The sequence below is a fragment of the Pyrococcus horikoshii OT3 genome, from assembly GCF_000011105.1.
GTDB lineage: Archaea > Methanobacteriota_B > Thermococci > Thermococcales > Thermococcaceae > Pyrococcus > Pyrococcus horikoshii.
In genome coordinates this window covers 797462-912804 of the sequence record NC_000961.1, presented here as the reverse complement: position 1 = coordinate 912804, position 115343 = coordinate 797462, and the positions used below count along the sequence as shown (strand labels likewise).

At 42.1% G+C, this 115343-nt stretch carries 103 protein-coding genes, 3 tRNA genes, 1 other RNA gene and 1 pseudogene (2 of these 108 running past the window's edge); 67 read left to right on the top strand and 41 right to left on the bottom strand.

The window, feature by feature from the left end:
* From PH_RS04730 to PH_RS04720, 3 genes are all read right to left on the bottom strand, one after another.
* A protein-coding gene (locus tag PH_RS04730; protein ID WP_010885090.1) for a DEAD/DEAH box helicase crosses the window boundary here: on the bottom strand, positions 1-2076 show its 5' portion. The gene continues 546 nt to the left of window position 1, outside the view; 2076 of the gene's 2622 nt are visible here — the first part of the coding sequence; the start codon lies at positions 2074-2076; its stop codon lies beyond the left edge, outside the window.
* On the bottom strand, positions 2073-2996 hold the full coding sequence (locus PH_RS04725; RefSeq protein ID WP_048053275.1) for an MBL fold metallo-hydrolase: 924 nt from the start codon (positions 2994-2996) through the stop codon (positions 2073-2075). Before PH_RS04725 ends, PH_RS04730 begins: the two co-directional genes overlap by 4 nt.
* Before the next feature lie 32 nt (positions 2997-3028).
* Positions 3029-3106, bottom strand: a tRNA-Tyr gene (locus PH_RS04720).
* Positions 3107-3197: 91 nt separating this feature from the next.
* On the opposite strand from PH_RS04720, the gene PH_RS04715 reads away from it, so the two are divergent.
* Both PH_RS04715 and PH_RS04710 read left to right on the top strand, forming a co-directional pair.
* Positions 3198-3650: an HIT family protein gene (locus PH_RS04715; RefSeq protein ID WP_010885088.1), complete on the top strand. Its 453-nt coding sequence runs from the start codon at positions 3198-3200 to the stop codon at positions 3648-3650.
* Positions 3559-4626: an AI-2E family transporter gene (locus PH_RS04710; RefSeq protein ID WP_010885087.1), complete on the top strand. Its 1068-nt coding sequence runs from the start codon at positions 3559-3561 to the stop codon at positions 4624-4626. The genes PH_RS04715 and PH_RS04710 overlap by 92 nt, the downstream gene beginning before the upstream one ends.
* Here PH_RS04710 and PH_RS04705 read toward each other — a convergent pair.
* Both PH_RS04705 and PH_RS04700 read right to left on the bottom strand, forming a co-directional pair.
* Positions 4607-5149, bottom strand: a complete 543-nt coding sequence (locus tag PH_RS04705; RefSeq protein WP_010885086.1) for a nicotinamidase — start codon at positions 5147-5149, stop codon at positions 4607-4609. The genes PH_RS04710 and PH_RS04705 overlap by 20 nt on opposite strands.
* A gap of 41 nt (positions 5150-5190) precedes the next feature.
* Positions 5191-6315: a TRM11 family SAM-dependent methyltransferase gene (locus PH_RS04700; protein WP_010885085.1), complete on the bottom strand. Its 1125-nt coding sequence runs from the start codon at positions 6313-6315 to the stop codon at positions 5191-5193.
* An 84-nt stretch (positions 6316-6399) separates the two neighbouring features.
* Between PH_RS04700 and PH_RS04695 the strand changes: the two genes are divergently transcribed.
* The 3 genes from PH_RS04695 (at position 6400) to metG (ending at position 10486) form a co-directional block, all read left to right on the top strand.
* The gene (locus PH_RS04695) at positions 6400-7389 is read left to right on the top strand and encodes a hypothetical protein (protein WP_010885084.1); all 990 of its coding nucleotides are present in this window, start codon (positions 6400-6402) and stop codon (positions 7387-7389) included.
* Complete coding sequence (locus tag PH_RS04690; RefSeq protein WP_052265091.1) at positions 7389-8240, top strand: helix-turn-helix transcriptional regulator; 852 nt, start codon at positions 7389-7391, stop codon at positions 8238-8240. The genes PH_RS04695 and PH_RS04690 overlap by 1 nt, the downstream gene beginning before the upstream one ends.
* Positions 8241-8314: 74 nt before the next feature.
* The gene (gene metG / locus PH_RS04685) at positions 8315-10486 is read left to right on the top strand and encodes a methionine--tRNA ligase (RefSeq protein ID WP_010885082.1); all 2172 of its coding nucleotides are present in this window, start codon (positions 8315-8317) and stop codon (positions 10484-10486) included.
* Between the two features lie 47 nt (positions 10487-10533).
* On the opposite strand, the gene cutA is transcribed toward metG, so the two are convergent.
* Genes cutA through PH_RS04650 form a run of 7 tightly spaced genes read right to left on the bottom strand, consistent with a single transcriptional unit; the run spans position 10534 to position 15507 of the window.
* Complete coding sequence (gene cutA / locus PH_RS04680) at positions 10534-10842, bottom strand: divalent-cation tolerance protein CutA (protein WP_010885081.1); 309 nt, start codon at positions 10840-10842, stop codon at positions 10534-10536.
* Entirely contained in the window at positions 10839-11996 is a 1158-nt protein-coding gene (locus PH_RS04675; protein ID WP_048053273.1) for a 60S ribosomal export protein NMD3, read from the bottom strand. Before PH_RS04675 ends, cutA begins: the two co-directional genes overlap by 4 nt.
* Before the next feature lie 5 nt (positions 11997-12001).
* Positions 12002-12310, bottom strand: a complete 309-nt coding sequence (locus PH_RS04670; protein ID WP_010885079.1) for a DUF424 domain-containing protein — start codon at positions 12308-12310, stop codon at positions 12002-12004.
* Between the two features lie 31 nt (positions 12311-12341).
* Positions 12342-13331 (bottom strand): 5-oxoprolinase/urea amidolyase family protein, encoded by a 990-nt coding sequence (locus PH_RS04665; RefSeq protein WP_048053272.1) that lies wholly within the window; start codon positions 13329-13331, stop codon positions 12342-12344.
* Positions 13328-14005, bottom strand: coding sequence for a 5-oxoprolinase subunit PxpB (gene pxpB / locus PH_RS04660; protein ID WP_010885077.1), 678 nt, complete (start codon positions 14003-14005; stop codon positions 13328-13330). The genes PH_RS04665 and pxpB overlap by 4 nt, the downstream gene beginning before the upstream one ends.
* 6 nt (positions 14006-14011) lie before the next feature.
* Positions 14012-14779 carry a LamB/YcsF family protein gene (locus PH_RS04655; protein WP_010885076.1) on the bottom strand — a complete coding sequence of 256 codons (768 nt, stop codon included), beginning with the start codon at positions 14777-14779 and terminating at the stop codon, positions 14012-14014.
* 11 nt (positions 14780-14790) lie between these two features.
* Positions 14791-15507, bottom strand: a complete 717-nt coding sequence (locus PH_RS04650) for a maleate cis-trans isomerase family protein (protein ID WP_010885075.1) — start codon at positions 15505-15507, stop codon at positions 14791-14793.
* Positions 15508-15713: 206 nt separating this feature from the next.
* Here PH_RS04650 and PH_RS04645 point away from each other — a divergent pair, with 206 nt between their 5' ends.
* Positions 15714-16220: a DUF2250 domain-containing protein gene (locus PH_RS04645; protein WP_010885074.1), complete on the top strand. Its 507-nt coding sequence runs from the start codon at positions 15714-15716 to the stop codon at positions 16218-16220.
* Positions 16221-16628: 408 nt separating this feature from the next.
* On the opposite strand, the gene PH_RS04640 is transcribed toward PH_RS04645, so the two are convergent.
* The 4 genes from PH_RS04640 to PH_RS04625 form a co-directional block, all read right to left on the bottom strand.
* Positions 16629-16716 (bottom strand) — tRNA-Leu (locus PH_RS04640).
* Between the two features lie 43 nt (positions 16717-16759).
* Entirely contained in the window at positions 16760-17653 is an 894-nt protein-coding gene (locus PH_RS04635) for a P-loop NTPase (protein WP_048053271.1), read from the bottom strand.
* Positions 17654-17658: 5 nt separating this feature from the next.
* Positions 17659-18519: a P-loop NTPase gene (locus tag PH_RS04630; protein ID WP_010885072.1), complete on the bottom strand. Its 861-nt coding sequence runs from the start codon at positions 18517-18519 to the stop codon at positions 17659-17661.
* A 61-nt stretch (positions 18520-18580) separates the two neighbouring features.
* Positions 18581-19510: a radical SAM protein gene (locus PH_RS04625; protein ID WP_010885071.1), complete on the bottom strand. Its 930-nt coding sequence runs from the start codon at positions 19508-19510 to the stop codon at positions 18581-18583.
* 62 nt (positions 19511-19572) lie between these two features.
* Here PH_RS04625 and mobA point away from each other — a divergent pair, with 62 nt between their 5' ends.
* The gene (gene mobA, locus PH_RS04620) at positions 19573-20151 is read left to right on the top strand and encodes a molybdenum cofactor guanylyltransferase MobA (protein ID WP_010885070.1); all 579 of its coding nucleotides are present in this window, start codon (positions 19573-19575) and stop codon (positions 20149-20151) included.
* Here the strand turns inward: mobA and hycI are convergent.
* Positions 20134-20577 (bottom strand): hydrogenase maturation peptidase HycI, encoded by a 444-nt coding sequence (gene hycI, locus PH_RS04615; RefSeq protein WP_010885069.1) that lies wholly within the window; start codon positions 20575-20577, stop codon positions 20134-20136. The genes mobA and hycI overlap by 18 nt on opposite strands.
* 30 nt (positions 20578-20607) lie before the next feature.
* Positions 20608-21192 carry a 50S ribosomal protein L15e gene (locus PH_RS04610; protein ID WP_010885068.1) on the bottom strand — a complete coding sequence of 195 codons (585 nt, stop codon included), beginning with the start codon at positions 21190-21192 and terminating at the stop codon, positions 20608-20610.
* 182 nt (positions 21193-21374) lie between these two features.
* Here PH_RS04610 and PH_RS04605 point away from each other — a divergent pair, with 182 nt between their 5' ends.
* The 10 genes from PH_RS04605 (at position 21375) to PH_RS04570 (ending at position 29002) form a co-directional block, all read left to right on the top strand.
* Positions 21375-22754, top strand: coding sequence for an ATP-binding protein (locus tag PH_RS04605; RefSeq protein WP_048053270.1), 1380 nt, complete (start codon positions 21375-21377; stop codon positions 22752-22754).
* A 77-nt stretch (positions 22755-22831) separates the two neighbouring features.
* The gene (locus PH_RS04600) at positions 22832-24232 is read left to right on the top strand and encodes an ATP-binding protein (RefSeq protein WP_048053269.1); all 1401 of its coding nucleotides are present in this window, start codon (positions 22832-22834) and stop codon (positions 24230-24232) included.
* Between the two features lie 3 nt (positions 24233-24235).
* On the top strand, positions 24236-24505 hold the full coding sequence (locus PH_RS04595) for a hypothetical protein (RefSeq protein ID WP_010885065.1): 270 nt from the start codon (positions 24236-24238) through the stop codon (positions 24503-24505).
* 317 nt (positions 24506-24822) lie between these two features.
* Positions 24823-24966: a hypothetical protein gene (locus PH_RS09815; RefSeq protein WP_158298160.1), complete on the top strand. Its 144-nt coding sequence runs from the start codon at positions 24823-24825 to the stop codon at positions 24964-24966.
* Positions 24967-24991: 25 nt separating this feature from the next.
* A complete protein-coding gene (locus PH_RS09475) occupies positions 24992-25324 on the top strand; it encodes a dipeptidase (RefSeq protein WP_010885064.1) in 333 nt (110 codons plus the stop codon).
* Between the two features lie 61 nt (positions 25325-25385).
* Positions 25386-25535, top strand: a complete 150-nt coding sequence (locus PH_RS09705; RefSeq protein ID WP_231833691.1) for a hypothetical protein — start codon at positions 25386-25388, stop codon at positions 25533-25535.
* 26 nt (positions 25536-25561) lie between these two features.
* Positions 25562-25768 carry a hypothetical protein gene (locus PH_RS04585; RefSeq protein ID WP_048053268.1) on the top strand — a complete coding sequence of 69 codons (207 nt, stop codon included), beginning with the start codon at positions 25562-25564 and terminating at the stop codon, positions 25766-25768.
* Between the two features lie 39 nt (positions 25769-25807).
* Entirely contained in the window at positions 25808-26878 is a 1071-nt protein-coding gene (locus PH_RS04580; protein WP_010885062.1) for a M24 family metallopeptidase, read from the top strand.
* A 155-nt stretch (positions 26879-27033) separates the two neighbouring features.
* Positions 27034-28110: a DUF4855 domain-containing protein gene (locus tag PH_RS04575; protein ID WP_231833690.1), complete on the top strand. Its 1077-nt coding sequence runs from the start codon at positions 27034-27036 to the stop codon at positions 28108-28110.
* Positions 28111-28279: 169 nt separating this feature from the next.
* Entirely contained in the window at positions 28280-29002 is a 723-nt protein-coding gene (locus PH_RS04570) for a hypothetical protein (RefSeq protein WP_231833689.1), read from the top strand.
* Between the two features lie 13 nt (positions 29003-29015).
* Here the strand turns inward: PH_RS04570 and PH_RS10000 are convergent, their stop codons facing one another.
* From PH_RS10000 to PH_RS04555, 4 genes are all read right to left on the bottom strand, one after another.
* Positions 29016-29336, bottom strand: a complete 321-nt coding sequence (locus PH_RS10000; protein WP_231833688.1) for a hypothetical protein — start codon at positions 29334-29336, stop codon at positions 29016-29018.
* Positions 29337-29436: 100 nt separating this feature from the next.
* Positions 29437-29874 carry a hypothetical protein gene (locus tag PH_RS09995; protein WP_010885058.1) on the bottom strand — a complete coding sequence of 146 codons (438 nt, stop codon included), beginning with the start codon at positions 29872-29874 and terminating at the stop codon, positions 29437-29439.
* Positions 29875-30034: 160 nt separating this feature from the next.
* Positions 30035-30328, bottom strand: coding sequence for a hypothetical protein (locus PH_RS04560; protein ID WP_143522653.1), 294 nt, complete (start codon positions 30326-30328; stop codon positions 30035-30037).
* A 40-nt stretch (positions 30329-30368) separates the two neighbouring features.
* The gene (locus PH_RS04555) at positions 30369-31016 is read right to left on the bottom strand and encodes a hypothetical protein (protein ID WP_143522652.1); all 648 of its coding nucleotides are present in this window, start codon (positions 31014-31016) and stop codon (positions 30369-30371) included.
* Positions 31017-31296: 280 nt separating this feature from the next.
* Between PH_RS04555 and leuS the strand changes: the two genes are divergently transcribed.
* Positions 31297-34200: a leucine--tRNA ligase gene (gene leuS, locus PH_RS04550; RefSeq protein WP_010885055.1), complete on the top strand. Its 2904-nt coding sequence runs from the start codon at positions 31297-31299 to the stop codon at positions 34198-34200.
* A gap of 40 nt (positions 34201-34240) precedes the next feature.
* Here leuS and PH_RS04545 read toward each other — a convergent pair whose 3' ends face one another.
* Together PH_RS04545 and PH_RS04540 are read right to left on the bottom strand one after the other, a co-directional pair.
* Positions 34241-35503, bottom strand: coding sequence for a UbiD family decarboxylase (locus PH_RS04545; RefSeq protein ID WP_048053267.1), 1263 nt, complete (start codon positions 35501-35503; stop codon positions 34241-34243).
* Positions 35484-36659 (bottom strand): tRNA pseudouridine(54/55) synthase Pus10, encoded by a 1176-nt coding sequence (locus PH_RS04540; protein ID WP_048053573.1) that lies wholly within the window; start codon positions 36657-36659, stop codon positions 35484-35486. The genes PH_RS04545 and PH_RS04540 overlap by 20 nt, the downstream gene beginning before the upstream one ends.
* A 65-nt stretch (positions 36660-36724) precedes the next feature.
* Between PH_RS04540 and PH_RS04535 the strand changes: the two genes are divergently transcribed.
* The 7 genes from PH_RS04535 (at position 36725) to panB (ending at position 55275) form a co-directional block, all read left to right on the top strand.
* A complete protein-coding gene (locus PH_RS04535) occupies positions 36725-37552 on the top strand; it encodes a translation initiation factor IF-2 subunit alpha (RefSeq protein WP_010885052.1) in 828 nt (275 codons plus the stop codon).
* A gap of 6 nt (positions 37553-37558) precedes the next feature.
* Positions 37559-37741: an RNA-protein complex protein Nop10 gene (locus PH_RS04530; RefSeq protein WP_010885051.1), complete on the top strand. Its 183-nt coding sequence runs from the start codon at positions 37559-37561 to the stop codon at positions 37739-37741.
* Positions 37738-38541, top strand: coding sequence for a proteasome assembly chaperone family protein (locus PH_RS04525; protein WP_010885050.1), 804 nt, complete (start codon positions 37738-37740; stop codon positions 38539-38541). Before PH_RS04530 ends, PH_RS04525 begins: the two co-directional genes overlap by 4 nt.
* Positions 38542-38616: 75 nt before the next feature.
* Positions 38617-38772 (top strand): hypothetical protein, encoded by a 156-nt coding sequence (locus PH_RS09885; protein ID WP_173026578.1) that lies wholly within the window; start codon positions 38617-38619, stop codon positions 38770-38772.
* On the top strand, positions 38759-52069 hold the full coding sequence (locus tag PH_RS04520) for a CARDB domain-containing protein (protein ID WP_010885047.1): 13311 nt from the start codon (positions 38759-38761) through the stop codon (positions 52067-52069). The genes PH_RS09885 and PH_RS04520 overlap by 14 nt, the downstream gene beginning before the upstream one ends.
* Positions 52070-52137: 68 nt before the next feature.
* Positions 52138-54393 (top strand): NB-ARC domain-containing protein, encoded by a 2256-nt coding sequence (locus PH_RS04515; RefSeq protein WP_048053266.1) that lies wholly within the window; start codon positions 52138-52140, stop codon positions 54391-54393.
* Between the two features lie 30 nt (positions 54394-54423).
* The gene (gene panB, locus PH_RS04510) at positions 54424-55275 is read left to right on the top strand and encodes a 3-methyl-2-oxobutanoate hydroxymethyltransferase (RefSeq protein ID WP_010885044.1); all 852 of its coding nucleotides are present in this window, start codon (positions 54424-54426) and stop codon (positions 55273-55275) included.
* Here the strand turns inward: panB and PH_RS04505 are convergent.
* The 3 genes from PH_RS04505 to PH_RS04495 all read right to left on the bottom strand — a co-directional run bounded on the left by PH_RS04505 (position 55265) and on the right by PH_RS04495 (position 57549).
* Positions 55265-56068, bottom strand: coding sequence for a DMT family transporter (locus PH_RS04505; protein WP_048053265.1), 804 nt, complete (start codon positions 56066-56068; stop codon positions 55265-55267). The two genes, panB and PH_RS04505, sit on opposite strands and share 11 nt — an antisense overlap.
* Positions 56052-56939 (bottom strand): Mrp/NBP35 family ATP-binding protein, encoded by an 888-nt coding sequence (locus PH_RS04500; protein ID WP_010885042.1) that lies wholly within the window; start codon positions 56937-56939, stop codon positions 56052-56054. Before PH_RS04500 ends, PH_RS04505 begins: the two co-directional genes overlap by 17 nt.
* Positions 56940-57021: 82 nt before the next feature.
* Positions 57022-57549, bottom strand: coding sequence for an ASCH domain-containing protein (locus PH_RS04495; protein WP_010885041.1), 528 nt, complete (start codon positions 57547-57549; stop codon positions 57022-57024).
* A gap of 77 nt (positions 57550-57626) precedes the next feature.
* Here PH_RS04495 and cobB point away from each other — a divergent pair, with 77 nt between their 5' ends.
* From cobB to PH_RS04455, 8 genes are read left to right on the top strand one after another with little or no spacing between them, the layout of a single operon-like run.
* A complete protein-coding gene (cobB, locus tag PH_RS04490) occupies positions 57627-58376 on the top strand; it encodes an NAD-dependent protein deacetylase (RefSeq protein WP_010885040.1) in 750 nt (249 codons plus the stop codon).
* On the top strand, positions 58376-58981 hold the full coding sequence (locus PH_RS04485; RefSeq protein ID WP_010885039.1) for a monovalent cation/H+ antiporter subunit E: 606 nt from the start codon (positions 58376-58378) through the stop codon (positions 58979-58981). The genes cobB and PH_RS04485 overlap by 1 nt, the downstream gene beginning before the upstream one ends.
* Positions 58957-59226: a monovalent cation/H+ antiporter complex subunit F gene (locus PH_RS04480; protein ID WP_010885038.1), complete on the top strand. Its 270-nt coding sequence runs from the start codon at positions 58957-58959 to the stop codon at positions 59224-59226. Before PH_RS04485 ends, PH_RS04480 begins: the two co-directional genes overlap by 25 nt.
* Positions 59219-59530, top strand: coding sequence for a monovalent cation/H(+) antiporter subunit G (gene mnhG / locus PH_RS04475; RefSeq protein WP_010885036.1), 312 nt, complete (start codon positions 59219-59221; stop codon positions 59528-59530). Before PH_RS04480 ends, mnhG begins: the two co-directional genes overlap by 8 nt.
* Complete coding sequence (locus PH_RS04470) at positions 59511-59999, top strand: hydrogenase subunit MbhD domain-containing protein (RefSeq protein WP_010885035.1); 489 nt, start codon at positions 59511-59513, stop codon at positions 59997-59999. Before mnhG ends, PH_RS04470 begins: the two co-directional genes overlap by 20 nt.
* Positions 59965-60348, top strand: coding sequence for a Na(+)/H(+) antiporter subunit B (locus tag PH_RS04465; protein WP_010885034.1), 384 nt, complete (start codon positions 59965-59967; stop codon positions 60346-60348). The genes PH_RS04470 and PH_RS04465 overlap by 35 nt, the downstream gene beginning before the upstream one ends.
* Positions 60349-60350: 2 nt before the next feature.
* Positions 60351-60629, top strand: a complete 279-nt coding sequence (locus PH_RS04460; protein WP_010885033.1) for a cation:proton antiporter subunit C — start codon at positions 60351-60353, stop codon at positions 60627-60629.
* Complete coding sequence (locus tag PH_RS04455; protein WP_010885032.1) at positions 60626-62071, top strand: monovalent cation/H+ antiporter subunit D family protein; 1446 nt, start codon at positions 60626-60628, stop codon at positions 62069-62071. Before PH_RS04460 ends, PH_RS04455 begins: the two co-directional genes overlap by 4 nt.
* On the opposite strand, the gene PH_RS04450 is transcribed toward PH_RS04455, so the two are convergent.
* From PH_RS04450 to PH_RS04420, 7 genes and pseudogenes are all read right to left on the bottom strand, one after another.
* Positions 62068-62268 carry a PCNA-inhibitor gene (locus PH_RS04450; RefSeq protein WP_010885031.1) on the bottom strand — a complete coding sequence of 67 codons (201 nt, stop codon included), beginning with the start codon at positions 62266-62268 and terminating at the stop codon, positions 62068-62070. The two genes, PH_RS04455 and PH_RS04450, sit on opposite strands and share 4 nt — an antisense overlap.
* Before the next feature lie 22 nt (positions 62269-62290).
* Positions 62291-63079, bottom strand: a complete 789-nt coding sequence (locus PH_RS04445) for a hypothetical protein (protein ID WP_048053264.1) — start codon at positions 63077-63079, stop codon at positions 62291-62293.
* A 10-nt stretch (positions 63080-63089) separates the two neighbouring features.
* A pseudogene (rbcL, locus tag PH_RS04440) lies at positions 63090-64353 on the bottom strand (type III ribulose-bisphosphate carboxylase).
* A gap of 42 nt (positions 64354-64395) precedes the next feature.
* Positions 64396-65223: a radical SAM protein gene (locus PH_RS04435; protein WP_083755787.1), complete on the bottom strand. Its 828-nt coding sequence runs from the start codon at positions 65221-65223 to the stop codon at positions 64396-64398.
* Positions 65220-66371, bottom strand: a complete 1152-nt coding sequence (gene mfnA, locus PH_RS04430) for a tyrosine decarboxylase MfnA (protein WP_010885027.1) — start codon at positions 66369-66371, stop codon at positions 65220-65222. Before mfnA ends, PH_RS04435 begins: the two co-directional genes overlap by 4 nt.
* Entirely contained in the window at positions 66371-66979 is a 609-nt protein-coding gene (locus tag PH_RS04425; protein WP_010885026.1) for a diacylglycerol/polyprenol kinase family protein, read from the bottom strand. Before PH_RS04425 ends, mfnA begins: the two co-directional genes overlap by 1 nt.
* A complete protein-coding gene (locus tag PH_RS04420; protein WP_048053262.1) occupies positions 66963-67649 on the bottom strand; it encodes an HAD family hydrolase in 687 nt (228 codons plus the stop codon). The genes PH_RS04425 and PH_RS04420 overlap by 17 nt, the downstream gene beginning before the upstream one ends.
* 52 nt (positions 67650-67701) lie before the next feature.
* Between PH_RS04420 and PH_RS04415 the strand changes: the two genes are divergently transcribed.
* The 7 genes from PH_RS04415 (at position 67702) to PH_RS04385 (ending at position 76181) form a co-directional block, all read left to right on the top strand.
* Positions 67702-67953, top strand: coding sequence for a TIGR00304 family membrane protein (locus PH_RS04415; RefSeq protein ID WP_010885024.1), 252 nt, complete (start codon positions 67702-67704; stop codon positions 67951-67953).
* Between the two features lies 1 nt (position 67954).
* A complete protein-coding gene (locus tag PH_RS04410; RefSeq protein ID WP_010885023.1) occupies positions 67955-69127 on the top strand; it encodes a cation:proton antiporter in 1173 nt (390 codons plus the stop codon).
* A 20-nt stretch (positions 69128-69147) separates the two neighbouring features.
* Positions 69148-70815 (top strand): DNA double-strand break repair helicase HerA, encoded by a 1668-nt coding sequence (gene herA, locus PH_RS04405; protein ID WP_010885022.1) that lies wholly within the window; start codon positions 69148-69150, stop codon positions 70813-70815.
* Between the two features lie 12 nt (positions 70816-70827).
* Entirely contained in the window at positions 70828-72069 is a 1242-nt protein-coding gene (gene mre11, locus PH_RS04400) for a DNA double-strand break repair protein Mre11 (protein WP_010885021.1), read from the top strand.
* Between the two features lie 2 nt (positions 72070-72071).
* Entirely contained in the window at positions 72072-74711 is a 2640-nt protein-coding gene (gene rad50, locus PH_RS04395; protein ID WP_010885020.1) for a DNA double-strand break repair ATPase Rad50, read from the top strand.
* Complete coding sequence (nurA, locus tag PH_RS04390) at positions 74708-76060, top strand: DNA double-strand break repair nuclease NurA (RefSeq protein ID WP_010885019.1); 1353 nt, start codon at positions 74708-74710, stop codon at positions 76058-76060. Before rad50 ends, nurA begins: the two co-directional genes overlap by 4 nt.
* Before the next feature lie 43 nt (positions 76061-76103).
* Positions 76104-76181: transfer RNA gene (locus PH_RS04385), tRNA-Gly, on the top strand.
* On the opposite strand, the gene PH_RS09765 is transcribed toward PH_RS04385, so the two are convergent.
* Entirely contained in the window at positions 76182-76385 is a 204-nt protein-coding gene (locus PH_RS09765) for a hypothetical protein (protein ID WP_010885018.1), read from the bottom strand.
* Between the two features lie 114 nt (positions 76386-76499).
* On the opposite strand from PH_RS09765, the gene mpgS reads away from it, so the two are divergent.
* From mpgS to PH_RS04305, 16 genes are all read left to right on the top strand, one after another.
* Positions 76500-77684 carry a mannosyl-3-phosphoglycerate synthase gene (mpgS, locus tag PH_RS04380; RefSeq protein WP_010885017.1) on the top strand — a complete coding sequence of 395 codons (1185 nt, stop codon included), beginning with the start codon at positions 76500-76502 and terminating at the stop codon, positions 77682-77684.
* Positions 77681-78412 carry a mannosyl-3-phosphoglycerate phosphatase gene (gene mpgP, locus PH_RS04375; RefSeq protein WP_010885016.1) on the top strand — a complete coding sequence of 244 codons (732 nt, stop codon included), beginning with the start codon at positions 77681-77683 and terminating at the stop codon, positions 78410-78412. Before mpgS ends, mpgP begins: the two co-directional genes overlap by 4 nt.
* Positions 78409-79803 (top strand): mannose-1-phosphate guanylyltransferase/mannose-6-phosphate isomerase, encoded by a 1395-nt coding sequence (locus PH_RS04370; protein WP_010885015.1) that lies wholly within the window; start codon positions 78409-78411, stop codon positions 79801-79803. Before mpgP ends, PH_RS04370 begins: the two co-directional genes overlap by 4 nt.
* Before the next feature lie 4 nt (positions 79804-79807).
* A complete protein-coding gene (gene glmM, locus PH_RS04365) occupies positions 79808-81175 on the top strand; it encodes a phosphoglucosamine mutase (protein WP_010885014.1) in 1368 nt (455 codons plus the stop codon).
* Positions 81176-81451: 276 nt separating this feature from the next.
* The gene (locus PH_RS04360; RefSeq protein WP_010885013.1) at positions 81452-82759 is read left to right on the top strand and encodes an ATP-binding protein; all 1308 of its coding nucleotides are present in this window, start codon (positions 81452-81454) and stop codon (positions 82757-82759) included.
* 359 nt (positions 82760-83118) lie between these two features.
* A complete protein-coding gene (gene csa5 / locus PH_RS04355; protein WP_048053572.1) occupies positions 83119-83442 on the top strand; it encodes a type I-A CRISPR-associated protein Csa5 in 324 nt (107 codons plus the stop codon).
* On the top strand, positions 83442-84389 hold the full coding sequence (gene cas7a, locus PH_RS04350; protein ID WP_048053571.1) for a type I-A CRISPR-associated protein Cas7/Csa2: 948 nt from the start codon (positions 83442-83444) through the stop codon (positions 84387-84389). Before csa5 ends, cas7a begins: the two co-directional genes overlap by 1 nt.
* An 11-nt stretch (positions 84390-84400) precedes the next feature.
* Positions 84401-85138 carry a type I-A CRISPR-associated protein Cas5a gene (gene cas5a, locus PH_RS04345; protein ID WP_010885010.1) on the top strand — a complete coding sequence of 246 codons (738 nt, stop codon included), beginning with the start codon at positions 84401-84403 and terminating at the stop codon, positions 85136-85138.
* The gene (cas8a2, locus tag PH_RS04340) at positions 85128-86327 is read left to right on the top strand and encodes a type I-A CRISPR-associated protein Cas8a2/Csx9 (RefSeq protein WP_048053260.1); all 1200 of its coding nucleotides are present in this window, start codon (positions 85128-85130) and stop codon (positions 86325-86327) included. Before cas5a ends, cas8a2 begins: the two co-directional genes overlap by 11 nt.
* Positions 86324-87877: a CRISPR-associated helicase Cas3' gene (cas3, locus tag PH_RS04335; RefSeq protein WP_048053259.1), complete on the top strand. Its 1554-nt coding sequence runs from the start codon at positions 86324-86326 to the stop codon at positions 87875-87877. The genes cas8a2 and cas3 overlap by 4 nt, the downstream gene beginning before the upstream one ends.
* A 41-nt stretch (positions 87878-87918) precedes the next feature.
* Positions 87919-88536, top strand: a complete 618-nt coding sequence (locus PH_RS04330; RefSeq protein WP_231833726.1) for a CRISPR-associated endonuclease Cas3'' — start codon at positions 87919-87921, stop codon at positions 88534-88536.
* Positions 88508-89191 carry a CRISPR-associated CARF protein Csa3 gene (csa3, locus tag PH_RS04325; RefSeq protein WP_048053258.1) on the top strand — a complete coding sequence of 228 codons (684 nt, stop codon included), beginning with the start codon at positions 88508-88510 and terminating at the stop codon, positions 89189-89191. The genes PH_RS04330 and csa3 overlap by 29 nt, the downstream gene beginning before the upstream one ends.
* 91 nt (positions 89192-89282) lie before the next feature.
* Positions 89283-89735 (top strand): PadR family transcriptional regulator, encoded by a 453-nt coding sequence (locus PH_RS04320; RefSeq protein WP_048053257.1) that lies wholly within the window; start codon positions 89283-89285, stop codon positions 89733-89735.
* A 1-nt stretch (position 89736) separates the two neighbouring features.
* Complete coding sequence (locus PH_RS04315) at positions 89737-90702, top strand: ATP-binding cassette domain-containing protein (protein WP_048053256.1); 966 nt, start codon at positions 89737-89739, stop codon at positions 90700-90702.
* Positions 90699-91463, top strand: coding sequence for an ABC transporter permease (locus PH_RS04310; protein ID WP_048053255.1), 765 nt, complete (start codon positions 90699-90701; stop codon positions 91461-91463). The genes PH_RS04315 and PH_RS04310 overlap by 4 nt, the downstream gene beginning before the upstream one ends.
* Positions 91460-91876, top strand: a complete 417-nt coding sequence (locus PH_RS04305; RefSeq protein WP_010885002.1) for a PIN domain-containing protein — start codon at positions 91460-91462, stop codon at positions 91874-91876. The genes PH_RS04310 and PH_RS04305 overlap by 4 nt, the downstream gene beginning before the upstream one ends.
* Positions 91877-92499: 623 nt before the next feature.
* Here PH_RS04305 and PH_RS04295 read toward each other — a convergent pair.
* Together PH_RS04295 and PH_RS04290 are read right to left on the bottom strand one after the other, a co-directional pair.
* On the bottom strand, positions 92500-92724 hold the full coding sequence (locus PH_RS04295; RefSeq protein ID WP_010884999.1) for an AbrB/MazE/SpoVT family DNA-binding domain-containing protein: 225 nt from the start codon (positions 92722-92724) through the stop codon (positions 92500-92502).
* Positions 92725-92731: 7 nt separating this feature from the next.
* The gene (locus PH_RS04290; protein WP_010884998.1) at positions 92732-94702 is read right to left on the bottom strand and encodes an IGHMBP2 family helicase; all 1971 of its coding nucleotides are present in this window, start codon (positions 94700-94702) and stop codon (positions 92732-92734) included.
* A 155-nt stretch (positions 94703-94857) separates the two neighbouring features.
* Between PH_RS04290 and PH_RS04285 the strand changes: the two genes are divergently transcribed.
* Positions 94858-95970: a hypothetical protein gene (locus PH_RS04285; RefSeq protein ID WP_010884997.1), complete on the top strand. Its 1113-nt coding sequence runs from the start codon at positions 94858-94860 to the stop codon at positions 95968-95970.
* On the opposite strand, the gene PH_RS04280 is transcribed toward PH_RS04285, so the two are convergent.
* Positions 95951-96376 (bottom strand): DUF365 domain-containing protein, encoded by a 426-nt coding sequence (locus PH_RS04280; RefSeq protein ID WP_048053254.1) that lies wholly within the window; start codon positions 96374-96376, stop codon positions 95951-95953. The two genes, PH_RS04285 and PH_RS04280, sit on opposite strands and share 20 nt — an antisense overlap.
* A gap of 59 nt (positions 96377-96435) precedes the next feature.
* Between PH_RS04280 and PH_RS04275 the strand changes: the two genes are divergently transcribed.
* The 5 genes from PH_RS04275 to PH_RS09580 all read left to right on the top strand — a co-directional run bounded on the left by PH_RS04275 (position 96436) and on the right by PH_RS09580 (position 106045).
* Positions 96436-99426, top strand: a complete 2991-nt coding sequence (locus PH_RS04275; RefSeq protein WP_010884995.1) for a DUF1156 domain-containing protein — start codon at positions 96436-96438, stop codon at positions 99424-99426.
* Positions 99423-102740 carry an ATP-binding protein gene (locus PH_RS04270; RefSeq protein WP_010884994.1) on the top strand — a complete coding sequence of 1106 codons (3318 nt, stop codon included), beginning with the start codon at positions 99423-99425 and terminating at the stop codon, positions 102738-102740. The genes PH_RS04275 and PH_RS04270 overlap by 4 nt, the downstream gene beginning before the upstream one ends.
* Entirely contained in the window at positions 102740-103168 is a 429-nt protein-coding gene (locus PH_RS04265; RefSeq protein WP_010884993.1) for a hypothetical protein, read from the top strand. Before PH_RS04270 ends, PH_RS04265 begins: the two co-directional genes overlap by 1 nt.
* Complete coding sequence (locus PH_RS04260; protein WP_048053253.1) at positions 103165-105987, top strand: DEAD/DEAH box helicase; 2823 nt, start codon at positions 103165-103167, stop codon at positions 105985-105987. The genes PH_RS04265 and PH_RS04260 overlap by 4 nt, the downstream gene beginning before the upstream one ends.
* An RNA gene (locus PH_RS09580) (C/D box small nucleolar RNA) lies at positions 105988-106045 on the top strand.
* A 20-nt stretch (positions 106046-106065) separates the two neighbouring features.
* Here PH_RS09580 and PH_RS04255 read toward each other — a convergent pair.
* Positions 106066-107511 carry a hypothetical protein gene (locus PH_RS04255; RefSeq protein WP_010884991.1) on the bottom strand — a complete coding sequence of 482 codons (1446 nt, stop codon included), beginning with the start codon at positions 107509-107511 and terminating at the stop codon, positions 106066-106068.
* A 102-nt stretch (positions 107512-107613) separates the two neighbouring features.
* Between PH_RS04255 and PH_RS04245 the strand changes: the two genes are divergently transcribed.
* Complete coding sequence (locus tag PH_RS04245) at positions 107614-108516, top strand: hypothetical protein (protein WP_010884990.1); 903 nt, start codon at positions 107614-107616, stop codon at positions 108514-108516.
* Between the two features lie 65 nt (positions 108517-108581).
* Here PH_RS04245 and hypF read toward each other — a convergent pair whose 3' ends face one another.
* Both hypF and PH_RS04235 read right to left on the bottom strand, forming a co-directional pair.
* Positions 108582-110903 carry a carbamoyltransferase HypF gene (gene hypF / locus PH_RS04240; RefSeq protein ID WP_010884989.1) on the bottom strand — a complete coding sequence of 774 codons (2322 nt, stop codon included), beginning with the start codon at positions 110901-110903 and terminating at the stop codon, positions 108582-108584.
* 91 nt (positions 110904-110994) lie between these two features.
* Complete coding sequence (locus tag PH_RS04235) at positions 110995-111852, bottom strand: cation diffusion facilitator family transporter (protein ID WP_048053568.1); 858 nt, start codon at positions 111850-111852, stop codon at positions 110995-110997.
* Positions 111853-111989: 137 nt separating this feature from the next.
* Here PH_RS04235 and PH_RS04230 point away from each other — a divergent pair, with 137 nt between their 5' ends.
* The 4 genes from PH_RS04230 to PH_RS04215 form a co-directional block, all read left to right on the top strand.
* The gene (locus PH_RS04230) at positions 111990-112262 is read left to right on the top strand and encodes a hypothetical protein (protein WP_010884987.1); all 273 of its coding nucleotides are present in this window, start codon (positions 111990-111992) and stop codon (positions 112260-112262) included.
* Positions 112259-113404, top strand: a complete 1146-nt coding sequence (locus PH_RS04225; RefSeq protein ID WP_010884986.1) for an MFS transporter — start codon at positions 112259-112261, stop codon at positions 113402-113404. Before PH_RS04230 ends, PH_RS04225 begins: the two co-directional genes overlap by 4 nt.
* Positions 113405-113477: 73 nt before the next feature.
* Positions 113478-113942: a 4Fe-4S dicluster domain-containing protein gene (locus PH_RS04220; RefSeq protein ID WP_197524202.1), complete on the top strand. Its 465-nt coding sequence runs from the start codon at positions 113478-113480 to the stop codon at positions 113940-113942.
* A protein-coding gene (locus PH_RS04215; protein WP_231833724.1) for an aldehyde ferredoxin oxidoreductase family protein crosses the window boundary here: on the top strand, positions 113926-115343 show its 5' portion. The gene runs 406 nt beyond the window's last position; 1418 of the gene's 1824 nt are visible here — the first part of the coding sequence; its start codon is at positions 113926-113928; its stop codon lies off the right edge, out of view. Before PH_RS04220 ends, PH_RS04215 begins: the two co-directional genes overlap by 17 nt.

Genomic DNA, 115343 nt, shown 5'->3' with positions numbered 1-115343 from the left:
GTACCTAAACTCTTCAGCTGGAACATCCTCTATCTCCTTTGGGAATATCAGCCAAATTCCTTCGGTTTCAAACTCCCTAACGTAGGGGTCATAAAAAGACACCCTCGCAAACTTCCACCAGTCCTCAAACATCGTTACTGCAACCTCAACCTCACCCCTAAGGATACCCTCATCTTTAAGTTTCTCCAACCTATCGACGTGCTTTTCAACGTCTTTACCTTTCACGGCGTATCCATTGTATTCCTGTTTAACCCTTATTCTCCCGAAATAAACTTTAACTGGGCCAATATTCTTTCCCTCGTAAGTGTTTAAGATCTCAACGCTCTCAACTTTACTAACGTTTGTTTCCAAGTCTTCGTTCATGGGAATCTCCCTAGCAAAAACGAAGTTAAACTTTTCAACCTTTAACCTATCTACGGCCATGTAAAGCCTTCCCCTGGAGGGGTACACCATCCCTGGGAGAAGACTCCTGTGAAACTCAACCTCATCTACTTCCTCTATGATCAACCCTCTCGCTTTGAGGTAGTTTATAAACCTTAAAAGTTCGATTCCCCTCTTCCTTCTAAGCGTTCTCCTTATCCATCCTTCATCGATTACTAGGAAAAAGCTTTCATCACTCGCCGTTCTTATTGAGGAATACACCGCGGGTTTTCTAACCCTAACCTCAAATTTACCGGTTATTGGGTTTTTGTATTCGTCAACGATCCCTTCATGCTTTAAATCTTCCAGAACCTTTACCCAATACTCAGGTATTTCATCCTTCCCCACTACACCCAATTCAGACAAAAGGTAGTGAAGATGCTTCTTTGCTATCTTCTCATTACCCAAGTTTACGGGTATTTTATCGACGAGACCCTTCTCTATTCCTTCAACCAACTCATCAAAGTGCTCCTTATAGTAGTAGTCAAGCCCATTTTTGCGAAGTATTATCCCATTTATTGCAACCCTATTGGGATCCCTTCCAGCTCTCCCAAATCTCTGAATTAGGGAAAATAAGCCATCCGATGGGATTCCATAATTTATTACTGCATCCAAATCTCCCACGTCTATACCGAGTTCCAGGGCGTTGGTAGCTAAGAGAACCTTAAGGTTTCCCTCCCTAAAATCTCTCTCTATTTTCCACCTTTCGAGTTTTGTTAATGTCCCCTTATAAGTCGTTATTTTATCAAAGAATTCAGAGAAAAGGAACATCCTCATTATCCTCTCGGTTCCCTTTCTAGAGTCAAAGAAAACGAGAGTCTTAACGTTGTTTCTAATTAACTTATCGATTACTTGCTTTATCAGTTGCTCCCCGCTAAACCTCTTTGGCTCGAACATTATTATATATCTCCTGGGGCTTGGATTTCCAGCTTCGGTAACTTCCTCAAACTCAAAACCAAAAAAGCTCTCAGCAAACTCTTTTGGATTTCTTAAAGTAGCTGAGAGGGCTAAAATTAGAGGACTAGAATTAAGCCTTCTAAGTCTAAAGAAGACCCTCCTAAAAACATACGCAACGTTACTCCCAAAGACCCCCCTATAGGTGTGGAGCTCATCTACAACTAGTAGCTTCAGGTTCTTTAGCAACCACTTGTACTCGAGCCACCTGGGAAGTATCGTATGGTGCAGCATATCTGGAGTTGTAAATATAACATTCGGCTTATTTCTGACAATCTTTTTCCTCTCACTCCAATCCACATCCCCAGTTAATATGGATGCCTTAACCTTCATCCCAGTTATCTCAGCGAAGACCTTGTTTTCATTATCAAACTTCTCCATTTGATTGTTTATTAAAGCCCTGGTGGGGTAAACTAAGAGAAAAGTAGAGCTAGGATTTTCGAGGAAACTATCAAAGATGAAGAGCCTAAATATCTCACTCTTTCCACTTGCGGTTGGAGTTGAAACAACAACATTCTTACCAGAATACAGAAGGTTAAGGGCCTTTACTTGATGAGAATATAACCTAAAACCTAACCTTTTGACGAGCTCATTAACTTCGCGATTCTTAAATTTGAAGTCTCCATACTTCCCAGATCTTGGTGGAATTTCATCAGCATTGACTATTTCGGTTTCAAGCCCTTTAAATAGTTCCTCTATCATTTCAAGCCCTTTAAGAATTTTTTAATTCCACCAGGAACCTCCACTTCCTCCCCCTTCTCAAGCTTATGAAGTTCCCTTCTGTAGGCCTCTAAAGGCGCACTTTCCTTTCCAAGAAACTCGGCGAAAGTTAAAGGCCTCTCATCTAGCTCGCTAAAGAACCTCTCATATCCCTTGTCCCTAATTATGTGATGGTCTAGAACTATCTTTGCATTCGTCTCGGATATTATCCTATTTATATTCTTCATCCCAATTTCCTTGACGTTTCCAACCCTATGGGCTAGATAAGTAGGAGGTCCGCCTGCGATCAAGATATCGGGGTTCTTCTCTATTATCCACTCCACGGCCTTGTCATTTATCAGCTGAGTGTCACTGGCATGGAGAACACTTTTCTTCCCATCATCAACGAGAACCATAAGAACGTAGCCAAGCTTGGATCCTTCCCTTCCATGAGGAACTGGAGGGGAAAACTCGATTGTAAAGCTTCCAAAGTCAAAGCTTTGAGAATCGGCAAACTTTATATCCTTAGCGATCTCTTTGGCATTCTTAAGAAACTCGTGAGCTCTCTTTTTCTGACTGTTGTTTATATTTTCAGTAGGATGCTTTATTAGTAGGAGTTTGCCAGCGTATATCTCCCTGGCTTTCTCAACGGAAGAGCTTTCATATATCCCCTCAAAGAAGGGGGTATGATGGTCATAGTGGTAGTGGGATATAGTAACTATTTGGGCCTTTTTAGCGTATTCCTGAATCTTTTCCCTTGCCAGGGAGAGGGCTTTCATTTCAGCTTGTGCTGGGGGGAGTGCATACCTTTTCGGGCCCAAGGCTACGCCTGGATCTATTAGTATTCCAACTTTTCCAATCTTCAAGAAGAGGGCCAAGCTTCTTACTCCAAGGCTTTCGGATGCCAATGGAATTACCTTCATATTAATCGCCTTAAAAGTTGTGAGAATTCTGGTGGTCCCGCGGCCCGGATTTGAACCGGGGACCTGCGGATCTACAGTCCGCCGCCACTCCCAGGCTAGGCTACCGCGGGACCCTACAGGTAATCCCAAAATCATCTCACTAAATGTGGGTTTATAAAGTTTTCGCGAGGAGTTTTAAACAAGGATAGCGAAATTTGCTTTATGAAATGTCCATTCTGCAACCCAATTAAGGAGAATATCCTATATGAGGATGACACAATAAGGATACTACTAGATAACTATCCGGCCAATCCTGGCCACCTGCTCATTGTCCCAAGAAGGCATGTCACAAAACTTGAAGAGCTCTCCGAGGGAGAAAAAGCAAGCTTATTAAGGGGAATTGAAATTGCAATTGAGGCACTAAAGAAAACGTTGAACCCTGATGGTTTCAACGTTGGGATTAATATAGGAAAAGCCGCAGGTCAAACCGTGGAGCATTTACACATTCACGTCATTCCGAGGTTTAATAATGATTGTAAATATCCTAAGGGAGGTATAAGGAAAGCGGTTCTAGATGTAAAGGATGAGAACTTGGAAGATGAGGAAAGATGGACAAAGAATAGACTACCTAGGGAGAAAGTGGAGGAACTTAGGAGGGCCCTTCATGGAGGTTAGCAGGGTAGTCACATGGATCATTATAATAACATTAGTCGCGCTGGCCATAAAGACTATATTACCCTTCTTCTCTCCATTATTCTTTGCATTCATAACTGCATATGCTCTCTATCCTCTCCATATTAAGCTTAAAGAGAGGATAGGATCTAAAAATTCCGCGATCCTCTTAACGCTGTTCTTATTGCTAGGTGCTTTAATGATCCTCCTGATCCTCGTGTACACCTTAACCCCGGTTATTGGTCAGGCCTACGATTACCTAACGAACCTGGAGAAGATTAAGATTAATATTCCCCTAGTCCCTAAGTCTGTGATATCATCCCTTGAGGGGGTTATAGATGAGTTCATTGAGAGGGGAAAGGGATATTTGGTTTCGCTTACATTTTCAGTCCCAAAGTATCTACTTCAGGTTATAGTCTATCTAACCTTCGTTTACTTCTTCCTGGTCAAGGAAAAGGAAGCTAGAGAATTAATAACCTTTGAGGATGAGAAGTTAATTAGAATAATAGAAAGAGGGAATTTAACCCTTCAGGCCCTTATAAGGGTATGGTTGCTCCTAAACATTGTGAAGGGTATTTTAATGACCCTCGGATTCTTAATTTTTAAGGTATCTAACCTACCCACAGCAATTTTAGCGGGTTTATTAACAGTTTTATTCTCTTTCATTCCACTCTTCGAGGGTTGGATGATATGGCTAGCTGGAGCGTTCTATCTAGTTAAGCAGGGGCACATAATAGCGGGAATAGGGCTAGCAGTTTATGGATTCACCCTTGTTTCTCCCCTCCCTGACTTTACGATAAGACCAAAGCTAGTTGCAAGAGAGGCAGAGTTCAACGATGTGCTTGTACTAATTGGAATGATAGGGGGAACGTGGGGATTGGGATTAAAGGGATTGATAATCGGGCCCATAGTACTGAATGTGGCAATAGAAATGTTAAGGGAATGGAAAAACGTTCAGGCTAAAACTGAACGATCTTAATCCCTCTAGATTTCATCTCCTCAAGGGCTCTCTCCTCGTCTTCAGGTTTGATTCCCTTTACTGCATCCCTTAAGAGGTAGACTTCAAACCCATGCTTAAGAGCGTCTAAGGCCGTTGCCCTGACGCAGTACTCCGTAGCAACACCACAGATATAAACTCTCTTAACTCCATTCCCTCTTAGAATTTTCGCAAGATCTGTACCTTCAAAGCCAGAATATGCTTCTTTATCTGGCTCTGTAGCTTTCGAAATGATCACGGCATCTTCCGGTAAATCTACCACGAACTCTGCACCAGGAGTGTTTTGAACGCAATGCCTGGGCCAGGGGCCTCCCCTCTCCCTAAAGCTTATGTGATTTTCAGGATGCCAATCCCTTGTGGCCACTATTAAAGCTCCCTTTTCCTTAAACTTCCTTATGTACTCGTTAACCTTTGGAATTATCTTATCTCCCTCAGGAACCGGAAGAGCTCCTCCAGGCATGAAATCTCTCTGCATATCAACAACTATTAAGGCTTCTTCAGGCATAGAGATCCCCAGGATAACTAGAGCTTCTCGAATTTTTAGCTTTATCGAATGAACTTAATAACGTGGATATCCCTCACTATCCTATGCTCCTCTTCTCCCTCGCTCACCCTGTAAAGAACCTTAAATCCAAGCTCCTCCAGCCACGGCCTATTCCTTCTATATACTTCTCCATTGGATAAGCTAAAAGCTGGGAACACGAAAACGATAATTGAACCCCTCTTAAGTACATCGGCAAAGCTTTCGAACGCTTGATAATATAACCTGTCTAACCCCTTAGCAATTTTAATGGCTTCACCTCTACTCGGCTTATACTTGAGAGGTTTTCCCATGTAAGGTTCCGTTATTATTGCATCAAACCTTGTCCTAGGAAAACATTTTCTTAGCCTTCTAACGTCGCAAACCTTAAGTACTGGATACTTCCTAATCCTAAACTCTTTCCTCAACCAATCTATGTTCTTCTTGGCATCCCTCACCCTACCCTCTTCTATATCAGTTCCATACGCATTCAATCCTTGAAGCGTAAGTTCCATAACTATCGTTCCCGTCCCGCAAAAAGGATCTAGAACGTTTCCCCTTCTAATCTCGGAGAGGTTTACCATAACCCTAGCGAGCCTGGGAGGAATTGAAATGGTAGGCCTTACGACCGGCCTCTCTACATCCAACTTTTTAAGCTCAAACGGATCGGTAACCCTAACCGTCTCACCAACTAGGACTTTATCGTCCACGAAGAGAAGAACTACATCCTTAACTTTTGGGAACCCCTTTAGAATTAGCTCACTTGGCATTGCATACGTATTGGCCGGCTTAAAGAATTTTGCAGAGTCCTTCTCCTTAAATACTTCCTTTATCATGGAGCCAAATCTTCTCCATTCCTTCCAATCAACTCTCCTTCCATATACGCTAACCGTAAATAGTTTCGAGTACTCAAGATCCCGAATACTATCAACCCCTTCCCCTATAAGTCTTACAAGTTTCAACGATCCTCCAATCCATCTGAAGTATTTTTCAATGTCTTCTTTTGCCTGTATAATAGCAAAGCTTTTATTCGATCCATAAATTCGCTCCTCTAAAATTCTAACCCCAAGCCTAAACCTTCTAGAAAAGGCTTTAAGCTCAACTAAACTCAGCTCTGGGTTTTTACCCAGGATAACTGCATATTTTTCCATGGAAGGTAGTGTCGATCTTTGGTTTAAAAAAGTTCTCAAGAATCAAAATATTTAAAGAGGTTCTTTCAAAGCTTAGAAATTGACATGAAAACTCCAATAAAAAAGGTAATCCTGGCTATAATACTCACTATTGCTATCCTAACTCCAACGCTTGCAAACTCCCACATCTATGATGTTAATGGGTTAGTTAAGATTCTTGAAAATTCAATAGAGATATGCAAAATCCTGGGATATGATGATGTTGCTAACCATCTCGAAGAGGAGAGCTCGAGAGTTGGAGAACTTTTATCGAGTGATAACATTGAAAAAGCATTTTCGTTAACATTTTCCTCTTCCAGAGAAGTCACCAACCTTGTAGAAAAGGAAAGAGTTGAACTACCCCCGGAGTTTGAGGTTAGGGGAGAGTTAGACAGGCTCGAATTTTACGTTTCAATTTTAAACGAAACTGGGCAAGATGTGGATCCCATAATTAAGGAAATAGATGAAGCTAGAAGTAGCCTCAAGAAGGGAGATTTGGACAAGGCAAGAAAACATATAAAGAATGGAGAAAAAAAGCTGAACTTATACATTCCAGAAAGATCATTTCAGGGCGAGCCCACAACTCTATTTAACTTACTCTTAAGGAAGTACAACGCAACGATAAAGTATGCCATTCAAGTTGGAGTAGCCTTGAATGAGAGTGAATATGCCAAGTTAGAAGAAAAAATCGAAAAAATTAAGGAAATAATGAAAAATGCAGAAAACTTAGCCGAGGAGAATAGAGATATAGAAGCTTTAGTTCTCCTCCAAGAAAACTTGGATACCCTTACATATTTGCAGGAGGAGCTCAATCATTACCATAGAGAGATCATCGAAAGGCTCTTCAGGGAGAATAGTAGATTGCTAATACTTAAATTAGAGATCGTAGCAAAGCAATATAAAGGGGGAAAGTTAAGAGAATTAGTTGACGTTGCTTCTTTTGATCTTGACCTCGCCAAGGAAGATCTAAGGCTTAACAGAACGGAAATTGCTTATCTTAGGGTGTTAAGGGCCAGCAAGATACTTGATTATGTAGCCAGGGAGGAGGGTAGGTGATGAATTTTATCAAGAAAGTGGGAGTGTCAATAATGTTCCTCACACTTTTCCTCAGCTTCACATCTGCTTATATCGTTGAGAACATGACAATTTTCGTTTGGAGAGATGGCTCGATAACCGTTAAAGAAGTGATATATCCGGAGGATTATGAAGTATTTATCAAGGTCCCTACCCTGGGAAAAGCTGAGGATATCTTAGTTATCTCTGACAACAGAACCCTGTTAGAATATGAATCCGATGGAAGCTTTGTAAAGATTGAGACACTTGATGTCAGGAGGGTAACGGTAATATACACGGTTAAGAACTACGTTAAAAGAGAGGGGGCCCTTTGGACTTTAAAATTTAACGTTACCCAAGCCCCAGTTAAAGTGATCCTTCCCCTAGAAGCAAGCGTGATCTCCATCTCGGATCTTCCAATAGCGTACTCAAATGATACCATTGTAATGGGGCCCGGGAACGTAACCATTTGCTACACCTTCAAATCCCTCCTCCCCAAAAAGGCCGGCATCTCTCACAGGGCTATAGCTGGAGCGATAATCCTCGTTGCTATTACTGCTGGCATTTTAGCATTAAAGGGAAGTAAAAGAGAGGAAAGGAAGTATTCAGAGGATAAGCTTAGAAAACTTGCTAAAGAGTACAATTTAAACGACGATGAGCTCAATGCTATAATATATTTAATAGAAAAAGGTGGAAAGTGCAGACAGGCAGAATTAAGGAAAGCCCTTAACCTTCCAAAGACTACAGTGTGGAGGATGATAAGGAGGCTTGAGCAGATGGGCCTCGTGAAACTGTATAAAGTCGGAAGGGAAAACTGGGTTGAGCTAGCAATTGATATGCAGAGATATGCATAATAGGAAAATGTTATAATAACTATCCGTAATGTTTAAAATTAGCGCTAACGTTGAAGAGTTGAGGGGGTGATAAAATGGTCAGATATATGGTCACCTCCGCATTACCCTATGCTAATGGACCGATTCATGCAGGCCACCTAGCAGGAGCATACCTTCCAGCGGATATCTTCGTTAGATACCTAAGGCTTAAAGGGGAGGATGTAGTTTTCATCTGCGGCACCGACGAACATGGAACACCCATATCATTTAGGGCCCTTAAAGAGGGGAGGAGCCCCAGGGAGATAGTTGATGAATTTCATGAGCACATAAAGATAACGTTTCAAAGGGCTAAGATAAGCTTTGATTTCTTTGGTAGAACGGAATTACCAATTCATTATAAGCTAAGCCAACAGTTTTTCCTGAAAGCTTACGAGAATGGTCACTTAGTAAAGAAGGTTACCAAGCAGGCCTATTGTGAGCATGATAAGATGTTCCTACCCGATAGATTCGTTATAGGGACATGCCCATTCTGTGGGGCCGAGAACCAGAGAGGAGATCAATGTGAAGTCTGTGGAAGACCTCTAACACCTGAGATACTTATAAATCCAAGGTGTGCCCTCTGCGGGAGGCCGATCTCATTCAGAGAATCGGCCCATTATTATATAAAAATGCAGGATTTCGCGGAGAAATTGAAAAGATGGATAGAGAATCAGCCCTGGAAGCCTAACGTAAAGAATATGGTTTTGAAGTGGATAGAGGAAGGGTTGGAAGAGAGGGCTATAACTAGAGACCTAAACTGGGGGATACCAGTACCTCTTGATGAAGAGGATATGAAGAATAAAGTTCTCTACGTGTGGTTTGAGGCTCCAATAGGATACATCTCAATAACCATGGAATACTTCAAGAGACTTGGAAAGCCAAATGAGTGGAAGAAATACTGGCTAAACATAGATAGTGAAACGAGAGTCATACATTTCATAGGAAAGGATAACATACCGTTCCATGCGATATTCTGGCCTGCCTTTCTCATGGCCTATGGAAAGTACAAGGATGAGGAAGTAGAGGCCGAGTGGAATCTACCGTATGATATTCCAGCTAATGAGTACCTAACCTTGGAAGGAAAGAAGTTCTCTACAAGCAGGAACTGGGCGATCTGGGTTCATGAGTTCCTTGATGTCTTCCCAGCGGATTATCTAAGATACTATTTGACAACCATAATGCCAGAAACTAGAGATTCAGACTTTAGCTTTGCCGAATTCAAGACTAGGATAAACGAGGAGCTCGTCAATAACTTAGGAAACTTCGTGCACAGGGCGATGACCTTTGTGAACAGGTACTTTGATGGGATAGTCCCAGAGAGGGGAGAACTCGATGAGCTAGATAGACAAGCCCTCGAAGAAATAGAAAAGGCATTTGAGGAAGTTGGAGAACTTATAATGAACTACCGGTTCAAAGACGCTCTTAAAAGGGTTATGGAGCTCGCATCATTCGGTAATAAGTACTTCGACCATAAACAACCCTGGAAGACTGCTAAAGAAGATAGGGCAAGGACGGGGACCACCGTTAACATATCACTCCAGATAGTTAAGGCCCTTGGGATACTACTCGAACCCTTCCTCCCGGATGCAAGCGAAAAGATATGGCATCTTCTCAACCTGGACGAAGTCAAGAAGTGGAAGTTCAAAGAGCTTCCAGCGGGCCATAGAGTGAGAAAAGCAGAGATACTCTTCAAGAAGGTTACAGATGAACAAATAATATACTTCATATTAAATTACATGGGGAGGAATAACCCAGAAGGAGCTAAAATGTTGCTTGAGAAGTATTACAAGAGGGAAGATGTGATTAAGGTTGCCAAAGAAAAGTTTGGAGAAGAGTCCAAAATCATCCTTAAGAGAATTTATAAGGATATTAAACTTGAAGAAGGGAAGGAGGAGAAGGAGATGGAGTACGTTAAGTTTGAGGACTTTGCAAAGCTCGACCTTAGGGTAGGGAAGATAATCGAGGTAAAGGATCATCCAAATGCAGACAAGCTATATATAGTTAAAGTTGACCTGGGGAAAGAAGTTAGAACTTTAGTGGCCGGGCTTAAGAAGTATTACAAGCCAGAAGAATTGCTCAACAAGTACGTCATTATTGTTGCAAACTTAGAGCCTAAAAAGCTTAGAGGGGTTGAAAGCCAGGGAATGCTCCTGGCCGCTGACGATGGCGAGAACGTTGCTTTACTGATGCCCGACAAAGAGGTTAAGTTGGGAGCAAAGGTTAGGTAATCAGACTTGGGAGAAACCTCATCACCGCTCAGGTGGCCCCGTACTCATCATTTTTTCGTCTCTTCAATTAACCATTTGAGGTAATCCTCGTTAACATCATCAACGTCAATCCTGATTATGGCCGGAACATCGTAAGGATGAAGCTCCTTTATCCTTTCCTTAAGTTCTTCCCACAGATCTTCCCTAGTTTTAAGGATAGCTCCAACTTCTTTATCTTCCTCGATCTTACCTTCCCACCAGTAAAAGGCCCTGTGCTCCCTTAAATTTGCGCATGCAATCAACCTCTCTTTTAAAAGAGTTTTCACAACTTTCTCAGCACTCTCCCAGTCCGGAAAAGTCGTGTAAACTATTATCATTCCTTCACCTCCTCCTTCACGTACATCCTCCCTTTAACTCTAACTACCGTATACACCTCACCTTCCTTAAGTTCATCTGTAGGCTTCTTAACCTCAAAAGTTTCGTAAGTTTCCATATCCATAAACTGAACTTCAGAGGGAGTTTTACTGACCAGCATAGCTTTCTTCTCTTCATAGTTCGCCAAATCCACCCTCTCCCTCTTTATAGTCTTCCAGTCGTAGTGCTCACTCTTCCAAGTTTCAAGGTTCTTTAATCTCATCCCTTTTCCATTAACCTCTTCAACCTCGTAAACCCTTCCATACCTATCCTCCACGACGTCACCTTTCCTGAACTTTGGTAACCTAACCGTCACGCTAGTCCTGTAAACTTCCCTGCTTGTCTGTCTATCCATTCCAACCAGCTCATAGGCTTCACTTATCGTTCCACCGTATTTTTCCCTTATCGCATTTGCTAGCTTCCTAGCAGCACTCGTAGATCCCATGTAGAAGTCTATCCCTTCTTCCTTCTCTATAGTATCCTGGATGAAGCCCATCCTATCCCTCTTCATGATCTCATCTACCTTCTCCTGAACAAGTTTAGTTATTTCCTCTCTTTCCTCCTTCGTGAACTCCCTACCCTCAACCCTAACCTGGAGAATAGCCTCGTAATAACCTGCTAAGAACTTTTGGCATCTTGGACAGACTGTCTGCCTGACATATACTGTAACAGTAGTCCTCTCATCGTGAGGTTCCACCTGAAGCTCATGTATTCTAGCCTTGGATCTAACCTCATAGATGACTATAGCTGGGAAGTACTCTATGTGATAATCGACCACCCTATAGGCTACGAAGGCTTTCCCCACTGGTATCTCCGATATCTCATCAAGCTCTTCCCAGTTAACAACTTCAAAGTCCTTAACCTTTAAGTTATCCTCCAAGGCCTCTAAGAGGGCATTCTCCGCAACTTCAAATATTAAAGCTTCAAGCTCATAATTCTTAGGATCTACCCAGACCCCCCTCTTCTTATAGCTTCCACAGTTTTGACAGAGCTCTGTATTTATCTCAGAGGGAAGCAAGAGGACAGGATTCTCCTTCCTAAAGCAGACTTGACAGAGCCCATTTATTAATGGACCTCCCTCTTCCTCGCTTATCCCGCACCTATAGCAGAACCTCATATCCCTCACCACATCATCTTCGCCATTTGAGCATGGGGCACACCCTGAATTCTTAAAACCCTACCCTCATCTATGTAGCCCAGCTCAATGGCCTTCTTTATAACCCTCTCACCAGTTAAATTTGCTATCGTTGCTTCCTCAAGAAATTTCCCTAGGGATTCAACATCAACTAATTCACCCTTGTAAAACCTTTCCTTGACTTCTAATTTAAGCTCTCCTTCTCGAAAGGTTTTACCCAGCAACTCCTCATCGCAAGCTGCCAACAGCACTTCTCCCTGGACTCTATAGATTTTAACATATATCTTCCCACTCATCTCGACTTTGCTTAGTCTTATCCCTTTTAAGTTATTCGTCGGTGTATGCAAAAATCAATCCTTCAAAATCCTTGATCTTGATCCTGAACAGGTTACCTTCGGCAGTTAAGGCCTTTCTTAGAGCTTTCATAGTTCTTTCCCTAGCCTTTAAAAGCTCCTGAGCTTCTTTCACGCTAATTTCCCTAAACTTCACTTTCTCCCCAGGCCTCTTCTGAGCGATCGCTGGGAGATCAACCTTGGAGACCACAGCTATCTTAGCGTAACCCCCGGTGGTTTGAGCATCCGCGAGCATCACAATAGGTTTCCCATTAGCTGGAACTTGAATCGAGCCCAAGGGGATTGCTTCGGTTATTATATCAGCACCCTTATCGGAATGCTCTATCCTGGGACCATCCAAACGATAACCCATCCTGTCGGATTCTTTCGTTACAACGTACTCGGATATTAAGAAAGTCTCGATACCATTCCTAGTGAAGTTCTCAAGGTTCGGGCCAAGAATTACCCTTATCTCTTTTCCATACTTTGGAATGAACTCTTCAGGTAAGGATTTCCCAACCTTTTCCGTTAAGATTGCGTAACCTAGCTTAAGCTTATCTCCTGGCTTTAAAGGTTTCCCAAAATTAGCCCTTAAATAAGTTGAGCAACTTCCAAGTATCCTATCACACTCTATTCCACCGGCAAAGGCTATGTACCCATACATACCTGATTTCAGCATTCCAACCCTTAAGATGTCTCCCCTTTTAGCCCAATAGCTTCTCCAAGGCTCTATTTTGACATCGTTAAGGTAAACGTCTACATCCCCAGCTACCGCGAATACTGCTGAAGAATTAAACCTTATCGTAGGCCCCACTAACGTGAACTCAAGCAGTGGAGAATCATCAGGATTACCAACGAGATAATTTGCAAGCCTTGCAGAGACTTCATCCATGACCCCAGACTTAGGAACACCGTACTTTAGATACCCCCTCCTCCCTAGATCCTGAATTAAAAGGGGAGAAGGAGCTGATATTATTTCTATCATTCCCATTCCCTCCCATATATTTCCCAGAACTCCTTTTCATCTATTGGAACGAACTTCACATAGTCCCCAGGAAGAACTATGCTCGGGGGAACTTTCCCTGGGTTAAAGGTTCTCAAAGGAATCCTTCCGATTATCCTCCATCCTCCTGGGCTCTCTATTGCATACCATCCGGTCTGCTTTCCAGCTATTCCAACGCTTCCTGCTGGAACCTTCAAGCGGGGCTTCTCAAGCCTTGGCGTTGCTATCCTCTCATCCATACCCCCAAGATAAGCAAAGCCAGGAAGGAAACCCAGGAAGTAGACCCTGTAAAGTGGTTTTGAGTGGATCTCAATTACATCATCAACGCTCAACCCGTTATATTGAGCTACGAACTCTATATCTGGGCCGAACTCACCGCCATATGCAACTGGAATCTCAATGGTCTTTCCCTTTATCCTCTCAACTTCTCGAGCTGATATCCTCTTTAAGTATGATTCAACCTCTTCGTAGCTAGCTTTTAATGGATCATAAATCACGAGGAGGGAGGAGTACGCTGGAACTAATTCAACTAGCCATTCTGGTGACTCTTTTTCTATAGCTTTTGCGAGAGAGTGAACCCTATCGTTTATCTCTTCGCTTATTTCATCTCCAAAAGAAATTAAAAAGGCAGAGTCTCCGGCCGGCTTTATTATCATTGGACTTCACCTAATGAATTCCTTCATCGGAACTATCTTAACTCCCTCCTCTTCCAGAACTTTCCTTATGTAGGATGTTATCTCTACAGCTTTTGGATTGTCCCCGTGAACGCATATCGTGTCAACCTTAAGATCCACCCACTCTCCATTTATCGCTCTAATTCCCCCATCTTTAACCATTGAAATTACCCTTTCAGCTATCTCTTCCTTATCCTCTATAACGGCCCCTGGTCTTCCCCTGGGAACTAGGGTACCGTCTGGATTGTAGGCCCTATCAGCGAACACTTCGTGGGCTACCTTAAGCCCCATCTCCTCAGCAATATCTGCTACTCTAGAATTAGAGAGCGTTACGAGGATTAGATCCTTATCAAAATCGAGTATTCCCTCTATAACAGCTCTAGCTAAGTCTTCCTCCTTGACCATGGCATTATATAGTGCCCCATGGGGCTTGACGTGTTGCAACTCGAGCCCCTCAGCTTTGGCAAATGCATACAATGCACCGACTTGATAAAGGATGTAGTTCCTAGCTTCTTCCGGGGTCAGCTTCATATACCTCCTCCCGAAGCCCATTAAGTCGGGATATCCTGGGTGTGCTCCAACTTGAACATCATTCTCCTTGGCTAGTCTAACTGTTTTCCTCATAACTAGGGGATCCCCAGCATGCCAACCACAAGCCACGTTCGCCGAGGTGATGTACTTCATTACTTCTTCATCTAAACCAAGCTTGTACCTTCCAAAACTTTCACCGAGGTCTGAATTCAGATCAACCCTCATACTTATCCCCCTTACAGTTTCTCTTTTAAGAGCGTTCCATACATATCATACTTCTCCTTAACTTTCATAGTTTTAAGTGCGTACCACATGGTAGCTTGATTGCTCGTAACCACGGGTACTCCAAGCTCAACTTCAAGCTTGTCTATAATTTCAATTGTTCTAAAGTTCGTGCAACTAATAAACAATCCATCTGCTTCGGGAGTGTAAACCTCCAAAGCTAACTTATAAGCAACCCATGGTTCTTGTCTTCCTATCTCAGTATTCTTGACTATTCCTAACCCCTTAATCCTTAGCACCTCAATTCCATTTGCTTCGAGGAATTCTTTCTCCCTTTCATTCACGGAATCTATGTATGGAGTCGCTACAACAACCTTTTGGATATCCAAGGTATTTAGGGCATTTAAAACAGCGGTGGAAGTCGTTATCGTTTTAATTCCTGAAGCCTCTTCAAGGTTCTTTGCTATCTCCTTGTCATACCCCTTCCCCTTAATTAGACTCCCCGACGTGCAACCGTAGACTATTACATCAACCTCAGCATCCGCAAGCTCAAGTGCTGCATCCTTGGCGTGTCTCTCCATCTCAAGTAGACTTTCCTCGGTAACCTCCCTCAGCCTCATTCTTGCGGTGTGTATTGACACTCCCTCAGGGGCCATCTTCCAAAATTCAGGCTCCATTGTTGTATTAGAGGATGGGACTATCAATCCTATCCTTCTCCTCCACCCGTACACTTTTCATCCCTCACATAAGTCCTAGAGCCTTTAATATTAGTCTTATTCTTAGTATGGTTGCCGCAATGACAGCAATTTCACCAAGAACGTTGCCAACAATAATGTGAAATAGAAAAACTCGAACATAGATGATTCTGAGATTTCCACTGTTACCTACCAACGTTTATAAGAAAGGAAAGTAGAGAATTTGAAGATGAGGGGAAAATATGGGAAGAGAGCATTATCAAAAACTTAAACTTCTTCCAATTCACCTTTATATCTTAGTTCATCTAAAGAAAGCTAGTGTGGACTATGCCAAGATGATGGCAAGGATGAGTAAACTACCTCTTCCCCTCATTGAGGATGCTATAAAGGATCTCATTGAAATTGGATTAATAGAGCGAGATTCAGGGAGCACAATAAAGAGGAGTAGAGCGAAGTTTAAGAAAGCTTTTGAAGTACACAAGCATCACACTTACTATCGCCTCTCGCGAGAGGGCGAGTTGTTCGTTAGGAAAATCAATGAGGAGTGGCTGGGAGAATATTTTAATAGGTTGATCCCCAATGGATGGGAAGTAATAAGGATTCTTAAAAGAGTAAAATCATTCAGCGAACTACCAGAGAAATTTAAGAGTGATGAGGTTAAGGATGAGCTAGTCCTTTATCACCTGATAACTCCAAACAGCAAAGTAACTAAATTTTTCAGGCTCCTTTGCGAATTCTTAGGAATTTAGACTTCCCGACGAATATGTCCCCATTCTTTAACAGGCTATTACTCAAATCCATAGCAAAGGATAATAAGCTAGCGCATAAGCACGCCTCCAGGAGGGCCTTCCATATATCCATCCCGGCCTCTGCCATGGTGGCAGATAGCTAAATAGCCCTCTACCTGGCCATGAACCCTAGGGAGCAAACCTTCAGCCCCTACCAAACCATCTTCTTCCTCTTCCCCATCCCCTTGGCATGAACGTCACTATTTGTGCATATGCACAAAAATCTTATAAATTTATTAAGCAGTTTTGGGTAATTTAGATGTTAGATGGGGGTTTAGTTAAGATATACAAGGTCTTCACTTTTACAATGCATATAAGGATCAAAAACAGGACTTCATAACAAAGAGAGTTGGTATAAGAAAATTTAAGTGGTGCGGGGGCGGGGATTTGAACCCCGGAACCCCTACGGGACGGGACCCTGAATCCCGCGCCTTTGACCAGGCTCGGCAACCCCCGCTCAAGACGATTTACAAATAAAGGAATTTATAAAAGTTTCGAGGTCAACCTTTGAGTATCTCCTCTTTTATTCTCTCAGCTATCCCTCTAATTGCTTCCGAAGCCTTTGAGTCGGGAAATGCCTCTACGAATGGCTTAAGCATAGACATGCTCCTGGGAATGGATGAGTCATATGGAACCTCACCCAGTATCGGAATCCCCTCGCTCTCGGCCCATTCCCTTAGCTTAGTGAATCCCGGATTTATGTCGGCTTTGTTTATTATTAAGTAAGCAGGTTCCCTAAAGTGTTGGACAACCTTGTAAACTCTCTGAACGTCGCTTAGGGAAGCTGGAGTTGGCTCAGCTATGAGTATTGCAACATCCGCACCCCCAACGCTCGCTATGACCTGACACCCTATTCCTGCTGCTGAATCAACGATCATATGCTCTAACCCCTCTTCCTTCATGATTTTACTGGCCCATTCCTTCTCCTCAGTGACGAGCTTTCCACTCTCAGGCTTTCCAACGTCAAGCTGAGCGGAGATTATTGGAAAGCCATACTTTGTTGTAGCTTTCCTTATTATTCCAGAGCGAACTTCCTCAAGAGTTATCGTCCCAGGAACTGGACAGACCAGCCCACAAACGTTGCATCCTTCACAGGTGAGCTCATTAACAACGTAGTTTCCTTCCTCATCAACGTATATGCATTCGTAGGGGCACCTCATTTGGCAAAGGCCACACCTTATACAACTCTCTGGGTTTATCCTAGCTATTTTAGCTCCAATATGTTCTCTCTCAATTTCCCATTCGGTTACTCCAAGTAGGAGACCTAGATTTGGAGCTTCGGCATCTGCATCTACAGCTATTAACTTGTACTCATCCTTCAACAGATACAGAAGGGAAGCCGTTATTGAACTCTTCCCAACGCCTCCTTTACCGCTCGCTATAACCACTTGCATTTTCATCACCTCAGGAATTCATAAACCTTCTCAGCGATCTCCCTAAATATTCCGGCCTCTGGGTAATCAGTAGTTACTATCGGCTTTCCAGCCACGTAAGTTTTCACTATGTTTTCGCTGTAAGGAATTTCCGCTATAACCTCAGCATTGTACTTCTTCGCTCTCCTATAAACTTCTTTTACATCCCCCAAGTCTGACCTGTTTATCACAATCCAAGTTTCTATCCTCATAAGCTCTCCAAGCTTAAGGATTAGCTCAGTGTCATGAATTCCCAGGGGAGTCGGTTCGGTAACAGCTATCAAAAGTTGAGAACCTTCAATGGCCTTCGAAACGGTATTTCCGGTACCAGCAGCAGTATCAACAATTAGGAGATCCCACTTAAGTTCCTTAGCCCTCCTCTTCGCGGCCACTACTAGGGGCATTGATCTTTCCTCTCCCTCTCTTAATTTTCCCGTGACGAGAGTAAAGCCATATGGAGTCAAGGTTTCATAAGTGTGTCCTATTAACCTGGAACCTTCCTCGATAGCTCCTGGAACCGGGCATACTATCTCACAGGCCCTGCAACCTGAACATAACGTGGGCATTAAGAACGGAGTTCCATCTCTAAGGGTGACTATCGCGTGCTCCTCACAAGCTTCAGCACACTTCCTGCACTTTATGCACTTGGAATAGTTAAACTTTGGCATGAACTGATGAACCTCCCTCTCGTTCTGAAGCTCAACTCCCAAGAGTAAGTGATCGTTTGGTGCTTCAACATCGAGATCGGCTAGTACAAGCTTGAACTTCTTTGCAAGCTCAACGGCAAGGTTTATTGCAACTGTAGATTTTCCCGTCCCTCCTTTTCCGCCGCTCACCGCTATCTGCATCCCTTCACCTCCTAGAATTAGGTTAGCCTAACGTTTTTAAACGTTGTGCATATGCACAATATCATCTGCTCCCAAGTTTCCTCATATAGAACTTCTTTCCGTTGTATTCGAGCTCTATCAGCTTTCCCTCTTTGATCATCTTCTCAACAACATCCCAGGATGCACCAGCTTTTCTAAGCAACTCCCTCACGGCTTCCTCCCGCATAGGATGAACCGCAGTTATGCTTAGCAAATCCTCCTCAACGTTCCCCGTGAATGCGAAGGCGTTTCCTTCATAACCTATGAGGTACTCAACCCTCTCTTCTCCCAGGGCCTCAGAGAAGAGTTGGTAAGCTTTATTTATAATAACTTCACTAGCAGGCTTCACCCAGCTTTCAGCTGGAGGCCTCGTCGGTATCGCTATGTAGGCTTTATCGGGCTTTAACTCCTTGAGAAAAGTTGCAATTTTCTCCAATTCTTCTCCATAATCTATATTTATGAGCATCGTCTCGGTAATTATCGTCCCCTTGAACTCTTTCCTGAAATCCAGCATTCCCTCAAGGATTTTCTCGAGGCTTAGGCTCTTGTGAGGCCTGTTTACCTTCCTCCAGATATCATCGCTTACAGCGTCAAGTTTAAGGGAGACAAGATCGAAGTTCATCAAATCCTCCCTAACATCTTCCCTCCATATCAAGGAGGAATTTGTTAGAATTGCTAGTTTAATGCCAAAATCCCTTAGCATTTCAGCTTCTTTACCTAGGTTAATGTCAAGAGTGGGTTCCCCATCTGGAACGAAGGTTATGTAATCTATTCTTTCACCGCTTTTCACTTTAGCAGAAACATCGTTGTATATCCTCTCAGGTTCGTAGAACTTCCTTCTTTCAACTTCCATCTTCAAGGTTTTACCTATCTGGCAGTAGACACAGGCGTAAGAACATATCTTTGCCGGAATGTTGTTAACCCCTAAGCTCCTCCCCAACCTCCTTGAAGGCACGGGACCGAAAGCTAACATATAATCACCACGATTAGGTAAGCCTAAATAAATTTAAAGCTTGACCAAACCAAAACAGAAATATGAAACTCATAGCAGCGGTGCTTGCTGGGGGTAAAAGTAGAAGGTTCGGAGAAGATAAGCTTCTATTTGAGATTAATGGGAAGCCCCTCATCCTTCACACCATTGACAGACTTGAGAAATGCAATTTAATTAAGAGGGTCGTCATAGTAGCATCCTCACATAACGAGAAAGTTATGAGAGAGTTCGGGTATGAGGTTATAGTAGATGAGCTTGAGATAGGACCTATCTCCGGTTTGTACTCTGCACTATCCCTGGGGGAAGTCCTTGTCGTCGGTGGGGATATGCCATCCTTAATTCCAGAATTCATTGATTATATAATTAAAGAATTCAATAATTCAAGGAAAATTGCATGCGTGCCAAGATGGAGCAATGGGTACCTAGAACCACTACATGCAGCGTACTCCAGGGAGTTCAGGGAAATTCTGGGAGAGAGAATAAGAAAGGGGAAGTACAAGCTTGGAGATGCTATAAGGGAGATACCTAACGTTTGCTACATTAGCATTGAGAAACTGCCCGTGGAGTGGAGGGAGAGCTTCTTCAATGTTAACAGGAAAGAGGATCTACACATAATTACCTAATAATCTAACTATGTAATTAGTTGCCCTCTCAGCAGCAGCCTTTACCTCTTCACTAACCACTCCAAGGAACTCAACATTCCTGGGCTGGCAACCTAGAAGTAAAACCTTGGCCCTAGTATTCTCCCTTATGAATTTAGTTAGAACCTTTAGGGGTAAGCTATGAGTAGAGAAAGCTTCTCCCAAGGTCTCCTCTGGATCGACGATTACTAGCTCACCTGGCTTTCCTCCGAAGTGAACCGCATCAACAAGTATAACCAAATCGGGATCTGCATCAATTATTTTTCCAATGTAATTTTCAGGAACGTTACCGCAGTTTATGAGGAGAGCTTCATCCCTAATTTTACCCTTAAGCATTTCATATACAAGAATTCCAAAAGCGTCATCACCTTTGAGTTCATTTCCAATACAGCAGATTACGACCTTCATCGCCCATAAGAGATAGATAAGGGAGAAAAATCACTTACCTTTACCCTCATTAGCCCTAATGCTTGGCCTAATTTTCTCAGCTCCCTTACCCTTGTTCCTAAGTCCCCTACCCTTCTTTCCAGCGGAGGTAAGACCTCTAAACACCCTACCCTTGTGGTGCTTAAGGGCGATCCAGGCGATCTTAGGATCTGACTTAATAACTGGGTGGTGAGGATCGACCATTATTACCTCAAACCACTTGTACATTCCATCTTCTCCAACCCAATAGCTGTTGAGAACCTCAAGGTTTGGGAACTTTCTTGCAGCTTTTTCCTCTGCAATCCATTGTAACGACTTCTTTGGTGAGTACTTAACCTGACCCATCTTACTTGGCTTCCTTCCACCCTTCCACCTGGGCCTCTTTCTACCTCCTCTCCTAACCCTAACCCTTACGATGATGTAACCTTGCTTTGCTTGGTATCCCAAAGCCCTAGCCCTGTCAAGCCTGGTTGGCCTTTCTATCCTAACTACAGAGGGTTCCCTTCTCCACTTTATCATCCTTTGCTTTAAAAGTTGACCGACGTAACTCTTCTTGGGACTCTTCCAAGCTTCCCTAATATACTTATACATTCCCATTGCTCTCCCTCCCTGGTTTGTGGTTCCCCCATCCGGGGACATCCCGCGGGTTGACCCCGCCAAGTCGAAGGATGTTGGAAGGTGAGTTTTTAAGCGTTGCGGAGTTAAAAGACTTAACCTTAAGTCTCGCATCGAAATTCTTAAATAATTTACTCGCAAGTAAATTACTGGTGAGTAAACAATTGTTCATAGACAGAAAAAAAGAACTTGGTCTTCTTGAGGAGAGGCTGAAGAGTGGAAAAGCCCAGTTCATTGTGATCTATGGTAGGAGAAGAGTGGGAAAAACTGCTCTTATACTTGAGTTCTTAAGGAGGCATGGAGGCCTTTATCTGCTTGCGAGGGAGACAAGCGAAATAGAGAACCTTGAGCGCTTCTCCCTTCGCCTTGCAGAATACTTTAATGATTCATTCCTCAAAAAGAATCCACTGAGAAGTTTGGATGCGTTCTTTGAATACCTCTCGACTAAAGCTGAAAAGCCTTTCATCATAGCTATAGACGAGTTTCCCTATCTAGTGAAGGGAAACAAGGCCCTACCCTCAATTCTCCAGGAGTACTGGGAGATGAAGCTCTCAAAGAAAAAAATATTCCTCATAGTCTCTGGCTCAAGTGTATCAATGACGGAGAGACTCTTAGGTTATAAAAGTCCGCTCTACGGTAGGAGGACAGCTCAGCTCAAGCTTAAACCCCTTGATTTCTTCAACGCACGTGAATTTCTTCCAAAATATTCGCTTGAAGATTTTGTAAGGGTTTATGGGATTTTAGGAGGCACGCCGGCATACCTTCTTGAGTTCAGCGATGAAAAGAGTCTCGAGGAGAACCTTAAGAGTTACTTCCGAGTTGACTCCTTACTCTATGGCGATGCACTCTTTATCCTTCGGGAGGAGCTTGATGAACCCAGGAATTACTTCGCCATAATGGAAGCGATAGCCAGGGGTAATACCACTCTGGGCGAGATAGTGAACGAGACCGGCCTTGAGAGGGCCACCGTTGGGAAGTACCTTAGCGTACTCATAGATCTCGACCTCGTTAGGAGAGAAGTGCCGATAACTGCAAGTAGGAAGAGCAGAAAGGGAAGATACTATATAGCGGATAACTACTTTGCCTTCTGGTTCCGCTACGTTTACCCAAATGCCGACCTGATCGAAAGCGGAAACGGAGAGCTTCTAGTTGATACTGTAATGGATGACATAGACCATTACACTGGAGAAGTCTTTGAAGGTGTGGCTAAAGAATTCCTTTTGAGGTTGAACAAGAGTGAAAGGCTTCCATTTAGGTTCAGTAGGGTTGGGAGGTGGTGGTATAAGAACGAGGAGATTGATTTGGTGGCTTTGAATGAGCGCGAGAAGAAAGTCCTCTTTATAGAGGTGAAGTGGAAGGATTTGAGCAAGAGGGAAGCAAGAGGAATTTTGAAGGACTTGAAGAGAAAGGCTAAACTCGTTGGGTTGGATGAGTGGGGAAAGCATTATGGGCTTGTAGCTAAAAGCGTCAGAGGAAAAGATGAGATTAAAGAAGAAGGATGGCTCGCTTGGGATCTAGAAGACATCCATAGGATGGCCTTCTAAGGAATAAGTGAAGTGTTTTTATCCCACCAGCACAATAACCGGAATTCTTAAATAGTTGAAGCATGAGTATTATACTCATGAGTATACAAAAGTTCGTGGACAGGGAGAGGGAGCTGGCCTTCCTTGAGGAAAGATACGCCTCAGGAAACGCAGAACTCCTGATAATTTATGGACGAAGGAGAATAGGGAAAACAGAGCTTCTCCTGCACTTTGCTAGGAATAAAGAGCATGTTTATTTTCTGGCAAGCGAGAAGCCCTACCGGGACAACCTTCGCGAGCTTCAGAGAATGATGGGAGACTTTCTTGGAGATAGACTGTTTTCGAGGGTAGAGTTCAGCGATATAGATGAGCTCCTCATCGAGTTTTCGAAGAGAGTTCAGGGAAGGAGAGTAGTTCTCATTATTGACGAGTTTCCCTATCTAATCGAGCATTATAAGCCTGTATTGTCTCTTATCCAGAGGGCATGGGATATGGAGCTCTCGAAGAGCGATCTAATGCTGATCCTCTGCGGATCGAGCGTCTCCTCTATGGAAACCGAAGTTCTCGGCTACAAAAGCCCACTCTATGGAAGGAGGACTGGCCAGTGGAAGGTTGGTGAGCTTCCCTTCTGGAGCTTAAGGGAGTTCTTCCCAAGCTATTCTACCGAGGAGCTTGTGAAAGTTTACGGTGTCCTCGGGGGGATTCCTGCATATCTTCTCCAATTTAATCCAGAGAAGAACTTCGACGAGAACGTTGTGGAGAAGGTTCTCTCGAAGGGGGCTTTCCTCTATGAGGAGGCCGAGATACTCCTGAAGGAAGAGATGCGAGAACCGGCGAACTATTTCATAATACTCCAGGCAATTGCAAGCGGAAGGAGCAGGTTTGGTGAGATAGTGAACGCCACGGGCCTTGATAAGAGTCTCGTGTCTAAGTACCTTAACGTCCTTGAAAAACTTGGAATGGTAGAGAGGGAGGTACCGGTTACGGCCTCAAGGAAGGAAGCCTTAAAGCGGGGCAGGTACTCGATAACGGATAACTATCTAGCCTTCTGGTTCCGCTACGTTCTCCCGAACAAGAGCTATCTTGAGGCCGGACTGGGCAAAGAGATCTGGGAGCGCTCCAAGGAGGATTTCAAGGAATACATGGGAGGAGTCTTTGAACGCCTCTTGAGAAAACCCGAGGTCTTCACAAAGCTGACTGACTTTAGGTTCAGTAGGGTTGGGAGGTGGTGGTATAAGAACGAGGAGATTGATTTGGTGGCTTTGAATGAGCGCGAGAAGAAAGTCCTCTTTATAGAGGTGAAGTGGAAGGATTTGAGCAAGAGGGAAGCAAGAGGAATTTTGAAGGACTTAGAACGGAAAGCCAAGCTTGTCGAACTAGACAATTGGGAAAAATATTACGGATTAGTAACTAAAAGCCTCGAGGGAAAAGAGAAGCTTAGAGAAGAGAGTTACCTCGTATGGGACTTGAAAGATTTCGAGGATCCTAAGAGGTCTTGAGAATTGGCCGATATTTCAAAGGCTAAGGGATCCTCTAGAGATATAATTACCGAATTCAGGAAAGGGATTGATTTTTCGATTAAGGTCATTGAGAGAAAGCTAAACGAGTTTAGCGGAGAAGTTATGATCGTTAGATCTCCGGAGAGCTTCAAGAGTTATAATTACATTGAGAGAACTGAGAGAAAAATGAACAAATTAGAAGAAGGGGGAGAGTGTATAGAGAATTACAAAAACATGTTAAACTCAGAAATTATCCCCGTTCACAATGTGTAATTTTTAAGTGATAGATCATCAAATCTTCTCACAAAAAACTGCTAGATATATATTTTATATATATTTTGTAAATATGATGCTATTTTCGCAAAAAATAGCAAGAAATTTGGCGATATATGTCATATTATTAAAAGTTTTCAGAGAAAATTTATATCTAATGGAGGCCAAAAATAACATAAATCGCCGAAGGTGAAGCATATGGAGATTCATGAAGAAGCCTTCGTTTTTGATGCGCATTCTGATATACTCTACAACGTCTTCAGGGATCATAGGGCCGGGGAAGGAAAAACGTAATAGCAGAGGACTTTCTCCCAGGGATGAAAAAGGGAGGGATAAATGGAAGAGTTCTAGCTATATATCTAGACACGAGCTCCCTTCCGGAGATGGCCCTAAGGCATGCGCTAGATTACATAGCTTATTTGTACGAAGAACTCGAAACAACTCCAGAAATAACCCTTTGAAGGAAAAATAGCATTTATCCTTGGAATGGAGGGAGCGGAACCGCTAGGAAATGATATAGAGATGCTAAGGATATTCTACAAGCTTGGACTTAGAGTTTTAACTTTTACCCACAGCAGGAGAAACTACGTAGGTGATGGAGCATTTTTAAAGCCCCAAAAGTCTGGAACTCCTGGAGGACTAACTCCATTCGGTGTTGAGGTTGTTGAGCAGGCCGAAAAGCTTGGAATAATAATAGACGTTTCCCACCTAAACGATCCCGGATTCTGGGATGTTATTGAGTTCTCAAAAGGCCCAATAATAGCCCCCCACTCCAACTGTAGGGCCCTTGTAAAATCATCCAAGGAACCTCACCGATGAACAGATACAAGCCATCGCTGAGAGGGATGGAGTAATAGGACTCAACTCGGCCGGATTGTTCGTGGATGAAAAGAACCCAACCCTTGACAGGTTAATAGATCACAGGAGTTGCGATTGGATTTGCCTGGGGCATCTCGGTTATCTCGATGATCCTCATGAGGATAAAGTATCCTCAGCTAGAGAGGCCATTCAAGACCGCCTGGAGGGATAATAACTGGGATAATAGCCTTAATCTTAGTGACCATAGTCGTGATAATACCTCTAATCCCAGGAACGTCAATGAGCTTAGAATGGCCGCATGAATACGGAGTCCTCATATTCTGGATCCTCCTGGGGTTAGTTCTGTATTACGCTTCAAAGAAGAGGTGGCAAGAACTTGGAGAAGAAACTGTAGCCAGGAATTTACTTGGAGAATACTACGACAAACTCTACGGGAGCAAGTGACTCCGATTAATTTTTATATTTTTCTATTAACTTAACCTCATGAGGCTTGAAAAGTTCATTCACCTTTTAGGAGAGAGAGGATTCGATGGAGCCCTCATAAGCCCAGGAACGAACCTCTACTACCTTACGGGTTTGAGGTTGCACGAGGTTGGGGAAAGACTAGCAATCCTCGCAGTTTCAGCAGAAGGAGATTACCGGTTTTTAGCTCCCAGCCTATATGAAAACGTCGTAAATAACTTTCCAGCTACCTTCTGGCACGACGGTGAGAATCCCTACGCCAAGCTTAGAGAAATACTAGAAGAGCTAGGAATTTCTAAGGGTAGAATATTGATCGAGGATACGATGAGGGCGGATTGGCTAATAGGGATAATGAAGCTAGGTAAGTTTACCTTTCAGCCTTTGAGTTCGCTAATTAAAGAGCTAAGGATGATAAAGGATAAGGAAGAGGTAAAGATGATGGAGCACGCTTCAAGAATAGCCGACAAGGTCTTCGAGGAGATCTTAACTTGGGACCTCATAGGGATGAAGGAGAGGGAGCTTGCACTAAAGATAGAACTCCTAATAAGGGAGCTCTCCGATGGAATAGCATTCGAACCTATAGTAGCTTCTGGGGAAAATGCCGCCAATCCCCACCATGAACCGGGTGAGAGGAAGATCAGGAAAGGAGACATCATTATCTTAGATTACGGTGCGAGATGGAAAGGTTACTGCTCGGATATAACGAGAACTATAGGCTTAGGGGAACTTGACGAAAGGTTGGTTAAGATCTACGAGGTAGTTAAGGATGCCCAAGAGAGTGCTTTTAAAGCAGTCAGGGAGGGAATAAAAGCTAAAGATGTTGACTCCAGGGCGAGGGAAGTTATCTCCAAGGCTGGCTACGGTGAATACTTCATCCACAGAACTGGTCATGGCTTAGGTCTCGACGTTCATGAAGAGCCGTACATAGGCCCGGATGGTGAAGTGATACTCAAGAATGGGATGACGTTCACGATAGAACCTGGAATTTACGTTCCAGGCTTGGGAGGAGTGAGGATAGAGGATGACATTGTAGTTGATGAGGGAAAGGGAAGAAGGCTAACTAAAGCTGAAAGAGAGTTAATTATCCTCTAGTTTACCTTTTCTTTAATATGCAGCATTTTGCAAAATGTGTTGTAATGTGTTATTGTAATTTTTTATTTTAATGGTAAGTGTTATTATTCTACTACTCTGGACTCACTTTATTTATCCATAAGGTTTTTATGTACTATAGGAATTAGTTAAATTTGGTGATTCTTGTGTTGGGGATTGGCTTGTGGTGGATAAGGTGGAATGATACTCTGGGTGGTTATGAGTCTAGGATGACTCTTGGTGGGAGGAGTCCAGGAACGTATTATGATGAGGTCCAGTTGTTTAAGGAGAGGGGTTTTGATAGGGTAGTCTTCCTAGGTGAGGAGGGGAGGGGAATCAACTACACTGGGAATGGGTTTGCGGATGCTCGTTACCTAGCACTGTGGATTAGGACTCACATCACCTCAATAGATTATTACATCACAATACCATTCTCCTATGGTAGTGGTGAGCTTAGGGATAACCCTGCCAATGGGTTCGAAAACTCTTACTGGAGGAGTTGGATTGACGGAGTCCTCGGGGTTGATGATGACAACAGACTCGGCTTCTACTGGAGCTACGAAAGCTGCCTACAAGGAACAATCAATGACCCAGCTATTGAGAAGTTAAAAATTAATGATAAGGAACAGTATAAAGAAGACTACATCCAATTTATTCAAGAAATGAGCGACTACATTCACAGCCATGGGCTCGAATTAATTTGGATCCCAGCAACTGGAAATAGGGGTATTTCATTTCTAAATGATTATAACTTTGATGGAATTCCTAGCATTGGAGGCTACTTTGATTATGTTTTCGTTCAGCCGAATTATTATCAGAATTCTATTTTAACTGAAAAATCAGGTAGGACGGACTATACATATGAGAAACTTGTTGAAAAGGTTAGATGGGTTTATACTACTTTAAGAGATCACATTAAAAAACAGAACTTGAACACTATAGTTTCGATAGAAATGGAAGTATATCGGAGCATTCTCTACGACTACATTTCTCAGACACATATAGAAGAGAACTTTAGGGAATCCCTAATAGAGAGATGTGGTTCTGGGTTTACTCGTGAGTGCTTAATTCAATATACATACGATGCGAAAGAAATAGCGTTCCATTATTTAAAATCTCAAAAGGATGTACTTGGTGAAAAATATAAAGACTTGGCTTATTATTTTAGTGTAGACTTTAAGGTCATTGACGAAATGGAAGGTTTCTCAAGAAGACTAGGGGAGGAATATGTGTAAACGATTTCCATCTCCTCTTCTCGTTCCTATTTTACTTTTCTCTCTTATGTTCCTCTGCCCAGTGGTGTCTGCGGATTGTTCTCCGCACGAGGTTTACAGTGTTAGTTCTGTCTCCCAGGTGGATGGTTGGATTTTAGTGGAGGTCTCTCATTGGAGCTACATTTGCGAAATGATTGCTGGTGAGTGGGTTGAGAGGGTTGACACTGTGAATTCCTACCTAATCCTTACTGATGGTAGGAGGGCATTCCTCGTGGGTGGATTCGGCCCTCCACTTGACTGGACAATGCCAGCAGGATTCCTAAATGACACCCTCTACGCCGTGCGAATTTCCACGTATAGGGAAACATACAAAAACGTCACTCTCACAATTAATGGCAAGCCCAGAAGCTTTCCCCTTATAAGGAATATTCGAGTGGAGGAGGTTTACCGGTTTAAAGACGATTGCTTTGAATTGGTTTCAAAATGCATTGACATAACTTATCCTAACGGAACTTCACTCAAAAATTGCAATGACACATTGATCAAACTCTTTGAGCCTCCCACGTCAAAACTTCATGGAAGTAGAATTAGAGAAAAGCGGTTTATGACTAGACTTGGGGTGGTAAACTCTTCATTGACGGCTTTTAAAGCAAAGAATAGAGTTGTACTCGTCAATGAGAGTGTCATTACCGTTCCCATTAGCATGAGCATACGTGATGTTCCACTAATCTTTGGGATTGAGAATGGAACAATCGTAAAACTACCCATAGAACCCCTACAAAAGATTACTTGCAATAAAACTAGAACAGGAACAAATACTCCTAGTACATCAAGCAATTTAACCCAGATTTGTGGTCCTGGATTTGTTTTAGTATTACTTCTCCTCTTCTTAATGCTAAAGGAGTGCTCTTAATCTTTCTGTCTATTCATTTCCAAAGGGCAGCTCTAATGAACCTGACTTCGGGCTTCTCTTCTACCTTTAAAAGGGTAATATAAACTTCGTTCTCTCTATATTTAACGAGAGCAAAGCCCTCTCCTGCAAGATATGCCTCGTTAAAGGTTCCTTTGATACGGAGGACTTCTCCAGAGCAGTTAAAGAGAGCAATATAATCCTTGTAAAAAGCTAGAAGATACTCAGAATTTGCTAGTGTGTTTTCCGTGTATTCAGCTTTAAATGTAAAGTCATCCCCGCTATGTGCCTCAAACTTGTAGAAGTAGAGCCCCTTTTCTTTACCTCTGTACTTCATCTTAAGGACTAAGCATTTAGTAAGAATTTCAGCGCCGAGAACCTGGCTAAGATTCTTTGGTGGCTCTTCAACGAAGCTTAGGCAATAATTCTCGTCCTCGTTAGGTGAAAAAACTCCCCCACATATTGGGACTAAAGAAAGTGACAGCATAGCCATCGCTTGATATTGCATAGCCAAAGCCATTCCTGCTTAGGTGTAAAGTAAAGTAGGGATAATCCTCATAGCCACATTCAATTGAGAGTGAACCTTCCCAAAGGAGCTTTTCCCTCTTAAAATAATAGAGCATCCACGTGTAGGGTACACCAACAACTGCATAACTTCCATTTGCAACGGCTTTTATTATCGTATTTGGTCGATCGAGGGGGAAGAAGTACTGGAATGTTTCGTTAGTTTTTGGCAGGTAAATCGTTACGTTAACCTTATACATGTCCTCGTCTGGATTGGCGACTATTAGAAAATCTTTTCCTAGGGCAACTGAGGAATAATAACGTAATGGGATTGACCAAACTATCCTTCCCTCGGGATCAACAACTGTCACCTTATAATATTCTGAATAGAATATTTTATACCCATCAACGTATCCTAGCAATGTTCCAAGGGTGGAGTATGCAGTTGTTGATGATAAAAATAAGACTTTTCATATTCTCCACCTCCTCGAGAAATTAATTTTAAACTATAAAAAATATAAAATTAAAGTGTTAGCGTTGGATTTGTTGTTGGTGCAATATTGTGGAGTATAGTTTTATTGAGATGTGGGTTTCAGAACCGCCTCCAAATTCTCTGTAGGCCAATAGTGGGTATGGACTGTAGTCTATCATTGCATATCCGGCACTCGTGTGCACTTCCCCACTACCCTTAATCCTTCCCGCACCCCCATCCCAATCATGAGGATACCCAACAAACGTCCACTTATCACTATCAGGATAATAATTAGCCTCACTCCAAAGCTCAACCCAAGCATAAGGATACTCGCGATAACCAGGGAAGTCCATGGTTTTCAAAGCTTTCATAGGTTAAATTGGGTATAGAGGCTTAAGTGTGGTCATCTGAACTCCCCAATTTTCTCCCTCGTAGTATGCTTTTTGGCTTTTTGCATTGACAAAATATTTTATGTGTATCTGTTTTATCATGATTTATCTTGTAAATCCTCCAGAACCCAATTTTTCTCCTCTTCAGGCGAATGGTAAGAAGTCCAAGTATAATAACATCAAACCTCAACTTAGTAAGAGTCCTAACATATATTCTACTACTACTAGAAGTGGAAGGATTATTGACATCATATATTACATCGACTTCGTCACTAGACGCTAAAGGCTTGAAGTATTCATTATCTTTGTAACCTATATCTGGAAGATTGACCATAAGGAGCTCATTTTCTATTGATTTTCCAGTTACATTTTCGTAATATTCCTTAGCTAACTCTATTGCTTTTTCAATTGTTATAATTTCATGAGTTTTTCTTATCCTATTCTCAAGTTTAAGGAAAAATTTTCTAGTGTCAATATTGTTCATTTCCATAAGTTTAAGAATCTTATAGTATTCTTGGACTTTTGGATCGCGCCTTTCTCTCTCTATTAACTCTTGTTCGATCTCTGCAATTTCTTTAAGCGCATTATAATTCTCTTTTTCAATATTTCTGGAGTCACTGGCTATTGTGTATGTTGGAAAATACACTAACAATAAAATATTATTAGATATCTTACTATTGATAAAAATATTTTTTATCCATTTTAAGTCACCTCAATGCATTAGTCATAAATTAAATATTTATAAGTATTTTGGTATTTTAGTTATATTGTGCATAGTAAAACTAAATCAAAACTTTTAAATACCCAAGACCCTTACAAGAAGCGATGCCAATGAGGAGGGAGTACCTTCTCCTCCGTATCTTTGATGTCCACTGACTTCCCTACTTGTTATTCTAGCTCTTCTCTTACAAAATTAAAGGGAGGTTTTAGGCATGGCTGAGCTTAACTTCAAGGCTATTGAGGAGAAATGGCAGAAAAGGTGGCTTGAGGCGAAGATTTTTGAACCGAATATAAGAGATAAGCCAAAGGAGAAGAAGTTCTACATTACAGTGGCATTTCCCTATCTGTCAGGACACCTACACGTAGGGCACGCAAGGACTTATACGATTCCAGATGTGATAGCCAGATTCAAGAGAATGCAGGGGTACAACGTCCTATTCCCAATGGCATGGCACATTACAGGTTCTCCAATAGTTGGGATAGCCGAGAGGATAAAGAATAGGGATCCAAAAACGATATGGATCTATAGGGATGTATATAAGGTTCCGGAGGAAATTTTGTGGACTTTTGAGGATCCAATAAACATAGTTAAGTATTTCATGAAAGCAGCAAAAGAGACGTTTATAAGGGCTGGATTTAGCGTTGACTGGAGCAGGGAGTTCTACACAACCTCCCTATTCCCGCCGTTCAGCAAGTTCATTGAGTGGCAGTTCTGGAAGCTGAAGGAGAAAGGCTACATCGTTAAAGGGGCCCATAGAGTGAGATGGGATCCCGTGGTTGGAACCCCACTTGGAGATCACGACCTCATGGAAGGGGAAGATGTTCCGATACTTGATTACATAATAATAAAGTTCGAATTGAGGGAAAACGGGGAGGTAATATATCTACCTGCCGCAACCCTAAGGCCTGAAACCGTCTATGGAGTCACCAATATGTGGGTAAATCCAAATGCAACCTACGTGAAAGCTAAGGTCAGGAGAAAGGATAAGGAAGAAACTTGGATAGTCAGTAAAGAAGCTGCTTACAAGCTCTCCTTCCAGGATAGGGAAATAGAGGTGATCGAAGAATTCAAGGGAGAGAAGCTAATCGGAAAGTACGTGAGAAATCCGGTGAGTGGGGATGAAGTTATTATCTTGCCAGCAGAATTTGTCGATCCGGACAACGCTACTGGAGTCGTGATGAGCGTTCCTGCCCATGCTCCGTTCGACCACGTAGCCCTTGAAGATTTGAAGAGGGAAACTGAAATACTTGAGAAGTACGACATAGATCCAAGGATCGTCGAGAACATAACGTACATCTCCCTGATAAAGCTTGAAGGATATGGAGACTTCCCAGCGGTTGAGGAGGTAAATAAACTTGGCATAAAGAGTCAAAAGGATAAGGAGAAACTGGAGCAGGCAACTAAAACTATATACAAGGCCGAGTACCATAAGGGTATATTCAAGGTACCCCCATACGAGGGGAAGCCCGTCCAGGAGGTTAAAGAAGCTATAGCCAAGGAAATGCTGGAAAAAGGTATAGCTGAGATAATGTACGAGTTCGCCGAGAAGAACGTAATCTCAAGGTTTGGAAACAGGGCCGTAATAAAGATAATCCATGATCAGTGGTTCATTGACTATGGAAATCCAGAGTGGAAAGAAAAAGCAAGAAAAGCACTTGAAAGGATGAAGATTCTACCAGAGACCAGGAGGGCTCAGTTTGAAGCTATAATAGATTGGCTTGACAAGAAGGCATGCGCGAGAAAGATTGGGCTTGGAACCCCCCTACCCTGGGATCCTGAGTGGGTTATTGAGAGTTTGAGCGATTCCACGATCTACATGGCCTATTACACGATCAGCAGGCACATAAACAAGCTAAGACAGGAAGGGAAGCTAGATCCAGAGAAACTAACTCCGGAGTTCTTCGACTACATATTCCTGGAGGAGTTCAGCGAGGATAAGGAGAAGGAGCTTGAGAAAAAAACTGGAATCCCAGCTGAGATAATTCACGAGATGAAGGAAGAGTTTGAGTACTGGTATCCTCTAGACTGGAGGTGCTCAGGTAAAGACTTAATTCCAAACCACTTGACTTTCTTCATATTCAACCACGTGGCGATATTCCGGGAGGAGCATTGGCCCAAGGGAATCGCAGTTAACGGCTTCGGAACTCTAGAGGGGCAAAAGATGAGTAAGAGCAAGGGGAACGTTCTAAACTTCATAGATGCCATCGAAGAGAATGGAGCGGATGTCGTTAGGCTTTACATAATGAGCTTGGCCGAGCATGACAGTGACTTTGACTGGAGGAGGAAGGAGGTAGGAAAGCTGAGGAAGCAGATCGAAAGGTTCTACGAGCTAATAAGTCAATTCGCAGAGTACGAGGTAAAAGGAAATGTCGAGCTGAAGGATATAGATAGATGGATGCTCCACAGGCTTAACAAAGCTATAAAAGAGACAACTAATGCCCTTGAAGAGTTTAGGACTAGAACCGCTGTTCAATGGGCCTTCTACAGTATAATGAATGACTTAAGGTGGTACCTAAGAAGAACCGAGGGAAGGGATGACGAGGCTAAGAGGTACGTGCTTAGAACCCTAGCGGATGTGTGGGTTAGACTTATGGCCCCATTTACGCCGCACATATGTGAGGAACTCTGGGAGAAGCTTGGAGGTGAAGGCTTCGTTAGCCTAGCAAAGTGGCCAGAGCCGGTTGAGGAGTGGTGGAACGAGACAATAGAAGCGGAAGAAGAATTCATCAGATCAGTTATGGAGGATATTAAGGAGATAATAGAGGTAGCTAAGATAGAGAACGCAAAGAGGGCTTACATATACACAGCTGAAGACTGGAAGTGGAAAGTTGCGGAGGTAGTCAGTGAGAAAAGGGACTTCAAGTCCTCTATGGAGGAGTTGATGAAGGATTCTGAGATAAGGAAGCACGGAAAGGAGGTTGCCAAGATCGTTCAGAAGCTGATAAAGGAGAGAACCTTTGATGTCAAGAGGATCAATGAAGAGAAAGCCCTAAGAGAGGCCAAGGAGTTCATGGAGAAGGAACTAGGAATTGAGATAATCATAAATCCAACCGAAGATAAGGGAGGGAAGAAAAAGCAAGCAATGCCGCTTAAGCCTGCCATCTTCATCGAGTGACTCTGTTTCTTCCTTCCATTCTTACTTCAAGGTTATTAACTCAAAAATCTAAGGAAGCCTTCTCAAACTCTTTCTTTTTATCCAATGGCTTTGTTGCATCTATTCCCCACTTCGCCGTTAGACCATCCTTTCCAGATGGATCTAGGGAAGATCCCCTTGCATTTGGGATTATCACTAAATCCCTGTCTGGTTGAAACCTCGTCGCTATAGCCCATTCAACTTCCCTGTCATCGTAGATGTTGACATCTTCATCGACCACTACAACCCTCTTTAAGCTGGGATGACCTGCGAAAGCCGCTAAAATGGCATTTTTGCCATCCCCTTCATGTTGTTTCGTTATCGAAACTACCGCATGGAGCCACATGCAACCTCCTTCTGTTAATCTAACCCCATGAACCTTTGGAACAACTTTCTTAACGCTTGCATATATCTGAGGTTCCTTTGGTAATCCCATTAGCATGTAATGCTCGTATCCCCCAGGGAGAAGGGCGTGAAATATCGGATCATCTACGTGGTACATCTCCTCAAAGATGACAATTGGTTGCTTCCTAACGATGTCGTAGGTTCCCGTTATATCGACGAAGGGACCTTCATCGGCTACTTCATCAGTAATCTTAGCCTTAAAGACGAATTCACTATCAACGGGAGTTGGAATTCCATCTAGGTTAATTACTTCAAGGGGCCTTCCGAATGCCTTTAAAGAGATTGCAGATGCTATTTCCAGCTCACTAACTCCATAAGCAACGCTCGTAGCCCCTGCTAATAGGAGGTGAACCGGATTACCCAGGACTATTCTAACCTCAAGTTCTTCTCCGTGCTCAACGCTATCCTTCCACATAGAGTAGAGGTGCCTTGGAACGAGCCTTATAACGGCCCTCTCCTCATCGAGAACCATCATCCTATGAAAAGAAACGTTCACGAATTCCTTCTTAGCTATCACCATTGCAGACGTGAGATAGGGGCCACCATCTTTTGGGTAATACTTGGGTATTGGAAGCTCGAGCAGGTTAACTTTCTCCCTATTCTTCAGGAATTCTGCTTTCTCAACAACCGAGAATGGTTTTGGCTTTTCCATAGCTTCGTAGAGAAGCTCTAAAAGCCCTTTATTATCCGTGTTAAGGAACTTAGCTATCCTCTCCCTGCTCGACCAGAGGTTTCCAGCGACCTCCCATCCTTCAACATCCTTAAAGAGAACGGGCTTATCCTTGTATTTTAAAAGGAATTTAGTCAGTTCAAGCTCTTTCTTGACGGGCTTATCAATAACTACTAGATCTTCAAAGCTTTCAACTATCTCCCTCAACATTTTCATCACCATCTAAAACATCTAGAACGTCCAATATCTCACACCAAGCTTCTTTCCCCAATATTTCAGATACTGAAGGCTTAGTCCTTCCTTTATCTCCGGATATAAGCTCCTTTATGTAAAGGCCACCGTCGGTCACCAATTTTAGCTTAAAATGATGCTCGTCGATGTATTCTCCACTGACATTATACACCCTTCTCACTCTAACGATGTCGGCCCTACTATTAAGGACTCTTCTAGGAGTTCTCTGCTTTATCTCAGAACCTTTGAGAGATTTGACGACCTTTTCTACTTCCTCCGCACTTACCCCATCCTTAACGTAAACCAATGCTTCGTATATCTTTTTGTGCCTGGCTGTTAGAATCTTCTCGGACTCTTCGGGCGTTATAAATTTAAGCTCAAGAACTTCTACTTTCCCTGAGGAATTTATTTCCTCCTCTATCAATTTTAAATCTACCTTTCTCTTCCTTGGCTTTTTGATTTCAACGACGAAGGGTCTTCCCCTTCCAAGGGTTCTCACGTCAACATCCTCCCTTCCGGCCCCCTTAAAGATACACTTTCCCCTAAAGTTCTTCTTAAAAACCCTGCAGATTATGGTTGCTATGCTCTCCTCAAAACCAGGGGCAGGAGTTTGGGGAATTCCCCTTACGAGCTTTCTATACCTACCTGCTACATAGATTGGATTAACTTGTAGCTCAACTTTGCTTGAGAATGGTTCAACGATTATAACTATATCAGGCCTCTCCCTATTCGGAATTTTTCCTGTGACCTTTGCAAATAATTTTCCCAGTTCTCTATTGAATTCTCTATTAATTGGTTCCCCAGTTGTTATTCCGAACTCCTCCCAGATCTTTTTCTCTTTTTCTAGAATATCCTTGGGAAACCTGGAACCTATCTGAAAGGTCTGGAATTCATAATCTTCAACGGCGTTCCTCACCAAATCTAAAAGTTCATTCATTCTTCGGAAAATTCCTTGACAGAGTTCGCAGTTCTCTGGTTCTTTAACTTCCCTATTAAGCTCCATGCTAAGAATCAGCCTTATGGCCTTTCCCCTTTCCTCGTTGGTTCCTTTTCCTAGCTTAGCAAACATCCTTCCGAGACAGTGATTGCAAAGAGGGTGCTTTTCTAGGATTTCTCTGGCTTTTTCAATTATCATCAAGGGAATTTTAAGGGGCAACTTTAAAAGGATGTTCATTGGATGCACTTCTTGGAGGTGAGACAATGCCAAGAAAGGCCAGGGAATATCCGGAGGAGGGTGAGTTTGTAGTCGCTACTGTCAAGAGGATTCATAATTATGGAGCATTCCTCGAGCTTGATGAGTATCCTGGGAAGGAAGCGTTCATGCACATAAGCGAAGTGGCCTCGACGTGGGTTAGGAACATTAGAGACTACCTCAAAGAGGGACAGAAAGTTGTTGCCAAGGTTATCAGGGTTGATCCAAGGAAGGGTCATATAGATCTAAGTCTCAGAAGAGTTACACAGCAACAGAGGAAGGCAAAGCTACAGGAGTTTAAGAGAGCTCAGAAAGCTGAGAACTTACTAAGACTCGCAGCGGAGAAGCTTGGAAAAGATTTTGAAGCTGCGTGGAGGGAGGTTTGGGTTCCGCTGGAAGAAGAATGGGGAGAGGTCTATGCAGCGTTTGAAGATGCTGCAAAGGATGGAATTGAAGTTTTAAAAGGTCATGTTCCTGATGAATGGTTACCCGTTCTTAAGGAGATAGTGGAGAACTACGTTGAGGTTCCAACTGTAACTATAGATGCAGAATTTGAGATAACCGTTCCAAAGCCAAACGGAGTTGAGATAATAAAGGAAGCTTTGATAAGGGCCAGGGATAGAGCTAACAAGGAGAAAGATATTGAAGTTAAGTTCACATATCAAGGAGCACCGAGGTATAGGATAGACATCACGGCCCCAGACTACTACAAGGCCGAAGAAGTTCTCGAGGATATAGCGGAGGAGATACTTAGGGTTATAAAGCAAGCAGGTGGAGAGGCAACTTTGTTGAGGAAGGAGAAGAGAATAAGGAAGGTTAAGAAGAGAAAGAAGTGAAGGGAGATGAGGTTTAGAATAAGGAAGTGCCCTAGATGTGGGAGGTATACCCTTAAAGAGATATGCCCAGTGTGCGGGGAAAAGACTAAAGTAGCACATCCACCAAGGTTCTCACCTGAAGATCCATATGGAGAATATAGGAGGAGGTTAAAGAGAGAACTCCTAGGAATTGGGAGGAAGGAAAAATGAAGGAAACCATAATTGTTGTTCATGAGAGGCCAGATATTTATGATCCGGTCTTTATAGAGGGTCTTCCTGGGATTGGATTGGTTGGAAAACTTGCTGCTGAGCATTTAATTCAAGAGTTAAAGGCTAAGAAGTTTGCGGAACTGTATTCACCGCACTTCATGCATCAGGTTTTGATTAGGAAAGGCTCGATAGTTGAGTTGATGAAGAATGAATTTTACTACTGGAAGAGCCCTGACGATGAGCATAGGGATTTGATAATCGTCACGGGGGATACCCAGGTTCCTCCTACCGATAGCTACGGCCACTTCGAAGTGGCCGGAAAAATGCTCGACTTTGTCCAGGAATTTGGGACGAGGGAGATAATAACCATGGGCGGTTATCAAGTTCCAGAGCTTCAGGGCGAACCTAGAGTTTTAGCGGCGGTTACGCACCCGGATTTAATCTCATATTATCAAGAGAAACTGAAGGATTGCAAAGTAAACGTCATGTGGAGGGAAGATGAGGGAGGGGCCATAGTAGGTGCTGCAGGTCTTCTTTTGGGGATAGGGAAGTTAAGAGGCATGTTCGGGATAAGCCTGCTCGGTGAGAGCTTGGGATACATAGTTGATGCGAAGGCCGCAAAGGCCGTTCTGACAGCAGTAGCAAAGATACTTGGACTTGAAATAGACATGACCGCATTGGAGGAGAGGGCTAAAGAAACGGAAGAGATACTCAGAAAGGTTGAGGAAATGCAAAGGACTATAATGGAGCAACAACTACCTAGGCCAACCCATGAAGAGGAGGATAGGGGATACCTCTAATTCCTGGGTTTGATTATTTTCTTCAAACCCACATCATATTTCCTACTTCTTCCTATAATTTTTTGGTGGATCATATTGCTTAGGGAGATTGGTGAAGAGCTTGTAGAGTACATAATTCATTCTACGGGGGTAGATAGGGAAACTGTCCTCAAGGTTCTTAGGGCTGAAGAAAAGTTTCTCGTTCTTCAGATTGAGAAGTCAATGGAGGTAAAGGAAAATGATAAATATTAAGGGGTTAATCTTAACGCTCATCCTTTTTATTTCTTTAATACCACCTTGGGCGCTAGGGGAAGGTAGTAAAGATACTAAAGTATTTGCTGACTATTATCTCGCTGGAGACAGTGTAGTTATCAACGCAACGCTATATGATGCTGGGTCTTGTAACCTAACGTTTTCAGTTTTCTCCCCTATCGAGGCCCCAAATGTTAGTGAGATCTCATTTACATGGATGAACTTAAGTGAGTACATTGAAAGTGCAACTGAGGCAACCTACGGAGAATACCTTAGAGATGGAAACGTTATAATGAGGGAGGATGATGGCTACTTCATTTATGAGCTTCCATTCTCGCTTAACTACTTTGGGAGGGAGATAAAGAAGATAGCTGTAAATACTAACGGCCTGATTGAGCTTCTTGAGGAGTATGAGGAGCCAAGAATTGAGGATTACTACGGAATACATGAAGAGGGAGAATTTTACGAGAGTGACGTGATCTTTGGACTCGATGAGGATCTCGTGACATATGATGGTTACCTCCTCCTAGTTAACCTTCAAGACAAGATCGTGATCGAGTGGCTGGCATCAACATATGAAGATTATGAGAGTGAAATTGTAGATAATATAAACTTTCAAGTCATAATAAACTCTAACGGAACTATAACCTGGAGCTACAAATCTCTAGAGTATTCTTATCATGACTATGATCTGTTCTCTGGTTATTATTCTAAGGTTTCAGGTGATGTTAAGGGGTTTACAAAGGGAGAGGGAAAGAGCTTTGCAATCCAAGTTCCATTGGGAACCCCAAAGCTCTATACTTATCAAGTTCGTGAGAGCGGAAGCTATCTTCTAACGCTTCCCCTGTCCAATTATCACGTTGAGGTTTTTGCCAACTGCATGGATGACCCCGATCTTTCTAACAATTTAGCTGAAGTAGGGGTTTGGCCCGGAGATTATTGGGTAGAAAACGCCTCCATTAATAATTTAATCCCAGGAGAATTTGCTTCCATAAATTTTAAGGTAAGAACCACGTCAAAAATTCCCTCTGCAAAGGTAAAACTACTTCGCAATGGAGTTGAAGAGAAGATAGAGTATCTAAGCTTTTATAATGGGATCGCTGAAGGAGAAATCTCATGGTTAGTTCAGGGAGGAAACTATACTTTGGCACTCCTAGTTGAGGGTAAAGGGGATATAAATAGTAGCAATAACATTTACCTCCTAGGGAACTACAATTTCCCTCTACCCAACTTCGAGGTAGGAAACTATTCCATTGACCTACCGACTTGTGTGGACTCTACAGGGGAAGTTAGAGTTAACGTTACTAGCACCGCAAACTGGAGTATCCCCGTTAGGCTAACCCTCGTTTATGAGGAAGGTAATCGGTCATATACCCGGTATATATCAACTAAGGGTGAGGAGGAGAGTGAGGTTATTTTTACCCCTATGATCAAGGCAGGAACCCTCGAAAAAGTAGTTATTGAGATTGATCCATGGAACGAAGTTGAGGAAAGTAATGAGAGCGACAACAAGGTTGAAGTTCCATACCACATCATCATAGAAAAACCCGACTTTACTGTTAAATCGCTGAACATCCCAGGGAATGTGAGTATCGGCAATCTATACGAAGTCAATGTTACCTTAGATAATCTAGGGGGTTGCTACGGTAGAAACGTCCTAGTTAAGCTTTACGAAAATGGAACATCCAAGGACTGGAGAAGGGTTAGGATCAACAATGAAACGAATGTGACGTTAACTTGGAAACCTGGTAATGCTGGCCTCGTTAACCTAACCGTTGTCGTAGACCCATATTCCTACGTAGACGAGATAAATGAAGGTAACAATAGGCTCTCTAGGTTGATCTTTGTCAATGCACCCGACTTCAAAATTTCAAAAGTTGAACTTCTAAGTTTCGATGGGATTGCTGGTAGTAAAGCAAAGTTCAATGTGACCGTTAAGAATGAGGGAGAGGATTATTCTGGATATTTCTCAATAGCCGTTTACGGTGGCTTGAGGAGTAGTATTGCTTATTTGAGAGGTATAAAATCCGGGGAAGAAAAATGGACGATAATAAGCCTCCCCATAAACGGTGGGAACTCCACGTTGATTTTTGTTGTTGATCCACATAACGTGATTTCCGAGACAAATGAGGGAAATAACGTGATCTTTTATAATATGGGCTATATTCCAAAGCCTAACTTCGTTGTGAAAGAAATCTCCCTACCCAATAACACAGTCGGTTACATCCCACTAAACATTACCATAGGGAATGTGGGGGCTCCTTACAATGCAACCTCTTATCAAGTACCCGTGAAGATCAAAACTGAATATGGATGGAAGGTGTCTTATCTAAGGGGGATAATACGTGATAATTACACGATCTCAATTGATTCCCTGGCCATGCTTCCCCCAGGTTCAACGATAAACGTAACGGTAAACTATAACATGAAAGTTAATGAGACATCGTACTCGGATAACTCCCTTATAATCAACTATACGACGGGTTATCCTGACCTCGAATTGGGTATAATCCCACCCAGTGGAGAACTCTCGGCAGGGAAAGACGTTAAGATAACGTTCTTAGTGAAGAACGTCGGTAATGCAACGCTAAGGATAGACAGAAGTAGCTGGTATAGCCCATATTTAGGTCTTTACGTAACCCTTGAAGATGAAAATGGGAAAACCCATACCCTGGGAAGGTACGAACTGGCCCCTGCAACGCTTTCCCCAGGAGCTAACATTTCCCAAGTTGTATGGATTACCTTAAACGGTGGAACGAATAAGATAATGGGAAGGATAGTAGATGAGTACGAAAATATCTACGAGAACAACAACGATACCCTCATCCTAACGCTAGAGAAGCCAGACTTTGCTATATTGAACTACTCAATTCCAGATGAGATTCTCAATGGAACAGCCTACCTCTACAAGGCCTATCCAATAGTTTTAAACATCTCAAACCTGGGAGGAAACTTTAGTGATGGTATCAGGGTTGATCTCTTTGATAATGGAATTATTAAAACCTCTACTTCAGTTTATGGACTTGAGAGCGGAGCTTCTAGGGATGTTACCCTCCGCTATCTACCTTCCTCAGGAAAGCACAACTTAAGCATAGTTTTAGATCCTTACAATAGGTGGATAGAGGAAAATGAAGAGAACAATAACTTGACGTTCAGCTTAAGCTTTGGGAAACCGGATCTTAAAGTTGAGGGGATTACTTGGGCTCCCTATAACTTCACCTCTGGTGAGAATGTGCTATTTACAATCTACGTTAAAAACCTCGGACAGCCGTTTCTTAAGAGCTTTACCGTTAGGGCTGAGATCTGGAACGGTACGAGGAAAATATACTCAACGAACGCGTATCCTAGGAACTGGAGTTTTGGGAAAGGAGAAACCAAGGAATTCAATTGGAGGTGGTATAACGCCAAGCCCGGGAACTTAACGGTGAAGATAGTTGTGGATTACTATAATAGCATCCCTGAAGGTAATGAGAGCAATAACGAATTCTCAGCTTTCTTAGGGAACGTAGGAACTCCTGATTTTAAGTTGGAAAACTTGAGTGTAGAGGATCTAGCCTATGGAAAGTTTGTTAGGATAAATGCCACGGTTAAGAACCTAGGGGATTCCATATACAGGCCAATAACGGTTCTCTTTAATGTAAGTGGGGAGAGGTACTATAGGACGGTATATGGAATAAAGGAGAACGAAAGTAAGAGTGTGACCTTACCCTGGTACGTTGATAGGGTGGGTGAGGTCAGAGTTAAGGTAGAGGTCGATCCTGGAAACAGGATTGTAGAAGGTAACGAGAGTAACAACATAATAGAAAGGACTTATTACGTTGAATCGCCCGAGCTTATGTTAAGTGGATATGAATGGCTCGAGGAAGAGGTTAGGAGAGGATACCTGGCATATAAAGTTAACGTTACCAATACAGGAGGAGACGTCTACAGGGGATTCTATGTTCAAATGTTCGTTGATGGTGAGCCCAAGTCATCTGTTTGGATAAACAAGCTCCTACACGGAGAAACCGCTGAGAGAACTTTAAGGTGGCGGTTTAGCAGTGGGGGAAGAAAAGAGGTTAGGATTGTTGTGGATCCCCAGGACTACATACCAGAGTCTAACGAGGATAACAATGCAATAGTCGAGAACGTAACAATAGTACTCCCGGACATCGAGGTTTTGAGCTTGAACATTCCAAGTATGCATGCAAACAGCTACTTTAAAGTTAATGCTACCATAAAGAACTCTGGAGGACAGGATGTAAAGAGGATATTTTACGTTTCCCTTTATCAGGATGGAAAACTTTTGGGAAGCGCTCCTGTTTATTCCCTAGCTTCGGGAGAAGTAAAAGAGGTAACGCTAACGATAAGACCTTACCCAGGAAACTCGACGTTTAAGGTGGTTGTTGATCCAACAAATGCCGTAGTTGAGCTTAACGAAGATAATAACGAGATCTCAGTTAGATCTTACGTAAAGGCCCCCGACATAGTAGTAGTTAGTGCAGACCTTGGGAACTTTACTTACCCGGGTGAAATGGTCAATGCAAAAGTTAGAATTCGGAACTCTGGGGACTATAAGTCCGGCGTTTACCTTTTGATCAGGAACAAGAGAAGAAAACTTGGGAGCGCTTACGTAGATAGCATCACTCCTGGGGAAGAAATTGAAGTTAATGTTCCCTGGCTCGTTGACTCTGGAGATTACAACGTGAGCGTGATCGCGGATCCGTATAATTCTGTAAGGGAGTGGGATGAGGAGAACAATAAGCTGGATATTGAAGTTAGCGTCCCATCCCCAGATCTTACTGTTGAAAACATTACCCACTCTGGAAAGGAGGTAGCTGGGGAGGAGATTATTATCAAGGTAACCGTGAAGAATATTGGCGAATCTAGTAAGTTACCCTTCTACATTGTTCTCTATGCTAACAGCTCTTTTGTAGGTATAAACAGGGTAACTAAGATAGACAAGGGAGAAAGCATAACCCTGGAATTTAAGTGGAGGGCTAGTTATGGGGAGTACGCTCTTAGGGCCATTGTGGACCCGTATGATGAAGTATACGAGGAAAACGAAAGCAACAACGAAGGAATGGTAAAAGTATTTATAGAGGATGAAGAACCCCCAGTTCTAAAGTTAACCTATCCAGAAAATGGAACGTTTACGAACAAACCCTATATAGGGGCTTATCTGAGAGATGAGGGTTCGGGAGTTAAGTTTGGAGAGATCGAGGTTTATCGCGAAGGAACGTCTGTTCCTGGGAGTACAAAATTCTCAGGAGGATGGCTAATCTTCCAGAATTCAACACCCCTCCTAGATGGAAAGTATACCGTGACTGTTAAGGCCGTAGATAGGGCCGGTAACGAGATAACTTACAGCTGGAACTTCACGCTGGATAGGGAGCCCCCCAGGATAGTATGTAACTTAACAGATGGAACTCTCTACAACGGAACCGTAGTTCCTGGAGTCCAGGTAATCGACGATAATCTTGACTGGTATAAGGTAAAGGTTAACGGAAGGGAGTTCAGTGGGCCTATAAAATTAGATGGGACATACACGTTAAACGTGACTGCCAAGGATAAAGCCGGTAACTTGGCCGAGAAAATCATTAGATTCACTGTAAATGGTGTTCCCTCTCCACCATCCGGGGTTACGTTGATGCTAAACGGGAGTTACGTTGAACTTAGTTGGCTCCCAAGTCCAGACTCTGACGTCGCGGGTTACTTCATTTATAAAGATGGCAAAAGGTTAAATGAAGTCCCAATTGAAAAACCTAACTTTAGAGATATTTATTCAGGAACCCTAAACTACAGCATCTCGGCCATCGATTTCTCTGGATTCGAAAGTGAGAAGACGGAAGTCTTTCCAGTTAAGCTTGAGGTTGATGAGGAAAACCTAACCGCAGGCTACCCAGGAGCTGTAAAAGTCAAGGTGGAAAACTTAGACGGAGAAGCTAACGGAACGTTGTCTATAATCCTTATAGACGAATTCGGAAATGAGATTGAAAAGCTTAGTAGGAAAGTTGAAGTTCCTAGAGGAAGATCAAGCCATGAATTCGTGTTCATGGTGCCGAGAGGACTAACTCTAATTAGGGGAGAGCTAAAGGTAGGAAACTCAACCGCTAGGATTATTCACCGCGCCAAGGTTAGAGAGGGAGAAAACCCAGAAATAAGGGTAGGTAAACTACTTGCAGGATTCCCTGGTTTAGTCGAGGTCGAGATTAGGAACTGTGGAATTGTGGAGCTTAACACCTCAGAAACATTAATGAAGCTGGATAATTCCTCAGGAGAGCTAATAGAAGCTCCATTAACAATACCTCCTGGGAAGAAAACCGTACTTAGATATAAAATAGTTCCTCCCAAGAAGGGAAGCTATAATTTAACCTTTAGGATAGCAGATGTTGAGGTAAGAAAAATCGTTAATGTAAGCGAGTCTGTGCTTAATCCAATAACTATATCCACAGAGAACTTCATCAAGGGAGGAAAGGCGAAAATCTACGTTTCGTTCAGGAACATTGGTTCTGCTCCTATTTTCGTTAAGAGCATAGAGCTAAACGGAATGAGCAAAAGATTATCCATAGAACTCCCTCCAAATCTCTCAGTTGAGGAATCTTTTGAGTATTTAATCTCTGAGGAAAACGTTGAGATAAATGCTACGGTTAACACTGATGTGGGCAAATTTAGGAAAAGCTTAACGCTAACTGCTGAGCAACCTGAATACAATGCCGATGTTAGCGTTAGTAGCGTTTATGAGGTTGGAAAGGAGATCCTTATTACGGGGGTAGCTTACAACGAGAGCGGGATGCTATCAAACGTTCCAGTGAAGGTATCAATAGCAAGAGGAGGGTTCGTTAGGGAGTACATAGTTACGACGAATGAGAATGGGTATTTCAACTTAACCTTTAGGCCCTTTAAGGGGGAGTCAGGTCACTTCATAGTCAGTGCAACTCATCCAAAGATTGAGCTACTTGAGAGGGATGCTGAATTTGATGTTGTAGGAATCGAAGTAATTCCAAGCTTGTACCTCCTCACCGTTCCAGTTGAGTTTAATGGAACCGTGAGGGTTAGATTGATAAACTATTGGAGGGCTTCCGACGTTTCGGTCAGCGTTAAGGCCCCTCCAGAATATGAGGTTTCAATTCCCAAAGTTCTTCATCTTAAACCAGGAAGTAATATTATAAACATTGGGCTATCAAGTAAGAACGCTGTAAACGGGAGCATCATGATAACGTTCAAAGCAAGGCAACTTGGATTGAACATCACTAGGAGCTTAACCTTAAAGTTGAAAGTCCTTCCTCCAGCCCCAGCTATAGTTACATCTCCTAACTTCCTGGATGTTGGAGTTCTCACAAACGAAACTGCGAGTGCGGAGGTAGTTGTTAGAAACTTAGGATTCACTGCATTAAGAAACGTTAGCATTAGATCTTCAATCCCCTGGGTTAAGGTAGTGTCAAACTTCACAGAGGTTGATCCAAAAGATAATGAGAGCATTTCCCTTTACATAGAGCCACCTAGGAACGTTACTGGAACCTTTAAAGGTGAGATAACGATATCTTCCTCGAACTATAACCCAATAAAAGTCCCAATGAGAATTAGGGTTACCCCAAATGCGACGGGAGGCGTTAAGGTAACTGTAATGGATCCCAATGCAACGAGGTTAGAAAACGTCAAGCTGACACTTTACAACGGATACTTCCACTTTGAAGGATACACTAACAAAAATGGCACCCTCGAAGTTGAAAATGTTCCTATAGGTGAATATAAGCTCTTCGCTTCTCTTGAAGGGTACTACGGATATAGTACTTCAATAACCATAGAGGTCGGTGTTGAGAAGAACGTCTCCATTATTCTAACACCTTCAATTCTTGAGGTTGAGTGGGAGGTAGTTCCGGTAACCATTCAGGATGTGTACATAATAAAGCATGAGATGTGGTACTCAACTCACGTTCCGGCCCCTGAAATAAGGATGGAAGGGGGAGACCTTGAGGTATACGTAGACTACGAAAAGCTAGCTGAAGAAGGGATGCTAGAGTTTAGAGGGCAGGTTATCGTGAGGAACACGCATCAATACATCTCCGTCTACAATGTAACTTTCGAGAGCGGTGGGAGTCACTATATTGACGTTGAGTTTGGTATTAACAGGATAGATGAGTTGAAGCCAGGAGAAGCCGTGATAGTTCCCTATGTCGTTAGAATTTACTATTCCCGTTCACCACCTATAAATCCATGCCTTCACGAAACTAAGGTTTTCAAGCTTAAGGCCGGCGTGGTTTGCGTTGAAGAAGCCGGGAAAATAACGCTCAAAGCCCAGAGGATCCATCAGATAGTCGTAAAGCCCACGTGCAAGGGCTGTTGGGAGAGCGTATTTCCGGTTGCTGGAAAATTAGCCTTTATGGCTATAGCCCAAAAGGTTGGACAAGCCCTCGGTAACATTGACGATACGGGAGTTCTCTCAACTTTGGCTGGAGAGGCTCTTAACAATCTTGAATCGCTCTTCGATGCGTATAATGCCTATAAAGCTAACCCAACTAAGGAGAACATGGAGAACTACGTGAAGACCTTCAACTCCGTTAAGGCTAATTTGGCTTCGCTCTTCATGTTTGATCCGGTAGCTTACCAAGAAATAAACTCGTTACAGCTAACCCTCATAAAGACTCCAAAAGGGGACATAGCCGGATTTGCAGTTAGCAGAACGGCTACTCCAGTTTACGCTCTCGGAATGGGCGTTGGAAAGATAGAAAATGGACAGCTTAAAGTTGACTATAAGAAGGCTGTGAATATCGCAAATGGCATAGTTTTAAATGTGATGTCCAAGATGGGAGGAGCCCTTGGAGGGATTGCAAGTGGTGTAGGTTTGCTCCAGCTTTTGGACAAAGCGGCTGAGGACCTTCCTCCATACATAGCTCAGCTGTTTTTGAACTGTGCGATCTGTCTAATGCGCAACGATTGTACCCTACCTGAGGGGGAGGAAATTAGGCCAATTCAAATTATTGCAAGTGGTTCCCTAGGAGGATATCCTTCTATGATACCAAGTGGACTTGCAGGTGGAGGGGACGGTGGAACGGCCGTTGGAAGGTTTACTTGTGGTGGTCTACCCACAGTTAAGAAGTCCAGCACCTCCATGAGCTGTAGCACTTGTTCCTCAGAGGATGTAGTTAAAGAAAGGGTTTGTAGGTTATTTAGAGAATCTGAAACTCATGATGAAGAGGAACCGAGCAATACGCTTCACATGTGTGTTGATCTCGTTCTAACGATAGAGCAGAGGTTAACCTTTGAGAGGCAAGCGTTTAGAGCTTCATTGAAGTTCACAAACACTAACAGGAATTATAGTTTAGAGAACGTTAGTGTAAGAGTAATATTCTTCGATGAAGAAGGCAATAGAGTAGACGACAAGTTCTTTGTACGGTTAGATGAAAAGGCTGGATTAAGTGGAAGTTCCCTGGAGCCAGAGAAAACGGCCGAGATGAAGTGGCTTATTATTCCAAAGGTTGGAGCAGCTGAGAAGTTCAGAGCGCGGTACTATGTTATGGCTAATATAACAGCTAGAGTGGGAAGTACGAAGTTAGTTTACGAGACCTGGCCCGCTATGATAGAGGTGGAACCTGTTCCACAGCTTGTCTTAGACTACGTTCTCCCCTCCTATGTGTTTGGAGATGATCCCTACACCCCTGAGAAGGAACTTCCAATACCTTTCATCTTCGGGGTTAGGGTTAAGAACGTGGGATATGGAACTGCAAGGAAATTGCGTATAGCCTCAGCTCAGCCTAAAATTGAGAGATCTAACTATCCTGGAGTGTACATAGACTTTAAGATAATAGGGACGCTAGTAAATGGTAAAAAAGTTCCAAATAGCCTGACAATAGACTTTGGGGACTTGAACCCAGGAGAGAGTTCAACGGCCGCATGGCTCATGATCGCTGAAGTCAGTGGAAAGTTCCTTCAGTATAATGCAACATTTAAGCACAGCGATGAACTAGGAGGAAACGAAACTTCGTTGATTAAAGAAGTTAGAACGCACTTCCTAATTAGGGCGTTTAATAACACGGAGAATGACGATGGGATGCTTGACTTTTTAGTTGATGATGATGGGGATGGAAAGCCTGAGAAGATAATAGACTCCCGGGGATTTGACTACAACGTACTCTTGCTGAATTTCACGGAAGTTGAGGAGGGGAGCATGAGAAAGATAATTCCAGAGATGAAAACTCCTTTCTGGGTTTACTTCACGGTTCCCTTTAAGGGTAGCGTTGTAAGGAGTGACGGGAAGAATCCGATGGATCAATGGATGGAAAATGGCACGCTTCATGTCCTTGACTTGGGAACTCCAGAGTTTTACATACTCAAGTCGAATCAACCCCCAATTCCAAGGATATATGTAAAAGAGCCTGTGATTGCCAATGAAACTGTGGTACTAGACGGATCCCTGAGCTATGATCCCGATGGTAGTATAATAGCTTACACTTGGAAGATTGGAAACGAGAGCTTTGTGGGGGATAAGGTAAGTTATGTATTTAGAGAGCCGGGAACCTATAACGTGACACTAACGGTTAGGGATGATAAAGGGACAGAAAGTTCGAAAACTATGGAAATTAAGGTTTATTTAGGTCCAAAATTTAATGAAAGTTTAAAAGTTGAGCCTCAATGGGGTATAGTTCCCTTCAACTTATCCATAACCTTCAACGTGACGAACGTTGGGGATGTGAGTGGTGAGTACTCTTATATTATTAAGTTAGGAAACAGTACGATAGCCGAGGGAAGCGAAATAATAGAGAGTGGAAGGTGGAAGGTTATCAATTCCACGGTTGAGATAAGGAAGGAAGGTAATTACACAGTCACAGCTAACAACTTATCGAAAACAGTAACTGCATACAGGAAGGTATATGGGAACTTAACTGAAAATTACATTAAAGAGAAGGACTTCGGTCATTACAAATCCTTCTACTGGAATGAATTCAAGAGAGACTTTGAGGGCTGGGTTGAAGAGGCGCTTTCGACAATAGAACTTCCTAAAGTTAACTTTAAGGTCCTGAACTACTTCCCAGGAAACTGGAGCTTACTGAACTATTCAGAGATGCTGAATATAACAAAGGGATGGGGATGGATAAACGCTACCTATGCAAGAAGGGTAAGAGTTGAGGGCTTAGAAGAGTTCAAATACTTAATTGTAAACGTAACTCAGTTGGTTGTTCTCCTTGGAAATGCCACTCATGAGCTCGATGAATCTCCTCCAACTCTTAACGTAACCCCAAGTAGTGGAATTTATTCGGAGATACCCAAGATTCAAGTTAGAACCTGCGATGAAACGGGAATAACTTTAGTCTGGGGAGCGGTAGGAAACTATACAAAGGAATTCACGGAGGTAGAAAGCAACGGAACCTGCTCCACTTGGGAGGGGATAGTTCCACTCAACATCGGAAACAACACTGTAGCTATATACGCGGAAGATGAATTTGGGAATAGGGGTAATGTAAGTCTCTGGATTTACTTAAACCCGGAGGCCCCAGTGATATACATAGAAAGCCCTGAAGAGAAGGTATACAATTCGAGGGAGGTAATGATAAACTATACAGTCGTTAACCACGATCTAGTAGGGGTTGTAGCTTATTTGAATGGAGAGCTAATATCTTCAAATGCAAGCTATTCCGGGTTTATCAAGCTGGACTATGGATGGCACAACTTCACCATTTACGCGTGGGATGTCAGCTACAATGTGAGTAAAAGTGTCATATTCAGGGTGAATGAGCCTCCAAGCGTTGACTTCTCCTGGGAGGTAGATAACCTCACAGTTAAGTTTGAAGCAAATGCAAGTGATGAAGATGGTATCTCAAAGTACCTATGGGATTTCGGTGACAATGAATCGAGTTTATTAGTAAATCCAACCCACACTTATAGGAAGGGAGGAAGGTACAACGTTACGCTGACGGTATGGGATAGCTACAACTTAAGCTCAAGCATAAGCAAGGAGGTAGTTGTCTTCGGTAGTTCGACCCTAACGATGGTCAAGGAGTATTCCTATACAAAAGATTTCGGATTCTACAACACAACATCTTGGAAGGACTTCCTGAAAGACTTTGAGGTCTGGGTTAATCTAACGTTGAGGAACGTTACGCTTCCTCTAGAATACTTTGAGGAAATCATAGAAGTTAACGTAGAAAACTGGAGCTTGATAAGCGTTGAAAAGAACCTTAAGAATGACATTGGCGAGATGAGTGCAGAGTACGAGAGGAACGCAACTATCGTTGGAATTATGAACTACACCAGGGTAACCCTGAAGTTAACCCAAGAAGTCATATTATCCGGTAGGGCTAGAAAAGTTGAGGATAAAATACCCCCACTTGTGGAGATATTATTCCCCAGGAACATGACTTATAATGAGACGATTAGAGAGATTAAGGTCAGAGCTACGGATGAATCTGGAATAGCTAATGTTACCGCCACAATAAACGGTGAAAGCTTAAGCCTCGAAAAAGTTAACGAGACTTGGATCGGAAGGGTTGAGCTAGATGACGGTAAGTATGAGCTAAATGTTTTTGCAAGTGACAAATGGGGTAACGTTGGATGTAGCACTGTAAACTTCACCATTAATAGGAGCGTTAAAGTTAGGATCATCAATGGAACCGAGATAGTTACGATTCCTGGAGATATTAAGACTAGAGTGTATTTCGAGGGGGATATAATCGTAGAGATTGTGAAGGAGAGCCTAAGATTTAAGATCCCATCTGGAGGAACGTTGGTAATAGATGAGAGGGGTAGGAAGGATCCGTGGCTCTTAGCTAGGATAAATTCAACTATAGAAAACATCTCTAAAACATCAAGGATATTCGAGGAGAACGGGAAGAAAGTGCATGAAATTAGGTATAGGATAAGCATAAGCAGAGGCTATGCAATCCTAGTAGTTCCATTAGAGGGAATGAAAGTTAGCTCTATTAGAATCATAAAGAATGGGACTGTAACGAGGGATGAAAAGCATGGTAATTATTACAAGCTCTCCAAGGGATACCTATTCATATTCCTCTCTGAGGATCCGATAGTAGAGGTAACGTTAAGCAAAATTGAAAAGAAGGATATCTTTAGGGTCTTGTACTACGCTGGGATCATCTGGGAAAGGAATTACCTGCGCCTGAAGGAGGAGTTCATTATGAAGATGAGCAATGAAACTTCACAAGAGGCCATTAGACTCCACGAGGAAGCTGAGAAGTACTATCTAAAGGGAAGGGAGTATTATCCAAGAATTCCTTCACCTTCAGCTATCTACTGGTACGCAGTATATATGAGAAAGGCTTACCTCACTGAAAGGAAAGCTTTGGAGCTTCTTTCCATCTCTTGATCTTTTCGAAAACTTTTGACAAAAAGTCTTTTATAAGGGTTTTTCCTTATTGCCAACTTAAGGTGTGCATGTTGGAGCCTTCGAAAATTTTCAAGGCCCTGTCGAATCCTATAAATCTGAAGATACTAACACTTTTGAGGTCAAGCTCTTTTCATCCTAGGGAATTGGCAAGAATTCTTAACAGGGATGAAACTGATATCTCAAGAAGGCTTAGACAACTAGAAAGATTGGGTCTCATTAAGGGAAAGTGGGAGAGGGTTGATGGGAAGAATGTGAGAGTATACTCGCTTAAGGTTTCTGAGATAAGAATCTTCATGCACCCAACTAAGCTTGAGGTTAAAGTTGGTGAAAATGAGAGTTATGAAGCCCCTATAGAGTGGGAGTCTTCTCCAAGGGTTGAAGTTTTCGTGGGTAGGAAGAGGGAGCTTAGTATTATTAGGAATGCAAAGGGGGTTGTAGTGATATATGGAATAGCTGGGATAGGAAAAACGAGTCTTGCTGCAAAGGCTTTTCCAAATGCATATTGGTACAACGTGACTGGCCTTGAGGATTTCAAATACTTCGCATGGCAGTTAGGCTTATTCCTAAGCTCTATTGGTTTTGAGGACCTCCTTGAGTACCTAAGAGGTGGAGGAAATAACGAAAATGATATTTTCAAACTCATCACGGAGGGAATTGAAAAAACTGGGGCGATAATTATCATCGATGATTTTCACAAGTTTCAGGATGAGAAGGTAAATTACCTTCTCTCTTACCTTGCACCTAGGATCAAGAAGGGGAAGGTTATTATAACAACTAGGATAAGACCGAATTTAGGAAATGAGGGTGTCACTTATGTGAATTTAAAGGGGCTAAATCCTGAAGAAGCCTACTCTTTGGCAAGGGAAAAAGAGAAGTCTATGACCCCGGAAGAGTTTGCAAAGTTATATAAGCTGACATTTGGGCATCCCTTGATGTTAAACTTGATTTTAGAGAGCTCCGAGATCTTAGCCACTGGAAAGGATACTGTGTTCAACTTTCTGTTTGAAGAAGTTTATCAAATGCTGAACGAGGAGGAGAAGGATCTACTCTCAATACTCTCCCTTTTTGATGAGCCGATTGAATATGAGGGGATAAAGTTCCTGTACGATAGGAATCCATTCGTACCACTCTACTCTCTAATGAAGAAAGGCTTAATTGAAAAGAAGGGGGAGAAATATTTCGTCCATGACATGGTTAGGGAATTTGTAAGGGAAGTTTCAAATCAGGAAGAGAAGGAGGTCTACCTTAGACATGTAAACTTTCTCCTAAAGAGCAAAACTCCCATAAATTTTCTTAGAGCATTTAAATATGCGATAAAGGTTGGATCTAGTGAATTGATAAGAAATTTAGTGGAATTAAGGGTCAAAGAGTTCTACAGGATAATTGTTGACTTTCCAAGGATGTATCAGAGGCTTTTAATGGAGGTTGAGGATAATCCCTATGCGAAGATAGAGATTGCAATTATAGAGGTACAAAGGGGATTATTTGAGAAAGCAATTAAACTGTTGAAGGAGGCGGAACCATACGTAGACGAATTCTTTAAATGTGAGATTTACAGCTGGCTTGCCGATGCTTATATGGAGCTCGAAAACTTGGAGAAGGCTGAGAGATACCTCAAAAAGACCAAGGAGATAGTTGAAAAGATCAATGATATGTATGCCTGGTTCTCTTATTATGCTGAGAAGACGAAATATGAGTACTATAAAGAAAACTCAAGGGAAGCATTAAAGAGTGCCTTGAAGGAACTTGAAATAATAAGGAAAATCGGTGATCCGGAAAAGGAAGGTCTTGTGCTACTTCATGTTGGGGATATCTATCTTCATATGGGGAATTATGAGAAGGGGATCTCCTACTATCAAGAAGCGCTTAAGATGGCTAAGGCTTATGGAATTAAATTTCTCGAGCATATCTCATACATGGAACTTGCCAAGGGATATTACCAGCTTAAACTTTACGAAAAGGCTTCAGAGTATAGTGAAAAGGCCGCAAACTACTTCCTCATGATTAGGAACTATAGGAGGGCCACCGATGCAATGGCCTATGGTTCCGTATCTTACATAGCAACTAAAAACCTTGAGAAGGCCGAAAAGTTTGCAAAAGAAATGATAAGGATAGCTCAAAGCACAGATTATCCGCTTGCTTGGGCTGGATACATTTTCCTGGCTGCTGTAGATTTTCTAAAAGGAGATGACTGGAGGGAAGATTATAATCTTGGAAAGGCGCATTTAAAGGAATATCCATGGTTATTTGAGGCAGTACTCGATGAGTTAAAGAAGGTCTTTGATCTCTCAAACTTTAAGTAATTGGAATAAATTGAATATATTGGTGGTAAAATGAGAGAGATCACTCCAAAAAGAATAAGGGAGATGAAGGGAAAGGAAAAGATAACCATGATAACAGCTTACGATTATCCTTCAGCGTTACTAGCGGATAAGGCCGGGTTCGATATAGTTTTCATTGGTGACTCCCTTGGTATGGTTGTTTATGGAGAACCAAGTACCCTTAACGTCACGATGGAGCAGATGATTTTCCATACTAGGGCCGTTGCTAAAGCCGTGAAGAGGGCCCTAGTTTTGGCCGATATGCCCTTTGGCAGTTACGAAGTTAGCGTTGAGGAGGGAATTAAGAACGCCATAAAGCTAGTTCAAGCTGGGGCCGATGCCGTTAAGATTGAAGGTGGCTACGATCATAGAAAGCTCGTTAAAAAACTCGTTAGGATCGGAATTCCAGTTATGGGACATACGGGATTAACTCCCCAGAGGTACCTAAGGCTTGGAGGTTATAGAATAATGGGGGGAACTGAGGAGGAGGTTGAGGAGATACTCAGGGATGCAAAAGCTTTGGAAAAAGCTGGGGCATTTGCCATTGTTTTGGAGTTTGTCTTAGCGGATGTTGCTAAACTAGTGACGGAGGAAGTATCGATTCCAACGATAGGAATAGGATCAGGACCCTATGTGGATGGACAAGTCCTAGTTTGGCACGATGTCTTGGGTTTATATGAGAGTTCTCCACCTTTTGCCAAGAGATATGCTAACCTGAAGGAAGAGATATTAAGGGCCATCTCAACCTTCAGGGAAGAGGTTAAGGAGGGGAAATTCCCAGGAAGAGAGCATTACTGGGAGTTTCAAGATAAGGAAGAGTTCAAAAGGATTAAAGACAATGTCATGAAAAAGCTCAATCTCTAGTAAGCCCAAGCGTTCCCACGGTTATGAACAGAAAACCAAATATATGCCAAGGTGTTACTGGTGTTCCGGTAATTAGGGCAATTCCTATAGCGACAGCGGGAGCTGGAGTTATTATTGCGGTTGCAAGGGATAGATCTATTCTCTTTATCGCTGAGTACCATATGAGCTGGCCTAAGGCTATGATAACACCCTCCACGACGGAATAAAGGGTGAAGGATATTCCGGTAAGTAAAGCTGGTACAAAAAGGAATAGGGCCCCAAAAGAATTCCTCAGTAATGCTATCGTCTGAGGCCCAGCTTTCGTCCTTTTTGCTATAACATGACCCATCTGCCAGAATAGTGGGACTAGCAATAAAAGGCCGTCACCTGGATTTAGTGTAACCCTCTTTCCCTGAGTCATGACCAGAACAACTCCGATAATGACCAAAGTTGAGTAAGCAATCCTACTCTTACTTATCGCTTCCCCTAGGATAACGTAAGATAGAATAAATGAAAATAGTACCTCCGTCCTTGTTATTAGCGCTGCATTGACAGAACTCGACATCTTAGTTCCAAATGAATAAGCTAAGTAAGCTAAGAATGTTCCAAAGAATCCTATGAATAACCCTCTCTTCCAATTAACTTTAACTTCTTCAAAGTTGGCAAAAGGTAGTAGGATTAAGGAAGCCAAAAAAGCAGAAAAGAATGCGAAGCTTATTGGATTGACTGGATTGTAACTTATAACCACCGGTTCAAGCCCATAGAGGAGCATTCCAATTAAAGCTAAGATAACTCCCTCACTCCTTTCCTCCATCACCCTTAATTTCCTTGAGCTTGTTAACTAATTTTTCGGCTAACTCCATGAAAGCCTTAGCCGCGGGTGTATCCTCGTATAAAACTATAGGTATCCCTAAATCGCTCGCTTCCCTGGCCTTCAAATCTATTGGAATCTTACCCAGGAAGTCAACTCCCTCCTTTTGAGCGAGCTTCTCCCCTCCTCCTTCTCCAAATATGTCTATCTTATTTCCACAGTGGGGACATATGAGATAGCTCATATTTTCAACAACGGCCACGTATGGAACCTCCATTTTCTTCATCATGTTCACTGCTTTTCCTGTGTCAAGTAGGGCTACTTCCTGGGGGGTCGTGACTATTATAGCTGCATCAAGTTTAATAGATTGCACAACCGTGAGGATTTCATCTCCAGTCCCTGGGGGAAAGTCTATTATCATGAAGTCTAAGGAGCCCCACTTAACGTCTCCAAGGAGTTGTTTTATGGCCTTAGTAACTAGCGGTCCCCTCCAGATTACTGGCTGATCTTCGGGAACCATCATTCCCATGCTCATGACCTTTATTGGGGTCACCTGTCCCATGAAATCCGTTGTTGGTGGTATCATCTCGAAGTGACCGTCATCAAACTTCTCAGCATAGACCTCCTCCTTGTCTACGCCGAGCATCTTAGCGACATTTGGACCATGAATATCGGCATCCAATATTCCAACAAAGTATCCCATCTTTGCAAGGGCCGCTGTGAGGTTAACCGCGACGGTGCTCTTTCCCACTCCTCCCTTACCGCTGAGGACTGCTATCTTATATTTCCACTTCTTCTCCTTCTCCTTAATTCTTTGCTCTAAGGGATCAGTGCCAAGTCCAGGTACCTTTACGGTGGGCGTTTTTATCGTCATTCGCTTTTCACCCGATGGATAATACCTAATCTAGTTTAAAAACCTTTGTGCTATTTTGTTGCTTTTGGAGCAAATTTGTGTATTAAATGTACTCAAAGTCTCTGCTCATGAGATCCTCCAGAAGTTCCCTAACCCAGGGACGTCTGGTTCTTAAGGATAGATGGACTATTCCCTCAACGTGAACTCCGTACTTTTCCTTGAGTTCTTCCCTTGTAACGGGATCCTTAAACAGGAAGGGCTTTTCTATGACGAAGGCATAGCCGTAATCGTTTATGTACCTCTTAAGCCATCTCTTTCCTTCTTCCTCGCCATGCACAAAGCTTAATCCACTACTATCCTTCGTCAACTCCCACAGGGTTTCAAAGTCGGCCTTAATGACTTCTCCAACTTCAAACCCTCCAGCTATCGTTCCTCTCTTTGTTATTGTCTGCTCTTCAGTTAACCCAAGCTTCCTAAGGGTCTTCTTTAAAGTGTACAGATCCCCTCTAGCTATGTAAAGAAAAACGATGTCTCCCTCTTCAAACACCCTACTCCTCCTAATTTCATGCCATTTTAACCCTCTAAATATTAGTTCACCATAAACTTGGTGAAGCGCGATGACATGTTGCATGGTTTATTGTTGAGTTAAGGGTATAAAAACATACCCTGAAGGAACAGTTTTTAAGACGTTCGTCTAAATAAAGTTTGATGATGGCCGAGGTAGCGAGGGTTTTAGCTTCATCGAAAAATGTCATAGCATTTACTGGGGCAGGTATAAGTGCCGAGAGCGGGATTCCAACATTCAGGGGTAAAGATGGGCTATGGAAGAAGTATAGGCCGGAAGAGTTGGCGACTCCAGAGGCTTTTGAGAGAAATCCAAAGCTAGTTTGGGACTTCTATAAGTGGAGGATCAAGAAAATCCTGAAGGCTAAGCCAAACCCTGCTCACTATGCCCTAGTTGAACTGGAAAAAATGGGGATCTTAAAGGCAGTAATCACCCAAAATGTTGATGATTTACACAGGGAAGCAGGGACTAAGAATTTGATTGAATTACATGGGAACATATTTCGGGTTAGGTGCACAAGCTGTGAGTTTAGAGAGCATTTAAAGGAAAGTGGAAGGATAGATGAGATTTTAAGCGAGGATCTTCCAAAGTGCCCAAAGTGTGGTTCGCTTCTAAGGCCAGATGTGGTGTGGTTCGGGGAACCTTTACCAAGTAAAGAGCTCAATGAAGCTTTTAAGCTAGCCAAGGAAGCGGATGTCGTGATAGTTGTTGGGACTAGTGGACTAGTTTATCCCGCGGCTTACATTCCGTATATAGTTAAAGACTCTGGGGGTGTCGTCATAGAGATTAACGTTCAGAAGTCAGGAATAACACCCATAGCTGACTTTTTCCTAAGGGGAAAAGCTGGAGAGATACTGCCAAAATTAGTCCAAGAGGTTAGGAGGATCCTCTAATGACTAGAATCCACCTGTACCTAAGAAAGAGGGTTGAGGAGGTCAAGGAGAGGTACAGATATGAAATCTATGAGAAGCAGAAACTGTCCCCTTGGGAGAGATTCGCAATAACCTGGTTAATCCTTCTGGTATTCTGGCTTGGTATAACTGGAGATCTTTCATACAGAGGCCTAATTCTAGGGTTCCCAACCACCGCGATAATATCTTATTATCTGAGGGATTTTCTTACCGAGGACATAAGGCATTCAAAGCATCTAGCGTGGAAGATACTTTACTTCGCCTTCATATACCTACCCCAGTACCTCATTATAATGGGCTTTAGGCTCTTGGAAAGTAACTTGAAGGTCGCTAAGCATGCCTTACTTATGGATATAAATCCCGGGATCGTCAAAATAAGAACTGATTTACACTCCGATACTGGAATAACTATATTGGCTAATTCAATAACTCTAACTCCAGGAACCTTAACCTTGGATGTCGTGAAGAAACTTGATGGGACTTATCTGTATGTGCATTGGATAGATGTGGAGACTTTGAATGTGGAGAAAGCTGGAGAGATCATAAAGGGGGATATTGAAGAATGGCTCAAGAAAATGTTTTGGTAGCGGGAGTTTGGGTACTCCTGGGGACTGCTTTAATGGCTATGTACAGGGTAATAACTGGGCCAACGCTACCGGATAGGATAGTGGGCCTTAACACGATAACCACAAAGGTTGTTGGAATCCTCGCCATCCTAGGTGTACTATGGGAAGAATACTTCCTCATAGACATGGCCATAGTTCTTCTCATGGTAAATTCCGTTGGAGGATTAATGCTTGCTAAGCATATGGAGAGGATGAAAAGTGCTTGAGTTACTCCCCCTATTATTTGGATACTTGATAATGTTCTTTGGAGCACTAGGGGTTGTAAGGTTCCCAGACGTTTACACTAGACTTCACGCTGCAACTAAATGTGACACGGGAGGAATAATGGGGATAATCCTCGGGTTAAGCATGATCGTTAACTCTTGGGCCATTAGGACTAAGCTCGTAATTCTACTTATCTTCATAGCGATGATAAATCCTATGATAAGTCATGCCATAGCCAGGGGAGCTTATAAGGGAGGGGTAAAACCCAAGGTCAAGGTGGATATGTATGCTTGGGATAATCCTTGAAGTTGTAATGCTAACCTTAGCTTTGATTGTCATATTGCATAGAGATTTCATGACCTCCTTGATAGTGTATTCCCTAACAAGTCTAGTCTTCATTTTGCTTGTTCTACTTTCTTATGCTCCAGATGTGGCCCTTTCTGGTATAGTAGTTGGAGGGATAGTTACAGGGCTCTTCGTATTTGGCTATGAAAGGGCTGGAGGAGAGTGTAAAGTTAAGCTACCACTTGGCTTGGCCGTTCTACCCCTAGCCTTTGCCCTCCTTAGAGTCAAATTCAAGGTAAATCTCGCTAGCTATGAGGCATACGTTAAAGCATGGAACATTAATAACCTGGTTAGCGAGATACTAGCTGGATGGCGACTTTATGACAGCGTTGGGGAAGCTTTAATACTATTTTCTGCTGCTTTGGGATTTAGCTTACTCATGGGGGGAAGAAAACGTGAAAATGAGCTTAATAGCGAGAACCACGAGTAAACTCGTAGCCCCTTTCCTGGTAACCTATGCGGCCTATCTAATGCTTTATGGAGCATACTCTCCTGGAGGAGGATTTCAGGCCGGGGTTATACTTGCCGTCGCGGTAATACTTTTGATAACTTCCCATGGGTATAGGAAGGTTAGAAAGAGATTCAGGAAGAAAGCAGTGAGCTCTCTAGAAACTTCCTCGGGCCTTGGAATAGCATTTTTACTATTGCTATTAGCTCTAACCTCCCTAAATCCAAATGAAAATCTTATAGGTTCGTTTAATATACTTGCCGGAATAAAGGTTGGTGCGGCCTTTGTGCTAATCTTCTACTCTCTAATAGCCTTTCTGGAGAGGGATTAAAAATGTTTGAGGTTAGCGGATTGATACTGGTGATTATAGGGCTAATGGGAGTAATCATCAACAAGCTTAAGCTTAAGCAACTACTCTCGCTAACCCTAATGGCCCTTGGGGTCGTTCTTTACCTTGTAGGAAAGGGTGCAGAGGTAGGAGAGGGACCTCCCCTAAGAGACTTCACCAATCCAGTAGATCCAATTCCTTCCGTTCTAATGTTAACAACGCTCGTAGTTGATGTCGCAGTTACTGGATTGGCTTTAAGCTTTCTCAAGGAGGGAGAGGAGTGAATGCAATCGTGATGGTTCTCGGACCAGTTATATTCTCAATCCTAGTATACATTTTCGGAACGTTTAGGATAGAGGGAACTTTTAGGGCTAAATTCAGGCTACCCTTAGCCCAGGAAGTTAAAATTCTATATTTTATCGGAATTTTTCTTCCAATGCTCCTTCTTCCATTTGTCCAAGGAGGAGTCGTCGGAAACTATCCTAGGGAGTTAGGAATTGAGGTTAATCTCGATTTCATAAGCATGACCTTTATCCTCGCGGAGTTTATAGTTTTCGGGACCTCTTCCCTCTACTTACTCCCGAGGGCCACCAACTGGAAGGAGCTCAGCCTGCTTCTCCTCATGCATGCTGGATTAATTGGAGCTTTCATATCCAAGGATTATTTCAACTTCTATATATTTATGGAGCTCTCCTCGGTTTCTTCCTATGCTTTAATAGCTTCTAAGGATAAGAAAGCAGCATTTAACTATTTAATTCTTTCCATGACGGCCTCTTATATCTTTATTCTAGCCTTGGGTATGATATACTTTCAAACGGGTTACCTCAACGTTGAACTTGCCTCGAGGGTTGGGTTGAGGGATGATACTCCCCTTCGGTTAGCAGCGGTAGCATTGATGCTTAAGGCTGGTATATTTCCCCTGCATATGTGGTTACCTGACGCTCATTCAAACGCCAAAACATATGTAAGCTCGATTCTGTCTGGAATAGTCGTTAAAGCCCCGATCTATGGTTTGATTCTTCTCTCAAGACTAGGTAACTTCGAGTTCTTGAAGCCCTTCGCTTACCTTTCAATGATCTTTGGAGTTTTAATGGCCATTCTCCAGTTCAACGCTAAGAGGCTATTGGCATATCATACAGTCTCTCAAATGGGTTACATCCTCCTCGGGGTAAGCACGTCAAACATTACCGGGGCTACGCTCTACTCGCTAGCTCATGCTATCTTCAAATCAGGACTTTTCCTTGGGGTTGGAGGAATTGTTGATACTAGGAGGAGAATGGAATTAAACAAGTTAGGTTCGAAAAATTCTCTTCTTCTTATCTCCATTTTAATGCTTAGCCTAGCGATCTCGGGCTTGGGAGTTACCATTGGAGGGGTTGGAAAAGCCCAGCTGGTAACTTCAAAATTAGATAAGATCATTATTTACGCGGTATCCTTCGGAACGGCGTTCTCATTTTCAAAGCTTAATTATTACCTATGGAAAGGTCATGGTAACGAACCAAGCAATTACAGCGTGCTCCCCTCTCTAATATCTGGAACCTTAGCCTTTATCCTTGGATTCATGCTTGGAGGCAAACTTTCAACTTACGATTCCCTTATACTCCTTGCGGCTCTAAGCTTTTACGCCGTTAGGAATCATTTAGTAAAGAGAGATTATCTAATTAAAGTCAACCTGAACGAGAGCGCTGCACTCTTTGCCCTTATTCTTGGAGTTGTGTCTATTTAGAGTTCCTCTATCTTTTTCCTAGCTATCTTTTTTGAGCCTATCCTTAGGTTTTTAAAGAACTCTATATGCTCCTCTGGCAAAAAGCTGTCTAAGTTTGTCTCTCTAAGTCTCTTTTTGCTATTATTTTTCTTCTTCACTTCCTTCCCCCCATGGGTAGAAGAGGTAATGTTAATGAACTCGTCGAGCTTCCTGTTCATGGATTGATCTTGGTTAAATATTTTATATAAATTTAAGCTCCACTACCTCATCCACCTCAAAGTTCCCTCCTATGAGCTTTATCTTTTCATCGTTACAATAGACGCTAATTCCCTTAACAATGCTTCCATTGGCTAAAACTTTAAAGTCAGCCTTAAATAACCCAACTCCGTTGGGTAAAATTCTCTCAGCTTTCACGCTCTTTCCCAGGAGTGATGCTTCGTTCCCATTTAGTATCGCCCCGTACCTGTAGTGGGGAACTCCCCCTTCGACGTATCCAAAAGGTGTCATTCCTTTCTTACCTTTCTTTAAAGGTTCCAGCATAGCGTACCTCTCGTTCTTCTCGACGACCTTAAATTCGTTCCCTCTTGCAGTTCTTACAATCCCCGTTAATATTGGATAGATCACTAAACCGCCTCTAGCTCTGTATGGATCGTTGCATGGCCTTAACTCAAAGTGGGCATGCTTATCAGTCCATGGAGAGAAGAATCCTGAAAGCCTTAACTTTCCAATCTCATCTCCTAAAGAAACGCTGTCTCCAGGTTCAATACTTGGTTGAACATGAAGAACTTTAAGACAGATCTCTCCAAGAGAAAATATCATGATGTAATCTTCTTTAACTGGTATATACCTTGGGGTTCTTATCTTTTTGACATCTATCAACTTCCCCTCTTCTAATGGAAAGAGAGCAACATCCTCGAAGTAAACGTCAACCGCAGTTCCCAACTTATGAGGAATGTAAGGGGTAGTAAAAAAGGAATAGCGAACGTTAGGGATTTCCAAGTATAAATCTCTGATTTTAGCTATCTTCAATGTTGGACACCTACTTTGGCTTTAGATAACCCCACTTCTCTAAGGCTTTTTTTAAGTTCCGGACTCGATTTTGCTTTTTCATCTAAGTCAACCCCTTCGATTGCGGCATCTATTGCATCTCTGAGAGCTTTGGCCCCGGCCCTAGGACCATCTGGGTGCCCCATAACCCCGCCGCCTGCTTGAATCACTAAGTCCTTTCCAAAGAGCCTTATTAACTCTGGCATCAATCCTGGATGGAGACCTCCACTGGCCACAGGGAATACAGGTCTTATGTGCTCCCACTTACTTAAGAGGAAGTCATTAATCCTCTTTATCTCCTCGTAATTACCGGCCATCTTCCCAACGGCCGTTCCTGTGTGTATTTGATCAACACCTATCATTCTAGCGGCCTTTGCCAAGGCTAGCATAGTTATTCCATGCCTTGGGTTCCTTGTGAAAGCTGCATGCATAGCCCTGTGGGCATGTATTGCTAAGCCTAGATCTTCGGTAACTTCCCTCATATACTGGAGGGCGCTCCATCCTGCCACCACTATATCTATCATCACGTACTGTCCTCCCTCATTGGCAACCATCTCTGCTCTCTTCTCCATAATGTTAACTGGGCCCGTTATATTTATCAGATATTCCTTAGTTTCCCCAGTCTCGGCCTCAACCCTATCCCTAACCCTGTAGAGCTTTCTGACCCTCTCTTCAAACCTGTTGAAGGGAAAGCTCGTGAAGTTCTCATCATCCTTTAGAAGGTCTATACCACCACTCCAGAGTTCGTAAGCTATCTCAGCATATTCCTCAACGCTCCACCCCATCTTTGGCTTTGGAACCGTTGCCGTTAATGGCCTGTCCTTAACGCCCATGAACTCCCTTATTCCCTGAACCCCAAACTGGGGGCCTTTAAAGTGCCTTAAGTATTCATATGGTGGATGGAAGTCCAGTAGTCTTAGGTTTTTCAAAGCCTTCATTCCAAAGACGTTTCCAGCTACTGCACTGAACAATTGAACTAGGCTTCCCTCCTCGAAGAGAGTTAGGGGGTAGGCTATCTTAGCTATGTATCCCTCCCCGTGTTTTTCTAAGTAGAAAACCTTAGCCATACTCCTCTTCGCCATCTCCGGAAGCTTCCAGAGTGTTGTCCAAGTACCAATAGAACTCTCGCTGGCTATCCTACCGGCGGCTTCCTCTGGGGAGACACCGTTCGGCTCAAAGTAGTATTCCACTATCAGCTCATCCCTTCCAGGTTCATAGTTTAGATCAACGAAGTCAAGATACCACTCAACTTTCATGCGGAGCACCATCATAGTATATTCCCTTAGGAGTTTAAATCTCTACATGACACAACACTCATAGATAATTTCAACATCTCTAATCTTCTTGGCCCATTCTATGATCTTCCTGGGAGGGTTAGTTATCCTATCAACACCAGCTAGTATCGCTTCCCTGTCAAACTTCACCCTCCACTCACCGAATGGCCTCATACACCCTATGCTTAATTCACCCGAGAACTTTTCCCTGGCGTACTTAACTACCCTTATAGCTTCATCAACGGGAACCTTTGGGACATTTGCCATTTCAGTTCCAGGGGTTGGGATCAGGACATCCAGGACTAAGACATCTATAGGATAGTTAACGAGAATGTCTATCGCTTTGAATTCCCAGTGAACCTTGCCGAAGTCTAAACCTATCGTTATGTGGGGAGCAACCCTAATTCCGTTCTCCGTTAGGAGGTCAAGAACCCTTAGATAATCTTCTACCTTCTTGTCTATTTTGTAAACCCTCTTTATGACTTCATTATCTCCAACAAAGTCAAGGGAGACTACATCAATATATTTTAGCCACTCGAGATCACTTTCATCCACGAACCCAACGTGGGCATTTATCTTAAGCTTTGTCTTCTCTTTTATGGCTTTGATCTCATCTTTAAACTTATCTAGAGGAACTTTAAGCCTTGAATCCATGCCACCACTTAAGAGACAACCAGTGTACCCTTCTTTCTCCATTTCCATGCATCTTTCAAGAAGACTTTTTCTAGTTACTTTGAGCATTCCCTTGAGATAGTGCCTCCCACAGTGAGCACAGTTTAGATAACAATACTCACCTGTAACTGAAATCGAAGGAAACTTTATTCCTGGGATATAAACCTTTAGCTTCTTCAAGATAGGACCTCCTTTAAGTCTTTTAGGAACTCTTCAATCATTTCCCTGGTAACGTGGGGCATGAAGACGATCCTTATATATCCCCTATGAGCGCTTATCCCCCAACCCCTACTTTTGAGTTCTCTCTCAACCTTCTTCAAGTTCTTCGTCTGGAAGGAGACTATATTCAACATTGGTTCCCTCACAAGCCATGCGTTGTTGATCTTCTTAATCTCCTCCGCAAACCATCTTGAAAGCTTCATAGCCCTCTCTACTATTCTCATATAACCTTCGAAGCCTAGATGCTTTATTAATGCCCAAACAGCTATTACGCTAGCTCCTGGCCTAGTTCCCGTTATCGTAGCTTGCCATACTTTCCCCCCCGCTAAGTATGGAGCTAAAACGCTTATCGCCTTCAAGTACTTCTTTCTCCTGAACACTATACCCCCAGCTGGTATGGGGGCCATCCCCATCTTGTGCGGATCTATCGTTATACTCTGAACCCCTTTAAGCTTAAAGTCAAAGTCGGGCAACTCGTAGCCAAGTTCTTTGGCGAAGGGTATCACAAAACCTCCAAAAGCCGCATCCACGTGGAGGGGAATGCCGTAATCCCTAGCCAAGTCGCTCAATGCTGGAATGTCGTCCACAACTCCAAGCCCAGTGGTTCCAGCTATCCCAACTATTCCTATCGTGTTGTCACTTATCTTAGCCTCAACATCCCTAACGTCAACCGTATAGTCAGGATTAAGCTCGGCCCATACTAACTTAACCCCGAGCATCTCCCCGGCTTTTATGAATGAGAAATGAGCACTCTTGGGTAGTATCAATTCTGGTTTCTCCACATCTGAAAGATTCCTGAAAGCTCTAACGGCGAGTATGTTTGCTTCCGTTCCTCCAGAAACTATGTGACCGTGGCCTTTCTCTAGATGTAGAAGATCGGAGATCATCTCTATTACTTCTTCCTCAATTTTTCTAGTCCCAGGGTGTAACCCAGGATCACCTAAATTCCTATCTATATATTTAGTGTACACTTCGATTGCTAGATCGTGGGGCATCGTGCACATCGAGCCAAGGATTTTACCAGATGAAAACGTTAGATCTTTCTTAGTTTTTTCATTAATGAGTTCTATAACTTTCTCCTTGGGAAGTCCAATCCTGGGAAACTTCATTATCTCACCCCCGCTAAGTAAAGGGTTATCGCTATTGCAAGCTGATTAGAAAAGTTATCGTCAGGAGGTAGGCCATAGAACTCTACTATCATTCCAACTAGGGAAGCTAAGAGGGCCATTTTCAATCCTACTAGAGGGGTTAATATTAGCAGACCCGTTATAAAGTATGCTAAGCTTCCTTCGACGCTTTTTCCATTTTTGAACCTGTGTCTTCCATATGACTTACCAATGATCGCGGCCATTGCATCACCTAACGTTGCAACTGAAATGCTACCGATGGCAACTTCCCTAGGAAAAAGGTAGATCACTAGTAGGGCCGCTATTGTAAAATAGATGTGGGCTCCTATCCCTCTTTTCTCACGTTCTCTTGCTATTCCATCGATTTCTCTCTCTATTTTCTCCGTAACTTCTTCAGGAATTCCTAATTTCTCTTTCACCTTGATTCTTAACCCTTCACCAAGTCTAAAAGGCTCTAACGCCAGGAAGATTATTAAGAATATTAAAACGAAGGTTATTGCAGCACTTTTACCTAAGGCTAAGTATATTAAGGGTACGGATAATCCAGTCATGTGAAGGGCTTTCCTTTTAAGCTCAAGCTTTAAGCTCACCTTTAATCACCTCTAGTGCCTCATATAGATTGTTTACAATATAATCGGCGTACTTTGCCCTTCTTCCTTTGAAGTAGCCCCTCTTTACTAGAATCGTCGTTGCCCCTATTGCTTTCCCACCCTTCATATCGGTGTCATCCCTATCTCCTATAACGAAAATTTTATCTTCCTTTGGAAACATTTTCGTTGCCAAATAGAAGTTATAAGGTTCGAGCTTTGTATGCCCGGTATCTCCACTAACTATAATTTTATCAAAGTACCTCTGGATTCCAAGTACTTCAAGCTTTCTTCTTTGCCAGCTTGAAGCTGAATCCGTTACAAGAGCAAGCTTTGCTTTCATTTGTTTAAGCTCATTCAAGAATGGTAATACATCGTCATAGAGCTTAAGGTTAGCAAAGAATGCCCTATCAAAAAGATCAAGCATCTCTTTAATTTCTTCTTTGTCAAGATCTCGATAGATATCCTCCATTATCCTGTTGAATATCCCTTCGAAGTCCAGGAGGTGTATATCCCTAATGCTCTCGAGCTTTTCATATCTTTTCGTAAGGAAATAGGCTATTAGCTTAAATTTTCTCTTCATGATAATGATTGGAGTTAACCTTATCAGGGCTAGTCTTAGTGCTTCCCACGTATTGCAGAGTGTATCATCTAAGTCAAGTATGACAAGCATCAAGTATGGGAGGGTAGATAAACTATTATAAATCCTCCCCAAACTTTCTAACATGAAAGGTGAAGCTCTAATAATTACTGGAATAGCATTGATAATGATAGGGTTTATGCTTGTATTCTTGGGAACATTAATCTCGGCATTTGGCCAGCCTCAAGAGTCAAATGTAGAGGCTGGAGGTATAATAATGATAGGCCCGGTTCCAATAGCTTTCGGAACTAGAAGGGGCGTGACAATAGCGATGGTGCTTGCATTGCTACTTATGCTAACCTGGTTCCTGTTTGCTCTCCTCTCGAGGAGGCCCTGAAATGAGCTACATCTTTGATCTTTCAATCTTACTCGTGGTAGCTAAGTCTCTCGAGTGGTTATTAAAGAAAAAGGGGATCCATCCTATAATTGCCCATATACTCACGGGTATAATCTTGGGACCATTTGGGCTTTCGATAGTCCTCCCTACAAGTGAGCTTAAGGTTCTAGGGGAGTTTGGGCTCATAATGATGATGCTTTACATGGGTTTAACTAGCAACTTCTCAGCGATCTCCAGGAACAAAGTAAAGGCTAGCGTTGTGGCCATGTTTGGGGTGGCCTTCTCGTTTATCTTGGGATTTCTAACAGTTTATTTCCTCGAGAAAAGCCTAATAGCTGCGCTTTTTGTTGGAATAACCCTCGGAAATACTGCAATAGAAGTTACGAGTGGTGTTTTAGTGAGGGAGAGGGTCAAGAAGGATATCTCCTCGGTACTCATGGGAGCGGCCTTTGCTGATGACATAATAGCCGTTTACTTAATCGGTATACTCACGGGTATAACCCAGGGAGGAATATCTGGCCTCTCGTTGGTCTTTCTAACAATTAAGATAGTTATCTTTATTTTGGGAGTTCTAATGCTCTCAGAATTCGTATTTAAAAGATCTACTCGGTTTTACAATATTATCAGGGATCTACACATATTCTTCACGTTTACGATAGTGTTGACGTTCACCCTCGCGTTTATAGCCCAGGATATAGGGTTGAATCAAATAATAGGGGCATATTTAGCGGGATTAACAATTAGTAGATTAAGAGAAAGGAAAGACCCAATGGTCATAACGAGGATCAAGCTAAATGAGCTAATTGAAGAGCTTGAAATCGTTCTCGTTGAGTTCTTCATACCCTTGTTCTTCGTGTACGTAGGGTTAATGTTTAATCCAAATGTTAGGGATATAAGTATCCTATTAATCCTATTACTCTACGCATCTGCAGTTCTTGGAAAATTAATTGGCTGTGGACTTGGTATGAAAATTTTTGGTTCTTCCATTAGAGATGCAATAATCGTTGGGATAGGAATGGGAGGGAGAGGAAGCTTGGAGCTTGCAATTCTCAAGCTAGGATTAGAGAAGGGACTCATAGATGAAGGGATATTTGCAACGGTAGTTATAGTATCGATGCTTACGGCCCTTTCAACTCCAGTGTTATTTAGATACACAGTTAGAAAACTTTCTTAAGGTGAGGGAGGGGATGTATAATGATGATCGAGGAGGGTGAATATATAGGAATTGTAAGGGGAGAATCAAGCTTCATTAACTATGAGTTCTCGGTTAATCCCGAGGAGAATATTTCCTTTGGCGAATTTGTGGTTACTAAAAACAGGAGTGGAGAATGGGTTCTTGGAGTTGTTAGAAGTGTGAAAAACGTTAATTGGCTTCTTTCAGCTGGAAAAAGTAACTTCAACTCTTTAAGGCTTGATATAAATGAATATGGAGAGAGCTTGGTGGAAAATGAGGAGGTCGTTGCAACCGTTAGGATACTTGGGAAAGTGGATGGGGATGAGCTCGTTCCAAACAGAGTACCTGTCAGAAATGGAGAGTTCGTATATAGGGCATCAGATGATATTCTAGAGAGGATATATAGGCCAAATGGTCCAAGCATAGAGATTGGAACCCTTCTACTGAGACCAGGAGTTAAAATTAGCTTAGATGTAGATGAGCTTGTCTCAAGGCACTTTGCAGTCCTAGCGGTTACTGGAGCAGGAAAAAGCAATGCCGTTGCAGTTATGATTAGGGGATTAGTTGAGGGGATAGGAGGAACCGTTGTTGTTCTAGATCCCCATGGCGACTACGTCAACCTAAGACTACCGGATACGGGGACTGATCTGGTAAATATAATTGAAGGTAAAATTAGGGTTGATGAGTTAGATGCAGAAGAATTAGCAAACCTTCTTGAGGTTCCTACCCACGCCTCAATTCAAAGGGAATACTTAGGAAGGGCCTGGGAGACTGTTAAGTACGAAAATCAAGGATATGGAGGGAGGAGATTACTTGAAGCGTTAGAGGTTAAACTAAGGGAATGGATATCTAAAAAGAGCATAAGATACTGGGATCCTAAAAAGGAGAATTACTCCTCTGAACCACTAAGAAGCGAGAGAGTTGAAACGATTAGGGGGTTAATATATAGGATAAACAGATTTCTTAGGAACTATGGAGCTTTCGTAACAAGTGAAAATTTGGTCGCCGCGATAAGGCCAGGAATGGTTAATGTAATAGATCTAGGCCCCCTAGACGAGAATCAGATGAGACTCGTTGTCGGGAAATTTTTGGAGGAAGTGTTTGAGAAAAGGGTTGACTTTGAAAAAGCCAGGAAGAGTTTGAATAGGGTCTCCGGAAGCAGGGTGAGAGAATATCAAGAGATAATGGATGAGATCAGGGAAAAGTATCCAGCACTAGCTTATCCAATTCTTATAATCGTTGAAGAGGCCCATATATTTGCTCCTCAGGGCGAACAAAGTGACGCATCTAAGATCATGAGCAGGATAGCTAGGGAGGGTAGAAAATTTGGGGTTGGCCTTGGAGTGGTCTCTCAAAGGCCCAGTAGGTTAAATGAGGATGTTCTAAGTCAAATGAACACTAAGATAATCCTTAGGATAGTCAATCCAAAGGATCAAGAGCATGTTTTGAGGGCTAGCGAACAGCTTAGTAAAGATCTTATGGAGGATATAGCTGGCCTTGGTAAGGGAGAAGCAGTTATAGTTGGGCAGGCCATTAAGGTTCCGGCCCTCGTCAAGATTTATAACTTCAAAGAATTGGAGGGAAGGGCTGGGAGAGGTGTATATGGTGGAGAGGACATAGGAATCGTGGATAGATGGAGGGAAATGAATGAAGAGCTCATTAGGATAGATCCGGATATAGATTTCTGAAGGTGTTAGCTCATGAAGTTTGCTCACTTAGCTGATGTTCACCTGGGGTATGAACAATTTAACAAGCCTCAGAGGGCCGAAGAATTTGCCAATACTTTCAAAAAAGCCCTGGAGATGTGTGTTAAGGAAAGCGTGGATTTTATAATAATAGCTGGAGATCTGTTTAATTCAAGCAGACCTTCCCCAGGAACGATAAAAACGGCAATTAAATTACTCCAAATTCCGAAAGAGAACAATATTCCAGTTTTTGCTATTGAAGGAAATCATGATAGGACTCAGAGGGGCCCCTCGGTTCTTCACCTCCTTGAAGATCTTGGGTTACTCTACGTAATTGGGCTTAGACAGGAGAGGGTGGAGAACGAGTATTTAACAAGTGAAAGAGTTGGGAACTACTGGCTCGTAAAGGGAGTTTATGATAACCTTGAGATACACGGGATGAAATACATGAGTTCTGCATGGTTTGAGGCTAACTTGAACTTCTTTAAAGGTATATTTCGGCCAGATGAAGATGCCATATTAGTCCTGCATCAGGGAATAAGAGACATAACGGAGAAAGTTTTTCCTAGCTATAGTGCTGAATTGAAGCTCTCAGATTTACCAAGAGGTTATCTTTATTATGCCCTTGGACACGTTCATAAGAGGTTTGAGACGAATTATGGGGATTCCCCAGTTGTATATCCCGGATCGCTGGAAAGATGGGATTTTGGCGATTATGCAAAGAGATTAGTTTGGAATGGGGTTACGTTTAGAGAGGAAGTGGGGAGCGATAAAGGATTTTATATAGTCGAAGATTTCACCCCAAGATTCGTTAATATCAAGGTGAGAGATTTCATCGACGTCGTGATAAAAGGAGACTCTGAGAGGGAGATAAAAAAAGCTGTAAAGGCTTCTCTACCTCATATCCCAAGGAATTCATATGTAAGGTTTAACATAAAGTGGAGGAAACCTTTCGATGTCGAGTGGATAAAGGAAATCGTAAATGCCGAGTATCTAAGAATTCATACAGCTATCATTAAGGATGAAAAATCCATGAATGGTGAGAGCGTTGATATAAAATCCTTCTTCACAGAACAGGAGTGGAAAGTTATAGATCTAGCTAGTAGCGATGAATTTGAGTCTTACATTGAAAAAATAGTTGATATCTTAAGCGGATATGAGAAAAAAGAGGAAAGAGAGAAAAAAGAAAGCAAAATTAGAAAGTTTGAGAGACCTAAGAATCCTGGAGATTTAACGGCCTGGCTTAGAGGGGGATAGAGATGAAAATCGAGAGAGTTATCGTTCAGAATTTTAGATCGCATAAGAATAGCGAGATCGAGTTTAAACCGGGCATTAACTTAATAATAGGTCAAAATGGAGCAGGGAAAAGTTCCCTTTTGGATGCAATCTTAGTTGGTCTTTACTGGTCAAAGAGAATGAGGTTAAGAGGATTAAAAAAAGATGAGTTCACAAGAACCGGAACGAGAGGAGCTATAATTGAAATAACGTTCGAAGAGGATGGAACTAAATACAAGGTACTTAGGGATTTTGCTCGAAATGTGTCTTATTTAAAGAGACTTGACGGGAGGGAATGGAGGCACGTTACCGAAACTAGTATGGAGAGCGTCTCATCCTTCATAGATAGGATTATTCCATACAACGTATTCCTAAACGCTATATATGTAAGGCAGGGGCAGATAGATGCAATATTGGAAAGTGACGAGACCAGGGATAAAATAGTCAAAGAGATCCTTAACCTCGACAAGCTAGAGAAAGCCTACGACAATCTTGGGAAGATCAGGAAGTACATCAAATATTCCATAGAGGAGAAGGAAAAGTTCATCATGAAAACAGAAAACATCGAGGATCTCATAAGGACCCAGGAAAAGAGCTTTACAGAAGTGCTTAATGAAATTCGAAATATATCTTCAAACCTTCCCAGGTTAAGAAGGGAGCTGGAAGGGATCAAAGAGGAAGTTAAAACGTTGGAAGCAACTTTCAATAGTATAACCGAACTGAAACTAAGGTTGGGAGAGCTAAACGGAAAAAAAGGTAGGCTTGAAGAAAGAATAAGGCAGCTTGAGTCAGGAATTGAAGAAAAGAGAAAGAAAAGCAAAGAGCTTGAAGAAGTTGTAAAGGAACTTCCAGAACTTGAAAAAAAGGAGACTGAATACAGAAGATTAATTGAATTTAAGGATGAGTACCTCGTCAAGAAAAATGAGCTAGAGAAGAGGCTTGGTATTTTAAGTAACCGTCTACAAGAGGTTAAAAGAAAAATTAAGGATGCGGAGTCTAAAGTTGCTAGGATTAGGTGGATAGAGGAAAGATTAAAAGAGATACAGGAAAAAATTATGAAGCTTGAGCCAAGGGTTAGGGAATTCGAAGATGCTATGCGCCTCAAAGCTCAGATGGAATCCTTAAAATCCAAGTTGGGTGGATTGGAGCCTGAGAAAATAAATGAGAAACTCCTATACTTAGAGAATAGGAAAAAGGAGCTTGAAGAAGAAATAGACAAGATAACAAGGAAGATAGGCGAGTTAAACCAGAGGAGTAAAGATAGGAGATTGGCAATAATTGAGCTGAAGAAGGCCCGGGGGAAATGTCCAGTTTGTGGGAGGGAGCTCACCGAAGAACATAAGGCGGATCTACTGAGAAAGTACTCCTTGGAGCTTTCATCGATAGAGAAGGAAATCCAAGAGGCAAAAGCCCTTGAAAGGCAATTAAGAGCTGAATTTCGGAAAGTTGAGAACGAACTGAGTAGGCTTTCCAGCTTAAAAACGATAGCTGATCAGATCATTGAGATTAGAGAAAGATTAAGCAAGATAAATCTGGAAGATTTGAAGAGGGATAAGGAAGAGTACGAGTTACTAAAAAGTGAGAGCAATAAATTAAAGGGTGAAGTGGAGAGCCTAAAAAAGGAAGTAAATGAGCTTAATGATTATAAAAATGAATCTACCAAGCTTGAAATCGAAATAGATAAGGCCAAAAAGGAATTATCTGAGATCGAAGATAGGTTACTAAGGTTGGGATTTAAAACAATAGATGAGCTTTCTGGGAGGATAAGGGAACTTGAAAAGTTTCACAACAAATACATAGAAGCAAAAAACGCTGAGAAGGAGTTAAGGGACATCCTTGAAAGTCTTAAAGACGAGAGGGAGGAACTTGATAAGGCCTTCGAAGAACTAGCAAAAATTGAAACGGATATAGAAAAAGTCACTTCACAGCTTAACGAACTTCAAAGGAAATTTGACCAAAAGAAGTACGAAGAAAAAAGGGAGAAGATGATGAAGCTTAGTATGGAGATAAAGGGATTGGAAACTAAGTTAGAGGAACTTGAGAGAAGAAGGGATGAAATTAAATCTACAATAGAAAAGCTTAAGGAGGAGAGAAAAGAGAGAGAATCAGCTAAGATGGAACTTGAAAAGCTAAATATTGCTATAAAGAGGATTGAAGAGCTTAGAGGTAAAATAAAAGAGTATAAAGCCCTAATAAAAGAGGAAGCTCTAAACAAGATAGGAGAAATTGCCAGTGAAATTTTCTCTGAATTTACGGATGGTAAATATTCTGGGATAGCGATAAGGGCCGAAGACAATAAGGTTAAACTATTCGTTATTTACGACGGCGTTGAGAGGCCGCTAACCTTCCTTAGTGGAGGTGAAAGAATAGCCCTTGGTTTAGCCTTTAGGCTTGCGATGTCTATGTACTTAATAGGTAAGGTAGATTTGCTGATCCTCGATGAACCCACACCGTTCCTAGATGAGGAGAGGAGGAGGAAATTGATAGAGATAATGGAGAGGCACTTGAGGAAGATATCTCAAGTGATCATAGTTTCCCATGATGAGGAACTCAAGGATGCAGCGGATCACGTGATAAGGATAAGGCTCGAGGGTGGGGCCTCAAAGGTGGAGGTGGTATCTTGAGGCTCCTTACCAGGTGGAACATGGAGAAGATAGCGGATATCCTAATTGCTCAATTGAACGAAACACTTAGGAACGTTAATTATGAGGTCTTGCTCTCAAACTGGAAAGCTTTACCTGAAGCCGAGAGGTCATCTGTCTATGCCGTGGATGGAAGTAGGAGTGTAACTAGGCTTAGTGGAACGATAGTATATTTTTTATCGGCCATAGCTATAGGTAGTGGGAGATCGTACAAGCTGTTCTACGCGAATGCCATGCAGTACAATCATGGAGTTTCCGATCAAGTCGTGAGGATGCAAATGGAGACGATGGAGAACATGATAGGTTACCTTGCAGAGAAAATGCTGAGAGGTGAGAAAAAACTAATTTTAATGGATGGAACTTTAACAGGTTCTTTAATTAGGCCACCTGTTTACCCGGAGGATATAAAGAGCATTGCAGTAATTAGATCCTTAATTGGAATTAACGATTTCGATAACCTGATTTACGAGTATGTAAAGATGCTTGAAGAACACTACAGGGAAGTGAGGAGGAAACTGAAAGATGAGGGAACAAGTGATGCTCCCCTTCTTTCTGATGTAATAATTGACAAGTTCAGGAGGAAGTACCTTGAAACGAGAATAATTGGGCATATAAGGAACAAAGTTAGGGTTAAGGTTCCTAGTAGTATAATTAAGCGGGAGGGAGTTCCCCTTTCATTGCTTGAAAGATTTTTAGAGGAAGGTAAAAGTCTAGAAGATGCCCTGAGGGAAATAAAGGAGGAGAGGGTTGAGGTTGTGATAGATAAAGACATGGTAAATGATGCGTTTCACATCTTACTAACCTATATAGAATATTTGTATTCCCTCGACAAACTGCTTGAAGTTGCTAATTTAGCCTATATTGCAAAGAGCTTTTATACAAAGAAACTGGCCAACATGCTTGGAATTCCAATAGTCGATACGGCCCTTCTCGACATCGTTTTGAGGAGGTTCTTGAAAAAAGAGAAGGAGGGATATTGGAGCTTTGAGGAACCGGTAAGAATTCCTCATGAAATTCCCGAGTATTTAATAAACCATTTTAAGAATGTGAAGAAGTTCGCGGAGAGGGGTGTGAATATAGGATATGTGAGGTTCGAGAGGGGAGATGTCATTTACATGGTTCAATCGACCAAGAAGATCGAGGATATTTTACCGTTAATATTACACCATAGGGTTGGGGGTTATATAAGACCCCTTCAACTTGCACATGATGGAGCTAAGATTAGCTATAAGGAGGCTAGAATGGCCCTGGATGCATTAATAAATTATTTAAGGAATAAGGATCCGGAGCTTAAGGTATTCACAAAGTACGGAAGATCTCCACTTGAGTAACGATAAATTTTTAAGGTGCCTAATAATTCTAAATCCTGGATATGCGGTGGTAGTCTAGCCTGGTCTAGGACGCCGGCCTCCCAAGCCGGCGACCCGGGTTCAAATCCCGGCCACCGCACCATTATTTAAATTTCGTAACTTCAATATAAGAGATTGCTTTCTTGTTTACTATGAATATTTTCTTCTCCTGGGTTTCCACGAGAATAAAATCATCATTTATGCTCTTTATTCTTCCTATCAAGACTTCCCCAGACAAGAGTTTTATTATGCCAACTACATTATTTAAGGAATTATCGTTTGCCCCCCCATTGCCATTAATTCTCACCAGAGGGTAATTTTTTCATACGAGAATTTAAATTTTTATATTATAGGAGGCTAGTTAAACGGATAGGGACCTTTATATATTCTGACTAACAGAATAACAGATCAGGTGAAGTGAATGCTTCTAGAAGCTCCCGTTTATAAGGAAATATTTGGCGCAGTAACGATTCACGAGGTTCAGAAGGTAATAAAGATGGATACAGAGACGGAGGAAGTCCCGATATACACGATAAGTAACATCCCCAGGGAGAAAATATACGATCTACTTGGAAAGATGGCCGTTATAGTTCCAATGAAAAATGAAAAGTTGCATCTCGTTGATGGTGTTTTAAAAGCGATACCCCATAAGTGTCCAATTATAATAGTCTCAAATAGTAAGAGGGAAGGGCCAAATAGGTATAAACTAGAGGTCGATTTAATTAGGCATTTTTACAATCTAACTCATTCAAAAATAATAATGATACATCAGAAGGATCCTGGACTTGCTAAAGCGTTCAAGGAGGTAGGATATACGGATATTCTGGACGAGAATGGCATGATAAGGAGTGGAAAGGGGGAAGGGATGTTAGTAGGGCTTCTACTGGCCAAAGCCATTGGAGCAGAATACGTAGGCTTCGTTGATGCTGATAATTACATCCCCGGGGCCGTTAATGAGTACGTGAAGGACTACGCAGCAGGCTTCCTTATGAGCGAAAGCGAATATACAATGGTCAGGTTACACTGGAGGCATAAACCTAAGGTAACGAAGGGAACCCTATACTTTAAGAAGTGGGGAAGAGTAAGTGAGATAACGAATCACTACCTGAACTTGCTTGTAAGTGAGCACACGGCGTTTGAAACTACCATAATGGTCACGGGGAATGCAGGAGAGCATGCAATGACCATGAAGCTTGCTGAAATATTACCGTTCTCGACTGGATACTCTATAGAACCCTATGAAATAGTTTACATTCTTGAAAGATTTGGAAAGTGGGAAAACGTTGAAGAGTTTAAGGATGTCTTCGACCAGGGGATTGAAATTTTCCAGATAGAAACCCTTAATCCTCATTTCCATGAGGATAAGGGAAAAGAGCACGTAAAGGAGATGCTATTGCTAAGTTTGGCAACGATCTATCACTCGAAGCTTGCAACCGATAATCTTAGGAAAAGGATTCTGAAAGATCTAAGAGATCACGGAATTCTCGGGGAGAATGAGGAGCCTCCTAAGCCCCTTGTGATGAGGCCAATAAAGGAGATTCCAATAAAAGAGTGGATGGATATAGTTGAGGGTAACTCAGAAACGTTACTGAGGTTTGAGCTATGATTAGGTTAATATTCCTGGATATAGATAAGACTTTAATTCCAGGGTACGAACCGGATCCAGCTAAACCAATAATAGAAGAGCTAAAAGATATGGGATTTGAGATAATCTTTAACTCTTCAAAAACAAGGGCCGAGCAGGAATACTATAGGAAGGAATTAGAGGTTGAAACCCCATTTATATCGGAGAACGGGAGTGCTATATTTATTCCAAAGGGATATTTTCCATTCGACGTTAAGGGAAAAGAAGTGGGGAATTACATAGTTATTGAACTTGGAATTAGGGTTGAAAAAATTAGAGAAGAATTGAAAAAGCTTGAAAATATCTACGGACTCAAGTACTATGGTAATTCAACAAAAGAGGAGATAGAGAAGTTTACAGGTATGCCACCAGAATTAGTCCCACTAGCCATGGAGAGGGAATACAGTGAGACTATCTTTGAATGGTCCAGAGATGGTTGGGAAGAAGTATTAGTCGAGGGAGGATTCAAGGTCACCATGGGGAGCAGGTTCTATACCGTTCATGGGAATAGCGACAAAGGGAAAGCGGCTAAGATTTTGTTAGATTTTTATAAAAGGCTTGGACAAATTGAGAGTTATGCTGTCGGGGATAGCTATAATGACTTCCCAATGTTTGAAGTTGTTGACAAGGCCTTCATAGTTGGAAGTTTGAAGCATAAAAAAGCTCAAAACGTATCCTCGATAATAGATGTTTTGGAGGTGATCAAATGAAGGCTTTGATTCTAGCTGGGGGAAAGGGAACGAGGCTCTGGCCCCTAAGCAGGGAAGCGATGCCTAAGCAATTCATTAAGGTTTTCTCTGACAGGTCTTTATTTCAAAAAACTGTTGAAAGGGCTTTAATATTTTCAAAACCCAAGGAAATATTCGTAGTTACAAACAAGGAATATAGATTTAGAGTCCTGGATGATTTAAATGAGCTGGGGCTTAAAGTCCCAGAAGAGAATATTTTGCTCGAGCCGGTAGGTAAGAATACGTTACCGGCAATATACTGGGGGCTTAAGGTTATAAACGATAACTACGGGGATTCCGTGGTTGCGGTTCTACCCAGCGATCATGCAATTGAAGTCAACGAGAGTTATATGGAAGCTTTCAAGAAGGCCGAAAAGCTTGCTGAGAAGTATTTAGTAACGTTTGGGATAAAGCCCACGAAACCCCATACGGGGTATGGATATATAAAACCTGGGGAGAAAATTGAAGTAGAGGGGAAAGTTCTTGGCTATCTTGTTGACGAGTTCAAGGAAAAACCTGACTTAGAAACCGCTAGGAAGTACGTTGAAAACGGCTATTACTGGAATAGTGGAATGTTCATGTTCAAAGTTTCCGTCTTCATGGAGGAGGCCAGAAAGCATTCCCCGGATGTAGTAAAAGCTTTTGAGGAAGGAAAGAGCATCGAGGAGATCTATGAGCTCGCCCCAGAGATAAGTGTTGATTATGGGATAATGGAGAAGACCAATAAAGCAGCGGTAGTCCCTTTGAATACATATTGGAACGATCTAGGTAGCTTTGATGCTGTTTACGAGGCCTTAGAAAAAGATGAAAACGGAAATGCAGTTCATGTTACAGGATTTAAAGCTAAGTACATAAACGTTGATTCCAGGAATAACCTGGTACTAACGGAGAGGCTAACCGCTACAGTTGGAGTTGAGGATCTCGTGATAATTGACACTGGAGACGCCCTCTTGGTTGCAAAGAGGGGAGAAACTCAGAAGGTTAAAGAGGTTTACAAGAAGCTGAAGGAGGAAAACGACGAGAGGGCAATAGTCCATAGAACAGCGTATAGGCCCTGGGGGAGCTACACCGTTTTAGAGGAGGGTGAAAGGTACAAGATAAAGAGGTTAACAGTCCTTCCCGGAAAAAGGTTGAGCTTACAGATCCATTATCACAGGAGCGAGCACTGGGTTGTTGTTAGGGGAACTGCTAAGGTAAAAGTTGGGGACAAGGAGTTCATCCTAAGGCCAGGAGAAAGCACCTTCATACCAGCCGGAGTTCCTCACAGACTCGAAAACCCAGGAAAAGTGATTCTCGAAGTTATAGAAACCCAAATAGGCGAATACCTTGGAGAAGACGACATAGTAAGGCTTCAAGACGATTACGGGAGGTGAAAGCATGGGAAAGCTCTTTGGTACCTTTGGCGTTAGAGGGATAGCCAACGAGAAGATAACGCCGGAATTTGCAATGAAGATAGGAATGGCCTTTGGAACCCTACTCAAAAGGGAGGGAAGGAAAAAGCCACTTGTAGTTGTCGGGAGGGATACAAGGGTTAGTGGAGAAATGCTGAAAGAGGCTTTAATAAGCGGCCTCCTAAGCGTTGGCTGTGACGTGATAGATGTAGGCATAGCACCAACCCCAGCGGTGCAGTGGGCGACCAAGCACTTCAATGCCGATGGTGGTGCGGTAATAACCGCAAGCCACAACCCACCGGAGTACAATGGAATAAAGCTCTTGGAGCCCAATGGAATGGGTCTTAAGAAAGAGAGGGAGGCTATTGTTGAGGAACTATTCTTTAAGGAAGATTTCGACAGGGCCAAGTGGTACGAGATAGGTGAGGTTAGAAGGGAGGATATAATAAAGCCCTACATAGAAGCGATAAAGAGCAAGGTTGACGTTGAAGCTATAAAGAAGAGAAAACCCTTCGTAGTTGTAGACACTTCCAATGGGGCCGGATCACTAACCCTACCTTACCTGCTAAGGGAACTCGGATGTAAGGTAATTACCGTAAACGCTCAGCCCGATGGATACTTCCCTGCAAGAAATCCGGAACCTAACGAAGAGAACCTCAAGGAATTTATGGAGATAGTCAAGGCCTTAGGTGCGGATTTCGGAGTTGCCCAGGATGGGGATGCAGATAGGGCAGTATTCATAGATGAAAACGGAAGATTCATCCAGGGAGATAAGACGTTTGCACTTGTTGCGGATGCGGTACTTAAGGAGAAGGGTGGAGGGCTACTAGTCACAACCGTGGCAACTTCTAACCTGTTGGATGACATTGCAAAGAAGCATGGGGCCAAGGTCATGAGAACTAAAGTTGGCGATTTAATTGTAGCTAGGGCCCTCTATGAGAACAACGGAACAATAGGTGGGGAGGAGAACGGGGGAGTAATATTTCCAGAGCATGTGCTGGGAAGAGATGGAGCGATGACCGTAGCTAAGGTTGTTGAAATATTCGCTAAGAGCGGTAAGAAGTTCAGCGAGCTTATAGATGAGCTACCTAAGTACTACCAAATAAAGACCAAGAGGCACGTTGAGGGAGATAGACATGCGATAGTCAATAAAGTGGCAGAAATGGCAAGAGAGAGGGGATACACGGTTGACACAACGGATGGAGCTAAGATAATATTTGAGGATGGATGGGTTCTGGTTAGGGCGAGTGGAACGGAACCTATAATAAGGATATTTAGCGAAGCAAAGAGCAAAGAGAAAGCCCAGGAGTATTTAAACCTGGGAATTGAGCTGCTTGAGAAAGCACTTTCATGACTCTACTCTTTTTCCTTTTCAAAAATTAAATTTAAGAGCTACCATTTTAGGTATCCAGAAGGTGAGCTTACTATTTATCCTAGGATTTCCTTCAAGCAAAGACTACGCATCTCCAGTATACCCTATACAAAACCCTGGGACACTGTTCGATTTTCCTTATGTAATATCCACCACCCTCCTTAACCTCCCCCAACAACTTTTACCATAAGAAAGTCCGACCCATTGGTAATATCATTACCAAAATATTTTTAAATATTTGGTAATCCAAATATCAACATGATTGAACATTTTAATCCATGGTGGAAAGGAAGGGAGGGAATAGAGGAGGATGAAGACTACAGGAAGTGGATAGGAAGTGAAGTTAGATGGGTGCCTGAGGTTATAAAGAAAATATCCCTAGAACCTTTTTCTCTCAATATAATATTTGGCCCCAGACAGGTTGGAAAAACTACCCTATTGAAGCTCATAGTAAAGAAACTCCTCGATGAAGGGAAAAATCCAAGGTCGATTTTTTATCTCCGATGTGACTATATAAGCGATTATAAGGAGCTTATGAATGTTATTGATGAGTACCTTGAAATTAAAGAGACCGAGGGAATAAAATCATCATACATATTACTTGACGAAGTCACGTTCCCAAAGGAGTGGTTTAGAGCAATAAAGCTTTACATTGATATGGGAAAATTCAGGAACGATGTTCTCATTTTAACTGGTTCAACAAGCATGTACACAAAAGGAGAAGTCGAAACATTTCCTGGGAGAAGAGGAAAAGGGAAGGATGCAGTAATGCTCCCATTGACGTTTAGGGAGTTTATTAAGATAGCATCCCCAAAGTTACATTCAGTTCTCCCCAGGATAAACAGTCTAAACAAAGTTGAGGAGTGTTTAAAGGCTATACCTTTCATTGAGGAACTTAATAGTCTTTTCAAACTTTACCTCATTAGTGGGGGATTTCCCAGGGCCGTGAAAGACCTGCTAAAGCATAATAAGGTTTCGGAGGAAACTTATGAAACCTACATTTCTTGGATGAGGGGAGACATACTAAAGCTTGGAAAAAGCGAAGAGGTTGCACGAAGAATAATGAAAACCATAATCAAAAAGCTCCCCTCTCCAGTGAGTTGGCATGGAATTGCAAAGGAGATAGATATAGGATCTCACAAAACGGTATTTAGCTATATCGAACTTTTCGAGAGGATGTTTCTCATAAGGGTTCTTCCATACATAGATCCGGATAAATTGGAAGCGGATTTTAAGAGGGAGAAAAAGGTGCACCTTATAGACCCTTTTCTGTACCACTTAGTCTCTAGATGGACTTTAACGGAGGAGCCGAGTGAAGATAAGATAGTTGAGAGTGTGGTGGCAACTCATGTGGCAAGGAGATATGAAGTAGGGTATTGGCGCGATGGAAGGGAGATCGATGTTGTGACTAGAGAAGGGGTAGGGATAGAGGTTAAGTGGAGCGACAACGTTAAAGTTTCCCCAGTTAAGGTTGGGAAGATAAGGAAAGTAATAACATTATCCAAGTCAAAGTTCTCTAGAGATCCTTTAGTAATACCAGTCTCGGTATTCCTTTCCTGCATTTAGCAAAGCAGGCATAGAAAATTATTAAAACTAAAAACAAATTACCCTTTATTTTTCGCTTATGCAAAGAAAACAAATGCTGGAAATCATAATGTTAGGGGATGAAGTTCGTGACCTTCCCAAAATGTTTAGATATTATTGAACAAGAACTTAGAATGTTAGTAAATCAAATTAACAAATAACAAAAATAAAATATAATAGACGTTTTCAGAAGGTTATATTAGAAGTATGTTCAATTTTTTCTAAACATTTACTATGTCCTTATCAAACAATTTTTAACGTTAAATTTTTGAACATTATTAGGTACATTATATGATGAGGTGATCCTTGTGGTAGAGACCGAATATGAAGGTATTGTAAAAATGCTAAGGTTTTTTGTTCAGATGAAGAACTTTAGTTACGTCGATAGAATTGGAAATGCCCTAAATCCAGAAACTGTAGAGGTAGCACTTTTTGAAACTATAAGAGCATTTAGATCCGTCAGGGAAAGTGCTTCTATAGATAAAGAAGGAAGGAGATATGTGGAAAAGGATGGGAATAAAATCCTTGTCCCAGGCATTCCTCGCGATGAAGAAGTAGAAAAGTTTCTAGAAGATGTCCGATCAAACATAGGAGTAGCTAAACTTGTGGCAACGCTTGCTCTCGCGTATCCCTCTAAGAGAGAAAACTCTGGAGGTGAAGAATGATGTTTTTAAGTGTTGGTATTAGATTCGAAGCCAACGTTGAGGCCCTCAACATGGTTGAAACGGCTGGAAACTACACAAAACATAGGCGTGTTCCATACTTAATTGAAGAGAATGGGAAGCTAAAAACGGTCTATGTTCCAGCTATAAGCGGTGAAAGTCTAGCCCATGCATATCAGGAGCATCTCGTTAATGAAGCTCTCTCTGCAGGCCTACCAGTATGCGACGACTGTCGGAGGGGAGAATTTTACAAGTCAATGAACAAGATTCACCTTGAGAAAAAAGTTTCTCCAATCCCAGACGATCCTAAGGAGATAGAGGAGGCAATTGTGAAGGCTTGTGTTGTTGAAGATGTTGGTGGCTTCCTTTATGCTGAAAAGCCACCAGTTAGGAGAAGCTCAGCCTTCCAGGTAAGCTATGCCCTTCCAGTCAAGTCAGTTGCTCTCTTCGCAACCTCTGAGCCCCAACTCCATGCTAGACATGCACAGATTGATGCATCGAGCAAGAAGGGCAACGTTTCCGAGCAGATGATATACTATGTCGAAACTGGAACCGCTCTATATGGATTCATATTCAATCTTGATCTTGACGCAGTGGGCATAAGTGCGATAACATCGAAACCGATACTAGATGATAACGAAATAAAGAAGAGAAGAGAGGTCTCACTAAAGGCACTCTTCAGAATGCTCTCCTCTAGTCAGTTCGGAGCTAAGCTCTCCCGCTTCTTCCCAGTTGGTGGCATAACGGAACTTATTGTTACAGTGACAGAACATCCTTTCGTTGTAACCTCACCAATCTACGACGACTATATAGAGAGAACCAAGAGGAGATTAAATATTCTTAAAAACTTTGGAGAAGAAATCTTCATCACTATTGCAAAAGAAGACAGAGTAGCCGAAGAGGCTCTGAAGGAGGCGATTGACTACCTCAACGAAAAGGGAGTCTTCTGAGGTGATCTTCTTTGCCTTTATTTTTAAAAGTTCAAATGAAACCAAGCGGGATAATAGCTCTTCGCGCTCTTCCCCAAAGCAAGATGCGTATTGCTCTTCGCTACATCCCACCAACCGCATTAATAGGTGCAATAGCATATCCTCTGCTTCATCTTACAGGGGACAGAGGAGAAACTATATATGAGAAGAAAACATTTAGAAGTAAGGCAGAGTCAATAGCAAGTCTATTTAAATGGGTTACAATCAAAATGGGAGGAAGACCTAAGCTCTATGGATCTTTATTAAAAATCAACACTATCTACCGTGGAAAGGTTCAAAGTGCAGTGACGTCTTTCCCTTTCGCAGTTCTATATGGAGAATTTGACTACATCTTAACAGCAGCTTATCTTATTGATGATGATAAATTAGCGGAAAGTACATATAGTTCAAAAGATTTGACAAGGGCTGCATGGGGAATAACAAGGATCGGTTCAAGGGAATCAATAGTTAGCGTCGAAGATGTTAAGATAGGGAGGACAAAAATCGAATATACTGAAGAAGCAAAAACTGCATACGCTTTTCCATTTGGAAAAGATGTTAAAATTGAAGGAAGGGGAACTTTTCAAGCAGTTGTTGACTGGCGCTCTGGAATTGGAGATTATTCTAACGCCAGACGCATAGTAATGTTTTACCCAGATGGGATAGTTGAAGTCAAGGGGAAACTTTCAGTTGCAAAGCTTGATGGGGAGGTGATTGTTCTTGCTTCTTGAGGCACTCTCAAGGTATCCCCATGAAGGCTTAACAAGGGAACTTCTAGCATTAGGCATGTCATGGGTTGTAATGGAAGCAGGCTTAGAACCTGATAAAGAGGAGCTAATTGAGGCTCTAGAAGGAGCGTTAAACTCTCTAGAGAGTAGAACCAGGATTAATACATCAAAAATAGGACGAAATGATAGAAATTCTTTTAATGATGTCTTGCAAGCTTGGTTTAATAGAAGTACTCCTGAAACCTATGGAGAGCTTTTTGAACTTGTAATTAGAGAGACGATAAAACTCCTTAAAGAGGATAAAATAGATCCAAGTGCCTCATTATCTACCATAAAAACTGACAAAAATGGAACATACCTTGGAGTAGTGTATAAGGAAAAACAAGCTATTTTGCCTGCAATACTCAAACAGCCAGAATACTATGAATATCAAAGTAGCTTTCTAAAACCAACAACAGCTCGAAAAGCTCAGATACGTATGGATCCTCTGTGGTTTTCTTTCATGGCCCTTGGATTCTTTACGAGTTTCGCAGGGTTCATTAGTGGAAAGTACTATCTAATAACAAAACCAGGAATTGAAGGCTTCTGGCCATACGAGGTTGAAGACATTATTGAGCATGGTATCCTACCATTAACGAGCGCTGGAGCATCAGGAAGAATATCTCTGACCACTGAAGAGCTATATGAAATGAAATTGGCAATGAAGCTCGCTGAGGAGGAAAAGAATATTATCGATGAAGTTTATCCTGTAACTCTACACGTGATAAGCCTTGAAGGACAATCCTACACGGAACTTAAAACCATTCAACTAAACCTAATCGAACTAAACAATTACATAACGGAATATGTGAAGAAAATCAGGGCTAGTAAGGTGGGATCCATGTCCCTTCTTGTAGAACTCAAAGAAGGAGGTGCTACTGTAAAAAAATATCCTCTTTGGGCTCTTGTGGATATCGCAGAAAAAGAAGTCTGGAAAGGAGTTAAGGGAGATGAAGAGATGCTAGCTTATATCTTTGTAAAAGACTTGTATCGGGCTATTAATAGCGGAAAGAAGGATATAATTCAAGACTCAATTTTTAGACTGTTCCGACAGGGCAGGGCACTTTTAGAGGGAAGCAGCAGAGGGAGTGGGGAGTTCCGGAAGGTCATGAGAACATTTATGTGGGAGGAACACTTGGGGGTGCTCCTTTGAGAGCTTTTGAGGATGCACTCCAAAAGCTTGCAAAGGCAAAGGGATTTAAACCAGAGAGAAGGCCCCTACTTGAGGGGGCTTTTCATTTTATCACATCTTCAGAAAAACCGCCATTTTTAATTCTTCAAGCCCCTACAGGTTATGGAAAAACACTCCTAAGCTATGCTTTAGCAGTGCACTCTCTTTATGATGCTAAACTATTTGATAGAATCATTCATGTCCTTCCAATGAGATCGATAATAGAGGACATTCAGAAAACAGCAGAAGAGGCATTTGGATTTTCTAGAACTAAAATGATGGGTTCGAGCGGAGAATTTCTCCATCTTTTTCCCCTTAATATAACTACTGCGGACACTTTTACCTGGGACCTTCTAAAGCTCAACACAAAGAGGAGGCATAGAATTAAAGCGGGTAAAGAGTTTGGATATGATTATTTAACGCAAGCTTCAATATTAACATCGCTTGTTATCTTTGATGAAGCTCACTTCCTTCTTGAGGACAAGTCAATGGTAACTGCATTTTTGTCTGTTATTGAGTTTCTAACTTCTCAGAAAGTTCCCATTGTTATCATGACTGCTACCTTATCGGAAGCTCATAAGAAAATTTTCAAGAAGTATGCGAATAAAAATAATTACAACTTTAAAGTTTTGGATCCTGAAAATGATGATCCATTTATTAAGAGAGAACTAAAAAAAGACATTAAAATCGAATTTAATCGCGGAGACCCTCTAAACTTTATTGAGCCTGGGAGAAGAAACGCGATTATAGTAAATTCCGTCAAAAGAGCTGTTGAAATATTTGATAGAGCTAAAAATATATGGCCAGAAAGAGATAGAGTCATGCTAATTCATGGTAGAATGACTTCAAGCCATAAACGAGATCTCATTAACTGCTTAAGAAAGTGGCAGAAAGAAGGAGATTTCCTTCTTATAGGAACACAGGCAGTTGAAGCTGGTATTGACTTTTCAGTTGATTTAATGATAACCGACAGGGCTCCGATAAATTCACTCATTCAACGGTTTGGAAGAGTAGCTCGATATAAGAACGAAAAAGAAGGAGAGATCATTATTCTTGAAGATGCCCCCTATGGTCCTTATCCGGAGGATAAAGTTGAAAAGACGTTAGATCTAATGAAGAGAGGCCAGATCTTACCAAGAATTCCAGAAACATATCAGACAATAGTTACGGAAGTCCATAGGTCTATTACAAAAAATGTTAACAGAGAGCTTAAAGGAGAGTTAGTTCGACTCATGAAAGATCCAAGTAAGAGGGCCCCTGATGTTTTAAGTGCTGTAGAAAGCCTAACTGTTAGGGGAATTTCAATTATGAGAGATTTTTTAATTCCACTTCTAGTAGAGGACGATATGGTGTTAATAACTCCCCGTAAATTGCTGGAACTTTATTCTAAGGAGCTTGTGGAAATTAAAGGTTTTAATAAGGAGATAAAAAGTTTAGAAGATGCATACAAGGTGGCAAAATCTGTGGCACTTGGAGAGAACATTGAAATAATCTTCATAGGAAATTATGACTGGGAGCGTGGAATTCCATGAGCGTATGTACATTTTTTGAGAACAAAGTATGCGTAGAAACAATGGAGGATCACATAAGGAAAGGTCTTGAAATTATTGAGGGACTATATCTGCGAAGGGGCTATGGCCACTTTCTTTCCAAAATTTTGAATATCGATGTTAAACTTGCAGAAGAACTCTTAAAAAAGGCCTACATATTCCATGATATTGGAAAGTGTCTTGAAGAGTTCCAACAAAGGCGGGAAAAGTTCAGGTTTCACGAGGTATACTCTGCTTTAGTAGCGAGAGAAGTCTTTAAGAAATATGGAGATATAGGTGGTGTAGTTTCTGTTGCGATACTTCTCCATCATCACAATTGGATAAGAGAAAAAAGTCCCAAAAGGCCAAGAAACCTTAAGCTTTGTAACGAATGTCTTTCCATAATCAAGAAACTTTCTGGAGAAAAGATACCAGAAGAAATCCCATGGAGAAATTGGATCGAATTCACAGAAGAAGCTGAAGAGATCATGAGAACAAATCTAAGGGGTGTGTACTCTATTTTACTTCCACTAGTCGTTGCTGACAACTATGCTGCAGCGGTGAATAGAGGTGGAAAGAAGAGTGCCCTTGGAAAGGAAATTTTCGAAGTTCTAAAAGTTAGGGGGTGGAAGGTTGCTAGTAGTTTTTCCAGTAGGTTTTGATGAAAAATTTATTATCAGGGCTTTAGTAAGAAAAAGAGAGGGTGTAAATGGTCTTGAACCCAAAGATAAGCTCCTGATGATAGTTCCAGAAGATTACCAAAGAGAGCAGAGAACACTTAATGCAATAGACTCTATAAAAAATATTGCATCTCCAATAATTGGAGAAAAGAATATTATAATTTTAGAAGTTCCCCTTAATGGTGAGGAGATGGTAACTAGAATATCCCATGCTATAACGGAAAATATCACAGACGATCGTCTCATCTTGGCAGTTCTTTCAGGTGGTATGAGGCCATTTATTGTATCCACGCTCTTAGCACTTCTGACAATTAGAGATGTCAGAGTTATCATAGAAAGTGACTTCGAAAACCTTTCAGGATACATCTCCTTAGAATTAGGAACATTCCTAGCCCCATCCAAAAGGAGATGGGCAAAGATAATTTGTGGGCTTCTCGAAGGGAAAAGTGTGAGGAGAATATCTGAAGAGCTTGGACTCTCTCCAGCAACAATCAGCTATGAGCTGAAAGAAATGGTAAAATATAACCTTGTTAAGCCTGAAAAACCTAATGAGAGAACTCCCAAGTACCTGGTAACAAAAGCTGGAAAGATATACATGAGACTTCAAAGGGAAAAATGTCATAAAGAAGATCCCTAAAGAGAGAAGTTTATGCTTTTAACTAATAGCAACCAGTAGACAATAAAAACACTTATAAACTGATATATCAATTGATATATCAGGTGATAATTTGGAAAAGCCCAAGTTTAAGGGGCACCTAAAGCTCCTAATACTGAAGCTCCTGGAAGAAAACCCCCTGCACGGATATGGCATTATGTCAGAACTGGAGAAGACCTTTGGTATAAAGGTAAGCCCAGGTGCAATCTATCCAATCCTATCATCTCTAAGAAAGAGTGGATTAATTGAAGTGGCAAGAGAAGGAAAGAGGGAAAAGAAGCTCTATAGAATAACGGAAAAAGGAGAAGAATACCTTAAAAAACACGAAGACGAAGTTGAAGAAGCTTTGGAGATTGCAAATAAGCTTAAAGAATTCTCGGAACTTGGAGGTAGGGAAGTTGCGCAGGTTCTAAGGGAAGTCATTGAGAACATTGACAAGCTTTCCGAAGAGCAGAAAACCGCTTTAGCGAGGGAATTTTCTGAGTTCGTTAAGAGGATCAAGATAATCCTCCTGGGGGGTGAATAAGGTGGAGGCTATAATAGTGGAGAACCTCGTTAAAAAGTATGGAGACTTTGAAGCTGTAAGGGGGATATCCTTTAAGGTAAGACGGGGTGAAATATTCGCTTTCCTGGGACCAAATGGAGCTGGAAAAACGACGACAGTTCATATGTTAACCACGCTACTGAAGCCCACTTCGGGAAGAGCAATAGTAGCTGGGCACGATGTTGTTAAAGAATCCAGGGAAGTTAGAAAGAAGATAGGAGTTGTTTTTCAAGATCCAAGCGTTGACCGAGAACTAACGGCCTGGGAAAATATGTACATTCATGGGAGGATCTACGGGCTTAAAGGACAAGAACTGAAAAAGAAGATTGAAGAGTTGTTAAAATTCGTTGAACTCTGGGAGTTTAAGGATAGGCAGGTAAAATACTTCTCTGGAGGTATGCAAAGGAGGCTGGAGATAGCGAGGGCTTTAATCCATGAGCCGGAAGTCCTCTTTTTGGATGAACCTACAATAGGGCTCGATCCCCAGACAAGGGCCCATATTTGGGAGTACATCAAGACGATGAAGGAAGAGCATGACATGACGATATTCCTAACCACTCACTACATGGATGAAGCTGAGCAACTTGCAGACAGGATAGCAATCATAGACCATGGAAAGATAATTGCTGAGGGTACGGCTGAGGAGCTGAAGAAGTTGGTAGGTAATGATATAATCTACGTTAAGTTTGAGAAACCGACGTGCATACAAGCCGAGTTCATAAGGGGATGTAAGGTTCTCAACAACGGAAGGGTTGCCCTAGAAGTTAAGAACGCAGCAGAAGCTTTACCCCTGGTCTTTGAAAAAGCTAGGGAGATGGAACTCAAGATTTTAGAAGTTACTTATCACCGTCCAACGTTAAACGATGTGTTCTTGCACTTAACTGGTAGAGAAATAAGGGATGAAGCTTCTGAAAAGCCAACAATGCCAATAAGGAGGTGGAGGAGATGAATGTCTTCTTAACGATGATTTACCGTGAGCTTAAGAGGTTCATAAGGTCACCTTCTAGAATAATAGGGAGCATTCTAAATCCCTTACTTTGGCTGATCTTTTTCGGAAAGGGATGGAGCGGGGTGTTCAACTTTCCCATGGCCACGAGGATATTCGGCGGAGTTGACTACATGACTTACCTAGTCCCGGGAGTCGTTGTAATGACGGTATTTGATATGAGCTTCTTGCAAGGATTAACGATAATATGGGATAAGCAGTTTGGTTTCATGAAGGAAATTCTAGTGGCCCCTGCAAGCAGAGTTGAGAGCATCCTGGGAAGGATAACGGGAGGAGCAATAGTTGCAATGATCCAGGGATTTATAATGGTAGCATTAAGCTTTATTGTAGCGAATCTAAAAGTTTCCGGGGTAATACCAACGCTCATCCTGGCCTTCTTCGTAGGCGTAGCAATAGCGGGCTTGGGTGTTGCAGTAGCCCTTAAGATGAGTAGCATGGAGGGGTTCCAGATAATAGTGATGATGCTAATGCTCCCAATGATGTTCCTCAGCGGTGCATTCTACCCAGTAAGGACTATGCCAAACTGGATGCAGTGGCTAGCAAAGATAAACCCCTTAACGTATGCAGTTGATGGGGCTAGGTACTATCTTGCAGGGGTAACTCCAACTTTTGGGATTATGCAGGATTGGATAGTCTTAATACTCCTAGCTTTAGTGTTCGCTGGATTTGCAGGATTGGAGTTTAGAAAGGCCTATCTTTCATGATTTTTGTTTATTTTTCTCTTCGTGACGAGAAGGCAAAGGCATTAGTGAAGTCATTGATTGAAAGGAGCTTCACTTTAGTCATAAACCCTGTCGTTTTCTCTGAAACGGCTTATAAAGTTATGTTCACCTTAGCCCTTCGAGATGGATTGAAGGGCGTTTATGATCTCAGAAAGCATTTAGATAGATATGCTTGGGTTTATGGAAAAGTCAAAAAATCGATTGAACTGCTGATAAAGAATGAACTTTTGAGGATAGTCGAAGTCAACGCAGAAATTGGGGAGAAATACGCTCTTTTAACCAATGATGCTATAATAGTTGCCACTTGCAAATATTACGAAATTCAGAAAATAGCCACTTTTGATGAAGACTTTAAGAAAGTTGATTTTATCGAAATTATCGATTCATCATTATAACTTCTTCCTTTTCTTAGAAGGTTCCATTTGTTATGTTGAAGGCTCTCGCAGAATATTGGACTACTTAAAGGGACTTATGCCTATAAATTATGAAAACAATGAGTTTTTAGTTACAAATCAAGTTGAAGTGCCTAGAGAAGGACTGGAAAGAAGAATGCAGGCAGATTAAACGCTATGAAAAAGAGATGCCCAAGCTTTTCAAGTACGTTTAGTTCGTTGGTGATAAGGTTGTTCCATGGCTTTCAGTTCATGATATCATGCGAAATATTGAGAGAAGCTGGAAAATGCTTTTTAGGGGATCTCCTCATCTGTCCCTATAGCAAGACTTCAACACCCAACTTCCTTGCAAGTTTTTGGTTTTTGATCAAAAGTTGCTAGATTCTACTGAACTCATATCATTAAACTGTGGCAAAGAGAGGTTTTTCCTTTCGAGAAGGTCAACTTAGATCTGATATATTCAGAGAGCATTATCTTGGCATCTCTACTTGAAAATCCTTGACTCCTAAAAAACCACACGTACTCCTGAAGTACTGTGGGAGGAATGTACCATCTATCAAGAGAATCCAAAAGAGATCTAGCCTTTTTGTGAAACTCAGAATCGATAAATGTATCATAAATTAACACTATATGCATTCTTTCATCCCTTCCACTATTGCTTTCTCAATTTCTTCGGGAGTTAACTTTTTACCCAACTTGAGTGTTTTTCTTTCTTTTTTGAGCCTTTCTATAATAATTTTCCCATCTTCGAGCTTAACCTCGAGTAGTTCACCTTCTTTAATTCCAAGGGCCTTTCTAATTTCCGCGGGAATTGTTATTCGATAATTTCGAGTAACCTTCGTTATTGGCATGCTACACTCACCTAATGCCATCCTTCGTTAGCACAACATATAACCCCTTCTCCCTCACGTGCTCTATCAACCTCTTGTAAGTTTCGTGAGATGAAAGCGTTGAGGAATCACCAATCATGATAAGCTTCCTCTTAGCCCTGGTTAAGGACACGTTTAGCCTCCTCAAGTCCTTGAGAAAGCCGATCTCTCCCACCTTGTTAGAGCGAACAAATGATAGAATTATCACTTCCTTTTCCCTTCCCTGGTAGCCATCTACTGTCTTGACTTCAACCTCCTCGGGAACGTTCAAGCTTATCAAGTCCCTCTGGTCATCGTAAGGGGTAATTACTCCTATCATTTCCGCTTTAACTCCACTTTCTAAGAGCTTTTCTACGATTTTACTCACTATCTTAGCCTCTAATGGATTCTCCCTGCTTTCGCTTCCCCTCCTCTGCCTTTCAAACCTATTGTCGAGCATGCAAGTATCTATGAATACGAGGACGTTGCTTGGATCTAGGATATCCCTCCATATTCCGGTGGCGTTAACTTTAATTCCGAGGTCTCCCAGGGTTATGTTTTTCACCCTTTCATCGGCAACTATCCTTCCATCGTAAAACTCCTTGCTCGGAAACTCCATTATCCTCTCGTTCATCCTATATTGAATTGTTAGCATTTCGCTCTTCCACGGATACCTCTCAATTAAACCTTCGAAAAGCGTGTGAGAGAGCTCCTGGGCTTCCAAGCTTAAGATAGTAGGGGGAAGTTGCTTGTGATCTCCAGCAAGTATAAACCTATCAACCTTATTCAAGGGAATTAATATGCTCGGTATCGTTGCCTGAGTTGCCTCATCTATTATCGCAACATCGTAATCGGTAGCATCAACGACTTCAAGGGCCGCGGAAGAGTTAGTTGTTAAAATTACATCAGCTTCCCTAATTATATCCCTCGCAATTCTCTCCTCAAGCTTCCTAGCATCCTCAAAGGCCTTCTGAACCTGCCTGTTTAGTTTTATCCACTCGGCCATCTCCTTTATTAGCCTGGCCGAGAGTCCTCTGATCCCTCTCCTCCTCTCCGCTAGCTTAATTATCTCAGCATCACTTAATCCTCTCCTGAACTTTGGGGTCGGCTTTGTATAAGTATCCCTCTTCTCGGCCAAGCTCTGCCCTATCACCCTTAGCTCCCTAAGCTCGCCGTAGAGCTCGTGCTGGGTAATGAGGTAAGCTAAGGTTGTCTCGTGTAAATGCCTCGAAACCCTACTTGGGTGCCCCACCCTGACTATCTTGACTCCATCTTTAGCTAATCTTTCAACTAGGTTATCCACGGCCACGTTGCTCTCGGCTGTAGCTAGAACTTTGTTCCCCCTCTTCACTTCCTGCCTAATTAGCTCAACTAAAGTCCTTGTCTTCCCGGTTCCAAACGGGCCATGGATTAGGAAGAAGTCTTCACTACCTAAACCCTTAGCTATCGCTTTCCTTTGAGAGGAGTTTAGGCTCTTGTCAAATGGTTCAAAGCTAACTTCCTCCCCTTGGGAAGGCTCATCTAAACCAAGGTAAAACTCCAAAGCCCTTTTCCCAGCCTTCTTAACCCTGTCGAGGTTTTCGAGCCATCTCCTGAAGGTTATGTCGTTGGCGTAAAGATCAATTCTCACATCCCTAAGGGCCCACTCTGGGACTGTTTCTAAGGCAACAACGATGAACCTCTTCCCCTTCTCAACAACGGTTCCCAGGAGATCGCTCTTCAACGGATCTCTCTTGCTTATAACCACCAAATCCCCAACGCTGATCTCGGTCTTTATCTCCCTATTCCTCCCGTACTTAACCAAGAAGTAGCCGAGCTCCTCTCCAGCGATTTTACCGTTCAAGTTGAGAATTGCTCTACCTAGCCTTTCCCTCTCCACTCCGCTGAGCCTTTTCATCTCTAACCTCATAGCCTCTATTTCAGCTTCCTTCTCGATTTCAACTAACTCCTTAAGCCTGTTTATGAAGCTCTTTATGTTCATCAAAATCGGCTCGAAATGTTCAATTCAAAAAGTTTTGGTATAAGGTTGTTAGTACTCATCCGACACTATAACAATTCACCAGATAAAAGTTTTAAATTGTAAAATGTGAAGTTAATGTGTCTTAACACTCCAAAGAATAAATTGGAGGCACTTGCATGGATGAGCTGGATATTAAGTTCGCAGTCTTTGTAGTCATTTTCATTTTAATTGGAGCTTACTTCATCGGAATTCCTGAGTCGAAAGACAAGGCGGAACCTCCCTCCCCATATGTATACCCAAAAGAATACATTGAAGAGATGAGGAAACAGTTTTCTCTAGTAAATTTCAGCGGACTTACTACCGATGGATCATTAATACCGCAGATAAACTCTCTTTTCTCAGAGCTTAATAGCACAAGGAAATGTAGCATTTTGATTGGCGATATGGAGAAGGATTTTTATTCAGGTAGAATTTACACGTTCGTTCCAACTTTTGCCTACCTAGTAGCTGACAAGATAGAATGCAATGACATTAAGGGAAACGTTAGCCTGGCTTTGAGTGAGGTAAAAGGGTTACTAAATGAAATAAGGGAAATTGAAAGAACAAGGGGACAGTCTCCATGGTTAACCGTCGCGGAGCTTTACTTGGGGTGGTCCCAGAACCCGAACATGACATCAGTAAGAGCAGCACTCACAATGGAGTACCTCATCCCCTTCATTAAGGAGCACATAGATGGTAAATATGTGAGAATAAACTTTAACCTCTCTAACATCAGCGAGACCAGGAGGAAAATCATAGAGATGGAAGAGGCTTTAAAGAATGATAAAACTCAAAAAACCGGCTTAGTAATCCTTGCCTTGGCCTGGCTAAACATGTCAGAGGAGAGTTACAATAGGGGAGAAAAATCCCTAGCCCTGTGGTACTATTCAGTTGCACTTGCATACCTTAACTTGACGGAATCAAAGTGGGCCAATGCTCCTCACCCATATTTCATTGGGGGAGGGCTTCAAAGTGAGAGGGATGTACCGTACAACATAACAGGTATTAGGGAAGAGGTCTACAGGAGGGCCCTTGCTTTTGCAAAGAAAAAGGGTAAAGGGCCTTATGCAGAGCTATTGTCCAACTATGTCCTCCTTGAGCTTAGGGAGCTTGACACTTATACCCTTCCAAAGCTTTCTAATCCAAACAATCCCCTCCTAAAGTACTATCCCTACGCTACGTATGAAGCGTATCTACGCCTTTTAGGTATGGTAATGGCTTTGGAAATTTTCAGCTCGTACTTTTCCTAATCTCCTCGTACTCTTTCTCATCCACGTACCTTCCAGAGACAACGATAAACTTCTTTGGCTTTACAACCCTGGGATACTTCCTGATGTTCCTGAGCACGAGAACCATCCATGGCCTCTTTCTCCTCCCAGAACCCCATCTGCTTCTCTCCTTATCGTACCTCCTCAACTCCTCGGGGGTTAGGAAAAGCTTATCCCCGTACTTCTTTATTATCTCCTCCACGTTGGTGTAGTGTTCAACCCTCTCAACCTCTGCTTCCCCATGCCACCCTTGATTTTCCCTGGAAGCGTAGAAGATAACCTTCATTCCCTCTTCAACCTTGAGCGTTGCCGGCTTCACGAAGACGTTCTTTCCCTCGAATATCCTATTTAGGTACTCCCAGGGAACTGGAAACGTCACCGCCTTCATAAAACTCCCCAAATGATTTATAACTCCAATTAAAAATAAATGTTTCTGGTGCATATAGAATGGAGAAGAGGTTGATTGAGAGTCCCAATTTTCCAATTGAAGAGGTTAATGAAAAGAGCCTGAAGGAGAAGGGCCCAGGGAGGCCCCCTTACTGGGAGATGGTATTCTGGTGGACTAGGAAGCCATTGATAGGGGCAAGGGCTATAATAGCGGCCTCCCTTCTCCCAGAAGATTACGACGTCAATAAGTTTAAATCCAAGATAAGGCTTAGCGAAGGCCATAAAGCTAACCCAGAGCCAATGTTTAGGGGGAAGAAGCTCCTCGATCCTTTTGCCGGGTTTGGCTCAATCCCACTCGAAGGTTTAAGGCTTGGCCTAGATGTTACCGCAGTCGAGCTCTTACCCACTGCATATATCTTCCTCAAGGCCGTCCTTGAGTATCCAAAGAAATTTGGGAGGCAATTAATCAGGGACGTGGAGAAATGGGGAAACTGGATAACCGAGCAGTTGAAGAACGACCCCGAGATTAAGGAGCTTTATGACGAGGATGTAGCCGTTTACATTGGAACCTGGGAAGTTAAGTGCCCTCACTGTGGGAGGTGGACTCCAGCCGTGGGAAACTTCTGGCTTGCCCGAGTTAAGGATGGAAAGAACTACAAGAGGCTCGCTTACATGAAGATAGATCCCAATGGGGAGGTAAGAATAATTGATCTAAATGAGATATTCGCAGATGTCTCTGGGGCCAAGGTAAGCACGGAGAGGGGAGAGATAATCCTGGAGGGGAAGGGATACGTGGAGAAGGTCAAGAAGGCTATTGAAAGGGGGAAGCTCAAAGAGGAGGACGTTGAAATAGAAGGAGACAAAGTCGTTTTCAAAGTTCCAAGGCCGAATATAGAGGGTAGGAAAAGCCAGCTTGTTTGCCTATCATGTGGTAACGTGATTAAGTATGCAGATGAAGAGGGAAATCACTACATTGAAAAGCCTAAGGGAAAGAACGTGGACTTCTATGTGAAGTTCGCTCTGAGGAAGTATCACGAGGGGAATGAGAGGTTTGCAAGGCAAAGATTGCTCGTGAAGGTGAAGGTTAAAAACAAGGATCTGATCTTCGAGCCTGCAACGAGGGAAGACAATGAGAAGCTCTGGAAGGCGAAGGAGAAGGTCAAGGAGATGGTTGAGAAGAAAGACCCTGATGTACCGACTGAGAAAATGCAACCCTATGGTGGAGCTACTCTTGGAGATATTTATAAGGTGTTCATCAGTTGGAATAACCTATTCAACCCCCGCCAGCTCCTCACGCTGATTAAGATTGTGAGGCTGATAAGAGAAGTGGGCAAGAAGGTCGAGGAGGAGAAAATTGCTGAGGGCTGGAGCAAGGAGAGGGCCTTTGAATACGCGGAGGCCGTGGCAACGTATTTGAGCATTGTTCTGGTCAGGTTAATGAACTTTAATTCAATATGTACTTCATGGTATTCTGGATCTCTTTTGACAAATAAAATCCAGTCCTCTTTGTCATTTAGAGGAATTGCAATGGTATGGAACTGGGGAGACACTAATATCCTTTATGAGGAGGGAAATTCATATTCTTTCAGAAAAAGTACTGAATCTGTCTTGAGGGCTCTCCAGTACCTCACCTCAGCCCTCTCGTCCTCCCAGAAAACTCTCGCGGACTTCACGGGCAACTCCATTAAAGTCCTCCAGGGCGATGCAACCTCTCTCAACCTCGGCGAGAAGTTCGACGTCATCGTGACCGATCCACCCTACGCTGACGACGTCCCCTACACGGAGCTTTCCGACTTTTACTACGTCTGGCTGAAGAGGGCTTTGAGCGACGTTGAGAACGGCAAACTCGTTCCAAGGTTCCACAGAGAGGCGTTCTTCAAGAGAATTGGCCCTAAGTGGGTCGAAATAAAGACGCAGTGGCAAGAGTTTGCCAAGAAGGAGGTTTCGATGTATCCAGCGAGGTTTGATGGAAAGTCAGGCAAAGAGGCTAAGGAAATCGCCTCAAAGCACTTCGAGAACCTCTTCAGCCAGGCATTCGTGGCCATGAGGGAACACCTCAAGGACGATGGAATACTAGTTACTTACTACGCCCACACCGACCTAGAGAGTTGGATTACCCTGATAGAAGCCGGATGGAGAAAGGCAAAGCTCCAAGTGACGAGGGCCTTTCCCCTGGGAACGGAGTCATCCCAGAGAGTCACCGCCAGAGGAAAGATGGCCCTTGACACTTCAGTAGTAGTTGTTTGGAGAAAGAGGAATGAAGAGAAGGAGGTTTGGGTAGGTGACATTGAAGAGACCTTAACAGAGGTGGGAATGAAGAGTGCCAAGGAATTCATTTCCCACGGTTACCACAGGTTGAATCTCCTCTATGGTGTAATGGCCTCAGTTCTCTCGGAAGTTACAAAGTATAAAGCAGTAAAATCCCCAAAGGGAGAGCTGAGCGTGAGGGAAATCTTGGAGAAGTACGTATATCCAGCGACGATTAGGGGAATAGTGGGGGCTATAACTGAAGATGTAAAAGCTGAAACGCTCTCAAGAGAGGGGATATTCTACACAGCTTATAAGGTGCTCTTTGGAAACGCAAAGGTTTCGCCGAATGATATAATACTACTAAACCTAGCTACGGCCGTAGATTCTTCAAGTCTTCAAAAGCTGAGAATTTTGAAGAGAGTAAATAGCGAGATCACCCTATACTCTCCCGACCTTCTAGGTAAGAAGGCCCTAGATGCTAGGGAACTTCAAAAGTTCCTTAAGGAAAGGGGTGCGGAAAAGTATAGAAACTCCATAGATGTTCTTCACGTGCTTGAGCACGCCTCTCTCCTGGGGGCTTCAAAGGTCAGGGAGACGATTGAGGAGCTAAAGAGTAAAATGGAAGTGAACGAGGCAATTTCTATTGCAAAGCTCGTAGCTTCCTATTATAAGAGAATTTATTCCTTAACCCTGGGAATTAAAGATGAGAAAGAAATAACAAAGAGGTTAGAGAAAGACGGCCTTTATGAGGTTATTCTTATGGAGAGACTTGTCAAAGCTGTTAGGGGTGAAATGTTATGAAGTTTGGAAAGCATGAAGTTTGGGAAGACGTTTTGGATGAAAAGCTTGATGAGGAAGTGGCTCCAGAATTGTACAAAATAGTGGAAGGAAATGCTCCTACAATTTACCTCGATTCAGTTGAGTTCTTCAAGAGAACTTACTTCACATCTTCCATAGTTGAGATTTTGGAGAAAGTGATAAAGACGCTAAGGGGAGATGAAAAGAACAATGTTATCTTAATATACTCTTTATTCGGTGGAGGTAAGAGCCACACTCTATTGAGCGTATACCACGCTTTAAGGAATCCACGAGCGCTCAGAGAAAAAGAGGTACTGGAAGGCCAGAGAAGAAATATCAGGGAAAAGTTGGAAGAGTTGAGCTATCTTGCCGAAAACATCAATGCGAGGATAATCATTGTACATGGTCAAACAAACATTGGACAGCCGAGCACACCACTTAATGGAAAGATTAGAACCGTCTGGGGTTACATAGCACACTCCCTGGGAAAGTACGAGCTCGTGGAAGACTATGACAAGAACTTGACTGTTCCTCCAATAGAGGTTTTGGTAAAGCTCTTCCAGGAGGAAAATGTCCTCCTGCTCATAGATGAGATTGCTCACCACGTGCAAACACTTTCAAGGAGCGCCAATGAGGAAGATAGGAATTACGCAGAGAATGTTGCAAACTTCCTCCACAACTTAGCGAAAGCGTTAACCGTTACTAGGAGTATTATGATACTAACCCTACCAATGGAAGGTGAGGGGAAAGTCGAGGATCTATACGACAGGAAGACCGTCAACAGCATCTGGAGTGCGGTAACTAAGGTAGCTGGACATAACCTTTACTCCCCAATGAGAACTGAGGGAAGGGAAAACGAGCTCATTGAGGTTTTGAAGAAGAGGATATTCAAGAGGATAGATGAGGGGGAGAAGGAGAGAGTTTTGCTCAAGCTAAGGGAGGTTATGAGCAACAGAGAGATATTTGGAATATCCTCAAGTTTCCTTGAATCCCTCGAAGCTAGCTATCCCTTTCACCCTGAGTATATAGAAGTGCTAAGAAACATAATAGAGAGGACTAGCCTCCAGAGGACTAGAGATCTCATAAAGATTACGAGGATAGTTGTGAGAAAACTCATCAACGCTCCCCCTGAGATAATAATGCCTTATCACATAGACCCCGAGGATGAAGCTATAAAAGGGCTTTTCTTTGGGAAAAGGACAACTTTCGCAGATTACAAGACTGTTTTTGAGGTAGATATCAGCGAGGAGAAAGTTAAAACCCTCTCAAATCCAGAACTGGGGAAGATAATATTAAGGTATATATTCCTCAAGACTTACCCGTTTGACAGTCCACGTCCACACCCAGGATTTCCAACGCCAGAGAGTATTGCTAGGGGGGTTTACGAGCCGGAGACCTTCGAGAAGAACAATTGGCTACCAGCAGATATAAAGGACACTATAGAAGAGATAGGAAAAAGTGTGAAGTTCATGTACCTTGCAAAGAAAGACAAGACGTTCTGGTTCTGGAGGAGAGCCAACGTAAGTAAGTTTGTTGAGAGCAAGGCGAGGGAGCTCATTGAAACCAGTTATGGAGATGTTTGGCTTTCCCTTGTGAAGTACGCTGATAAATTCATTAGGGAAGGGAAAAGCCTGAGGAGGAAAAGGTCTTCTGAGGGAGAGATACCATTTTTCAAGAAGAATATGATTATAGTTACGAAGGATCCCCAGGAGTTGAGGGATACTCCGGAGTACAAGCTCGAGGTTATTGTAAGGGATGACGTAAGTAGGGATACGCTAGAGAGGCTAATATTCTTTGAAAACACCTCGGCTAGAACGTACAGGAACACCGTGGTGGTCTGCTACTTGGCTGAAAAATCGTTAGATACACTAATAGAACTCACGGCAAGGGTCCTTGCCTGCGATGAGGTGATGAAGGAGATAAAAGCCATATATGGTAAGTTTGGTAAGGATGTTGAGGAGATACAGAAAAACATGGTTAGGGAGATTATGGAAAAAGCCCTTGAGGATCTGGAAAATCAGTTCATAATTTCATTTAAGCACGTAGCTTACCCAGAGGGTGACAAAGTAAAGATCGTGGATGCCCCAGCCTCCTCAAGGTCGGTAGTTGAGAATGTATATTCAGCTCTCGTATCAAGGGGTAAAATAGTAGAGGAAGAGGCCGACTTTGAGTGGCTTAGGGATGTTCTTGCAGAAGTTGGGATAGACTTCCCAGGAAGGGGATACACATTCTCAGAGCTGAGAAATGTGTTCAGGACTAATCCGAGGTTACCCATGATAGCTGATAAGGTACTAACAGAAATCATAAGAAAGGCCGTGGAAAAATTAATGATTGGAATTGAAAGGGGTGGAAGGATATTCTTCAAGAAGATTTACAAGGAGATACCAAGCGAAGAGGAGAAAGGCCACCCCCCGGCTAATATAGAGGTAAAGGATGTAATACTGCCCAGAGAGGTAGCACTTCAGAGGCAATTGTGCTCCCTACTAAATGAAGAAAAAGACCTCATTGCGGAAAAGAACGGTGAGAAGTACCGGATTAAAGTTTGGTACGAGATTCACATACCAGAGGAAAACCTTGCGATACCGTTGAGGAGCATAGTGGGAGAGGAATGTGAAGTAAAAGAAGACCTGAATAGAATACTCTGGGGATACATAGTAGAAAAGAGAGAACAAAAGAAAATTATGGAAGGAGAGTTCGAAATAAGTGTTAGTAGGGCAAGCATAACGGGTAAGCCGGGAGAAGAGGTTGAAGTTGAAGTAACGGTGAAGCCGATAAGCGATGACGAATTCACAGTGTCCTTATCATCGAGCTTTGGGAAGTTAGAAGTGGATGAAGTTGAGCTTAAGGGCGGGAAAGTCAGGGTTAAGTGGAGAGGGAGGATTCTGAAGGTTAAAAGGGAGGTCGTCATAAGAGGAAAGAGCAACAAAGGAAAGGAAGCAGAAGCAAAAATACTTCTAATTCCAAAGTTGGAGGATGTCATAGAAGTTAAAGAGATAAAAGAAGAACACAAAGGATATTTACTACTCTCAGTTCACTCCATTAAAGATGTGGACTCTCTAGACAGGATAGAGTTCAAAGGAAGTGCTAGCGGAAGCCTTGAATTTGAGGAACCACTATGGAGAACCGAGTTCCAGGATGTTGACTTGGAAGTTTTCAAGCACATAGTAAAGGAAATGAAGGAATTCTTTGAGAGCAACCCAACAATCAATGTTGACGTTGTTGCGAGTGAAGAAGTTGTCATAAACGACCTGGTGATTGAGAAGCTAAGACCACTATTTGGAAAGGTAAAGTTTAGGCTCAAAAGGAGGGAAAGCTAATGGGAATGAAGTATTTAATAAAGCTGAAGTACATTAAGCCCGTTCAACTAGCGGTAAATAGAGAGCAGAAGCTCGCCGAATTTTATCCAATTTTTGAGGACGGTACGCTAGGGAAAGTGGAAGCAAAGGCCAGGGTATTTCTACCGGAATATTCCGATTTTGCCAAGGGACTTGGGTTTGAAGTAAAGAAGAGAAGAATGACAACTGAGAATGACTACGCCTACCTAAGGGCCATGATCTATGGAGTAGTCATGGGCGTTCTTAGAAACCCAGGGGATTGGGAGAGGCTCGAGGAGAGAGTCCTCGAGATGGAGCCCATTGAGCTCCGATACTGGGCTTCAAAGTTTAGAAATGTTTACTGGAAATACAAGAACATGAGGAGGCTGATGTTCCTCGCCAGAAGGTTCATGGAGGTTGAGATGATTTGAGATGGTTGATTAGGGATGTTATACTTCACAACCCTCACCTTTTTGTTTATTCCTATTCTGATAAAGGCATTATTCCTTTCAAGCATCAGTTCCAGACCCTCTATCATGCCATGCTTATAAGGCCAGTGAGGCTCATGATTGCGGATGAGATAGGCCTCGGAAAGACAATACAAGCCCTCTTAATAGCAAAGTATCTCGATCTCAGGGGGGAGATTAAGAAGGCCTTGATAGTTGTTCCGAAAGTTCTTAGGGAACAGTGGAGAGAAGAAGTCAAGAGGATTCTAGAGGAAGCACCAGAGATCATAGATAGGGGGATTGAAATTGAAAGGAAGCTGAGAAGGCCGAGGAAGTATTTCATAATATCAATAGACCTAGCAAAGAGGTACACCAAAGAGATAACCAGCCAGGATTGGGATTTAGTGATAGTGGATGAAGTTCACAATGCTACCTTGGGAACACAAAGGTATGAATTCCTCAAAGAGCTAACGAAGAATAAGAATCTAAACGTAATCTTCCTTTCAGCAACCCCGCACAGGGGAAATAACAAGGATTACTTGGCGAGGCTTAGGCTACTCGACCCAACGCTTCCTGAGGAAATATCTCCAACAAACGAAAAGAAGCTTTATATGAGGACAAGGGGAACGCTCGTTCTAAGGAGAACTAAGAAAGTTGTTAATGAGCTTGAAGGAGAAGTATTTAAGAAGTGCCACTTTGGGGCTATTGTCGTTGATGTTAGCGATGAGGAGAGGAAGTTCTTTGAAGAATTGAATAGAGCACTATTCGAGTTAGTTAAGGATCAAGCGGATTACTCTCCTTTAACCCTTCTTGCAGTCATAATTAGGAAGAGGGCATCCTCCAGCTATGAGGCGGCCCTAAAAACGCTGACAAGAATTGTTGAAAGCTCTCACAGAGGTAGGAAAGAAAAGGCAAAAGGGATCGAGGAATACGTTGAAAAGATATTTAGAATGGGATATGAGGAACTTGAAATAGAGGAGTTTGAGGAGATAGACGATGCGATACATAAAATAATAGATGAGTATAGGGGGTTTCTGGACGAAAGACAACTCGAAAAACTTAAGAGGGTTTTAGAGCTCGGAAAGAAAATCGGCAATAAGGATAGTAAGCTTGAAGTTATATCGGATATAATCGCCTACCACATTAGAAAGGGAGAGAAGGTAATAATTTTTACTGAATTTAGAGATACGCTCGAATACATACTTGGAAAGCTACCTGGCATCTTAAGGGAAAGACATGGTATTTTACTGGAAAGTGATGATATTGCAAAGCTCCACGGGGGTATGAAGTCTGAGGAAATAGAGAGGGAAATTAAGAAGTTTCACGAAAGATCAGACTTGCTAGTTTCTACAGACGTTGCATCTGAAGGTCTTAATTTGCACGTTGCTAGCGTGGTGATAAACTACGAAGCTCCCTGGAGCCCGATAAAGCTCGAGCAGAGGGTAGGGAGAATATGGAGACTCAATCAGAGAAAGGAAACTAACGCGTACACAGTGTTTCTTGCAACGGAAACGGATTTAGACGTTCTAAATAACCTCTACAAGAAAATAATGAACATAAAGGAGGCCATAGGAAGTGGGCCTATTATTGGAAAGCCAATATTCAAAGGAGATTTCGAAAACTTGTGGAGGGAAGACGTTGAGGAAAGGAACGAGGAAGTTTCAGAGTATGAACTCATCCTTGCTTCAATTAAGGGACAACTCAAGGGTTATGCGGGGGCCTTAGTTAGAACCCTCAGGATATTGAAACAGAAGGTTGAAAATGCAGTCCCTGTAAATCCCGCGGGTAGTATAAAGAGAGAGCTGAGTTTAATTTTGGAGGATACCCCTGATATAGAAGTTTTAAAGGGGATCGTTGAGAAGAATGTCCCAAACCCATTTCGCCTGGTAAGAGCACTCTTAAGAGAGAATAGCAAAATTGAAGGAATTCAGGTCTTAGTCAAGGGATACAATGGTTCTATGGATGTGTACTATGTTCTATTTTACGACGAAGAGGGTAGGGAAGTTTATAGATATCCAATATTGGTTGAAAATGGAAGGTATTTTATTGGATTTAACATACTCCGGAGAATTAGCGAGGTACTAACCAAGGAGTACAAGATCGTCAAAGGGGTAAGCAAAGGTACCGATTATAAAGTTAGGACGCTGATCATGGACAGGGTCTATTTCCCCATAATAGGTAGGTATATGGATTACGAAAAGCTGAGCATTAAGAGGGATAGGCTTTTTAAGAGGATCAAGGTTGAGATAAAGAAGGTTCTTGAAATAAAAGGAGTTAGTGAGGGAGAATTCGAAATTATTAAGAGGGTTCCTGTTGAAATTGTAAAAGTACTGGGACTCGATTTTACCAATGTAGAGTTACCCACCGAGGAGTACATTAAGGCCCTTGAGAGAAATTTTGTTCCTCTGAACAAAATCCTTGAAAGTGAAAGGAAGGCCATGGAAATAGTCATGGAGCTGGAAAAGACTAGAGGATACAACGTTGAGGATGTATCTTTAAGGGAGCACTACGACATAAGAGCCTTTAAAGATGGAGAAGAGAAGTATATAGAGGTTAAAGGTCACTATCCAATGCTTTTTCTCGCGGAATTAACAGAAAAGGAGTATAAGTTTGCTCTAAAAAATGAGGATAAGTACTGGATATACATAGTTTCCAACATAGCTAGAGAACCCGTGATAGTTAAAATCTACAAGCCATTCTCCCAGGATAGAAAAGTGTTCATAGTAAAGAACGGAGAAGATGTTGAAGTTAAGGTTGATATTGAGGTAAATAAAAAAGCTAGGCACGTACTTAAGTTAGGTTAGAGCGATGATGTAGATTAGCCCCGACTGAGCGGTGATGAGGCTGGCCCATCGCTGAGTCCCAAAAAGAAAGATACTAAACTAAGATGTCACTTTACTCTCTTTGTGCTTCTGCTTTTTCTTCTTCCTTTCTTCTATCTTTGCTTTTACTTTCAATTTTAGTGTATCTTCGTTTGCTTCTCTTCCATCTGGTAATTTTTCAATTCCTAGAAGGAACGCTAGTACATCTGGAGAGATTAGGTAAGTTGAATACGGCTTGTTATACTCATAAAGGCCTAAATCCCTTAATTTGTTGAGGTAGTTTTTGACCTTTTGGATAAGCTTCTTTTCATCGGGAGCTGAAACTTCAAGCAGGGCAGCTATTCTCTTAATTGCCTCCCAATCTCTTGAGTAGACATAGAGGATGCCATTCTCAACTAGCGTTTTGAATATTAAGTGCCATTTTGAATTTGGAGTAACAAATTCTGAGATAACTCTATTTATGAAGATGTCTAGTTTGTCCTCCACTAGTTTTCCAAAAATCGTCGGGGAAGTTATTTTATCCCCGTTAATTGCTAGTAGCTTATAGTAAATATTTATAACAGCTCTCGGAGTTGGGAGAACTCTTGAAATTGCCATTAAAATGTCCTCATGAATTACTAAGTTGTATTTTTTAGATAATAATTCAAGATCCTCATAGCTCCATTTAATGTTAAACGTATTCAAAGTTTCTCTGGCTGGTTCTCTCTCTAAGGGGTACATTTCTGGATAATCTACGAGATTTGTTCCAAAAGCTTCGTTAAGTTCTCTTACCAGCCTCGGATTCATGGAGGCAGCCTCTCTAATTAGTTCTCTAACTGGTTTCGTTAGGACAAAACATATTCCTCCAGAGTACGCTTTTCCTCTTATCATCTCAAATAATCTACTGGAAAAGTCTACAAAAACCCTATAGCTTCTATCATCTTGAAGGACTCCACCAATCCAGACTGTTTCAAATTCATCGAAGAATATAAAGGGATAGTATCCAGCATAGTTAATCTCATTTAAGAATTTTATGAATGCTTCCACATTACTTTTTTCTGCCTCCTCATTAGAAATTTTCTCCCTAGCCGCTTTTAAAACCTCTAGAAACTCTTTCCATTTTTCTGGATTGTATCCACTTATTGTTGCTTTTGTTTTGTCCCCTCTATTAATAAAGGCCTCTATGCTTTCTATCAAACCATCTACAAATTTAATCAAGTCAAAATAGGACGTCTGGCCTAAATAAAAGTGCAGGGGTATAGTTCTTTCTAGCTCTTTCACTATTTTCTCTGATAGCTTTCTAACAAAGAATGTCTTTCCACTTCCATAGTAACCAAAAATTGCCATTGGGTAAAATCCCGACACACCATTTTCGACTCGCTTAATGCCTTTGAAACTTATGTCAATGAAATTCTTAATCCTACCGACAGGTTCAATTTTTTCTAAGGAATCTATAGGCGATTCTTCTGCCACCTTGGGAAGATAGATATTATAAGTTTGTTTATTAGAGATCTCCGTAGACATCATAGTAATTCACCTCATAATCAACTATTGTTATATCATGTTTTAAATGCTTTCCGATAAAGTTAAATTCATAGATATGGGAATTAAGAAAAAGGAGGGATACTAATGAAGGTAATAGGAATTAAAGAAGGTGCTTCATATCTAAAATCTTTAAAATCACTAAGAACTAAGAAAGGCTCCAAAAGACTTAAAGAAGTTGAGAAACTAGTTGATAGCCTAATGGAAGTTGCTCCCTATACCGCAGGAGGATCAAAAATAGAAGTAATAAAGAGAAACTATGCAAAAATAAGTGTCAAAAGAATTAAAACGGAATCAAAATCTAAAATTGGGATTTCAGGAATAAGGGGTACTATCTTACTGCTATGGAATTTTGGATTATTGGACGTAAAAATTATAGACAATTTCTGGTATGTGAGAAAAACTAAACTCGCCTCATTACTGGAAGAGAATTTTAAAAATCTGGATCCCTTAAATAAACTAAAGGTATATCTCCTAGGGGGAATATTAGTAGACACACCTGCACGCTTCGTTTATAGGTGTACCCTCTATGGAGTCGAAGACTATACCGGTGTAAAAAGGGAAATTTTGGGATACTTAACAAGTCCCCATAGTGATGCTCTTATTGTGGGTTTGTCTAACATGTTGGAAAGCATAAAGTTTATTGAGGAGGCCCAAGCTCATAGTGGAAAAAGAAAGTACGTTGGATTGGTAGATATAGCATTTTATGGTCTTTCAGGAATTTATTTAGATGTCAAGCATGAAGCAGGAAAGTTAATAGTTAAACCAAACTTCAGAGAACTGAAGACTCTATACGAAATTGATGAAAATGCAGCAATTGGATCTGATTATAGTTTAGGCATATCCCAGGAGATAATCACAAATCTAGCCAACGTAAAAAGGAGAAAAGAGATAGTTCCAAAAGAAGTTCAAGAATCGCTCGTGGATCTAATTAAAAAGAACAGGGATAATATATCCCAAGATCTACGTACCATGTATGGCATCATCTAAAGCTTTATTATGAATACCCATATTCAAAACTAACACTCGAGACAGATAGAAAGTAAAAAGACAAATTAAATACTCAAATCTTCCCTGTTTAAGTATCCCTCCAAGTACAACCCTCCCAGGAAAGCTTGTCCCACGTTGATTCCATTATCCCCCCTGGGAACTTCGTAGGTAGTTAAGAACCTAAGCTCCCTTCCCTCGACTATCTTCCTTATCGTCTTAACTATCAGCTCATTGTACCCTACTCCCCCTCCTAACACTACAGTTTTGACTCCAAATTCCTTAGCCTTCTCAACGCTAACCTCTGCAAATGCTCTAGCCAAGGCTAAATGAACGGAATAAGCTATATCCCTAGGATTTACCTTCCCCATTAGCTCAAGGACTTCCTCGAACAGCTCTGAAACCTTTATTTCCTCTCCCTCAATGGGAACAGTAAGATTTAGATCGTTCTTCCCTTGATATGCAAAGCTTTCAAGCTTCATTGCTGGTTCCCCCTCGTAGTGCCTCCTGTAGGAAACGTTTAAGAGCACTGAGAAAGCATCAAGCACCCTACCAGTTGAAGAAGCATAAGCAACGTTGATTCCACTGCTGAGTTGCCTCAGAATTACCTTGAACTCGGTCTCTCCATACTTTAGGCTCTTTATTGCGTTTGGACAGAACTCCCTTATTATTTTCTCAACTTCTTCAAAATCGTGGTTTAAGCTCAATATCCCAATTAAAGCTCTTAAGGGATAGTAACTCGCTAAATCCCCTCCTGGGAGTGGATAGTATTCTATATGGGCTAACCTCTCAACATCCTCATAGCCTAGGTATATTACTTCCCCACCCCAAGTTTTCCCGTCGGTTCCGTAGCCAACTCCATCCAAGGCTATTCCAACTACCTCCTCTAAGTTGTGCTCGGCCATTACAGAGGCTACGTGAGCATAGTGATGCTGAACTTGTAAAAACTCCGCCCCAAATTCCTCAGCAATCTCCATTCCCAGCTTTGTTGTGTTGTAACTTGGATGCAAATCTGCTACAACCAAATCTAAGCTATCAATCCTCAGAATCTTAAAGAAGTGCCTTATTGCATCCCTCATAAATTCTAAAACTTCTATCTTCGATGTATCTCCTATGTATTGACTTGGATAAACTTTTCCACTCTTTGAAACGCCAAAGGCATTCATGAGCCCGGCCCCAACCGCTAATCCCTTATATTCGAAAGGTATTTCTATTCCTAGGGGAACGAACCCTCTGCTTCTCCTGATTACAGCTCTCCTACCATCTACAAAGCGAACGACGCTATCGTCAGCTCTATTTGGAATTCTCCTATTGTGGAGTAAGAGGTAATCGGCAACATCCCTAAGCTTCTCAAAGGCTTCCTCGTTATCCTTTATCATCGGCATCCCCGGAAAGTTTGCAGAGGTCATGACGTAAACTGGAGTCTCGCTCCAGTGGAATAGGATGTAGTGGGTTCCTGCATAGGGTAGCATTACCCCTATTGTGTGAAGCCCAGGGGCAAGATTTTCAGGAAGCGGGAAGGGCTCCTTCTTCTTCAAAGCCACTATTGGTCTTCTATAGCTTGTCAACTCCTCTTCTTCCTCAGGAGAAACGTAGGCAAATGTTCTTATGGTCTCTAAATCCTTAGCCATAATAGCGAAGGGCTTTTGGGGCCTAAATATCCTCTTCCTAAGCTCAACCACAACATCTTCCCTTGTAGCATCGCAAGCTAAGTGAATTCCACCTATACCTTTTATTGCTACTATGTATCCCTTATCTATCAGCTTTGCCGCTTTTCTCAGGGGATCCCCAACTATCTCGTTTCCATCGTTGGTGTATAGCCTATAACTCGGCCCACATGTAGGACAGGCAACTGGTTCAGCATGGTACCTCCTGTTCAATGGATCCTCATACTCACTCCTACAGAACTCGCACATTGGGAACTCTCTCATTGCGGTATTCTCCCTATCGTAGGGAAGATCTTCAATTATCGTGAACCTTGGCCCACAGTTCGTACAGACGATAAAGGGATACATGTAACGCTTGTTTGTTGGATCAAATAGCTCTTTAAGGCAATCATCACAAATTGCTATATCTGGGGGAATAATTGAATCACCCTCTCCCTTCTTTTCCGTTGAACTTTTCTCTATGTAGAACCTGTCAAATCCCTGGGGAGGAATCTCTTCCTTCTCAACTTTATCAATTCTAGCAATGGGAGGCTTCTTCTTATATAAATCTACGAGAAAACCCTCTATATCCTCTTCATTCCCCTCTATAACTATCTCAACTCCCGCATCTCCCAGGTTCCTTACGAATCCTTTTAAGTTATGAGCGTGAGCTATTCTGTACACGAAGGGCCTAAATCCGACGGCTTGAACTATTCCCTGGACGTGAATTCTATATGCTTTCATTCTCTCTCCCAGATATTTTTCAGAATTTGGAACCTTTATAGGTTTCTAAAACCAAAAGTTGGAAACAGAAGGGAGATTTTTAACCTTAGGTTTAAGAGTACTCTTCGTTGCAAATCATGCTTTTCTCTTTGCACCTTCCTGTCTCAAGTTGAATAGTCACATGGGTTATTCCAAACTTTTTGAGCTTGTCTGCAATAGCATCTATAAGCTTTTGAGCTTCACTTAGAAGCATATCCTCAGTTTCAACGTGGCATTCAAAGTGAATTTCATTTTCTCCAACCCTCCAAGCATGAAAATGGTGCGCATTTCTAACCTTTGGAATGCTTTCAATTTCTTCCTTTATCTTCTGGAAATCTAAGTTAGGTGCGGCTTCCATGAGCACTTCAATGCTCTCTTTGAGGATTCCATAGCTTTCGTGGAGAATGTAGAGGGAAATTAACACGGTAATGAGAGGATCAATCCAAAAAACATTCCACTTTGTTATTGCAATGCCCCCAAGGACTACTGCTATGGAAGATAGGGAATCACTCACCAGATGCAGATAAGCAGAACGAATGTTCATGCTTTCATGTGCGTGCTCATGTAGAAGAATAACGGAAGCTAAGTTAGCAAAGAGTCCAATTAAAGCAACGAAGAGCATAAGAGAACCCTTTATTGGTTCGGGACTTTTAAACCGTTTATAGGCTTCAAAAATAAGGAAAAGAGATACACCAACAAGTACAGCGGAGTTTGCGAAAGCAACTAGAATTTCGGCCCTTTTATACCCAAATGTGAATTTTTCATTTTTCTTTCTTTCTCCTATTTTTATAGCAAAATAGCTTGCGAATATGCCCATAGAATCACTAAAGTTATGAAGTGAATCGCTTAGCAAAGCCAAACTTCCAGAAATAATCCCCCCAATAACCTCTGCTAGCGTTATACCTAAATTAAGGGAAAAAGAGAGCATCATTTTTCTTTTAAGATTCTCATAGTGAGTCACTTTGATCCCCCACTTTATGGAAGTGAAGTAATATAAAAAAAGTTTTCAAACATTAAGTAGTCAGAGCAAATTGGTAAAAGTCAAAATAATGTGGGCTGGCGATTGAAATGCCTTTCGGTTGTAAGAAAAAGAAAAAGATGATAAAGAAAGAGGAAGTTGAAGAAGAGGTTAAGGAGCTCCTTTCAAAGGCAAAGAAGGTAAAGAAGGGAGAGAAGATTATCCTATTGTATAATGAAACAAAGATTGGGAAACTAAAGGAGGATGTTCCACTTGATGAAGTTGATATCGATAGTGTCTGGGAGGGTCCTTTTGGCATTAAGGTCGAGCTAAGCTGGAGGGGAAAGTTTGTCGGTAGTTTACTGCTGAGGGATGAGTTATGAATAAAACCAAAAAACTCCTTAAGTTTGAATTTCTTGCCCAGGGGAGCCTTGGTGCTGCAGAAGGTCTAGCTGAAGCTTTCTTTGATGTGATAATCACGAGGATGGGAGCTTCTCCCTTTATAGTGGGCTTAGTGGGAAGTAGCTCTTACATCTCTAATCTTTTCTCCCCATTTTGGGCCAGAGTTTCACAGAGAATTGGGGTTAAAAAGCTAGTAATAATGTCATTCCTCTTCGCTTCGTTTTTCCTTTTTATGTTAGCATTTTCTGAAAGCATTTCTCTTTTTCTTCTTCTCATCTTCTTATATTATACCTTTTATGGAATTAAAGAGGTTCTTTACCCAACAATAGTTGAAAGGGTTTATATGGATCTTAGAATCCTGAGTCATGCAGAGGCAACGTACACTTTAATTTACACCATCACTGTTGGAATCGCTGGCTATATAATGGATGTAGAGAGCCATAGACTTGCCTTTATCTTAGCCTCAGGCTTGCTCATCATTGCAACCCTTTCTAGACTTCCATTTCCAGAGGTTAAAGACTGTGAAAACGAAAATAGGGATTTACCATATAGAGACAAACTGATCTTAAGCTTAGTACTAATGTTCATGATAGCTGGAACTGGAATGCTCATGATGCTTCCAGCAATTCCAATCTTGGAAGTTAGACTTCTCAATCTCTCCAACATGACAATTGGAATTGCAATAGCTATAGACAGTCTAACATATGTTATATTCTCCGAGCTATGGGGAAGGGTCATTAAAAAGCTGTCTCATGTAGTTAGGGTCTTTCAGCTTGGCTTTATAGCTATTGGAGCTATGGCGGGAATTTACTTTATGAGTACCTTACCATGGCACATTTATCTTGCAGGGGCTTTATGTGGGATAGGTGGTTCAGCGATCTCAATAGGATGGCAAGCTTTCTCAATGGGAGTCCCAGACTATAGGACGGAAGATCTTTCTGCTCTTCACTTAACAACCTGTGGAATAAGGGGGTTATATGCGCCACTTTTAGGGAGCTTCTTGATTAATCTTATTGGTGTTAGAAAGACCTTCATAGTTGCCGGTCTAATTGTTATAACTGGTGTTTTTATTGCAGAAGCTCTGATAAACCCCCTTAAGGAAAGATTTGAGCTGTTAGATTAGATTTCCCAATTTTGTCCATAACTTTTGGTTTTAAATATGAAAATGTTTTTATATGAAAAAAATTCAATACATAATGGTGAAAACAATGCCTTATTTAATAGTGCATGAGGATAAGTGCATAGGTTGTCATACGTGTGAAATGGTCTGTTCTCTAAGCCACGAGGGAATAGTAAACCCCGATTTATCCAGGATACATGTTATAGGATACAAGGGAGAGAAGTTTCCCATAATGTGCCTCCAGTGTGAAGACGCGCCATGTGAGCTTGTATGCCCTATGGAAGCAATACACATGGAAGGGAACATTAGAATTGTCGATGATGATAAGTGCATTAGATGCAAGATGTGCACCCTCGTCTGCCCCATTGGCGGTGTCCTATACGATTACATAAACAACAAGATGATAAGATGCGATCTCTGTGGAGGCGATCCACAATGCGTTAAATATTGTCCCATGAATGCAATAGAGCTTGTCCCGGATGATGCTGTTCCCGAGGCCAGGAAGAGAGGCGTTAGAATTCTCTATGGAGAGGCTGATTAATATGTTCGGCTACGCTGGAAAAATACTCTTTATAGATTTGAGCAACCACATAATCAATACTATTCCTACGGAGAAGTATGCAAAGGACTTTCTAGGAGGTAGGGGGATAGCGACCAAGATAGCTTATGACATTATCCCTCCTGATGCAAACGCCTTTGACCCTGAAAATGCTCTCATAATGATGACTGGCCCCCTTACTGGAATTGCACCGTCAAGTTCGAGAATAGACGTCGTATCACTCTCTCCGTTAACAAACCTACTCGGTGGAAGTAGTGCAGGTGGCGACTTTGGAGCAGCTCTAAAGTTTGCAGGTTACGATGGAATAGTGATAACGGGAAAGAGCAAAGAACCAACGTGTATACGGATTATAGATGATGAGATTACCTTTCATGATGCCGAAGCCTGCTGGGAGTATGACGTTTATGATACAGTTGACTGTGTAAAGAAGCTAGGAAGAGAAGATGTTCAGGTTGCATGCATAGGAAAAGCTGGAGCTAATCTAGTTAAAACTGCAGGAATAAGCTTTTCAAAGCGCAATCTTGCAGCGAGAGGTGGCCTCGGAGCGGTAATGGGAAGCAAGAACCTCAAGGCAATAGCAGTAGCGGGAACGAAAGGAGTTAAAATAAAGGACACAAATAAGCTTATGAAAGTAAATTTTGAAATTCAGAGGCGAATAAAAGAAAGTCCATCTTTTAAGAAGTATGAAAACTGGCATGCCAACATCTCTCTATCTCTACTAAAAGCGAGAAGGCCGTACTTTGGGGACTACGAGGAGGAGTTCTGGGAAGAAGCGGAAGAAGCTGCTAAAAACGCTAAGAAATTCTTTGAGGAGAAGGCCAGTCTAAGGCCTAGTAGTTGTTTTTCCTGTCCACTTAGATGTTGGGCTTGGGTAGAATATAAAGGAGAAGAAGCTCCCATGGTAGCCTGTCAGGGGACTTTTCCAGCAATAATCTTCATCCTTAAGATAAAGGATCCTGAACTAGCTTGGAAAGTCTATCTAAAACTTCAAAGAGAAGGGATGGATATAATGAGCACTGTAGCAATAATAGCCTATGCCTCCCGTCTCGGTCTTGTAAAGTTAGGGAGTGAGGATGTGTTAAACCTCATAGATAAGATAATTAACCGTGAAGGCCCAGGAAATATTCTAGCTGAAGGTATTAAGAGAGCGAGTGAGCATTTTGGTGTTCCTGCTGTTTACGTTAAAGGAGGAATGGAATCCTGGAGCAGCGACATAAGACCATTCCGAGGAGTGGCCTTGGCTGGAGCAGTCTCAGAGAGTGGGAGTATAAGTAGGGCCATCCATGGCTTTCCTGCTTCTTCGTACTATACAAAACCTGAGAAGGCCAAGAAGGTTGCGAAGGAGATAGTAGGTGACGAAAGTGCAGCAGAGCCAACCAACTA

Excerpts from the sequence above, each read along its gene's own strand:
- PH_RS04725 (WP_048053275.1), bottom strand. The coding sequence starts at position 2,996 with ATGAAGGTAATTCCATTGGCATCCGAAAGCCTTGGAGTAAGAAGCTTG.
- PH_RS04715 (WP_010885088.1), top strand. The coding sequence starts at position 3,198 with ATGAAATGTCCATTCTGCAACCCAATTAAGGAGAATATCCTATATGAG.
- PH_RS04710 (WP_010885087.1), top strand. The coding sequence starts at position 3,559 with ATGAGAACTTGGAAGATGAGGAAAGATGGACAAAGAATAGACTACCTA.
- PH_RS04705 (WP_010885086.1), bottom strand. The coding sequence starts at position 5,149 with ATGCCTGAAGAAGCCTTAATAGTTGTTGATATGCAGAGAGATTTCATG.
- PH_RS04700 (WP_010885085.1), bottom strand. The coding sequence starts at position 6,315 with ATGGAAAAATATGCAGTTATCCTGGGTAAAAACCCAGAGCTGAGTTTA.
- PH_RS04695 (WP_010885084.1), top strand. The coding sequence starts at position 6,400 with ATGAAAACTCCAATAAAAAAGGTAATCCTGGCTATAATACTCACTATT.
- PH_RS04690 (WP_052265091.1), top strand. The coding sequence starts at position 7,389 with ATGAATTTTATCAAGAAAGTGGGAGTGTCAATAATGTTCCTCACACTT.
- metG (WP_010885082.1), top strand. The coding sequence starts at position 8,315 with ATGGTCAGATATATGGTCACCTCCGCATTACCCTATGCTAATGGACCG.
- cutA (WP_010885081.1), bottom strand. The coding sequence starts at position 10,842 with ATGATAATAGTTTACACGACTTTTCCGGACTGGGAGAGTGCTGAGAAA.
- PH_RS04675 (WP_048053273.1), bottom strand. The coding sequence starts at position 11,996 with ATGAGGTTCTGCTATAGGTGCGGGATAAGCGAGGAAGAGGGAGGTCCA.
- PH_RS04670 (WP_010885079.1), bottom strand. The coding sequence starts at position 12,310 with ATGAGTGGGAAGATATATGTTAAAATCTATAGAGTCCAGGGAGAAGTG.
- PH_RS04665 (WP_048053272.1), bottom strand. The coding sequence starts at position 13,331 with ATGATAGAAATAATATCAGCTCCTTCTCCCCTTTTAATTCAGGATCTA.
- pxpB (WP_010885077.1), bottom strand. The coding sequence starts at position 14,005 with ATGATAATAAAGCCGGCCGGAGACTCTGCCTTTTTAATTTCTTTTGGA.
- PH_RS04655 (WP_010885076.1), bottom strand. The coding sequence starts at position 14,779 with ATGAGGGTTGATCTGAATTCAGACCTCGGTGAAAGTTTTGGAAGGTAC.
- PH_RS04645 (WP_010885074.1), top strand. The coding sequence starts at position 15,714 with ATGGGAAGAGAGCATTATCAAAAACTTAAACTTCTTCCAATTCACCTT.
- PH_RS04635 (WP_048053271.1), bottom strand. The coding sequence starts at position 17,653 with ATGCAAGTGGTTATAGCGAGCGGTAAAGGAGGCGTTGGGAAGAGTTCA.
- PH_RS04630 (WP_010885072.1), bottom strand. The coding sequence starts at position 18,519 with ATGCAGATAGCGGTGAGCGGCGGAAAAGGAGGGACGGGAAAATCTACA.
- PH_RS04625 (WP_010885071.1), bottom strand. The coding sequence starts at position 19,510 with ATGTTAGCTTTCGGTCCCGTGCCTTCAAGGAGGTTGGGGAGGAGCTTA.
- mobA (WP_010885070.1), top strand. The coding sequence starts at position 19,573 with ATGAAACTCATAGCAGCGGTGCTTGCTGGGGGTAAAAGTAGAAGGTTC.
- hycI (WP_010885069.1), bottom strand. The coding sequence starts at position 20,577 with ATGAAGGTCGTAATCTGCTGTATTGGAAATGAACTCAAAGGTGATGAC.
- PH_RS04610 (WP_010885068.1), bottom strand. The coding sequence starts at position 21,192 with ATGGGAATGTATAAGTATATTAGGGAAGCTTGGAAGAGTCCCAAGAAG.
- PH_RS04600 (WP_048053269.1), top strand. The coding sequence starts at position 22,832 with ATGAGTATACAAAAGTTCGTGGACAGGGAGAGGGAGCTGGCCTTCCTT.
- PH_RS09815 (WP_158298160.1), top strand. The coding sequence starts at position 24,823 with ATGAAAAAGGGAGGGATAAATGGAAGAGTTCTAGCTATATATCTAGAC.
- PH_RS09475 (WP_010885064.1), top strand. The coding sequence starts at position 24,992 with ATGGAGGGAGCGGAACCGCTAGGAAATGATATAGAGATGCTAAGGATA.
- PH_RS04580 (WP_010885062.1), top strand. The coding sequence starts at position 25,808 with ATGAGGCTTGAAAAGTTCATTCACCTTTTAGGAGAGAGAGGATTCGAT.
- PH_RS04570 (WP_231833689.1), top strand. The coding sequence starts at position 28,280 with ATGATTGCTGGTGAGTGGGTTGAGAGGGTTGACACTGTGAATTCCTAC.
- PH_RS10000 (WP_231833688.1), bottom strand. The coding sequence starts at position 29,336 with ATGAAGTACAGAGGTAAAGAAAAGGGGCTCTACTTCTACAAGTTTGAG.
- PH_RS04560 (WP_143522653.1), bottom strand. The coding sequence starts at position 30,328 with ATGGACTTCCCTGGTTATCGCGAGTATCCTTATGCTTGGGTTGAGCTT.
- leuS (WP_010885055.1), top strand. The coding sequence starts at position 31,297 with ATGGCTGAGCTTAACTTCAAGGCTATTGAGGAGAAATGGCAGAAAAGG.
- PH_RS04545 (WP_048053267.1), bottom strand. The coding sequence starts at position 35,503 with ATGTTGAGGGAGATAGTTGAAAGCTTTGAAGATCTAGTAGTTATTGAT.
- PH_RS04540 (WP_048053573.1), bottom strand. The coding sequence starts at position 36,659 with ATGATAATTGAAAAAGCCAGAGAAATCCTAGAAAAGCACCCTCTTTGC.
- PH_RS04535 (WP_010885052.1), top strand. The coding sequence starts at position 36,725 with ATGCCAAGAAAGGCCAGGGAATATCCGGAGGAGGGTGAGTTTGTAGTC.
- PH_RS04530 (WP_010885051.1), top strand. The coding sequence starts at position 37,559 with ATGAGGTTTAGAATAAGGAAGTGCCCTAGATGTGGGAGGTATACCCTT.
- PH_RS04525 (WP_010885050.1), top strand. The coding sequence starts at position 37,738 with ATGAAGGAAACCATAATTGTTGTTCATGAGAGGCCAGATATTTATGAT.
- PH_RS04520 (WP_010885047.1), top strand. The coding sequence starts at position 38,759 with ATGATAAATATTAAGGGGTTAATCTTAACGCTCATCCTTTTTATTTCT.
- PH_RS04515 (WP_048053266.1), top strand. The coding sequence starts at position 52,138 with ATGTTGGAGCCTTCGAAAATTTTCAAGGCCCTGTCGAATCCTATAAAT.
- panB (WP_010885044.1), top strand. The coding sequence starts at position 54,424 with ATGAGAGAGATCACTCCAAAAAGAATAAGGGAGATGAAGGGAAAGGAA.
- PH_RS04505 (WP_048053265.1), bottom strand. The coding sequence starts at position 56,068 with ATGGAGGAAAGGAGTGAGGGAGTTATCTTAGCTTTAATTGGAATGCTC.
- PH_RS04500 (WP_010885042.1), bottom strand. The coding sequence starts at position 56,939 with ATGACGATAAAAACGCCCACCGTAAAGGTACCTGGACTTGGCACTGAT.
- PH_RS04495 (WP_010885041.1), bottom strand. The coding sequence starts at position 57,549 with ATGCAACATGTCATCGCGCTTCACCAAGTTTATGGTGAACTAATATTT.
- cobB (WP_010885040.1), top strand. The coding sequence starts at position 57,627 with ATGATGGCCGAGGTAGCGAGGGTTTTAGCTTCATCGAAAAATGTCATA.
- PH_RS04485 (WP_010885039.1), top strand. The coding sequence starts at position 58,376 with ATGACTAGAATCCACCTGTACCTAAGAAAGAGGGTTGAGGAGGTCAAG.
- PH_RS04480 (WP_010885038.1), top strand. The coding sequence starts at position 58,957 with ATGGCTCAAGAAAATGTTTTGGTAGCGGGAGTTTGGGTACTCCTGGGG.
- PH_RS04470 (WP_010885035.1), top strand. The coding sequence starts at position 59,511 with ATGCTTGGGATAATCCTTGAAGTTGTAATGCTAACCTTAGCTTTGATT.
- PH_RS04460 (WP_010885033.1), top strand. The coding sequence starts at position 60,351 with ATGTTTGAGGTTAGCGGATTGATACTGGTGATTATAGGGCTAATGGGA.
- PH_RS04450 (WP_010885031.1), bottom strand. The coding sequence starts at position 62,268 with ATGAACAGGAAGCTCGACGAGTTCATTAACATTACCTCTTCTACCCAT.
- mfnA (WP_010885027.1), bottom strand. The coding sequence starts at position 66,371 with ATGAAGTTTCCCAGGATTGGACTTCCCAAGGAGAAAGTTATAGAACTC.
- PH_RS04420 (WP_048053262.1), bottom strand. The coding sequence starts at position 67,649 with ATGCTTGTCATACTTGACTTAGATGATACACTCTGCAATACGTGGGAA.
- PH_RS04415 (WP_010885024.1), top strand. The coding sequence starts at position 67,702 with ATGAAAGGTGAAGCTCTAATAATTACTGGAATAGCATTGATAATGATA.
- PH_RS04410 (WP_010885023.1), top strand. The coding sequence starts at position 67,955 with ATGAGCTACATCTTTGATCTTTCAATCTTACTCGTGGTAGCTAAGTCT.
- herA (WP_010885022.1), top strand. The coding sequence starts at position 69,148 with ATGATGATCGAGGAGGGTGAATATATAGGAATTGTAAGGGGAGAATCA.
- mre11 (WP_010885021.1), top strand. The coding sequence starts at position 70,828 with ATGAAGTTTGCTCACTTAGCTGATGTTCACCTGGGGTATGAACAATTT.
- rad50 (WP_010885020.1), top strand. The coding sequence starts at position 72,072 with ATGAAAATCGAGAGAGTTATCGTTCAGAATTTTAGATCGCATAAGAAT.
- mpgS (WP_010885017.1), top strand. The coding sequence starts at position 76,500 with ATGCTTCTAGAAGCTCCCGTTTATAAGGAAATATTTGGCGCAGTAACG.
- mpgP (WP_010885016.1), top strand. The coding sequence starts at position 77,681 with ATGATTAGGTTAATATTCCTGGATATAGATAAGACTTTAATTCCAGGG.
- PH_RS04370 (WP_010885015.1), top strand. The coding sequence starts at position 78,409 with ATGAAGGCTTTGATTCTAGCTGGGGGAAAGGGAACGAGGCTCTGGCCC.
- glmM (WP_010885014.1), top strand. The coding sequence starts at position 79,808 with ATGGGAAAGCTCTTTGGTACCTTTGGCGTTAGAGGGATAGCCAACGAG.
- PH_RS04360 (WP_010885013.1), top strand. The coding sequence starts at position 81,452 with ATGATTGAACATTTTAATCCATGGTGGAAAGGAAGGGAGGGAATAGAG.
- csa5 (WP_048053572.1), top strand. The coding sequence starts at position 83,119 with ATGCTAAGGTTTTTTGTTCAGATGAAGAACTTTAGTTACGTCGATAGA.
- cas7a (WP_048053571.1), top strand. The coding sequence starts at position 83,442 with ATGTTTTTAAGTGTTGGTATTAGATTCGAAGCCAACGTTGAGGCCCTC.
- PH_RS04330 (WP_231833726.1), top strand. The coding sequence starts at position 87,919 with ATGGAGGATCACATAAGGAAAGGTCTTGAAATTATTGAGGGACTATAT.
- PH_RS04310 (WP_048053255.1), top strand. The coding sequence starts at position 90,699 with ATGAATGTCTTCTTAACGATGATTTACCGTGAGCTTAAGAGGTTCATA.
- PH_RS04305 (WP_010885002.1), top strand. The coding sequence starts at position 91,460 with ATGATTTTTGTTTATTTTTCTCTTCGTGACGAGAAGGCAAAGGCATTA.
- PH_RS04295 (WP_010884999.1), bottom strand. The coding sequence starts at position 92,724 with ATGCCAATAACGAAGGTTACTCGAAATTATCGAATAACAATTCCCGCG.
- PH_RS04290 (WP_010884998.1), bottom strand. The coding sequence starts at position 94,702 with ATGAACATAAAGAGCTTCATAAACAGGCTTAAGGAGTTAGTTGAAATC.
- PH_RS04285 (WP_010884997.1), top strand. The coding sequence starts at position 94,858 with ATGGATGAGCTGGATATTAAGTTCGCAGTCTTTGTAGTCATTTTCATT.
- PH_RS04280 (WP_048053254.1), bottom strand. The coding sequence starts at position 96,376 with ATGAAGGCGGTGACGTTTCCAGTTCCCTGGGAGTACCTAAATAGGATA.
- PH_RS04275 (WP_010884995.1), top strand. The coding sequence starts at position 96,436 with ATGGAGAAGAGGTTGATTGAGAGTCCCAATTTTCCAATTGAAGAGGTT.
- PH_RS04270 (WP_010884994.1), top strand. The coding sequence starts at position 99,423 with ATGAAGTTTGGAAAGCATGAAGTTTGGGAAGACGTTTTGGATGAAAAG.
- PH_RS04265 (WP_010884993.1), top strand. The coding sequence starts at position 102,740 with ATGGGAATGAAGTATTTAATAAAGCTGAAGTACATTAAGCCCGTTCAA.
- PH_RS04255 (WP_010884991.1), bottom strand. The coding sequence starts at position 107,511 with ATGATGTCTACGGAGATCTCTAATAAACAAACTTATAATATCTATCTT.
- PH_RS04245 (WP_010884990.1), top strand. The coding sequence starts at position 107,614 with ATGAAGGTAATAGGAATTAAAGAAGGTGCTTCATATCTAAAATCTTTA.
- hypF (WP_010884989.1), bottom strand. The coding sequence starts at position 110,903 with ATGAAAGCATATAGAATTCACGTCCAGGGAATAGTTCAAGCCGTCGGA.
- PH_RS04235 (WP_048053568.1), bottom strand. The coding sequence starts at position 111,852 with ATGATGCTCTCTTTTTCCCTTAATTTAGGTATAACGCTAGCAGAGGTT.
- PH_RS04230 (WP_010884987.1), top strand. The coding sequence starts at position 111,990 with ATGCCTTTCGGTTGTAAGAAAAAGAAAAAGATGATAAAGAAAGAGGAA.
- PH_RS04225 (WP_010884986.1), top strand. The coding sequence starts at position 112,259 with ATGAATAAAACCAAAAAACTCCTTAAGTTTGAATTTCTTGCCCAGGGG.
- PH_RS04220 (WP_197524202.1), top strand. The coding sequence starts at position 113,478 with ATGGTGAAAACAATGCCTTATTTAATAGTGCATGAGGATAAGTGCATA.